Origin of the sequence: Herbaspirillum sp., assembly GCF_035644555.1 — a bacterium.
GTDB lineage: Bacteria > Pseudomonadota > Gammaproteobacteria > Burkholderiales > Burkholderiaceae_D > Herbaspirillum.
On the sequence record NZ_DASQOH010000070.1, the window covers coordinates 113,541 to 208,948 of the forward strand.

Consider the following 95,408-nt stretch of genomic DNA (forward strand, 5'->3'; position numbering starts at 1 on the left):
GGCACCGGTGTTCAACATCGGCGCTGCTTATAACTTCGATAAGAACTGGTCGGTGAATTTCTCAGTGTCCTACTTGCCATTGAAGACCGATGCCGATATCTCCACCACGTTGGCCAATGGCCGTGTCGTGCATTCTACGACTAGCCTGACGCTCAATCCCATCGTGAGTTTCCTGTCGGTGGGCTACAAGTTCTAACCGGGTCCCGGACGAAAAAAAGCGCCCTCGGGCGCTTTTTTTTCGTCCGTCCAAGGCCAGTTCAGTCTGCGTCGGTTTTGCTGAAGCGGCCGTTGTGGAAGACCAGCGCCGATTGCGGATGGACTTCGCAATGTTCGACCTCGCCGACGAAGATGACATGATCGCCTTCCGGATACTGGCTGCGGTTATGGCATTCGAACCAGGCTGACACACCCTCCAGCACTGGCTGTCCGGTGCGCGAGAGCGTATAGGGCACGCCCTCGAAGCGGTTTTCCATCTTGCTGGCGAACTGCTGCGCCAGATGCGCCTGTTCGGCACCGAGAATGTTGATGACGTAATGCGAATTGCCGGAGAAGACCGGCATGCTGTTGGCGCGCGTGCCCAGGCTCCAGAGCACCAGTGGCGGGTCCAGCGAGACCGAATTGAAGGAGCTGGCGGTCAGGCCCAGCAGGGTGCCGTCGGCCAGGCGGGTGGTAATGACGGTGACGCCGGTGGCGAATTGCGAGAGGGCCTGGCGGAAATGCGCGGCATCGAACTGGCGCGCCTGGGCGCGGGGGAAACGTGTGTGCATCGGGAATATGGTCTGGGTCGAGGCGCCCGGGCCGCATCGTTGCGGTCAGCCCGGCATGGCGCAGATGTGCACATGATAGCGGATACCGCCTGCTTCTGCCGTCATCATGCTGCGCCGCAATCTTGACAATGATTCACCTTGGCCATACATGAAGTGTTCAATTGGAGTAAAGTTTAACGACAAGCAACTCAACGGGAGAACAGCATGGCCACGGAAATTGCACTACTGGGCGGCGGCTGCTTCTGGTGTCTGGAAGCGGTGTACCAGCAGGTCAGGGGTGTGGAATCGGTCGAATCCGGCTATACCGGCGGCAGCGTCGTCGATCCGAGCTATGAACAGGTCTGCGGCGGGCAGACCGGGCATGCGGAGGTGGTCAAACTGGCATTCGATCCGCAGCAGATCAGCTATCGCGAGATCCTGGAGATCTTCTTCACCATCCATGATCCGACTACGCTCAACCGCCAGGGTAATGACGTTGGTACCCAGTATCGTTCGGTGATCTACTACCAGGACGAGGTCCAGCACGAGACGGCCAAGCACATCATGGCCGAGATGGCGCTGGTCTGGGATGCGCCCATCGTGACCGAGCTGTCGCCGCCGCAGCCTTACTACAAGGCCGAGGATTATCATCAGAACTATTTCGTCCAGCATCCGTTCCAGGGGTACTGCGCCTTCGTGGTCGCGCCCAAGGTTGCCAAGCTGCGCGAGGTGTTTGCCGAGAAGAGCAAGCCGGCCTGAGTACCATCTTCGCCGGCAGTGCGCCGGACGACAAAACGGGCATGCCATGGCATGCCCGTTTTGCTTGATGGGGAGGCGAATCTTATTTTTGGTAGATGTACTTGCGCGACCAGGGGAGCGTCTGGGCGCTATTGCCGGCCTTGGTGCAGATGACCTGATAGAGCGAAATCCAGTCGCGTTCGAAGCCATAGGCGCTGCCGGCCAGGTAGACGCGCCAGATGCGGTAATGCTTCTCGTCGGTGACCTTGTGGATGGCTTCGGTATTGGCCTCGAAATTGTCGGCCCAGATGCCACAGGTCCGGGCATAGTGGCGCCGCAGGTTCTCCACGTCGAAGGCTTCCAGTCCGCCCTCCTGCATGGTCTTGAGCACGGTGCTGATATGCGGCAGTTCGCCGGCAGGGAAGACATACTTGTCGATGAATTCGCCGGCGCCATAGGGCGACTCGCCGTTTTCGACATCCGTACTGGTGATGCCGTGGTTCATCGCCATCCCGCCATCGGCCAGCAGCTTGCGGATCTGGGCGAAGTAGCCCGGCAGGTTCTTGATGCCGACGTGCTCGAACATGCCCACCGAGGTGATGCGGTCGAAAGTGCCGGTGACATCGCGGTAGTCCTGCAGACGGATATCGATGCGGTCCGAGAGCCCGGCGGCTTCGACCCGTTCGCGCGCCAGCGCATACTGGTTCTTCGACAGCGTCACGCCCACGCAGCGGGCACCGTACTTCTGCGCCGCCCGCAGCACCAGTGCACCCCAGCCACAGCCGATATCGAGCAGGGTCTGGCCGGGCTTGAGCTGGATCTTTTCCAGGATGTGGTCGATCTTCTTCAGCTGGGCGCTGCCCAGGTCCTCATCGCCGTTCTCGAAGTAGGCGCAGGAGTAGACCATGTTCTCGTCGAGGAACAGCTTGTAGAAGTCGTTGGAGACGTCGTAGTGGTACTGGATGGCTTCGGCGTCGCGCTTCTTGGTGTGCGTCACGCTGCGCACCATGCGGCCCAGACGGCCTTCGGCCTTGAGGGTGTTGGCGGCCAGGGCATTGGCCACGTTGATGATGTTCTTGACCTTGCCCTCGACTTCGATCTTGCCCTCGACGTAGGCTTCGCCGAGGTTGGAGAGAGAGGGCGTCAAGAGTGAGGTGATGGCCGATGCATGCGGGACTTTCAGGGTGACTTCCGGCGCGCCGGTACCGAAGTCGTACTGCTGTCCGTTCCACAGCACCAGCCGCAGGGGCAGGGCGGATACGTTGCGGATGTTTTCCACCCAGGCGTCAAGCTTCTTTTCCCAAAACACGATTTTCCTCCGCGTCAGTGATGAATGCTTCGAGCCCTGCCAGGCGTACTGCTTCTTTCAGGGCTGCAGGCGCTGCCGCTGCCATTGCCCGTCGGCATCGCGCGTGTAGAGCACGCGGTCGTGCATACGGGAGGGGCGGCCTTGCCAAAATTCGATGCGATCGGGAATGACACGGTAGCCGCCCCAGTTCTCTGGACGGGATGGATGCTCCCCGAATTGTTGCTTGGTCGTTTCGTACTGCTGTTCCAGCGTCTCGCGGTCGGCCACACTGCGGCTCTGCTGCGAGGCAATCGCACCGAGCTGGCTGGCCAGCGGGCGACTGTAGAAATAGGCGTCACTTTCTTCCCGGCTGACGCGCTCGATCTTTCCTTCGATACGAACCTGACGCTCCAGTTCTACCCAATGGAACAACAAGGCCACATAGGGCCGGGCGGCGACATCGACGCCCTTGCGGCTGTCGTAGTTGGTAAACCAGGTAAAGCCCTGCTGATCGAACTGCTTGATCAGCACGATGCGCGAAGACGGGCGTCCATCGGCCCCGACCGTGGCCACGCTCATGGCATTGGGCTCGGGGATCTGCGCCCGGGTCGCTTCGTCGAACCAGATCGCGAACTGGTCGATGGGGTCGGCGGCGACGTCGAGCTCGGACAGGCTGGCACGGCTGTAGTCTTTACGTAGGTCTGCTAACGACATGCTACTTGCTCCTTGGGGAACGGCGCTTAGATTAGCGCGTTTTAAAAAGTTTTGCAGGGCAGCAAAACGGCGAATGCGAGCCATTGTGCGGCGTTGCGGCGGATTGCTCCATGATCGCAAGCAAGTCGCGCCAACAAAAAAGCCGATGCATTATCGCATCGGCTTTCATTTGTTTCCTGTCGCAGAGCTTCAGCTCTGCAATGGAAAAGCGAATCAGTTGGTCTTGATCGCTTCGACCTGGATGGCCAGCTTGGTCTCGGTGGAGAAGCCATACTTGGCGCCGTAGTCGATACCGAAGTCGGCACGATTGAAGGTGGCCGAGGCGTCGCCGCCGCAGACTTCACGCTTGAGCATCGGGTGCTGGATGCAGGTGAACTTGTTCAGGGTCAGGGTGACCGGCTTGGTGACGCCGTGCAGGGTCAGGTTGCCTTCCACGCTGGCCGGCTTGTCGCCGTTGAACTTGATCGTGCCCTTGTACTCGGCGGTCGGATACTTGGCGACGTCGAACATATCGGCGCTCTTGGCGTGGTCGTTCATCTTGCTCATGCCGAAGTCGATCGAGGCGGTGTCGACGATGATGTCGACGGTTCCGGTCTTGGCAGCGCGATCCAGGGTCACAGTGCCGCTGGTCTTGTCGAACTTGCCGCGCCAGATCGACACGCCCATGTGATCAGCTTCGAAGCTGGGATAGGTGTGGCTGGGATCGATGCTGTAGGTGTCGGCAGCGTTGGCGGAAACGGCGGCGCCAGCGGCGACCAGGGCGAGCAGGAGGTGGTTCAGTTTCATGTGATTCGATTCCTTGTTGAGAGAAAAAAGCGCTGGGAGAAGCCCGCTGCGAGGCGGTGCGACATGGCGCGGAACTGCTGTTTTATTGTTGGATTACTGGGCGACGATGTGGAACTTGATAGTGACTTCGTCGGCCACCATGCCGGTGTCCTTCCACTCGCCTTCACCGATGTTGTAGGTCAGGCGCTTGATGGGCAGGGTACCGTCGAAGACCTGGGCGGCGCCGTCCTTCTTCACGGTCAGCGGGAAGGAGACGTCGGTGCTCTTGCCCTTGATGGTCAGCTTGCCGGCGACGTCGAACTTGCCGCTGCCGGCCGGCTTGATGCTGCTGGTCACGAAGGTGGCCTTGGGGAACTGGGCGGCGTTGAACCATTCCTTCTTCAGCACTTCCTTGTTGTATTCAGGTTCGCCCAGGTCGAAGCTGGCGACGTCGATCTCAACCGTGGCCTTGCCCTGCTCTGGCTTGGCCGCATCGAAATCGATGGTGGCATTGAATTTCTTGAACTTGGCATCGACCGGCACGTTGAGCTGCTTGAAGGTGGCGGTCACCGCACTTTTGGCAGGATCTACCTTCAGCGGGGCCGCTTGGGCAGCCAATGTGAAGGAAGCGGCAGCCAGGGCCAGCAGGGAGGGGCGGATGAAGCGGGAGAAGGTCATGTGAGGGTCCGTGTAAAAACGAGCAGGATATGAAGAATCAGTCAATGCGGGTGCCGCCTCACGGCAGCATGCGCTTGAAGATATTGTCGCGATCGATGAACTGGTGCTTCAGGGCCGCCAGCACGTGCAGGGCAAAGGCAGCCAGCAGGGCCATGTTGAGCCAGTAGTGGGTGGCCTTGAGCAGCGGCTTGAGTTCCGGATTGGGTGCGATCAGCACCGGCAGCGGCACCACGCCCAGGTAGACCACCGGCACACCGGCGGCCAGGCTGTAGAAGTAACCGGAGACCGGGATGGCGAACATCAGCAGGTACAGGCCCAGATGCAAGCCGTGGGCGGCCGACTGTTGCCATTGCGGCATGTTGCGCGGATAGGCCGGTGCCTGGTGCGTGAGGCGCCACAGCAGCCGTATGCAGACCAGGGCCAGCACGGTCACGCCCAGCCACTTGTGCCAGGAAAAATACTTCAGCTTGGTCGGGGTCAGGCCGGGGATGTCGACCATGGTCAGGCCCAGACCAAAGGCGGCGATGATCAGGAGGGCAATCAGCCAGTGCAACAGCACGGCGGGTTTGGTATAGCGATCCATAGGGTAGGCAGGTTGGGTGGCGGTTGGAGCGGCTGGCTCTGCAATGGTTCTGCGGAGCGGGCAGGCCGGACTTGCGACGGGGAAGCGTACGACATTCCCGGCGGCAAGGAATGATGCCACTCTTTGAGACCGTGATGAGTATAAAGAGCTTTGGCTACTCGCATTACTGCTCGAAATGGCACTTCACCCATCCGGTTTTGGGAGTAATCCATCAAGTTATTCGGATTTTCGGCGGTGTAAATGAAAAATGGCGCACATTGCTGTGCGCCACTTCGCGAGCGGAAAACTGCGGCCGGTGGAATCAGACCTGCTTGGCCAGTGCCACGGCGGTGCCGATGTAATTGGCCGGGGTCATGGCCAGCAGATGGTCCTTGGCCTCTTGAGGGATGGCCAAACCGTTGATGAAGTCACGCAGGGCATCCTTGGAAATGCCCTTGCCGCGGGTCAGTTCCTTCAGTTGCTCGTACGGATTTTCGATGCCGTAGCGGCGCATGACGGTCTGCACCGGCTCGGCCAGCACTTCCCAGGTGGCATCGAGGTCGTCGGCCAGGCGCTGCGGGTTCACTTCCAGCTTGTTCAGGCCGCGCAGGCAGCTGTCATAGGCCAGCAGGGTATAGCCGAAGCCCACACCGATGTTGCGCAGCACGGTGGAGTCGGTCAGGTCGCGCTGCCAGCGCGAGACCGGCAGCTTTTCGGCCAGATGCTTCAGCACGGCGTTGGCCATGCCCAGGTTGCCTTCGGAGTTTTCGAAATCGATCGGGTTGACCTTGTGCGGCATGGTCGAGGATCCGATTTCGCCGGCCTTGGTGCGCTGCTTGAAGTAGCCCAGGGAGATGTAGCCCCAGATGTCGCGGTTCAGGTCCAGCAGGATGGTGTTGGTACGGGCCACGGCATCGAACAGCTCGGCCATGTAGTCGTGCGGTTCGATCTGGATGGTGTAGGGATTGAACACCAGGCCCAGGCGTTGTTCCACCACCTGCTTGGAGAAGGCGGCCCAGTCGGTCTTAGGATAGGCCGACAGGTGGGCATTGTAGTTGCCCACGGCGCCGTTCATCTTGCCCAGGATCTCGACGGCGGCAATGCGCTTGGCAGCGCGTTGCAGGCGCGCCACGACATTGGCCATTTCCTTGCCCAGGGTGGTCGGGCTGGCCGGCTGGCCGTGGGTGCGCGAGAGCATCGGCACGGCGGCGTGTTCGTGGGCCAGCTCGGTCAGCTTGGCGACGAGCGATTGCAGCGAGGGCAGCAGCACGGTGTCGCGCGCGGCCTTCAACATCATGCCGTGCGAGGTGTTGTTGATGTCTTCGGAGGTGCAGGCGAAGTGAATGAATTCGGAGGCGGCCACCAGTTCGGGCACATCCTTCACTTTTTCCTTGAGCCAGTATTCGACCGCCTTGACGTCATGGTTGGTGACGGCTTCGATTTCCTTGATGCGGGCGGCATCGGCTTCGGTGAAGTCGGCGGCCAGCTTGTCCAGTAGCGCGCGGGCATTGGCCGAGAACGGCTTGATCTCGGCGAAACCGGCTTCGGAGAGGGCTTGCAGCCAGGCAATCTCGACCTTCACGCGATGGTGCATGAAGCCCGCTTCGGACAGCAGCGGGCGCAGTTTATCGGTCTTGGAGGCATAGCGGCCGTCCAGCGGGGACAGGGCCGAGAGAGCAGAGAGGGACATGATGGAAACGGAAGAGATGCGTTGACTGAAGATTGGCGAGTTTTCGAAGGCATTTGCCTAAAAACCCGAATCGCCCGAGGCCGGCATTTTACCATCCACGCGCTGGCTGGCCCAGTTTTCCAGCTGGCGCGCGTTGTTGGCAGACCGTTGCTTTCCGTTCCTGGCGTTGCTCTTCACGATTTTGCTGGGAAATGCGAATGTTATAATCGATTCAGACAATTACTCCACTTGCTATGCTAAAACTCATCGGCTCCAATGCCAGTCCCTTCGTGCGCAAGGTGCGCGTCGTGATGGCCGAAAAAAAGATCGATTACGAATTCATCCTGGAAGATGTCTGGAGCGCATCGACCACCATCCAAGAGAGCAATCCGCTGGGCAAGGTGCCTTGCCTGCTGATGGATGACGGTGGCGCCATGTTCGACTCCCGCGTGATCGTCGAGTATCTCGATACCCTCACCCCGGTCGGCAAGCTGCTGCCTCCCAACGGCCGTGAACGTGCCGAGATCAAGTGCTGGGAAGCCCTGGCCGACGGCATGCTGGACGCCGCCGTGCTGGTGCGCCTGGAGAAGACCATGCGTCCCACCAAGCAGCAGAGCCCGGAATGGATCAAGCGCCAGTGGAGCAAGGTCGAGGCTTCGCTCAAGGCGATGGCCGATGGCCTGGGCGAAAAGCCCTTCTGCGTGGGCAATCACTACACCCTGGCCGACGTGGCGGTGTGCTGTGCACTGGGTTGGTTGAGCTTCCGTTTCCCGGACCAGGCCTGGCGCGATGACTATCCGCAGCTGGCGCGCCTGTTCGACAAGGTGTCGGAGCGGGTGTCGTTCAAGGATACGGTGCCGCACCTCTGAGGCTGTCCCTGCTGTAGGGAAAAGGTCCACAGAACAAGGTCAACAAAAAAGCGCGCTCAACCGAGCGCGCTTTTTGTTTGTCTGCCTGGGCAGCGCAGCTTCATTCGCTGGCCGGCGACATCTGGCTCTGGAGGTAATTCTGGAGGCCGACCTTGTCGATCAGGTCCAGCTGGGTTTCCAGCCAGTCGATGTGTTCTTCGGTATCGTCCAGGATCATCTGGAACAGCTCACGGGAGACATAGTCGCCATGCTGCTCGCAGGTGGCGATGCCTTCCTTGACGGTCTTGTGGGCGGCCTGTTCCAGCTTCAGGTCGCATTGCAGCATCTCCGGCGTGTTCTCGCCGATCATCAGCTTGTGCAGTGCCTGCAGGTTGGGCAGACCATCCAGCATCAGGATGCGGTCGATCAGCTTGTCGGCATGCTTCATTTCGCCGATGGATTCGGCATATTCCTTGGCGCCGATCTTGTCCAGGCCCCAGTGCTTGTACATGCGGGCATGCAGGAAATACTGGTTGATGGCGGTGAGTTCGTTGGTCAGCTGGGCGTTGAGCAACTTGATGACTGCGGGATCGCCTTTCATGGGCACCTCGAAAAAATGGGGATTGAAGGGGGAGCCGCGTTAGCTGGGGGGCGGATGGCTGCCTGGCCACGGCATTGACGGACGGATCATAGCGCAGGCGTTTCCAATGTTCATCATAAATTAGCGCGAATCATTCTTGCCTTTGTTGCTGCGGGGGTGAATGAAAACAAAAAACCTCCGTCGCCAGGCGAGGGAGGTCTTCCGGTCCGCCCTTGAGGGACGGGGTGGCCGGGGCTGGTACAGCGTCCAGCCGCGGACCTATTTCTTGTCGGGATCGGTCACGAAACCGATCTTGGTGAGCCCGCCCGATTGCGCGGCCGACATTACCTGCGCCACCTTTTCATACTGTGTGGTGCGCTCGGCGCGCAGATGCAGTTCGGGTTGCGGCTGCTTCTGCGCGGCGGTGGCGATGCGTACGCTCAGTTCGCTGCTGTCGATCTTCTCTTCGTTCCAGAAGACATTGCCGGCCGCATCGATGGACAGATTGATGCTCTCGGGTTTGACCTGATCCGGCTGGCTGCTGGCCTTGGGCAGGTCGATCTTGACCGCGTGGTTCATCACCGGGATGGTGATGATGAAGATGATCAGCAGCACCAGCATCACGTCCACCAGCGGGGTGGTGTTGATCTCCGGGTTGAAGTCGTCGTCCGAATCGGACAGGGATCCCATTGCCATCATGCCCTCCCGACGGCGGTCAGCTTGGCCTTGCCGCCATTGGGCTGGCCATCTTCACCGGCGGCACGGGCACCGGTGACGAACAGGGCGTGCAGGTCGAATCCGAACTTGTTGAGCTTGGCGATGGTGGTCTTGTTGCCGCGGACCAGGGCGTTGTAGCCGAACGTGGCGGGGATGGCCACGGCCAGGCCCAGCGCGGTCATGATCAGGGCCTCGCCCACGGGACCGGCGACCTTGTCGATGCTGGCCTGCCCGGTGGTGCCGATGGACACCAGTGCGTGATAGATGCCCCAGACGGTACCGAACAGGCCCACGAACGGCGCAGTGGAGCCGACCGAAGCCAGCACGGCCATGCCGGTCTGCAGCTTGCCGGAGGCTTCATCGATGGCCTGGCGCAGCGACAGGGTGACCCAGTCGCTCACCGACAGCTGGTCATGCAGGTGGCCCTTGTGGGCGGTGTGGTGGCTCATGGCGGTGACGCCGGCGCGGGCGACATCGGCGAAGGGATTTTCCTGGCCCAGTGTGGCCACGCCTTCGGGCAGGCTGGTGGTATCCCAGAACTGGTGGCCGGCGGCCGCCGAGGCCTTGCGGAAACGCAGCAGCTGCAGCGCCTTGGTGATGATCACGTACCACGATGCGATCGACATGGCCAGCAACAGGACGGCCACGCCCTTGGTCACGAAATCGCCTTGCGCCCAGAGGCTTTCCAATCCGTAGGGACTAACTTCCATGATATTTCCTTCTATTTGTGTCTATCTGATGAGGGGATGATGAAACGAATACGGTGCCGGGCCAGGCCCGGCGCAACGCTGTCCAGCGCGGCCTCGGACGGCCTCAGTTCAGGCGGAATGCCAGGCTGCCGACCGTGCTCACCGTAATGGCCTTGCCGTTCTCGATGTAAGGCTTGAACACGGCACGCATGATGGCCGTCCGGGCTGCGTCGTCCAGGCGGGAGTAGCCGGACGACTTGGTGATCTCGACCTTTTCAGCCCGGCCGCTGGTGTTGACCGTGACGCGGAACTCGACCACACCTTCCTCACCCATGCGCCGCGAGACGCTGGGGTAGGTCGGGTTCGGCTTCTCGATGTATTCGATACCGGAGGTGATCTGCTTGGGCAGCACCGGACCCGGCGGTGCGGCCGGTGCCGGCGTCGGCTCGGCGGCCACCTGGGGTGCGGGAGCTGCCGGCTGGGGCGGTTGCGGCGGCGCGGTGATGGCCGTCGGCGCTGGGGTCTCGGTCACCGGCACCGGCTTGGGCGGTGCCACGACCTTCTTGACGATCTTCACCGGCTTGGGCGGGGTGGGCTCCGCCTTGGGTGGTGCTGGTTCAGGTGCCTTTTCCGGCACGATGAAGGTGGCAATGACTTCCTTGGGGACGGCATTGACGGCCTGCTTGACCAGGCCGCTCTGCAGGGCCCAGAAGAATGCGATGTGCAACAGGATGATCAGCCCCAGCGGGCCGATCTTGCGTACCTGGCGCATCAGGGCGCTGGGTGGGCTGACACTCATGAGAGACGGTGAAATGGCGTTCATTGATCTTGTTCAGGCGGCCGCCAGGGCGGGATGGAAGACCACCGGCCGCACGCCTTGCTGTGTTTGACGGGTATTGCTGAGACACTCGCGCAGGACATTCTTGGCGCAGGAATGACACTTGCCGCAGCAGGTGCCGACACCGAGCTGCTTGCGCAACTCGGCCATGGACGTCATGCCTGCATCGACCGCCTGATGGATCTTGCCTTCGGAGATGTTGTTACAAACACATACGATCATTGTACGCCTTGCTGCCTGCTTCATCAGGCTCTATGCAGATCTCGCTCCTGCCACCATGCGCGAGAAGAAATTGAATTTTTCCGGCGGCGGCATCGTCCGTTCCACCACATGCGCCCATTGCTCCGACAACTGCTGGCAGGTCGCCCGCAGTACCGGCGCCAGGTTGGGCAATTCCGCCAGCGCTTTCAGGTGTCTTTCGATCACCGAGGCCAGTTTCACGCAGCTTTGCGTTTCCTGGCTGTTGTTGGCGGTGTAGTGCGACATCAGATGCAGCACGGCGGACACCAGAAGTTCAGGTTGGGCCGGTGCGTTGTTGGGTTCCACAAATGCGGACGTCATGTTCTCGGTAACCATCAAACTCTCCTCGCTGGGCTAGCTTGGCTGGCGACGCGTCATGACGAACGACGCTGGCTGGCCTGTTTATCCACCTTCTGCTGAAGACGACCGCTCAGGCCGTCAGGATCAGCTTGTTCAATTGCGTCAGTCGCAGCTTGTAGATGCGACCGCCGTGGTCGATCTCCAGTTCGCGCATCTGACGGAACAGGTCCGTGCTCTTGATGCGGGTGATCGGAGTTCCGTTGGCGGTCGTGCCCGGCTTGTTGCGACGTTCCATGCTGTTGTCGTTCAGTTGGCTCATTACAATCACCTCCTATTAAATGCGAACAATTCTTATTTAGATTATTTGCCATTTGCGGCCGGATTGCAAGCCCTTTTATCGGTGTGATTGATAATTTTTATCATCTGGAGGCAGCTTGGAGACAGTTCAAGCCTAGCCGGCCTGTCAAGCTTGCCCAAAAGAAAACGCCCTGCGGTGGAAATCACCGTCAGGGCGTCGGAAGTTGCCTTTTTGTAATTTTAGTCAGGCAAGGCCGCGGACTCGATGATGCCGCCGCCCAGGCAGACGTCGCCGTCGTAGAGCACGGCTGATTGCCCCGGCGTGACCGCCCATTGCGGACTGTCGAAGGCCAGCGAGAAACCGGAGCCGGCATCGCTGAAGCCGCAGGGCATGTCGCTCTGGCGATAGCGCGTCTTGGCCGACAGCGCCGTCAGCTGCGGCGCATGGCCGGCAACCCAGCTGACCTGGCCGGCCGAGAGCGTGGGCGACAGCAGCCAGGGGTGGTCATGGCCTTGCACGATATAGAGGGTGTTGTTGTCCACATCCTTGCGCGCCACGTACCAGGCGTCGCCATGGCCGTCGGCATTCTGGTGCGCCTTCAGGCCGCCGATGCCGATGCCCTTGCGCTGACCCAGCGTGTAGAAGGACAGGCCCACATGCTCACCCACCGTCTGGCCATCGGCAGTCTTGATCGGGCCGGGTTTGTAGGAGAGGTAGCGGTTGAGGAATTCGCGGAAGGGCCGCTCGCCGATGAAGCAGATACCGGTCGAATCCTTCTTCTTCGCATTGGGCAGTTGCAGCTGCTCGGCGATCTTGCGTACCTCGGTCTTGTGGATCTCCCCCAGCGGGAAGACGGTGCGCGAGAGCTGCTCCTGGTTCAGGCGGTGCAGAAAGTAGCTCTGGTCCTTGCTGGCGTCCATCGCCTTGAGCAGCTGGAAGTCGCCCTGCGGACCCTGGCGTACGCGCGCATAGTGGCCGGTGGCGATCAGATCGGCGCCCAGCTTCATGGCGTGGTCCAGGAAGGCCTTGAACTTGATTTCGGCATTGCACAGCACGTCCGGGTTGGGTGTGCGTCCCGCCTGGTATTCGCGCAGGAATTCGGCGAAGACGCGGTCCTTGTATTCGGAGGCGAAGTTGACCGCCTCGATGTCCACCCCGACCACATCGGCCACGCTGACCGCGTCGATCCAGTCTTCGCGGGTGGAGCAATATTCCGAATCGTCGTCATCTTCCCAGTTCTTCATGAACAGGCCGATGACTTCATAACCCTGCTCCTTCAGCAGCCATGCCGAAACCGACGAATCCACGCCGCCCGACATGCCGATGACTACTCTTTTCTTGCTCATGTTGTTTCCGTTCTATGCGACAGGCAGCGCTGCTGTCGCTCAATGGTCCGGCAGGTCCCCGACCGCGCTGGGATCGGTATGCACCAGTTCCAGTGGCGCCCGCTGGCCGCGCAGGTAATCGTCCACGCAGCGCAAGACCAGCGGACTGCGATGGCGCGCCGCCGATGCCGCCAGTTCCTCGCGCGTCATCCAGAGGGTGCGCACGATGCCGTCATCCAGCGGCCGCTGCAGTTGTTCCCCGACCGTGCCGGCAAAGGCGAAGCGCAGGTAGGTGACCGACATCCCGCCGCGCGAGGACGACACGTTGCGCGACAGGTAGGTGCCGACCAGAGCGGTAGGGCTGAACACGTGGGCTGATTCTTCCAGCGCCTCGCGCACTGCCGCCGCGATGAGCGACTCGCCCGGTTCCAGGTGCCCGGCGGGCTGGTTGATGCGCAGCCCGCCGGCGCTGTGTTCTTCCACCATCAGGAAGCGACCGTCGCGCTCGATGACGGCGGCGACGGTGACGGAGGGTTTCCAGACTTCAGACATTGATGACCTCGTGAATCCCCTATTTTACCTCGTCGGCGCCGGCTCTTCAGCGCAGGGCCGCCGGCGGCGCGGTTCCCGGGACGTTCCCGCCGGCCGGTAAATTTCTGGTTGTACAAGGCCAGTCGTGTAAGATTGGGGTAAGAATTCACAAAAAAAGGAGTCAGGAATGAGGATAGCGATCCCCGCCGAGAGCCGGGTCGGAGAAACCCGCGTGGCCGCCACGCCCGAGACCGTCAAGAAACTGGTGGCGGCCCGGCACGAAGTGATGGTGGAGTCCGGGGCCGGGATCCGCTCCAGCATTCCTGACGAGGCCTACGTCGCCGTGGGCGCCAGCATCGGCAGCGCCGAGGCGGTCTACAGTGCCGAGATCCTGCTCAAGGTGCGGGCTCCGGATGCGGCCGAGCGCACCCGCATGCAGCCCGGCACCGTGGTCATTGGCATGCTGAACCCGTTCGACGCCGACAACATCGCCGCCATGGCCAGCGCCGGACTGACTGCCTTTGCCCTGGAAGCCGCGCCCCGTACCACCCGCGCACAATCGATGGACGTGCTGTCGTCGCAGGCCAACATCGCCGGCTACAAGGCCGTCCTCATGGCCGCCAATACCTATCAGCGCTTCATGCCCATGCTCATGACTGCCGCCGGCACCGTCAAGGCCGCGCGCATGCTGATCATGGGCGCCGGCGTGGCCGGCCTGCAGGCCATTGCCACGGCCAAGCGCCTGGGTGCGGTGATCGAGGCCTCCGACGTGCGTCCGGCTGTGAAGGAGCAGATCGAGTCGCTCGGCGCCAAGTTCCTGGATGTGCCCTTCCTGACCGACGAAGAGAAGGAAATCGCCCAGGGCGTGGGCGGCTATGCCCGCCCCATGCCGCCCGACTGGATGAAGCGGCAGGCAGAGCTGGTGCATGAACGCGCCAGACAGGCCGATATCATCATCACGACCGCCCTGATCCCCGGCCGCAAGGCTCCGGTGCTCATCAGCGAAGAGACCGTCAAGGCCATGAAGCCCGGTTCGGTGATCCTGGACATGGCGGTCGACCAGGGGGGCAACTGTCCCTTGTCCGAACCCGGCAAGACGGTCATCAAGCACGGCGTACACATCATCGGCGAAGGCAATCTGGCGGCCCTGGTGGCGGCCGATGCCTCGGCCCTGTATGCGCGTAACGTGCTGGACTTCCTGAAGCTGATCATCGATGCCGAGGGCAAGCTGGTCATCAACCGGGAAGACGACATCGTCGCGGCAACGCTGCTCTGCCAGGGTGGCGAGATCCTGCGCAAATGAATCTGCTGACCCGGGTCGGCAGAACAACCGGGCGATCCAAGCCCATCCTCCACGGAATCAAAGAAGGAAGAAGTACATGCAACGCATCATGCTGCGCGCGAAGATCCATCGCGCCTCGGTCACCCAGTGTGACCTGAACTACGAAGGCTCCTGCGGGATCGACGAAGACCTGCTGGAAGCGGCCGACATCCGCGAGTTCGAGAAGATCGAGCTCTACAACGTCAACAACGGCGAGCGCTTTTCCACCTACGCCATTCGCGGCAAGCGCGGCAGCGGCGAGATTTCGCTCAATGGCGCCGCTGCCCGCCTGGCGCATCTGGGTGACCTGCTGATCATCTGCACCTATGCGCCGATGAGTGATGAAGAAGTCGCCACCTACAAGCCCAAGGTCGTCTTCGTGGACGACAAGAACCGCATCACCAGCCTCAAAGCGATCTGACCCCTCACCAATAATCCGCACGGCCAGCCGCTTCGGCCGGTCGTGCCACAAGGAGGAACAACATGGAAGTCAGCCACACCATCATCAACCTGATCATCTTCGTGCTGGCCATCTATGTCGGCTACCACGTGGTCTGGACCGTCACTCCCGCCTTGCACACACCGCTCATGGCGGTGACCAATGCCATCTCGGCCATCATCATCATCGGCGCCATGCTGGCCGCCGGCCTGACCGAAGGCACGGTGGGCCGCATTGCCGGCACGCTGGCCGTGGCGCTGGCGGCGGTCAACGTGTTCGGCGGCTTCATGGTGACCCAGCGCATGCTGGAAATGTTCAAGAAGAAAGAGCCCAAGGCCAAGTCGGGAGAACAAGCATGAGCATGAATGTGGTGACCCTGTTGTACCTGATCGCATCGATCTGCTTCATCCAGGCGCTCAAAGGCCTGTCGCACCCGGCCACGGCACGACGCGGCAACAGCTTCGGTATCGCCGGCATGCTCATCGCGGTACTGACCACCCTGGCCCTGATCGTGAAGCTCAAGAGCGAGGGCGGCAATGCCTCCGGTGACATCGGCTACCTGCTGGTGGCGGCCGGCGTGATCGTGGGCGGCGGCATCGGCGCCTACCTGGCGCGCAGCGTCGAGATGACCAAGATGCCCGAACTGGTGGCGGCGATGCACTCTCTGATTGGCCTGGCGGCGGTCTGCATCGCGGTGGCGGCCGTGGCCGAACCCTGGGCGCTGGGTATATCGGGCCATGGGCAGGCCATCCCGGTGGGCAACCGTGTGGAGCTCTTCATCGGTACCTTCGTCGGCGCCATCACCTTCTCCGGCTCGGTGATCGCTTTCGGCAAGCTCTCGGGCAAATACAAGTTCCGCCTGTTCCAGGGCGCCCCGGTCAACTTCTCCGGCCAGCACTTCCTGAACCTGCTGCTGGCGGTGGCGATGATCGGCTTCGGCATCATCTTCGTCCTCACGCAGAACTGGCTGCCCTTCATCATCATGGCGGCGATTGCCTTTGCCCTGGGTGTGCTGATCATCATCCCCATCGGCGGTGCCGACATGCCGGTGGTGGTCTCGATGCTCAACAGCTATTCCGGCTGGGCGGCAGCCGGCATCGGCTTTTCGCTGAACAATTCCATGCTCATCATCGCCGGTTCGCTGGTCGGCTCGTCCGGCGCGATCCTGTCCTATATCATGTGCAAAGCGATGAACCGCTCCTTCTTCAACGTGATCCTGGGCGGCTTTGGCGGCGAGGCGGCGGCCGCAGGTGGCGGCGCGCAACAGCAGCGCAACGTCAAGTCCGGTTCAGCCGATGATGCGGCCTTCCTGATGGGCAATGCCGAGACCGTCATCATCGTGCCCGGCTACGGCCTGGCAGTGGCGCGCGCCCAGCATGCCCTGAAGGAATTGACCGAAAAGCTCACCCACAACGGCGTGACCGTGAAGTATGCGATCCACCCGGTGGCCGGTCGCATGCCCGGTCACATGAACGTGCTGCTGGCCGAGGCCGAAGTACCCTACGACCAGGTCTTCGAGATGGAAGACATCAACAGCGAATTTTCCCAGGCCGATGTGGTACTGGTGCTGGGCGCCAACGACGTGGTCAACCCCGCCGCCAAGGACCCGAAGTCGCCGATTGCCGGCATGCCCATCCTGGAGGCCTACAAGGCCAAGACCGTGATCGTGAACAAGCGCTCCATGGCCGCCGGTTACGCCGGGCTGGACAACGAACTGTTCTACATGGACAAGACCATGATGGTCTTTGGCGATGCCAAGAAGGTCATCGAGGATATGGTCAAGGCGGTGGACTGACTTCCGCCTGAGCTGGCAGGCAAGAAAAAACGGGTTGCGCATCATGCGCAACCCGTTTTTTCTTGGCGACTGCCAGGTCGCTTATTTGGTGCCGAAGATGCGGTCCCCTGCATCGCCCAGCCCCGGCACGATGTAGGCGTCCTCGTCCAGGTGGGAATCCAGCGAGGCGACATAGAGCTTGACGTCAGGGTGCGCATCGGCGAAGACCTGCACGCCTTCCGGGGCGGCCACCAGTGCCACGAAGACGATGTGCGAAGCCGGCACGCCGCGCTTCTTCAGCGCATCGACGGCATAGACGGCGGAGTTGCCGGTGGCCACCATCGGGTCGCACAGGATCATGATGCGGTCCTGCAGGTCAGGCAGGCGTACCAGGTATTCCACCGGCTGGTGGTTCTCGTCGCGGTAGACGCCGATGTGGCCCACGCGGGCCGAAGGAATCAGTTCCAGCAGGCCATCGCTCATGCCCACGCCCGCGCGCAGCACCGGCACCACGGCCAGCTTCTTGCCGGCAATCACCGGCGCTTCGTAGGTTACCAGCGGGGTCTCGATGGTCTCGGTGGTCAGCGGCAGGTCACGCGTGATTTCATAACCCATCAGCAGCGTGATTTCGCGCAGCAGATCGCGGAAGGTCCGCGTGGAGGTGCGCTTGTCGCGCATGTGGGAGAGCTTGTGCTGGATCAGCGGATGATCGAGGATGAAGAGATTCTTGAAGCGCGGGTCTTGTTTCATGGCAAATGCGTGTCTGCTGAGTGGAGCGGCGGGCGCCGCAAGTCAGCATTGTCGCATTTCCTGACCGCCTGCGCGACGGCAGGCCGTCGCGCGCAGCGTCCAGGATTCCCTAGCGCTGGCCAAACATCATCTGCTCGGCCAGCAGGCCGCGGGCGGCCGGCAGCAGGTCTACCAGGCCCAGTGACAGTCCCAGCGCTGTCTGCAGGGGCGAGCCCTGGGGTGAGCCGGCAAAAATGCGGGCCATCAGGTCGGTCAGGCGAATGGTCAGGCCGCGATCCTGGCCGCGCTGGCGTTCGAAGGCCTGCAAGCCCTGTGGCGAGCGCTCGCGCGCCAGCACGTCGGCCAGCACCCGGGCATCGCGCAGCCCCAGGTTGAGGCCCTGGCCGGCCACCGGATGCAGGGTTTGTGCAGCATTGCCGATGGCCACCACGCGTCGGCTCTGGCCGGGCCGGGCGTTCAGGCCCAGCGGGAAGGCGTGGCGCGGACTGATACCGGTGAAGCGGCCGACCCGTTCGCCGAAGGTGCGCTGCAAGGCAGCCAGGAAGGCGGCATCGTCCAGCGCCAGCAACCGTTCGCCAGTCGTCGGGCGTACGCACCATACCAGCGCGTAGCCATCGTCCTGAGGCAACAGGGCCAGTGGGCCTTCATCGGTAAAGCGTTCGAAGGCGCGATGGGCGATTACGCCGTCAGCCTGCACGTGGGCGATGATGCCCAGTTGCCGGTAGTCACGCTGCAGGGTCTTTTGCTGCTGCTCACCGAAGACGCCGCCTTCGGCCTGGATCACCAGTGGTGCGCACAGCACGCGGCCGTCCTTCAGGGTGACCGCGACCCGATCCTCGTCTTCTTCGATCGCCTGCGCTTCTGCCGGGCGCATCAGGCTCAGCCCCAGCGGCGCGATGGCCGAGACCAGGGCGCGGTTGACCTCGCCATAGCGGGCTACATAGCCCAGCGCCGGCAGGTCGTAGTCCTTGCGGTCCAGCAGGGTACGGCCGAAGTGGCCGCGGCGCGAGACGTGGATCTGTTCGATGGCGGTAGCGCTGCGGCCGATGTCGTTCCAGGCGCCCAGTTCTTCGAGGATCTGGCGGCTGCCATAGGACAGGGCGATGGTGCGCGGATCGGCGGCGGCCTGCTCGGCCGTCTTCAGGTCCACCAGGGCGATGCGTGCGGCAGGCAGCTGGCGTCGTGCCAGCAGGCCGGCCACGCTCTGGCCGACGGGACCGCCGCCGCAGATGATCAGGTCGAAATCGACGGATTCCATGATGCCGGGAGATGCCTTATGCAGAAGATTCGGGAAGGCATCATTGTAGCGGAGCCGCGCCGGCCGGGCTTGATCCGGCGCATGCGCGGGGTGCTCGCAGCGGGCCGTTCAGCCCTGGCGCATCAGCGCTTCGATATCCTCGACCTTGCTGGGCACGCCGGTGGTCAGTAGTTCGCAGCCGGAAGGAGTGACGTGGGCGTCATCCTCGATGCGGATGCCGATGTTCCAGAGCTGTTCCGGTACGCCTTCGCCCGGACGCACGTAGATGCCCGGTTCGATGGTCAGCACCATGCCCGGCTGCAGGGTGCGCCAGGGTTTGCTGCCGTCGGCGGTGGCCGGATCGCGGTAGTCGCCCACGTCATGCACATCCATACCCAGCCAGTGGCCGGTGCGGTGCATGTAGAACTGGCGGTAGTCGCCCTTTTCGATCACGTCTTCCAGCGAACCGACCTTGCTCTTGTCCAGCAGGCCGGTGTCCAGCATGCCCTGCGCCAGTACGCGCACGGCGGCATCATGTCCGTCCATGAAACGCTTGCCCGGTGCAGTTTCGGCGATGGCGGCCGCCTGCGCGGCCAGCACGATTTCATACAGTGCCTTTTGCGGACCACTGAAGCGGCCGTTGGCCGGGAAGGTGCGGGTGATGTCGGAGGCGTAGCTGTCCAGTTCGCAGCCGGCGTCGATGAGCACCAGATCGCCGTCCTTGATCTCGGCGTCGCCGGCGCGATAGTGCAGCACGCAACTGTTGGCACCGGTGGCGACGATGGAGCCGTAGGCCGGATATTGCGAACCGTTGCGACGGAATTCGTGCAGCAGCTCGGCTTCCAGGTGGTATTCACGCAGACCGGGGCGGCAGATGCGCATGGCGCGGCAATGCGCCTCTGCGGAAATGACGCCGGCGCGCTTCATGAGGTCGATCTCGAAGGCGTCCTTGAACAGGCGCATGTCGTCCAGCAGCACGTTCACATCGACCACGGCACCCGGCGCCGACACGCCGCTGCGCGCCAGTGCACGCACGCCTTGCAGCCAGCGCTGCAATTGCGCATCGCGTTTTTCGTCCTGGCCCAGCGCAAAGTAGACCGCGCGGGCGTCGGCCAGCAGGGCCGGCATGCTCTTGTCCAGTTCCTCGATGGGATGGGCGGCATCCAGGGCAAACAGCTGCTGTGCGGCTTGCGGGCCGTGACGGTAGCCGTCCCAGATCTCGCGTTCCAGGTTCTTGTCGCGGCAGAACAGGATGCTACGGTTTTCCTTGCCGGCGACCAGCACCAGCACCGCTTCAGGTTCGGTGAAGCCGGTCAGGTAGTAGAAATAGCTGTCATGGCGATACGGATAGTCGGCATCGCGGTTGCGCATCACCTCGGGTGCGGTCGGGATGATGGCCACGCCGCCTCCGGCTTGTTGCAGGCTGGCGATCAGACGCGCCCGGCGGGCGGCGAAGGGAGTGGCGTCGAAGCTCATGGCGGGTTTCCTTGGGGCGGCTGGTTCAGTGCTTCCAGTTGTTCGATGGTACCGACGTTGTGCCACACGCCGCGATAGACGTCGCCGCCGATACGGCCTTGCGCCGCATACTCGCGCAGCAGCGGGCCAAGTTTGGCATGCTCGCCAGGGGTGATGCCATCGAACATCTGCGGACGGTACACGCCAATGTTGGCGAAGGTCAGCTTGGGTTCACCGTCATTGGAGAGGGCGAAATTGTTCAGTGCGAAGTCGCCTGCGGGATGGAAGGGCGGATTCTTGACCAGATACAGCCAGGCCATGTCGCGTTTGTCTTCCGGCAGTGGATTGCCCCACGGGTCTTCGTCTTCCAGCACGCTCAGCAGTTCAGAGTAATCGAAGTGCGGGCACCAGATGTCGCCGGATACTGCAATGAAAGGCGCCTCGCCCAGCAGGTGGCGCGCCTGGGCGATGCCGCCTGCGGTTTCCAGCGCCGTGCCTTCGGCCGAGTAGCGCAATTGCGCACCGTAGCGGCTGCCGTCACCCAGGGTGTCTTCGATCATCTGCCCCAGATGGGCATGGTTGATGACGATCTCGGTGATGCCGGCGCGCACCAGCGACAGGATCTGCCAGACGATCAACGGCCGGCCGCGGACCTTCAACAGCGGTTTGGGGCAGGTATCGGTCAGCGGACGCATACGCTCGCCGCGTCCGGCGGCGAAGATCATGGCTTTCATGGTCGGCGCCTCAGAAAGTGTAGCCGAACTTGGGTGCGTGTTCCTGTTCCAGCTTTTCGATCAGGCGCACCAGCGGGGTGAAGGCCACGTAGCGGCGCGCGGTCTTGAGGGTGTATTCCATCACCAGCGGGATGTCCTTCAGGTAGCCGTCCTTGCCATCGCGATGCCACAGACGGGCGAAGATGCCCAGCACCTTCAGATGGCGCTGCAGGCCCATCCACTCGAAGTCACGGTAGAAACTGTCGATGTCTGTGGTCACCGGCAGGCCGGCGCGGCGCGCCTTTTCCCAGTAACGGATGGCCCAGTCCAGCACCATTTCTTCGTCCCACTGGATGTAGGCGTCGCGCAGCAGCGAGACCAGGTCATAGGTGATGGGGCCATAGACCGCATCCTGGAAGTCCAGAATGCCGGGATTGCCCTTGGGCAGCACCATCAGGTTGCGCGAATGATAGTCCCGATGCACATAGACCTGCGGTTGCGCCAGGTTGTTGGCCAGGATGGCGTCGAAGGTCTTGTCCAGCACCGCATTCTGCTCGTCGGTCAGCGTCACGCCCAGGTGCTTGCCGATGTACCACTCGCGGAACAGCTCCAGCTCGCGCAGCAGCAGCGCGCGGTCATACTCGGGCAGCGCCTCGGGCTTGCTTTGCGCTTGTAAAAGTACCAGGGCCTCGATGGCATCCATGTATAGTGCGTGCGCGCTGTCGGCCGACAGTTGCGACAGATAGGTGGTCGAACCCAGGTCGGAGAGCAGCAGGAAGCCGCGCTCGGCATCCTGCGCCAGGACCTTCGGCACGGTCACCCCGGTCTCGCCGAAGAGCCCGGCCACCTTGATGAAGGGGCGTACGTCTTCCTGCGGCGGCGGAGCGTCCATCACGATGGCGCTGCCGCCATCGGGCGTATCCACGCGGAAATACCGGCGGAAACTGGCATCGGCGGACGCCGGCCGCAGGGTGGAGGGAAGCACCGGGGTAGCGGCCAGGGTGGCCAGCCAGGCTTGCAGTTCGGACAGGCGGAGATCGGGGGCGGAACCAGGTGAAGACATGAACTATCTGAGGAAATCGTTTGACGTGGTTGAGTTCCCATATAATAAGGGATTAAACCCAAAAAATCCGCCTGCACGGTATCTAGCCTCTCTTTTCATGATCCGGTTTTCCAAGTCTTTAACTGAACGTACTGTCAACTGGCGGCTGGCGCGTCTGTTCTCTTCGGCAATGGCCGTGGCCTCGGCCTCGGCCCTGTTGCCGCTGTCGGTGCACGCCCAGATGACCATGCCGGCGCCAGCCACGCCGCCCGCGCAGGACCAGGATGCCCCGGTCAACGTGAGTGCCGAGCAGATGACCGGCCGTCCCGACCGTCAGGTCAACCTCGATCGCGACGTGGAACTGGTCAAGGGGGCCACCACCATCAAGTCCGACAAGGCCGAATACCGCATCATCCAGGATGAAGTCGAGGCGACCGGCCACGTGTGGATGCAGCGCCTGCAGGACCAGTACACCGGCGATTATGCCGAAATGAACATGGGTACCGGCGCCGGCTACGTGACCAAGCCGACTTATCTGCTGGGCAAGAACGGTGGACGCGGCAAGGCCGAACGCATCGATTTCCTGTCCGATGACGAGGCCCGGGTTACCCAGGGGACCTACAGTACCTGCGAGGCGCCGGACCCCGACTGGTATCTGCGCGCCCGCACCATGGACCTGGACAGCGGTCGCGATGAGGGCACCGTGCATGGGGGGCTGGTGTATTTCAAGGATGTCCCCATCCTGGGGGCGCCCTGGATGTCGTTCCCGCTCTCGGGCGAGCGCAAGTCGGGCGTGCTGCCACCCACCATCGGCATGACCAGCAATGGCGGCGCCGAAGTGGCGGTACCATACTACTTCAACCTGGCACCCAACTATGACCTCACGCTGGTGCCCAAGTACATCGCCCGGCGCGGCCTGCAGATGGGCGCGGAAACCCGCTACCTGGGCGACGGCTACAACGGCGTCACCTATGTCGAGGGAATCCAGGACCGGGTCACCGGCACCGGCCGCTATTCGCTGTCCTCGGTCCACAACCAGATACTGGCTCCCGGCCTGCAACTGGCGTGGAACCTGAACAAGGCGTCCGACAACGATTATCCGTCCGATTTCGCTCATTCCATTACAGGCAGTACGCAGCGTTTGCTGCCGCGCAATGTCAGCCTCAGCTACGGTAGTACCTATTGGAGCGTGACGGGCCTGGTATCGAAGTATCAGCTGCTGCAGGATGTCAATGCGCCGATCGGTAAGCCATACGACCGCGTACCACAGCTTACTTTCAACGGGATGCGCTACGACGTCGGCGGTTTCGATTTCAACACGGTCGCAGAATTCACCCGCTTCAGCAGCGGTGATCTAGTCGGCGGCGACCGCAGCTATGTCACGCAGACCGTGTCGTATCCCATCATCCGTCCTGGCTACTTCATCACGCCCAAGGTGATCCTTGATGCCACGCAATACAGCCTGAACAATGTCTCGCCCGGCCAGCCGACCAACCTCTCGCGCACCCTGCCGACCCTGTCGCTGGATTCCGGCATGATCTTCGAGCGCGAATCCAACCTGCTCGGCCGCAGCATGACGCAGACCCTGGAACCGCGCCTGTTCTACGTACGTACACCCTATCGCGACCAGTCGCAGTTCCCGGTGTTCGACTCCGGCCTGGCCGATTTCAACTTCGCCCAGATCTTCACCGAGAACCGCTTCGCCGGTCACGACCGCATCAGCGATGCCAACCAGCTGACGGCTGCCGTGACCTCGCGCCTGATCGAGGAAAACGGCCTGGAGCGCCTGCGCGCGGCCATCGGCCAGCGCTATTATTTCACCGATCCCAAGGTCGGCATCAGCGGTACCACCACCACGACCCTGGGCAGCAAGTCCGACCTGTTGCTGGCGCTGGGCGGCCAGATCACGCGCGAATTCTCCACCGACAACACGGTGCAGTACAGTGAAACCCTGCGCCAGATGGTGCGCTCGACCTTCGGCATTCGCTGGCAGCCGGCGCCCAAGCGCGTGCTGAACCTGCAATACCGCCTCGATCGCACCTACATCAACCCCTACACCGGCGTACTCGACCCGCTCAAGCAGGTGGACATCTCCGGACAGTGGCCGCTGACCCAGCGTATCTACGCCGTGGGCCGCATGAACTATTCCATCCCCGACCGCACCGTGGCCGAAGGCCTGGCCGGCTTCGAATACAAGGCCGACTGCTGGGTCTTCCGGGTGGTTGCGCAACGCATTCCGACGTCGTCCACCAAGGCGTCCACGGGCTTCTTCATCCAGCTCGAACTCAACGGCTTCTCCAAGATCGGTTCCAATCCCATGGATGCGATCAAGAGCAGCGTGCCCGGTTACCAGAACGTGAACCTGCCGGATTCCGTGTCCGGCAACAACAACTTCTAACCTTTTCCGAACCAACGATTAGTCCATGCGTAATATGCGTACACCACTCCTCGCAACAACCAAAACAGTGACCGCGCTGCTGTGCATGCTGGGCGTGATCAGCAATGCGCATGCGCAGTTCGCCACGACCATCATCCCGGTGACGCCGCCGGAGACCGCCGGCAGCGCGCAGCCGGCGCCGGCCAAGCCCGCCGCCAAGACGCCTGCTAAACCGGCCGCCGCCAAGCCGGCCGCCGTACCGGCAGCATCCGCGCCCACTGCCGCCGCGGCACCGGCTGCGGCACCCCCGACCGCAGCGGTCGCCCGCGTGGAGCCGCGTCCAGTGGACTCCATCCTGGTCGTGGTCAACAACGAAGTCATTACCCGTCAGGAAGTGGCCGAGCGCCTGGCCAGCGTGGAAAAGCGCATGGCCGCGCAGAACGTGCAGCTGCCGCCGCGCGCGCAACTGGTACGCCAGCTGGTCGAGCGCATGATCGTCGAGCGAGCACAGGCACAGATGGCCAAGGAAAGCGGCATCGTGGTGGACGACGCCATGCTGGACCGCGCCATGCAGCGCATCGCCGAACAGAACAAGCTGTCCATGCCGGAATTCCGCACGCGCCTGGAATCCGAAGGCATGAACTACGCCAGCTTCCGCGAAGAAATCCGCCGCGAAATCCTGAGCCAGCGCCTGCGTGAGCGGGAGGTGGACAACAAGGTGGTGGTCACCGAATCGGAAATCGACAACTACCTCGCCGCCGAAGCCAATGCCGGTGGTCAGCGCCAGGAACTGGACATCGCCCAGATCCTGATCCGGGTCCCGGAAAACGCCTCCGCAGAGCAGCTGGCCGCGCGCCGCGAACGGGCTGAAGACGTGCTGCGTCAGCTCAAGACCGGCGCCGATTTCGCCAAGACCGCCGCCGCCTACTCGGATGCTGCCGACGCCCTCTCGGGTGGCGACCTCGGCTGGCGCCCGACCGACCGCTTGCCGCAGCTGTTCCTGGACGGCGTGGCCAAGCTGCAGGAAGGCCAGGTCAGCGGCCTGCTCAAGAGCGGCAACGGCTTCCACATCCTCAAGCTGGTCGGCCGCCGCGCCGCCGGTGGCACCCAGGCTGCCGCGCCGGCCGTGCAGCAGACCCATGTGCGTCACATCCTGATCAAGGTCAACCAGGTGGTGACCGCCGCCGAAGCCAAGCGCAAGCTGACCGAACTCAAGGAGCGCCTGGACCACGGCGCCTCTTTCGAGGAACTGGCCAAGCTGTACTCCAATGACCTGTCCGCCTCCAAGGGCGGCGACCTGGGCTGGATCTATCCCGGGGACACCGTGCCCGAATTCGAGCGCGCCATGGACCAGTTGAAGCCCGGCGAAGTCAGCCAGCCCATCGAGACCCCATTCGGTTACCACCTGATCCAGGTGGTCGAGCGCAAGACCGATGATGCCTCCAAGGAACGCGCCCGCCAGGCTGCGCGCCAGGCCATCCGCGAACGCAAGATCGAGGAAGCCACCGAGGACTGGATGCGCCAGATCCGCGACCGCGCCTACGTCGAATACCGCAACGACGAGTAAGATCAGCGACCCGGGGAGCAGATCCTGCGCCCCCTTGCGCGCAAGAGGCCGGCCCCGTTGCCGGCTCTTGCATTTTTGAAGCCCGCTATCGGGAGCCCAGAAGACGCCATGAACCGACCCATCCTTGCCCTGACCTGCGGCGAACCGGCCGGCATCGGTCCCGAGATTTCCCTGCGTGCCGCCTGGGAGCTGCGCGCAGAGGTGCGCTGCATCCTGCTCGGCGATGCCGCCCTGTTGGCCCAGACCGCTCATGACCTCGACCCCGCCATGCGGGTGGCGGCCATCTCGATCCAGGCGTGGCGCAACAGCGGCCTGCCGCATTTCCCGGTGGATTGCCTCACCGTTATCGATTGCCCCGTGGCCGAGCCGGTACGCCCGGGCGTGCTGGATGCCCGCAACGGCCGTGCCGTGCTGCAGACCCTGGATCTGGCCGTGCAGGGGGCGCTGGCCGGCGCTTTCGCCGCCATCGTCACCGCTCCCCTGCAGAAGAGCACCATCAACGATGCCGGCGTGGCCTTCACCGGCCATACCGAATACCTGGCCGAAGTCACCCGCACGCCGCAAGTGGTGATGATGCTGGCCGGTGGCGACGCCCCCCATCTGCGCGTGGCCCTGGCCACCACGCACCTGGCTCTGAAGGATGTGCCGCAGGCCATCACCGCCGCCGGTCTGGCGCGCACACTGGACATCCTGCAGGCCGACCTGCGTGGCAAGTTCGGCATTGCCCGCCCGCGCATCCTGGTCACCGGCCTGAATCCACATGCCGGCGAAAACGGTTACCTGGGCCGCGAGGAAATCGAGGTCATCACGCCCGCACTGGAAGCCGCCCACGCCCGCGGCATCGATGCCCGCGGTCCCTATCCGGCCGATACCCTGTTCCAGCCCAAGTATCTGGAGCAGGCCGATTGCGTGCTGGCCATGTACCATGACCAGGGTCTGCCGGTGCTCAAGTTCGCCAGTTTCGGCCATGGCATCAACATCACGCTCGGCCTGCCCCTGATCCGGACATCGGTCGATCACGGCACCGCCCTGGATCTGGCCGCCGCCGGCCTCGGGCACGCCGACCACGGCAGCATGCTGGTGGCCATCCGCGCCGCCGCCGACATGGCGCGCCGGCAACAGAACACGGGCCGCTGAGGCCTGCCGCAACGACAAGACAAGACCATGAAACATATTCCGCGCAAGCGCTTCGGCCAGAACTTCCTCACCGATGACGTGGTGCTGCATGACATCATCCGCTCCATCGCCCCCGCAGCCGACGACGCCATGGTCGAGATCGGCCCCGGCCTGGCGGCGATGACCGCCTTGCTGCTGGAGGGATTGCGCCACTTGCACGTGGTGGAACTGGACCGCGACCTGGTGGAGCGCCTCAGGAAGCGCTTCGACGCCAGCCGCCTGACGGTGCATTCGGCTGACGCGCTCAAGTTCGATTTCGCCAGCATCCCCCTGCCCGAGGGTCGCAAGCTGCGCGTGGTGGGCAACCTGCCTTACAACATATCCAGCCCCTTGCTGTTTCACCTGGCCGAGATCGCCCCTCAGGTGCAGGACCAGCATTTCATGCTGCAAAAGGAAGTGGTCGAACGCATGGTGGCCGAACCGGGCGGCAAGGCCTATGGCAGGCTGTCGGTGATGCTGCAATGGCGGTATCACATGGAGCTGCTGTTCGTGGTGCCCCCTACCGCCTTCGACCCGCCGCCACAGGTGGATTCAGCCATCGTACGCATGATTCCGCTGGCGCAGCCCATGGCCTGCCAGCAAGCCCTGCTGGAGCAGGTCGTGACCAAGGCCTTTTCGCAACGGCGCAAGGTGATCCGCAACTGCGTGGCGGGCCTGTTCAGCGAAGATGAATTGCGACAGGCCGGGGTCGATCCCCAGGCCCGCCCGGAAGCCGTGCCGGTGGAACAGTTCGTGGCCCTGGCCCGGCTGCTGGAGGCGCGCCAGGCCTGAGCCGGCCCGCCAGCCCGACTGTTGCACTTTATTACAGGGCCGCGACCCAGCCGTAAGAACTGTAACGAAGTTTCATATTCGATGGATTTGAGCTGAAGCTGTCTTATATTGGAATCGTGCCGCGACAGATCGCGGCCTTCTTTGACAGGAGCCAATCATGGCCAGCAAAAAAATCGCATCGGTATTGATCGCCACCACCCTTCTTGCTTCCGCTGCCGTCGTCAGCACGCCGGCCATGGCGCATGACCGGGGCGGCAATGGAGTGGCCATCGCTGCCGGTATCATCGGCGCCGTCGCCATCGGATCGCTGATCGCCAACGCCAATTCCGCACCGGTCTATCAGGCCCCGCCACAGCAGGTGTATTACCAGGCCCCCCAGCCGGTGTACTACCAGCCGCCGCAGCAGGTGGTGTACGAGCAACCGCGTTATTACGCACCTCCGCCGCCGCGCCCGGTGCGTTACGTTGAGCGTACCGAAGTGCGCACCTATCGTTACGATGACCGTTATCGCTACGACGACCGTTCCGCTTATTACTACGGCCGTTGAGGCAGCATACGGGACTGGTCCCCCGTTAACGGTCCAGGACATCCACGGCGCAAGCCATCTTGAGGAAAAACGGGCAATCCACGGATTGCCCGTTTTTTTGCGTCTCCCTCTGCCGGCCACCGACTGCCTGGCCGCCCCGCATCTGCCCGCCTCGGGCGCGAGTCCCTCAAATCGGGGATAATGTCGGCTTGCGTCACATTAGCCATGAATCAAAAGGAGTCGCCAAGTGAGAATGTTGCACACGATGCTGCGCGTGGGAAATCTGGATCGTTCCATCGATTTCTATACCCAGGTGCTGGGCATGAAACTGCTGCGCAGGAATGACTATCCCGACGGCAAGTTCACGCTGGCCTTCGTCGGTTACGGCGAAGAGCGCGATCACACCGTGCTGGAACTGACCCACAACTGGGATACCGAATCCTATGACCTGGGCACCGGCTATGGTCACATCGCCATTGAGGTCGACGATGCCTACGCCGCCTGCGACGCGGTCAAGGCCAAGGGCGGCAGCGTCACCCGCGAAGCCGGCCCGATGAAGCACGGCAAGACCGTGATCGCCTTCGTCACCGATCCGGATGGCTACAAGATCGAGTTCATCCAGAAGAAGGAACAGTTCGACGCCGCCGACTGAGTCGCGCGCCGGTCAGCCTGCCAGCCCGCTCGCGCGGGCTTTTTTCATTCGGCAGGGACCAGCCGCCGGATTACCGCATCATCGCATCACTCCATCCAAGAACGACAGCAGGAACGCCAATTGAGTCTCTACCAACTTTCCAAAAGCCACATGCGCCGCCTGTGGGTCGAATACGGCATCCTCTGGAGCGGCGCCATCATCGTGGGCCTGGTCGCGGTGCTCTATGCGCAGGCCATCGAGATCGGCTTCGGATTCTTCCGCAGCATCGAGCACCGTTCACCCTGGCTGCCGCTGCTGCTGACGCCGGCCGTCTGCGCCGCTTGCGTGTGGATCACGCGCCGCTATTTCCCCGGTTCCGAAGGTAGCGGTATTCCGCAGGCCATCGCCACGCTGCATGGGGATACCGCCGAGCGCGGCAATGCGCTGCTCTCCATTCGCGTCATGGTCGGCAAGATCGTGCTGTCGGTGGTGGCGATCGCCGGTGGCATGACCATCGGCCGTGAGGGGCCGACGGTGCAGATCGGTGCGGCCATCATGTACAACCTGCGCCGCCTGTATCCGGCCGGCTACGAACACATGGAACGTCGCCTGATCCTGGCCGGCGCGGCTGCAGGTCTGGCGGCCGCGTTCAACACGCCGCTGGCGGGGATCGTGTTCGCCATCGAAGAACTTTCGCGCAGCTTCGAGCAGCGCGCCAGCGGGGTGGTCATCACCACCATCATCTTCGCCGGCCTGGTGGCGCTGTCTATCAACGGCAACTATACCTATTTCGGATCCATTGCCTTCCCCGGCGAGACCAGCGGCCGGCTGATCCTGGCGGTGGTGGTCACGGCGGTGCTGACCGGGGTGGCCGGTGGCCTGTTCTGCTGGCTGATTCTCAATCCCACGCGCTGGATCCCTGCCGCCGTGGTCACCCTGCGCGCCGAGCGCCCGGTGGCCTTCGCGGCCCTGTGCGGCTTCATCGTCGCGGTCATCGGCGTGGCTGCCGGCGGTGCCACCTTCGGCAGTGGCTACGAACAGGCGCATGGGTTGCTCAACGATGGCCAGGGCCTCTCGGTGTTCTACCCCTTCCTCAAGTTCGCTTCCATGATCGGTTCCTACCTGCCGGGCCTGCCAGGCGGCATCTTCGCGCCCTCGCTGTCCATCGGCGCCGGCTTTGGCAACCTGCTGCACCTGGTCTTCGGCGGCACCTCGCTGCCCATGCTGGTGGCACTGGCGATGGTCGGCTACCTGGCGGCGGTGACGCAGTCACCCATCACCGCCTTCGTGATCGTGATGGAAATGGTGGATGGCCATGCCCTGGTGATCTCGCTGATGGCGACCTCGCTCATTGCCTCGGCGGTGTCCAAGCTGTTCGCACCGCCGCTCTACGAGACCCTGGCAGAACGCTATATGCCGCACTGAGTGCCGCACCTCGACGGATGGCTGCGGCAATTTGACGCAACCGTCCGCCCCCTTGTCGCGCCTGGGGCGGCGCCATCCTCGTCACGCTCTCGCGCGGGTCGCGACAATATGTCGCAGCCCTGGACCGCCGCTCTTCCTGATAATTGTCAGCCTACCGATAACGACAATCACAGGGGAGTTCCATGCAATTGACACCTTGCGCCTGCGCCATTGCGCTGGCCTTCGCTGCGTGCGGCCATGCGCTGGCACAAAGCACCGACGACACCCGTCTACCCACCGTCACAGTCCATGGCGAGCCGTCGGCTCCGAGTACCACAGCCAATGCGGCAAGCGCAGACAGCACCGCGCTGCTGCGCGACCAGCCAGGCTTCTATACCGCTGCCGCCGGTGGCGTCTCGGCGCTGCCGGTGCTCAATGGCTTTGCTGCCGACCGCCTCAAGATCCGCCTGGATGGCATGGAAGTCACCGCCGCCTGCGGTAACCAGATGAACGCGCCCATGTCCTACATGCCACCTTCGCAGGTCGGCATGACGCGGGTGGTGGCCGGTATCACGCCGGTCAGCATTGGCGGCGACAGCATTGGCGGCAGCATCGAGCTGTCTTCGCCGCCCCCCCAGTTTTCGCAACAGGCGGGGCAGTTGTTGAGCAAGGGCGGCTTTTCGGTCTCGGCACGCAGCGTCAACTCCGAAGTCTCGACCTCCGTCAATGCCACGGTGGCCAGTGATAGTCTGTCGGTCAGCTACGTGGGGAGCCGGTCGCGTGCCGAGAGCTATGTCAACGGCAACGGCGACAAGGTCCTCGGCAGCCAGTTCGAGAGCAACAACCACGCATTGACCCTGGCGGCGCGGGGAGACGACCAGCAGCTGGTGCTCAAGGTCGGCCAGCAATACATTCCCTATCAAGGCTTCCCGAACCAGTACATGGACATGACGGGAAATCGTTCCACCTTCGCCAACCTGGGCTACGACCGTCGCTTTGGCTGGGGCAAGCTGTTGACCAAATTGTATTGGCAGCGTACCGAACACGAGATGGGCTTCTTCAGCGCAGAGCGCAGCGGCACCATGCCCATGGATACCCGGGGCCGTGACATGGGCTACAGCGTGCGCGCGGACATCGATCTGGGCCAGGACGGTGCCAGCGTGCTGCGCCTGGGTAACGAATTCCACAGCTTCCACCTCGATGATTTCTGGCCGCCGGTCCCGGGCTCGATGATGATGGGGCCGAGCACCTATGTGAACATCAACGATGGCAGCCGCGAGCGCATGGCACTGTTCGCCGAATGGGAACACAAGCTCGATGCGCGCTGGACCACCCTGGTTGGCGTACGCGACGAACTGGTCAGGACCGATGCCGGCAACGTGCAGCCTTACGGTACCGGCATGATGAACATGACCGATCTGATGGCGGCCAACGCCTTCAACGCACGGGATCACGCACGACGCGACAACAACATCGATGTCACGGCCCTGGCGCGCCTGGAGGCCGATGCCGGTCACACCTACGAGTTCGGCTATGCTCGCAAGACCCGCTCTCCCAACCTGTACGAGCGCTACACCTGGGGCCGCGGCACCATGGCCATGACCATGACCAACTGGTTCGGCGATGGCAACGGTTACGTCGGCAATATCGACCTCAAGCCGGAGGTGGCGCATACGCTGTCGGCCACGGCGGACTGGCACAGCGAGGACAGTGATGGTAGCGATGGTGCCGGGCCGCGCTGGTTCTTCAGGCTCACGCCCTACTTCAGCTATGTCGAGAACTACATTGATGCGGATGTGATCGGCAGCTTCAATCCCTACAGCGTGAGCAGTGCCGCCGGCAAACTGCTGCAGTTCGCCAACCACGACGCCCGTCTGTACGGCATCAATGCGTCGTGGAAATGGCCGTTGTGGCGCACCGCTGGCCTGGGTGACATTGCCTTTACCGGCAAGGCCGGTCTCACGCGCGGCAAGCGAGTCGATGGCGGCAACCTCTATCACATGATGCCTTTCAACGTGCTGGCTGCGCTGGAACAGAAACGCGGTGCCTGGACCCACCGCGCCGAATTGAACTATGTGGCGCGCAAGACGCTGGTGGACAGCAATCGACTGGAACCGGTCACCGCCAGCTACACCGTCGTCAATCTCAGGACCGCTTATCGCTTCAACCAGGCCATCAGCGTCAATGCGGGCATCAGCAATCTGTTCAACCGCAATTACGCCGACCCGCTGGGCGGGGTCTATCTGTCGGGACTGGCCAATGCCAAGAGCGGCAGCCTGCAAGCCTTGCCCGGCTATGGACGTTCGCTGGATGTGGGCGTGAATGTGAGTTTCTGAGCACGCCAGGGCGCGCCGGTCAGAAGATCGGCAGGGTTTCCGGCGCGCTGTCGCGCAAGGCCTTCTTGGCCGATTCGAACTCGGGGAAGATCGATTGCACCGTGGCCCAGAAACGCGGGCTGTGGTTCATCTCGCGCAGGTGCGCCAGCTCGTGCGCGATCACGTAGTCGATCAGCGGCAGGGCGAAATGCATCAGCCGCCAGTTCAGGCGGATGCGCGCATCCGAGGTGCAGGAACCCCACTGCGTGGTGGCCGACGACAGCGCATAGGAGCGGTAGGTCACGCCCAGTTTTTCGGCGTAGACCATCAGGCGCTTGCCGAACAGCTCTTCAGCGCGGGCCTGCAGCCAGCCCTGCACGCGATCCTTCAATTGCTGCTCGCCGGCGTCAGCCGGCAGGCTGATGTTCAGTTCGCGCGTGCCTTCGTCAAGGAACACCGCCTGGCGCTGGCCGGTACGGATGCGCAGGGTGATGTCGTTGCCCAGGTAGGGCAGGGTGGCACCGTCGCGCCACTGCATCTGCGGTTGCAGGCGCCGTGCCGAGCGTTCGCGCCGTTCATTGAGCTTGGACAAAATCCAGCGTTGCTTGTCGCGGATGGCGTTGTCGATTTCGGCCAGGCTAACCCATTTCGGTGCGGTCACGCGCAAGCCCTCGTCGCTCACCAGGAAACCGATGGTACGGCGCTTGGAACGCAACAAGGCGAAATCGATGGTGTGCTCGCCCAGCTGGATGCGCCGTCTGCCATCGGCCGGACGGCCGCTGGGGGGCGCCAGCAGGGGACTGGCGGGTGAGGGTGTGGCGGGGATCAGTGGCGTGGGCAGCGGTGCCGCATGGACCACCGGCTGCGGCGTGACGATGAGCGGTGGTTGCACCGTCGGCGACGGCAGCGCCGGGCCCGGGTCGACAGGCGAGGCGGCCGGCGCCGCTTGGGGCGTGCCAAACAAATCCAGTTGCAGCGAGAGCTGGTCGGGATTGGTCTTGGGTTTGCGGAGCAGTATCAAGGCGGTCGCGGCGTCCTGTGTTGCAGTTGGCTAAGGATTGCGGCCGCGCGGCATCATCGGGATGCTGCCTGGGCGGCCGGCCGGGGCGCGCTGTTTTTGTAGACGTCCGGCGAAATCACGCGCATCTCCGATTCTATCCAATTTTCGACGCGCTCGTTCAGTTCCTGCGGGGTGAGGCCTTCCGGCGAGATCGGCTTGCCGATGGATACCGTGATCAACCCCGGTTTCTTGATGAAGCTACCCTTGGGCCAGCACTGGCCCGAGTTCATCGCCACCGGTACCACCAGGGTATTGGTTTCCACCGCCAGGCGCGAACCGCCAGCCTTGTACTTCCCCTGCGAGCCGACGGCGGTGCGCGTACCTTCCGGGAACATCGTGATCCACTGGCCATCCTGCAGACGGCGGCGGCCATGTTCCAGCACCTGGGCAAAGGCGTCACGGCCTTTCTTGCGGTCGATCGGGATCATGCGCAGCAGGGCGATGCCCCAGCCGAAGAAGGGCACATAGGTCAGTTCCTTCTTGAACACGAACACCAGCGGACGCGGCATGTTGATGACGTAGAAGATGGTTTCCCAGGCCGACTGGTGCTTGGAGAGCAGGATCACCGGGGCGTCGGGCAGGTTTTCCTTGCCGCGGATCTCGTAGCGGATGCCGCAGATTACCCGCGCGGTCCAGATCACGAAGACATTCCAGCGCGACGTCCACCAGTATCGCTGGGCATAAGGGAAGGGGGCAGACAGCAGGCAGGCGAAGGACCAGATGATGGTGGCCACGGCCATCAGGACCATGAAGACCACCGAACGCAGGATCAGAACTAGGCGCAAAATCGTTTCTCCCATGCCAAGGCATGTTGTTGTTGTGAGGGGATGCCGCCCGCCGTGCGACGGGCTGCCGGCACTATACCGAAACCCCGACCGGCGACTTCAGGATGAAATCAACCACACCCGATAAATCCGGGAAGACCAGTGTGCCGGGCGGCAGGCCCCCCTTGGCCTGGGTCTTCTCGCCCTTGCCGGTCAACACCAGGTAGGGCGCGCAGCCGGCCACATAGCCGGCCTGCAGATCGCGCAGCGAATCGCCCACCGTGGCCACGCCCCCGCGCAGGCTGATGTTGAAGCGCTTGGCGATTTCGTGGAACATGCCGGGCTTGGGTTTGCGACAGTCGCAATTGTCATCGGCCGAGTGCGGGCAGAAGAATACCGCATCGATATCGGCACCAGCTTGCTGGGCCGCGGTGTGCATCTTCTGGTGGATGGCGTTGAGGGTCTTGATGTCGAACAAGCCGCGCGCCACGCCCGACTGGTTGGTCGCCACCACCACCCGATAGCCGGCCTGGTTCAGGCGAGCGATCGCTTCCAGCGAGCCCTTGATGGGGATCCACTCGTCGGGGGACTTGATGAAGGCGTCCGAATCATGGTTGATGACGCCATCGCGATCGAGAATGATCAGTTTCATGCCTGCTGCTTCCCTTCATGAACACCGCCGCGCAGGAACAGGCCCATGCGCGGCGGATCGGTACGACGGTCGGGCGTGGCGCGTTGCTTACGCTGCCAGCTTGGAAATATCGGCCACCTGGTTGAGCATGCCGTGCAGCGCCGCCAGCAGTGCCTGGCGATTCTTGCGCAGTTGCTCGTCCTCGGCGTTGACCATGACGTCGTTGAAGAAGGCATCGACGTTCTGGCGCAACTGCGCCAGCGCCTTCAGGGCAGCGGCGAAGTCGCCCTTTGCGTAGGCGGCCTCGACCTGCGGACGGGTGGTCTGCATGGCTGCAAACAGGCCCTGTTCGGCCGCTTCCTGCAGCAGGCTTTCCTGCACCGCGCCGTGGGCATCGATGGCCACGCCTTCGATCTTCTTCAAGATGTTGGTGATGCGCTTGTTGGCCGCGGCCAGGGCTTCGGCCTCCGGCAGGGCGGCGAAGGCCTGCACGGCCTGCAGGCGTTCGACCACGTTGTCCAGCACCTCGGGCTGCTGCGCCACCACCGCTTCGACTTCGTTCTGCGCAAAGCCGCGCTCGCGCAGCAGACCGCGCAGGCGGTCGTAGATGAAGGCTCGCACCTCGGTGCGCGGGTCCTTGAAATTGGCATTGCCGGCGAACAGTGCCGCAGCCGCGTCCAGCAGTGCGGTCAATGACAGCGGCAGGCGTTTTTCCACCAGCATGCGCAGCACGCCCAGGGCGTGACGACGCAGGGCGAACGGGTCCTTGTCGCCGGTCGGCTGCAGGCCGATGCCCCAGATGCCGACCAGGGTTTCCAGCTTGTCGGCCAGGGCCACGGCGGTGCCAGTTGCGGTGGTGGGCAGGGCGTCGCCGGCAAAGCGCGGCTGGTAGTGTTCGGAGGCGGCCAGGGCGACTTCGTCGGGCTCGCCGTCATGGCGCGCATAGTAAGTGCCCATGATGCCTTGCAGTTCCGGGAACTCGCCGACCATGTCGGTCAACAGGTCGGCCTTGGCCAGCAGGGCGCCGCGTTCGGCCAGGGCCACATCGCCGCCCATCAGCGCGGCAATCCTGCCGGCCAGCGCCTGTACGCGCTCGGTACGCTGCAGCTGGTTGCCCAGCTTGTTGTGGTAGACCACGTTGCCCAATTGTGGGACACGCTCGGCCAGGGTCTTCTTCTTGTCCTGCTCGAAGAAGAACTTGGCATCCGACAGGCGCGGGCGCACCACGCGCTCGTTGCCGCCGATGATGTGTTCCGGATGGGCGGTTTCCAGGTTGGAGACGATCAGAAAGCGTGAGCGCAGCTTGCCGGCGTTTTCGGTCAGCGCGAAATACTTCTGGTTGGTCTGCATGGTCAGGATCAGGCATTCCTGCGGCACGGCCAGGAATTCGTCCTCGAACTTGCATTCGTAGACCACCGGCCATTCGACCAGGGCAGTGACTTCATCCAGCAGTGCTTCGGGCATCAGCACCTGGTCGGCGCCGGCCTTGGACAAGAGGGCGGCGCGGATCTTCTCCTTGCGCTCGGTGAAGCTGGCGATGACCTTGCCTTGCGCGGCGAGCGCCTCGACATAGGTGTCGGGCGAGGCGATCTGCAGCGCACCGGAAGAAAGGAATCGATGGCCCAGCGTAGTGCGACCGGCGTCCAGACCCAGCGTATTGACCGGTACCACCTCGCTGCCCAGCAGCGCCACCAGGTAGTGCGCCGGGCGTACGAAATGCACGGTCTCGCCGGCGGCGCGGCCGAACTGGCGCTGGTAGCTCATCACCTTGGGGATGGGCAACCTGGTCAGGCTGTCGTCGAGCGCGGCCTGCAGACCTACGGCCAGCGCCGAGCCCTTGGCGGTATAGGTGTAGAAGAAGCTCTCGGCCTTGCCGTCCTGGGCGCGTTCCAGCTGGTCCGGGGTGATCACGGTGGCACCGGTGGAGGCGGCCAGCGCGGCCAGCTTTTTCACCAGCGGGGCCGAGGGACGGCCGTCAGCGTCCAGCGCCACACTGACCGGCAGCACCTTTTCGCGGATCGACTTGTCCGGCGAGGCGGCGCGTACCTGGGTGATGGAAACGGCCAGGCGACGCGGGGTCGCATAGGCCGTGGCGGCAGCGCCGGTGTCGAGATAACCGCGGCTTTGCAGGCCATTGAAGATGCCCTGGGCGAAGGCATCGCCCAGCTTGGCCAGTGCCTTGGGCGGCAGTTCTTCGGTGACGAGTTCTACGAGGAGTGTCTGGTTCATGTTGTCAGTCTTGCTGTCTTGCTCGGGACGTCGGCCTCACGGAGGGGCCGGCGCCGCATCATGTCATGGCGTTGCGCGTCAGGCCGCGGCCTTGGCCGGACCCTGGCCCAGCATCGGGAAGCCCAGGCGTTCACGCGATTCGAAGTAGGCCTGTGCCACTGCCCGCGAGAGATTGCGGATACGGCCGATGTAGGCGGCGCGCTCGGTGACCGAGATGGCGCCGCGGGCATCGAGCATGTTGAAGGTGTGAGCGGCCTTGAGGACCTGCTCGTAGGCCGGCAGCGCCAGCGGCACTTCCATGAGGCGCTTGGCCTCGGCTTCGTAGTTGGTGAACAGGGAGAACAGGAACTCTGTGTTGGAATACTCGAAGTTGAAGGTCGATTGCTCCACCTCGTTCTGATGGAACACGTCGCCATAGGTCAGATGCTTCTTGACGCCGTTCTCGGTCCATTCGGTCCAGACCAGGTCGTAGACGTTTTCCACACCCTGCAGGTACATCGCCAGGCGTTCGATGCCATAGGTGATCTCGCCCAGCACCGGCTTGCAATCGAGGCCGCCGACCTGCTGGAAGTAGGTGAACTGTGTCACTTCCATGCCGTTGAGCCAGACTTCCCAGCCCAGGCCCCAGGCGCCCAGGGTGGGGTTTTCCCAGTCATCCTCGACGAAACGCACGTCGTTCTGCTTCAGGTCCAGGCCCAGCGCTTCCAGCGAACCCAGGTACAGGTCAAGGATGTTTTCCGGCGCCGGCTTGAGCACCACCTGGTACTGGTAGTAGTGCTGCATGCGATTGGGGTTCTCGCCGTAGCGGCCATCCTTGGGGCGACGCGAAGGCTGGACATAGGCGGCACGCCACGGCTCCGGGCCGATCGCGCGCAGGAAGGTCGCGGTGTGCGAAGTGCCCGCGCCGACTTCCATGTCGTAGGGCTGCAGCAGCGCACAGCCCTGGGCGTCCCAGTATTCTTGCAGCTTGAGGATGATTTGTTGAAATGTCAGCATCGTGTGTGGTTGCCTGGCGAACCGGCGGAGGAATTGCGAAAACCCTGGATTTTAGCGTCTTTTGGGGCATTTGACCCGGTTTTGGCCGGGCTGCGGGTTCAGTGCCGGATACGCGCGGCCTTGTTGCGTCCCCAGGCCAGCAGCAGCATCAGCAGGGCGATGCCGACGATGAGCTTGTTGCCCAGCAGTATGTAGGGCGTCTGCCCGCCATAGCCCTGCACCTGACCGGTCAGCACACCCCGGGTATAGGGCGTCAGTTCGCTGGTGGCCCCGCCCGGCAGGATCACGGCGGTGGCGCCGGTGTTGGTGGCGCGCAGCATGGGACGACCGGTCTCCAGCGAACGCATCTGCGAAATCTGCAGATGCTGGGGCAGGGCGATGGAATTGCCGAACCAGGCGATGTTGGACAGGTTCAGCAGCACGCTGGCCTCAGGCTGGCCGGCACGGTAGGCCTCGCGCAGCTGGCCGGCGATTTCCTCGCCGAACAGGTCTTCGTAGCAGATGTTGGGCAATACCCACTGCTCTTTCACGCCGAAGGGCGCTTGCACCGGCGCGCCGCGCGTCATGTCGCCCAGCGGGATGTGCATCAGGTCGACGAACCAGCGAAAACCGGTCGGGATGAACTCGCCGAAGGGCACCAGATGGTGCTTGTCATAGCGGTAAGGCATGAGTGCCGAGCCGACGCCGGGACCAAAGCCCAGCACCGAGTTGGCATATTGCTGTGGTCCGTCGGAGAGCGGGATCCCCAGCGCCAGATGACTGCCGCTGAGCTGGGCGAAACGGGCGATACGTTCCAGGTAATCCGGTGGCAACTGCTGCGGCAGCAGCGGGATCGCGGTTTCCGGGGTGGCGATCAGGTCGGCCGGGGCGGCGCTGATCATCTGTTCGTACATGCCCAGCGTGGAGACCAGAGCATCGTTGGAAAACTTCATTTCCTGCGGGATATTGCCCTGCAGGAGGCGTACCGTGATCGGCTGTCCCTGCGGCGCGGTCCATTTCACCAGGCGCAGCGCCACCCCGCCGGCGCACAGCAGCGCCGCCACGCACAGCGGCAGCACGATGCGCTGGCCGGTCCCGGCCACGCCCTTGCGGCACAGACCCATCCACAGCAGGGCCAGGCAGCCGGCGATCAGCGCCGCAATCCAGCCCACCAGATAGACCCCGCCGACCGCGGCGAAGCCGGCCAGCGGTCCGGTGGTATGCGCATAGCCCGAGACCAGCCAGGGGAAGCCGGTCAAGACCCAGCCGCGCAGCCATTCGCTGAGCGCCCACAGGGCCGGCAGCATGAACAGCGCCAGCAGCAGCGGCGAAGACGACCAGCGATTGCGTAGCCAGCCTGCCAGCGCCGTGGCTGCGCCCGCGTACAGCCCCAGGTACAGCGCCAGCAGGCCCACGGCCAGCGCCGCCATCCAGGAGGGCATGCCGCCGTAGTCGTGCATGCTGATGTAGAGCCAGTGCACACCGGCCGCCGCCCAGCCGAAGCCATACAGCCAGCCGCGCAGGAAGTGGCTGCGCACACCGGCCTGTGGTCGGGCCAGCACGCCATGGAACAGCCAGGCCAGTGCCAGGATCTGCAGCGGCCACCACTTGAACGGGGCGAAGGCGAAGACGTTGAGCGCCCCCGCCAGCGCCGGCAGCAGCAGTGCGGCAGTCGCGCCAAGACGGCCGTACGGAGCGGTCCGGCCGCGCAGAGCGGTCGATTCGGGAGAGGCAGGGGAATTCACGCTGGAAAGGCAGGCAGGTCAGGACATCATTCTTCGTCCACCGGCGCCGGCGGCAAGCGCGACACCAGCAGGACGTGCACCTGGCGCGCATCGGCGCGCAGCACTTCGAAATGCAGGCCATCGATATCGAACTCGTCGCCCTTGCGCGGCACCCGGCCGACGTGGTTGGCGACCAGGCCACCGATGGTGTCGGCCTCGTCCTCGGAGAAGCGGCTGCCGACCTCGGTATTGAACTGGGCCAGCTCGGTGAGCGCCTTGACGCGCCAGCGCGGACCGTGCGGGCCGTCCTTCAGGGCCAGCACATTGTCTTCGGCTTCGTCGAAATCGTATTCGTCCTCGATGTCGCCGACGATCTGTTCCAGCACGTCCTCGATGGTGATCAGGCCGGCCACGCCGCCGTATTCGTCGACCACCACGGCCATGTGGTTGCGGTTGGCGCGGAAGTCGCGCAGCAGCACATTGAGGCGCTTGGATTCGGGGATGAAGATGGCCGGACGCAGCATGTCGCGCACGTCGAAGGACTCCTCGGCGTAGTAACGCAGCAGGTCCTTGGCCAGCAGGATGCCGATGACCTTGTCGCGTTCGCCATCGACGGCGGGAAAGCGCGAGTGCGAGGTCGCCAGCACTTCCGGCATCCAGGTCTCGATGGGTTTGGAGATATCGATGGTGTCCATCTGCGAGCGCGGGACCATGATGTCGCGCACGGCCAGGTCGGACACCTGGAACACGCCTTCGATCATCGACAGCGCGTCGGCATCGATCAGGTTGCGCTCGTGGGCGTCATGCAACACTTCGAGCAGTTCTGCCCGGTTCTCGGGCTCGGGGGAAATCAGTGCGGTGAGTCGTTCAAAGAGAGAACGATGGGGTTTAGCGTCAGATTTGACGCTACTAGGGTGATCTTGCATGGCGTTAGGCGCGAGCCCGACGTAGTTTCGAAGAGCCATAGGATACAACAATTATGTGACAAGTCCACTAAAGGGGCCGGTCACGCGCCGGCTGCAGCTCATCCTTGCGCCTGCATTTGCCAACCGGAAATCCGGGTCGGCATTAGCGGCCAGACAAGAAAAAAAGCCGGCATCGCGGATGCCGGCAAGAACTACCTCAGGGAAATCGTTACGGCGGCGTCGGCTCACGCGTAGCTGAGCGCCTCCATCTGCGCGCCGCCGTGGATGGCCGACGGTGCCTGCGGGTCGCGCGGCCGGCCCAGGTCGAGGGCGGCGGGGGCAGCCTGCGCCGGGGAGAGCTTGAACACGCTCACCACATCGGTCAGGGCCTCGGTCTGTTGCTGCATCGAGGCGGCAGCGGCAGCGGCTTCCTCGACCAGGGCAGCGTTCTGCTGGGTGGCCTCGTCGATCAGGGCGACGGCGCTGTTGATCTGTTCCAGGCCGGTGGTCTGTTCGCTGCTGGCGGCGCTGATGTCCTGCACGATCTGGGTCACGCTGGAGATGCTCTTGACCACTTCCTGCATGGTGCTGCCGGCTTCGCCGACCTGCTGTTCACCGGCGGCCACCTTGGCGACCGATTCGTTGATGAGCGCCTCGATCTCCTTGGCGGCGACAGCCGAGCGTTGCGCCAGGGTACGCACTTCGGAGGCCACCACCGCGAAACCGCGGCCTTGCTCGCCGGCCCGGGCCGCTTCCACAGCGGCGTTCAGGGCCAGGATATTGGTCTGGAAGGCGATGCCGTCGATCACGCTGATGATGTCCACGATCTTGTGCGAGGACGCGCTGATGGCATGCATGGTCTCGACCACCCGACCCACGGCGGCGCCACCCCTGGCGGCGACCTGCGAGGCGTTGTCCGCCAGGCGACGGGCTTCGAGGGCATTGTCGGTGGTCTGCTTGACGGTGGCCGTCAGCTGTTCCATGGCCGAGGCGGTTTCCTGCAGCGAACTGGCCTGCTGTTCTGTGCGGTTGGACAGGTCCATGTTGCCGCGCTTGATTTCGTCGGAGGCCACGGCGATGGTGTCGGTGCCATGACGCACTTCACCGACGATGGCCACCAGGCTGTCGTTCATGCCCTTGAGAGCCGCCATCAACTGGCCCAGTTCATCCTTGCTGGTCACTTCGATCTGGCTGCCCAGGTCGCCGGCCTGTACGCTCTGGGCCACGCTCACGGCCTGGGCCAGCGGACGGGAAATGGAGCGCGTCAGCAGCCAGGCGATCAGGCCACCCAGTACCAGGGCCGCCAGGCTGGCGCCCAGCATGGTCCACTTGGCCAGGGTATAGGCGGATTCGGCCTGCTCCACGTTGGCCTGGGAATTGGTACGCAGCAGCTTGCTGAGCTGCTCGACATGGGCGATCACGCGGTTCAGGATGGGCATGCACTCCTTGACCAGTGCGGCGCGCGCGGCATCATTCTGTTGCGAGGTGGCCAGCTTGACGATGTTGACCGCCACCGGCAGGTACTGCGCTTCCAGCTTGCGCAGCTGCTCCAGCATGTCGCGTTCCTGTTGCGAAGTGGCCGGATCCTGCATCAGACGGGTCAGTTCGGCCATGCCCGCATCGATATCCTTTTGCGAGGTCCCCACCAGCGCCAGATCATTCTTCTGTTCCGCGGCTTCGGTCACCAGGGTCAGGTTGCGCGCGGCAATAGCGCGCAGGCCGATGGCGAATTGCACCTTGGACAGGGCTTCCAGCTTGCCCTCGTCAACGGAAGTCAGGAAGACGATGCGATCGTTCAGGCGTGACACCTGCTGCAAGCCGAATGCGGCCACTGCCACCAGCAAGACCAGGATTGCGGCGAAACCCAGGCCAAGGCGATGGCCGATCTTCCAGTTCTTCATGACATCCTCCCCGATGAATTTTGGTATGCACTCATTCTTATCCAACAAGAGCCCGATTCCCATCGGGTTTTTCCTGAAATTGAGGACAAAAAGATGTCAACTAAGCACAGTTAGTTGACGATCGGACACGAAAGAGACACCGGGTTATCACTTTTGCGAAAATAATCGATTTCTGGATGGTCAGACAGACAAGAGCTTGACCGCCGCTGATCCCGGCGGACGAAAAAAAACGGCCTGCCGAGGCAGACCGTAGACGTGGCAGATCAGGCGCGGTCAACGCGCCGCATAGGGATTGTCATAGCCCAGGCCGGCCAGGATTTCTGTTTCCAGCACTTCCATTTCGGTGGCTTCTTCGTCGTCCTCGTGGTCGTAACCTTGTGCATGCAGTACGCCATGCACCACCAGGTGGGCGGTGTGTTCTTCCACGCTCTTTTTCTGTGCGGCCGCTTCCTTCTCCAGCACGTCGGTACAGAAGATGATGTCGGCTTCGGTCACTTCGCTGTCCTCGTCTTCGGTATAGGCAAAGGTCAGCACGTTGGTGGCGTAGTCCTTGCCGCGATAGTCGCGGTTCAGCTCGCGGCCCTCTTCGCTGCCCACGAAGCGCAGCGTCAGTTCGGCCGGTGCGAACAGCGCGGCCTGCACCCAGCGGCGCAGCAGGGGTCGGGTAATGGTCTCTTTGAGGCGGTCGTCGGCATATTGCACCGACAGCGTGAGTTTATGTTTTGGCATTGCGAGGGCGGGCGGACTTGGTCAGAAGGTTGGTGGCGGTGCGGGCAGTGGCGCGCGCGGTATCGGGTTTGTTGTTGCCGGCGGCGTCATACGCATCGACGATGCGTGCCACCAGCGGGTGACGTACCACATCGGCACTGGTGAAGCGCGAGAAGGCGATGCCGCGCACATCGTGCAGCACCGAGATGGCATCGACCAGGCCGCTCTTCTGGCCGTGGTGCAGGTCGACCTGGGTGACGTCGCCGGTGATGACGGCCTTGCTGCCGAAACCGATGCGGGTGAGGAACATCTTCATCTGTTCCGGCGTGGTGTTCTGCGCCTCGTCCAGGATGATGAAGGCGTGGTTCAGCGTACGACCGCGCATGTAGGCCAGTGGCGCGATCTCGATGGCCTGCTTTTCGAACAGCTTCTGGGTGCGATCGAAGCCGAGCAGGTCGTACAGGGCGTCGTACAGCGGACGCAGGTAGGGATCGACCTTCTGCGCCAGGTCGCCGGGCAGGAAACCCAGGCGCTCGCCGGCTTCCACCGCCGGGCGTGTGAGCACGATGCGCTGCACCGCATCGCGCTCCAGCGCATCGACCGCGCAGGCCACGGCCAGATAGGTCTTGCCGGTGCCGGCCGGGCCCACACCGAAGGTGATGTCGTGTTCCAGGATGGCGTTGAGGTATTGGCTCTGGTGCGGCGTACGTCCGCGCAGGTCGTGCTTGCGGGTCTTGAGCACCGGGCTGTCGGGCAGCGGATCCTGGTCTTCCTGGTCCTGGACCGCGGCCGCAGCGGCGGCAGCCTTGCCGCGGCGCGCCGGCAGCGGCGGCAGGCCGGCCTCTTCGTCGGCGGCGGCATTGGCGCGCTGCTCGACCAGGGCCAGCTGGATATCGTCCACCGCCACCGGGCGGTCGGCTTTCTCGTAGAAGCGCTCCAGCACTTCCACCGCGCGCTCGGCATTGGTGCCGGTGACCACGAAGCGGTCGCCGCGACGGAAGATGGTCACATCCAGCGCGGCGGAAATCTGGCGCAGGTTTTCATCGAGCGCGCCGCACAGGTTGGCCAGGCGCCGGTTGTCCAGCGGCTGGGGGGTGAAGTGATGGGGCTGGTTGGGGACTTTTTTCAATGCACGATTCCGGTTAGGGGGGAGTGGATCATCAATGCTGGGTCACGATCTGGCCGCGCAGCGAGAACGGGAAGGCCTCGGTGATGCTGACCTCGATGATCTGGCCGATCAGGCGCTGGCCGTTCGGACCACCATCGAAGTTGACCACGCGGTTGCTTTCGGTACGGCCCTGCAGCTCATGCTCGCGGCGCTTGGAGACGCCTTCGACCAGGATGCGCTGCACCGTGCCGACCTGGGCCGCGCTGATCCTGGCGGCATTCTCGTTGAGCGCGGCCTGCAGACGTTGCAGGCGTTGCAGCTTGACCTCGGCCGGGGTGTCGTCAGGGAGGTTGGCCGCCGGCGTGCCGGGACGGGCACTGAAGATGAAGGAGAAGCTGTTGTCGAAGCCGACATCGGCCACCAGTTTCATCAAGGCCTCGAAGTCTTCCTCGGTCTCGCCGGGGAATCCGACGATGAAGTCCGACTGCACCGTGATGTCCGGGCGCACCTTGCGCATGCGGCGGATCACCGACTTGTATTCCAGCGCCGTATAGCCGCGCTTCATGGCCGCCAGCGTGCGGTCCGAACCATGCTGGGCTGGCAGGTAGAGGTGGTTGCACAGCTTCGGGACCTTGGCATAGGTGTCGATCAGGCGCTGCGAGAATTCCTTCGGATGGCTGGTCACGAAGCGGATGCGCTCGATGCCCGGCAGCTCGGCGATGTACTCGATCAACAGCGCGAAGTCGGCGATCTCGCCATCTTCCATCAGGCCCCGATAGGCGTTGACGTTCTGGCCCAGCAGCATGACTTCCTTGACGCCCTGGTCGGCCAGGCCCGCCACCTCGGTGAGCACATCCTCGAAGCGGCGCGAGACTTCCTCGCCCCGGGTATAGGGCACCACGCAATAGCTGCAATACTTGCTGCAGCCCTCCATGATGGAGACATAGGCACTGGCACCTTCCACCCGTGCCGGCGGCAGGTGGTCAAACTTCTCGATCTCGGGAAAGCTGATGTCTACCTGCGGGCGGCCGCTATAGCGGCGTTCGCTGATCATCTGCGGCAGACGGTGCAGGGTCTGCGGGCCGAACACCATGTCCACGAAAGGCGCGCGCTTGATGATGGCGTCCCCTTCCTGCGAAGCCACGCAGCCACCCACGCCGATGAGCAGGTCGGGATTGTCCTTCTTCAACGCGCGCAGCCGGCCCAGGTCGGAAAACACCTTTTCCTGCGCCTTTTCGCGGATGGAACAGGTGTTGAGCAAGATCACGTCCGCCTCTTCCGGACGGTCGGTCTTGATGAGGCCGTCGGAGGCATTGAGCACGTCGGCCATCTTGTCCGAGTCGTACTCGTTCATCTGGCAGCCGAAGGTTTTGATGAATACTTTTTTCTGCATAAATCTGTTTCAGGCGTAGAGCGCTGGAGAGGCCGCATGGACCCATGCGGGCGCCGGCAAGGAGGAGGGCGGCGGGCCGCTGGAATCTGCTGCTGCAGCGGTGGAGGAGCCCATCCTCGAAGGTTCGCGATTATAGCACCGCAGGCCGCGCCGGGCCGGGCGCAGCCTGCGTGGCAGAGCTTCCGGGGGGTGGCTCAGAGTTCGCTGCAGCAGTCCTGCAGCCACCCCAGCACGGCACGCAGCCGCGGCAGGGCCTTGAGATCGCGGTGGAACACTGCCCATAGCTCGCGCTCCAGCTGTGGCACGGCGTCCACAGTCTGCAGCTCCGGGGCCAGCAGGTAGCTCGGCAGCAGCGCCAGGCCCACGCCAGCGCGCGCGGCCATGCACTGTGCCACCAGGCTGGTGCTGCGAAAACGCACCGGGTTGCCGGCGGCATGGCTGGCGATCCAGCGCGTCTCGGGAATATCGGGTACGCCATCGTCATAGCCGACGAAGGGGGCGGACCGGGGCGCGCGGTGCCAGGCGGCCAGGTTGGCGGGCGTACCGCACAGGTAGAACTTCACCCTCCCCAGCGGGCGCGCAATCAGTTCGCCATCCTGGGGCCGGGCGAAGCGCAGCGCCAGGTCGGCCTCGCGCCGCGCCAGGCTCAGGGTCTGGTGGCCCAGCGCGAATTCCACGTCCAGCGCCGGCCATTGCCGCAATAGTGCCGGCAGGCGCGGCGCCAGGAACAGGGTGCCGATGGCATCGGTGCAGGCCAGGCGCAGCTTGCCTTCCAGTCGCAGGTCTTCGCCGGCCAGGGTACGTGCCAGCTGACGGGTCTGCTCCTGCATGGCGCGGGCGGCCGTGAGCACACTTTCCCCCAGTCGGGTGAGTTCGACATCGTCGGCGCGCCGGATGAACAGCGGCGCCTGCATTGCTGCCTCCAGTTGCTGCAGGCGGCGACCGATGGTGGCGTGGGTCACGCCCAGTGCACGCGCCGCACCGGAAAAGCTGCCGGCGTCGATGAAGGCGGCAAAGCTGCGCAGGCTTTCCCAGTCGGCCTGCAGGGTGGCGGCGGAGGGGGCGGGATGAATGGCTGGGCGGGCTGTCAATTTTTTCACAGGGGGCTGGCGATGGCGGGGAATGGTGGTGCGAATTTTATCGGACTAGGATAGTCCCTCGTCCTGTATGCCGTTTCATTTTTGCTCTCTTTTCCTTTTTCTTTCAACCGTTTCCAGACCAGGAGCCAGCCATGTCCATCCCCCAGACCCTGATCCAGATCGCCGGCGGTACCGCACGCGCGGCCAGCTGGCAGGACGCCGTCCTGCTCATCATCGACCACCAGACCGAATACACCACCGGCCGCGCTCCGCTGGCCGGGATCGACGCCGCCGTGACGCAGATCTCCACCCTGCTGGCCCAGGCCCGCGCAGCGGGCGCGCCGGTGGTGCACGTGCTCCATCATGGCAAGCCGGGCGGCGCCATGTTCGATCCCCAGGGCCCGCATGTGGCCATCATCGACGGCCTGCAGGCCGAGGCCGGCGAACTGCTCGTGCACAAGAGCCTGCCCAACGCCTTTGCCGGCACCACGCTGGACGAAGCGCTGCAGAAGACCGGCCGGCGTGCGCTGATCGTGGCCGGCTTTGCCACCCACATGTGCGTCAGCGCGACCGTGCGCGCGGCGCTCGACCATGGCTATGCCAGCACGGTGGTGGCCGCCGCCTGCGCCACCCGCGACCTGCCCGATCCGCTGGGCGGCCAGCCCCTCACCGCCGCCGAGATCCAGCGCGTGGCGCTGGCCGAGCTGGCCGATCGCTATGCCACGGTCGTGGCCGACGCGGGCGCGCTGGCGTCCGCCTGACACTGCACACGCTGTACGCTCACCCCGGCAATTTGCCAATCGTGGTGGAAAATCGCCGCCGGACGTCCGTCGTCCGGCGGCGATTTTTTATGCGCCGCTTTGGCGTCGCTTATCCATAAGCTGATCGATATCGAATTTTTCCGAAGAAAATTTCATCACGTTGACGACACGGAACTAGCAATAATTAGAAATTCCGAGAAAAAATTCAGGAGCACCACAATCCGGGAGACATAATCGCTTAGTTTGTCGGCTGTCAAAAAAATGATCACTGTCAGCGCGCATGCGGCGCAAATGCCGCTGTATCAAGCACGACAGGGGACCCGATCAAACGCGATGCGGTCGCGCATCACTGCAATTCATTAAGGACGCTGCCCCGGGCGGCCACGCGCTCGCCACCGCGTACCTTAGAAAAAGGATGAGTCGAACATGATTCCGGCACCCTATCGCGACAGGCTCGATGTCCTGCTCGCCCGCGGCACACGCACCCTGCTCGGCCTGGCCGGGCCGCCCGGCAGTGGCAAATCCACGCTGGCGCAGGCCCTGCGCGATCACGCCGGCGAGCGCGCCGTGGTCCTGCCCATGGATGGCTATCACCTGTCCAATGCCGAGCTGGCGCGGCAGGGACGGGCCGATCGCAAGGGTGCCGAGGATACCTTCGACAGCGCCGGCTTCGTCCATCTGCTGACGCGGCTGCGACGGCAGGCGGCCGGTGAGACCGTCTATGCTCCGCTATTCGTGCGCGAGCTGGAGGAAGCCATCGCCGGCAGCATCGCCATCGCCACCGATATCCCGCTCATCATCGCCGAAGGCAACTACCTGCTGCTCGACCAGGGTCCCTGGGCGCAGGTGCGTCCGTTGCTCGATGAGGTCTGGTATGTCGAGGTCGATCCCGCGCTGCGGGTGCAACGCCTGGTGGCGCGCCACGTGCAGTTCGGCCGCAGTCATGCCGACGCCGAGGCCTGGGTGAAGCGCAGCGACGAAGCCAATGCCGCCCTGATCGAGACCACCCGCGGGCGGGCGGACCGCGTTTTCCGCTGGGACTGACGTCCCGGCATCGATGTGAGCAACATGCCTTATCGGCGACCCGCCAACCCCTAGAATAACGGAGACAAGCATGATCAGAACCCCCCTCGCCATCGCCTGCGCCACCCTCGCGCTGAACGCCATCGCCCTCGCCGCCACCGCCCAGGCGGCGGACAAGCCGCTGAAATCGGTCGGTGTCACCCTGGGCGACCTTGCCAATCCCTTCTTCGTGGCCATCGCCAAGGGGGCCGAAAGCGGGGCGCACAAGATCAACCCCGATGCACGGGTGACCGTGGTGTCCTCCAAGTACGACCTCAACACCCAGGTCGGACAGATCGAAAACTTCATCGCCAACAAGGTCGACATGATCGTGCTCAATGCGGCCGATTCCAAGGGCGTCGGCCCGGCCGTGAAGAAGGCCAGGAAGGCCGGTATCGTGGTGGTGGCGGTGGACGTGGCCGCCGAGGGTGCGGATGTCACCGTGATGTCGGACAACACCATGGCCGGGGCCGAATCCTGCGGGTTCATCGCCGACAGGCTGCAGGGCAAGGGCAACGTGGTCATCGTCAATGGCCCGCCGGTCTCGGCCGTCATCGACCGGGTCAGTGGTTGCAAGGCCGAGTTCAAGAAGTCGCCCGGCATCAAGATCCTCTCCGACAACCAGAACGCCGGCGGCAGCCGCGATGGTGGCATGACCACCATGTCCAACCTGCTGGCCGCGCACGGCAAGATCGACGGCGTCTTCGCCATCAACGATCCCACCGCCATTGGTGCGGAACTGGCGATCCGACAGGCCAAGCGCAGCGACATCAAGGTCATCAGCGGCGTCGATGGTGCGCCCGATGCCGAGCGCGCCCTGAAGGACGGCAAGTCGCTGTTCGCCGCCTCGCCGGCCCAGGATCCGTACGGCATGGCGGCCGAAAGCGTGGCCATCGGCTATCAGCTCATGAACGGCCGCGCTCCCGAGAAGAACGTCAAGCTGTTGCCGGTGAAGCTCATCACCCGCGACAACGTGGCCGACTACAAGGGCTGGGTCCCGGCCAACTGATGCCGGACACGTACCGGCCTGCCGTGGCCGTGGCAGGCCGGTGCGTTCTCTGTTCGCTCCGTTTTCCGCCGCTGCTGCAGCGTTGCCGCGCCTGGCCGGCGTCACTGTTTCCATGAGCACCCATGACTTCCACCCCCCTGTTGCAGATGACCGGCATCAGCAAGTCCTTCGGGGCCACGCGCGCCCTGTCGGCGATGCACCTGACCATCTACCCCGGTGAAATCCACGCCCTCATGGGCGAGAACGGCGCCGGCAAGAGTACCCTGATGAAAGTGCTGTCCGGTGTGCATGCCCCGGATGGTGGCGAGATCCTGCTCGACGGCAAGCCGCTGTCCCTGCGCGACCCCGGCGCCAGCCGTGCCGCCGGCATCAACCTGATCTATCAGGAACTGGCGGTGGCGCCCAACATCAGCGTGGCGGCCAATATCTTCATGGGCAGCGAGCTGCGTACCCGCTGGGGCCTGATCGACCACGCCGCCATGCGGCAGCGCACCGATGCCGTGCTGGCCCAGCTGGGGGCGGGCTTTCGCGCCGCCGACCGGGCCGGACGATTGTCCATCGCCGAGCAGCAGCAGGTCGAAATCGCGCGCGCCCTGATACATCGCAGCCGCATCGTCATCATGGACGAGCCCACGGCAGCGCTCTCCGAGCGCGAGACCGAGAACCTCTTCAAGGTGGTACGGCGGCTGCGCGACGAAGGCCTGGCCATCATCTACATCAGCCATCGCATGGCCGAGGTGCATGCCCTGGCAGACCGCGTGACGGTGCTGCGCGATGGCAGCTTCGTCGGCGAGCTGGGGCGTCAGGACATCGACGCCGAGCGCATCGTGCAGATGATGGTCGGTCGTTCGCTGGGCGAGTTCTACCAGCATCGCCGGCTGCCGCCGGAGCAGGCGGCGATATTGCCGACCGTGCTGGAGGTGCGCGGCCTGGCCGGCAGCAAGGTCAGGCCGGCCTCCTTCGTGCTGCGTTCCGGCGAGGTGCTGGGCTTTGCCGGGCTGGTGGGGGCCGGTCGTACCGAACTGGCGCGCCTGCTGTTCGGGGCCGATGCCGGCAGCGGTGGCCAGGTACTGCTGGATGGTCGGCCATTGCAGATCGACAGTCCGCGCGCGGCCATGCGGGCCGGCATTGCCTATGTGCCGGAAGACCGCAAAGGTCAGGGCCTGTTTCTGCAGATGGCGGTCGCCGCCAACGCCACCATCAACGTCGCCGGGCGTTTCACGCGGCTGGGCTTGTTGCGCGGCCGCGCCATGCGCCAGGTGGCGCAAGCCTTGATACGTCGCCTCAACGTCAAGGTGGCGCACCCCGATATCGCCGTGGGCAAGCTCTCCGGCGGCAACCAGCAGAAGGTGCTGCTGGCGCGCTGGCTGGAGATCGCCCCGCGTGTGCTGATCCTGGACGAGCCTACGCGGGGTGTGGATATCTATGCCAAGAGTGAGATCTATCAACTTGTCCACAGGCTGGCCGAACAGGGCGTGGCAGTGGTGGTCATCTCCAGCGAACTGCCGGAAGTCATCGGCATTTGCGATCGCGTGCTGGTCATGCGCGAAGGCAGCATCACGGGCGAACTGGCCGGTGCCGACATGACCCAGGAAAACATCATGCGCCTGGCCACCGATACCGCCGGCACGTCCCTCCAACCCTCCCTCTGATTGCATCGACCCATGGCTGAACTCTCTTCCGAGCATGACCCCGAGGCCGGCGCTCCGTCCCGCGGCCGCCACGCTTCCCGTAGCCGCCAATGGCTGCTGCACCGCCTGGGCATGCTGCCTGTACTGGTGGTGCTGTACCTGCTGTTCTACGCCCTGACGATCTACCTCAGCGGCGATGGCAGCTCCAATTTCGCCAGCGCCGAAAACACCATGAACATCCTGCGCCAGGTCGCCATCAACCTGGTGCTGGCGGCCGGCATGACCTTTGTCATCCTGACCGCCGGCATCGACCTGTCGGTGGGCTCGGTGCTGGCGGTCTCGGCGGTGCTGGGCATGCAGGTTTCCCTGGGGGCCGCACCGGGCTGGTCGATTCCGGTCTTTGTCGTCTCCGGCCTGGTCATGGGCCTGGTCAACGGCGCCATGGTGGCCTTCCTCAACATCAATGCCTTCGTGGTGACGCTGGGTACCATGACGGCCTTCCGCGGGGCGGCCTATCTGCTGGCCGATGGCACAACGGTCCTGAACAACGACATTCCCAGCTTCGAATGGATCGGCAATGGCGATTTCCTGCACGTGCCCTGGCTGATCTGGCTGGCACTGGCAGTGGTGCTGCTGTCCTGGGTAATCCTGCGCAAGACCGTGCTGGGCATGCACATCTACGCCATCGGCGGCAATCTGCAGGCGGCGCGCCTGACCGGTATCCGCGTGGCGCTGGTGCTGCTGTTCGTGTATGCCATCAGCGGCCTGTTCTCGGGGCTGGCCGGGGCCATGTCGGCCAGCCGCCTGTATGGCGCCAACGGCAACTGGGGCAGTGGCTATGAACTCGATGCCATCGCTGCCGTGGTGCTGGGCGGTACCAGCCTGATGGGTGGCGTGGGGACCATCTGGGGGACCGTGGTGGGGGCGCTGATCATCGGCGTCATGAACAACGGGCTGACCATACTCGGCCTGTCCTCGTTCTGGCAATACGTGGCCAAGGGCGCGGTGATCGTGCTGGCCGTGATTCTGGACAAATGGCGCCAGAAGGATGCCGTCCAATGAATTCCCGACAAGGAGCCAGCATGGCCTCTCCCGATTTCGAAAGCCGTCGTTTCCTGCAGTCGCACATGGCCGATATCCTGGACTTCTACGACCGGCATGCGCTTGATCCACGCGGCGGCTTCTTCCACTATCTCAAGGATGACGGCAGCGTCTACGAGCGCGCGCATCGACACCTGGTCAGTGCCACACGGCTGGTATTCACACAGGCGATGGCCTACACCCACAGCTGCGAAGAGCGCTATCTGGAACAGGCGCGGCACGCCCTCTCGCACCTGGAACGCTTTCGCCATGCGCGCGGTCCGCTGGCCGGCCTGTATGCCTGGACCGTGCGCAACGGCCGGATCGAGGATGGCACCGTCATGGCCTATGGCCAGGCCTTCGTGTTGCTGGCCTATGCCCATGCGCATCGTATCGGCCTGAGCCAGGCGCAGGAGGTGGAGCAGGCATTCGAGCGCATGGAAGCGGCCTTTTTCGAAGCCGACCAGCGCGCCTATGCCGACGAGATCACCCCGTCCGGCGAACTGCTGGCTTATCGCGGGCAGAATGCCAACATGCACATGTGCGAAGCCTGCCTGGCCGCCTATTCGGCCACCGGCCAGGTGCGCTACCTGGAGCGCGCTCGCCTGCTGATCGAGCGCTTCGTCTTCGACCTGGCACGACAGACCCAGGGGCTGGTATGGGAGCACTATCACCAGGACTGGTTGCCGGACCACGACTACAACCGCGGCAATCGCGACAACATCTTCAAGCCCTGGGGATTCCAGACCGGTCACCAGACCGAATGGGCCAAGCTGCTGTTGATCGCCCACGCCATCGATGCCCGGCCCGACTACGTCATGCGTGCCGCCGAGCTGCAGCGGGCGGCCTGGGTGCACGGCTGGGATGGCGAGCACGGCGGCCTGATCTATGGCTTCGATCCGGCCCGGCAGCCCTACGACAGCGACAAGTATTTCTGGGTCCAGGCCGAATCCCTGGCCAGTGCCTGGCGCCTGTGGCGGGTCACCGGCGAGCCGGAATTCCGCCGGCAGTATCAGGCGATCTGGGCCTGGAGCTGGGAGCACATGGTCGATCACCAGTATGGTGCCTGGTTCCGCATCCTCGGCGCCGACGGCCGCAAGCTGGAAGATACCAAGTCGCCCGCCGGCAAGGTCGACTACCACACCATGGGGGCCTGCTGGGATGTGCTGGAGGCGGGTGGTCTGCGTCCCTAGGACCGGGATCGGGGCAAGCGGCCGGGTACTCAGGGGATCTTCAGGAAGACCTTGTCATAGATCTTGCGGATTTCCGCCACCGACTGCGGATCGTGCCATTTCTCCACAATGGCACGGTAGGACGGCTGTGCGCGCTTGACCAGCAGCACCTGGTTGACCTGTTCCACCACCTGTCGGCCCCATTCGGTGCGCGGGCACATCACGCGGTTGAAGACCACTTCGCTGGCCTCCTGCATCGGCAGGGCCACCAGCATCCCGGGCTGGCCCATGGCGCGTGCCTGTTCGAAGGCCAGCAACGGCAATTCGATCATGTAGTCGATCCGGCCGGCCAGTAGCATGCCGATCGATTCCACCTGTTCCGAATAGTTTTCCCTAGGCGGATAGGCAGCCAGGAGCTTGTCTACCGTGGGGCTGTAGGAGCGATCGCGCATGACCGAGGTCGTCAGTCGCGGATTCTGCAGCAGGGCCTGCAGCGAGAGCTTGCCCTTGAACTCGTCGAGCCGGTCGCGCCGGACGATGATGCGCAGCGGCAGGAAGATCGAGGTCGGCAGCGAGAGATAACCGACCTTTTCGCGCTCCGGTGTCTTGAGCATGCCGTTGTAGCACCAGTGGCTGCCCTTGCGGATCTCGCTGTTGATGCGCGGGAAGGGCGCTTCCAGTTCCACATGCTCGTACTGCGGCAATGCGGTCTTGATGATGTCCAGCGTCAGGTCGAAGATGCCCTGGTGCGCGTATTCACCGCTACGGATCATGTAGGGCGGCACGTTGTACTTGCCCCAGACGATCTGGTCGGCCGCCCGGGCCGGTGGCAGCGCGGCGCCCATTAGCAGGCCGCAGACGAGGAAAGGGAGAGCGCGGAAGGACATGCGTGGCTTTCTTCAGGCAGGGGGCGGAGCAGGGGAGGGTATCGGCGGCGGCGCCAGCAGGACCCGGTTGCGCCCTTGCGTCTTGGCCAGGTACAGCGCGGTATCGGCGGCCTGCAGCAAGGTTTCCAGTCGCGCCTGCGGATGCGAGGGGATGCACGATGCCACGCCGCCGCTGATGGTGATGCGGCCCAGCACCGAGCCGGCATGCGGCAGCGCCAGGGCATGGATGGCATCGCATATGCGCTGCACGATCTGCAGGCCGCGCTGGCCATCCGTATCACCGGCGATCACGGCGAATTCCTCGCCGCCATAGCGCGCCACGGTTTCACCGGCGCGGCATACGGTGTCGCGCATGGTCTGGGCCACCTGGCGCAGCACGGCGTCGCCGGCCACATGGCCGTAGTGATCGTTGTAGGGCTTGAACCAGTCCACATCGATGAAGGCCACCGTCAGCGGCTTGGCGTGACGCAGGCTGCGCCGCCATTCCTGCGCCAGCGTCTCGTCGAAGCTGCGCCGGTTGGGGATGCCGGTGAGACCATCGGTCAGACTGAGCGAACGCAGCTGTTCATTGGCCTGTGCCAGGTCGCGCGTGCGTTCGGCAATACGCAGCTCCAGCGACTTGTTGAGGACGCGCAGCGATTCCTTTTCCTGTTCCAGCTGGGCATACAGGGCGCGATTCTGGATGGTATGGCTGCGCAGGTTGGCCAGCATGGCATTGATGGCGTCGGCCAGGAAATGCAGCTCATGACGCCGCTTGCCGGGCAGGGCGATGCTCTGCGGCGAATCCGGCAGGTCCGGCCGGTTCAGATCCTGGCGACGCACGAAGCCGGACAGGCGGGTGATCGGCCGGCCCAGCCAGCGATTGAAGACGTAGAGGAAGATGAACCACAATACCAGCGTCTTGATCACCGAGTTGATCAGGATCAGCGTAAAGCCATAGGCCACTTTCTGGATCACCACATGACGGCTGGAATACACGGTCCAGGAACCGATGTCGTGGGTCACGCCATGTTCGTCGCGATACAGGATGGGGAAGCGATGACTGGTGGCGGCGTTGAGGAAGCCGGTGCGCACCGGGCTGCGCGCACCGTCGGCATCGACATGGATCTGTCTGCCTTCGTGATCGACGATATTGCCCTGTGCCATCACCAGCCGCCCTTGAGGATCCTCGATCTTCACCCCCGTCACCACCGGCAGGTTGCTGATGCCGCGCAGCGTGGCCTGTTGCACGTCGCCCTGGAAGCGCCAGGTGGAACTGGCCAGGCTGGCGCCGAAGGTCAGGTCCATCGCGCGCAGTTCATTGTCCACGCCGGATTGCGTATGTTCGTATTCGGCACCGAGTTGCAGGCAGGTGACGATCAGCGTCACCAGGAAGTAGCTCCCGAAGATGATGCGCAGCAGATGGACCGCCAGGGAATTCTTGGAGAGCAGATTCATGTTCTTGCGAGGGGGGAGGCCCTGCTCAGCAGTGAGAGCGTCGGCGTGCGCCCGCAGCGGATCCCGTAGTCCCGTGCTGTGTCCCGCCGGGCGGGCGGGTGTGCGCTAGCAAGGCAGAATGCTGCCCCATGGAATTTCCTCCCCCGCTGGAATGTGGACGGGCAGCCTGAAGACCGCCCGGTGTACGGGGTAAATTCTAACAGTTCGGTTTTGTGGAATCGCCGGTGATGTCGGCTAAATTGTGCCCGCCAAGCTCATCGGCGGGAGGGTTGATGAGGATTGCGGCGCCATTGCGCAATTCAGACCAGGTGATGGGCGGCGATCACGAACTCGACCGTCACGCCAGGAGCCGGCCTTACGAACAGCTGCCGTTCCTGCAAGGCCTCTATGGTCGTGACGTGATAAGGCAGCTGCCGTGCCTGCAGACGTTGCAGTAGCGCCTGCCACTGAGGACCATCGTCGATGCGCAGCGCCAGGTGGTCGATACGGGGCAGCCAGAGCGCGCCGCTGTTGATGCTGCTGGTGCCGTCGCCCCGTGTGGCAGGGTCGCCGCGTTCGATGAGATGCAGCAGCGCTTGCCCGCCGAGGTAGAGCCAATGGCCGGCGCTGCCCAAGGGCGGCCTTGCGCCCTCGGTGAGACCGGCGACCTCCACGAAGAAGCGCCGCAGTGCGCTGCAGTCGGCGGCCACGATGGTGATATGGTCCAGACGCATACGCCGCCTACAGCAGACCGCCGCCATCGACATCGACCACGCTGCCGGTCATGAAACCGTTCTGCATCAGCAGCAGGTAGGCCTGCGCCAGATCCGCGCCCTGGCCGACGCGACCCACCGGCAACTTGGCGCCGGCGCGTTCGGCCATGGCCTGGCGCTCGGCCTCGCTCATCTCGCCCCACATGCCGCTCTCGACCATGCCCGGGCTGACCACGTTCACGCGCAGCGGGGCCAGTTCCTTGGCCAGGGTCTTGGCCAGGATTTCGGTGGCGGCGTTCATGGTGGCCTTCACCAGCGCACCCGGTGCCGCCTTGCGCGCCAGCAGTCCCGAGGTGAACGTGATGGACCCATTGCTGCGCAGATAGGGCAGGGCCTGCTGCGCGGCGCGTAACTGGCCGAAGAACTTGATGTTGAATGCGGCCGTGGCATCGGCCAGCCTGAGCTCGGCCAGCCGTGCCGAGCCGATCACCGGACCGGCCGTGACCACCAGGTGGTCGAAGGCACCGACGCCGGCGAACAGTTGCGCCACCGAATCGTCGTCACCGATATCGACCCGGGCCGTGGCGATGTGGGAAGGAAAGCCGGCCGGTGCAGCGCGGCGACCGGCCACGGTGACCCGTGCACCGGCGGCAGCGGCCTGTTCGGCGACGGCACGACCGATGCCGGTCAGGCCACCGATGACGATGATGTTCTGGTCTTTCATGATGAGCTTCCTTGACGATGTCGATGGTGGGAGAGGTTCATGCCAGGGCCGCAGTGGCAGCCGGCAGGGCGGGGTAGTCGGTATAGCCGACCTCGGTCCCGCCGAACAGCGTGGCACCGTCGAAGTCGGCCAGGGGCAAGTCTTCGGTCAGGCGGCGTGGGAAGTCGGGGTTGGCGACGAAGGGGCGACCGAAGGCCACCAGGTCGGCATAGCCGTGTTCCAGCACCCATTGGGCGCGCGCCTTGTCATAGTTGCCGGCCACGATGATGGGGTTGCTGAACCGCTCGCGCAGTTGCCGGCGGAACTGTTCCGTCACCACCGGTGCATCGTCCCAGTCGGCTTCCACCAGGTGCAGGTAGGCGATGTCACGTTGCTGCAGCCAGGCCGCTGCATCCAGGATGGTCGGCAGGATGTCCGGGCAATCCATGCCGCGTGCTGTCAGGAACGGAGCCAGGCGGATCGCGGTGCGATGCGCGCCGACTTCATCGGCCACCGCTTCCACCACCTCCTTCAGGAAGCGCAGGCGGTTCTGGCGCGAACCGCCGTATTCATCGGTACGGACGTTGGAGGTGGTGCGCAGGAACTGGTCCACCAGGTAACCGTTGGCACCGTGGATTTCGACGCCATCGAAACCGGCCGCCATGGCGTTGCGCGCGGCGCGGCGGAAGTCCTCGACAATCGCCTTGATCTCCTCGCGTTGCAAGGCCCGCGGAGTCGGGCTGGCGACCATGCCGCCCTGGCCGGTGACGGGATCGACCTTCCAGATCTGGCCGTCGAAGGGCAGGGCCGAAGGCGCGACCGGCAGCGCACCGTCGTGGAAATCCGGATGCGACATGCGGCCCACATGCCACAGCTGCAGGAAGATGCGGCCACCGGCGCGATGCACCGCTTCGCTGACCAGGCGCCAGCCGGCGACCTGCTCGGGGCTGTAGATGCCAGGAGTAAAGGAATAGCCCTTGCCCTGCGGCGAAATCTGCGAGGCCTCGGTGACGATCAGCGCGGCCGAGGCCCGCTGGGCATAGTGCAAGGCATTCATGGCGTTGGGAATGTCGCCCGGTTGCGAACTGCGCGCCCGGGTCATGGGCGCCATCACGATGCGGTGGGGGAGTGAAAGATGGCCCACGGTCAGCGGTGCCAGCAGGGAGGTCGGGGTTTGCATGAAAGACTCCAAAAAGGGGCGAGACGATCAAAGGGTTCATCGAAGGGTTTAAGAGCTGATGGAGGTCATTATGCGAACTGCATTGGAATTTGATAATTGGTCTAGTATTTGAATAATTATCAAATGGAGCAGAATAATGGCGGCGCAAAACCTGGGTGATATCCGACTCTTCGTGGAGGCCGCCGGCCTGGGCAGTCTGTCAGCAGCGGGGCGCAAGATCGGCCTGTCCCCGGCGGCGGCCAGCGCCCGACTGGTCAAGCTGGAAGCCGAGCTGAACACCCGGCTCTTCGAGCGCACCACGCGTCGCCTGCGGCTGACCGCCGAGGGAGCGCTCTATCTTTCGCCCTGCCAGCAAGCGCTGGCCGCGCTGGATGACGCGCAAGCAGCCTTGCAGGCCGGTCGCAGCGCGGTGAGCGGCAAGTTGCGTATCGCCGCCACCTCGGACTTCGGTCGCCATGTCCTGCAGGGATGGCTGGAAGAGTTCAATGCCTTGCACCCCCAGATCACGCTGGCCCTGGTCCTGGGCGACACGATCAGCAATCTCCTGCAGGACGATCTGGACCTGGCGATCCGTTTCGGCGTCCCGCAGAACAGTTCGATGGTGGCCCGCCCGCTGGCGCCGAACCGGCGCGTGCTATGTGCGGCGCCGTCCTACCTGGCCGGCCGCCCCGTGCCGGAACAGCCGGCCGACCTGCAAGAGCTGGACTGCATCGTCCTGCTCAGCGCCAGCGGCCCGGCCAACGCGTGGCGCTTCGAGCGCGATGGTCACGAGCAGACCTATACGGTGCCTACCGCGACCGCGCGGGAAACCAATGACGGTGCCCTGGCCCGACAGTGGGCCATCGAGGGGCGGGGCCTGGTGATGAAATCGGTCTGGGACGTCGCTGCCGACCTGCGCGCCGGCCGCCTGCTGCCGGTGCTGCCGCAATGGCGCGCCCCGGAGGCGCCGGTGCACGCGCTGTACCAGCGCACACGCTATATGGCGCCGCGTGTGCGGGCCTTGCTGGATTTCCTGGTGGAGCGGTTCGCGCGCGAGGGTGGGGAGATGGCAGCGCTGATCGATCGGCGTTAATGCCTTCGCGGGACATTGGGAAGCAACCATCTCCCGTGCAAACAGAGGAAGGCGGAGAACCTGATTTTCGACGAGTGATCTTGCGGAAGAGGGACCGACGTCGTCCTGGCCGCCGTAGGGCCCGTGCCGATCGTGGCGTAAAAGGCGTCGGGAAACCCTTCCCGACCATCACGAAGTTACGTAATTGGCAATCAGCTGTAGCGTCAAAAGCACAGCGCCAGTGTTGTGCAATTATAATCGGGATATTGCGGGATTTTTCAGCTGATTGTCATGAAAGATCCTTTGAATTAAATAATCATGCACTCCAGTAAAATTGAGAAAATTCTTATAAATTACATGTAAGATCGCTCAAAAGTAGTCAAATATCCGATTTCCCGTCTTGTGAATTTGTGATTTTTCCTCAATGCCAAGAATTTTGTCTCATATTCCGGGATCAATTTAGGCGGAAAAAGACGACGCCTTCGTCGTCTTGAAGATCTGCTTTTACAAGTAAACATCGTAATTCATCGGGATGTTTGTGATTATTTACTGAATACTTCGCCGCCTGATTAAGTGAACTATCTTCACTGCATAGTGGATTCGGAGGTCAAGGGGGCGTTCGAGCTTACGGGGGGGCAGGGAAGAGCATCTTCGGGGGAAGCATGGCTCAAGGCATAACGAGCGACGGCGCTAAGCTGCCACACGGTATCGACCAGCAGGCCAGCGGCAGCCGGTCCATTCCCTTTTCCTGCGCTCCTGTCGCCATCGTCGGCATGGGCTTTCGTCTTCCCGGTGATCTCGGCAACGAAAGCGAACTCTGGGCGGCACTGAAGGCCGGCCGCGATCTCGTGACCGAGGTGCCGGCCGATCGCTGGGCGACCGATGAACTGCAGCATCCGACCCGTGCCGAACCCGGGCGCAGCATCACTTTCGCCGCTGGTGTACTGAGCCGCGCCGACCAGTTCGATGCGGAATTCTTCGGTATCTCGCCACGCGAGGCCGCCTGGATGGACCCGCAACAGCGCCTGCTGCTGGAGCTGACCTGGGAGGCCCTGGAGCATGCGGGCGTCCTGCCTGCTTCACTGGCCGGCAGCGATTGCGCGGTGTACGTCGGCATTTCCAGTCTCGATTACGGCACCCGTGTGCTGGACGATCTGTCCAGTCTGGGGGGGCACATGATGACCGGTAACACCATGAGTGTGGCCGCCAATCGTATCTCCTACGTGTTCGACCTGCATGGCCCATCGCTGGCCGTGGATACCGCCTGTTCCTCTTCGCTGGTCGCGCTGCATCACGCTTGCGTGGCATTGCAGACCGGGCAGGCCTCCACGGCGTTGGTGGGCGGAGTCAACATGCTGATGCACCCCTATCCCTTCGTGGGTTTCACCAAGGCCGCCATGCTCTCCGCCGACGGTCGCAGCAAGGCCTTCGACGAATCCGGCGACGGCTACGTGCGCGCCGAAGGTGGCGCGGTGCTGCTGCTCAAGCCGCTGGCCCAGGCCGAGGCCGATGGTGACGAGATACTGGCTGTCATCCGCGCCAGTGGCGTCAACGCCGACGGTTCGCGCAAGACCGGTATCACCATTCCCAGCCGCGACGGCCAGGTGGAGCTGATGCGCAGTGTCCTGGCGCGCAGCGGACTGGCCGCCGGCGATATCGATTTCGTCGAGGCGCACGGGACCGGTACCTCGGTGGGCGATCCGATCGAGGCGGCCGCCATCGGGGCCGTCTACGGCGCCGGAGCGGGACGTGAACAGCCTTTGCCCATCGGTTCGGTGAAGGCCAACCTGGGTCATCTCGAAGCAGCCTCTGGCATGGCCGGTCTGGTCAAGACGGTGATCGCGCTGCGTCAGCGCGCCCTGCCGGCCAGCCTGCATCTGGATACCCCCAATCCCAGGATCGATTTTGCCGGCCTGAAGCTGGCATTGCTGACCGAGTACACCGAACTGACTCCGCGGAATGGCCGCACCCTGGTCGCCGGCCTGAATTCATTCGGGTTCGGCGGCGCCAATGCCCATGTGCTGCTGGAAGCCGGCCCGCGGCGGGCCACCGGGGCCGCCGTGGCATCGCCGGCCAGCAGGGGCCTGCCGCCTCTGTACCTCTCGGCCAGAACCGACGAGGCCTTGCGCCAGCTGGCTGCACGTTACGCACGCTGGCTGGACCAGGAAGTTGCCGATGAATGCTGCTATGACATCGCCTATGCCAGTGCGACCGGCCGCCAGCGTCTGGCGCGCCGGCTGGTGTGCCGGGCCGCCACGCGCATCGAACTGGTCGCCGCACTGCAAGCGTTTGCCGAAGGTCGGACGGTATCCACCATCGTCTGCGAAGACGCACCCGCCGAAGCCGGCGATATTGCTTTCGTCTATTCCGGCAACGGCGCGCAATGGATCGGCATGGGTCGTCGTTTGTGCGAGGAAGTCCCGCGTTTCCGACAGATCATCACTGATCTGGATGCCCGCATGCAGGTTTTGCTCGGTTATTCCATCCTGGCCGAACTCTACGCGAATGGCGCGCAGGCGCGCCTGGACGATACCGAAGTGGCACAGCCGCTGCTGTTTGCCGTGCAGGTCGGCGCCACCTTGCTGCTGCGGGAGCAGGGCGTGGAACCCGCCGCCGTGACCGGACACAGCGTGGGCGAAGTGGCGGCGGCATGGGCCTGCGGTGCACTCAGCCTGGATCAGGCCTTGCAGGTGGTGGTCATGCGCAGTGCCGCTCAAGGCAAGACCCGCGGCACCGGCCGCATGGCCGCCGTCGCCCTCGGCCAGCAGGAGGCACAAGAAGCTATCGCCGCCATCGGCGGTGACGACGTGGTGGTGGCCGGCATCAACAGTCCCGGCAATGTCACGCTTTCGGGTTCGCTTGAACAGTTGCGTCGTATCGAGGCCTGGCTGCGTCCGCGTGGTGTCTTCTTCCGCCTGCTCGATCTCGACTATGCCTTCCATAGTCACGCCATGGACCCTGTGCAGGAGCTGCTCACCGAAAGTCTGCGTAGCCTGCAACCGGGCGCTTCCGATCTGGCGCTGTTCGTCTCTACGGTCAGCGGTGAGGAACTGCAAGGCGCCCAACTCGATGCCGACTACTGGTGGCGCAACGTCCGGGCGCCGGTGTTGTTCGACCAGGCTATCCGGGTTCTGGCGCAACGTCATTGCCGTGTCTTCATCGAAATCGGTCCGCATGCCATCCTGCAGCGCTACATCGCCGAATCGCTGCAAGGCGCCGGGGTCAAGGGCAAGGTACTGCCCTTCCTGCGCCGCCAGAACGACGGCGTGGACTGCCTCATGGAAACGGTAGCGCGGGCCGAATTACTGGCGCGCTCACCGAAGCTGCAGCATCATTTCCCGCAGCCCGGACGCCCCGTGCATCTGCCGTCCTACCCCTGGCAACATGTGCGTCACTGGCACCCCAGCACCAGCGAAGGGCGCCGCGCCAACACCAGCCGGCGCGAGCATCCGTTGCTCGGGTGGTCCCTGTATGACGGCCATGTCTGGGAAAACGTGCTGGACGCCAGCATCCTGCCCTGGCTGAAGGATCATCAGGTCGGTGGTGCGGTGGTCTTCCCCGGGGCCGGCTACACCGAGATGGCGCTGGCCGCCGCCCGGCAATGGCTGGGTGCGCGAGGGGCCAGGCACTATCTGCTGGAAGAGCTGGATATCCTGGCTCCGATGCTGTTCGATCAGGATCAGGCGCGCACCTTGCGCCTGAGTCTGAACGAACGCGATGGCAGCTTCGTCATCAAGAGCAAGCCCCGGCTGTCCGATGACGAATGGACGCTGCACGCCAGCGGCCGCATCCTGAGCCCGGGCAAGGGTAGCCACGCAAGCACCATCGCTGTTCCTGCCAACGGCAGCGTCATCGACGCCGGTCAGCATTACGCTTTCACCGCCGCTGTCGGGCTGGAATATGGTCCGGCTTTCCGCGGCTTCAGCCAGGCCCGGTTGGCCGGACACTACATGGAACTGAGCCTGTGCGTACCAGACGCGCTGCAGGCCAGCCTGTCCGATTACCTGCTGCATCCCGCGCTGCTGGACGTCTGCTTTCAGGCTCTGGTCGGCTTTTTCGGAGAAGAGATCCGGGCCGCTCGTGGGCGTGCATTCTTGCCGGTCAAGACCGGACGCATCGAGGTATTCGCCGCGCATCGGCCGCAGCGTGCCCGTTTGCATCTCAAACGCGTCAGTACGCGTGCCGCCCTGGCCGATATCGAACTGCATGACGCGGCCGGTGAACTGGTGGCTCGCCTGAACGATTGCCGCTTCCGTGCCGCGCCGTTGGTTCAGGGCACGGGTGGCGCGGTCAGCCTGTGGCAGACTACCGCCCGCCTCGCACCGCGCGCCGATGGCGCCGACCAGGCGCTCATGCAACCGTCGCTGGCCGTCACCACGCTGGCTGCCGGCATCCGCCAGACGCTGGCACAACTGGCGACCCGGCGCCACTCCTGGTTCAACGAAAACCTGCCACTGCAGGAAGCGCTGGTGATGGCCTTCCTGTACGAAGCCGTGCGCGATGTGGTCGATCCTGTCGTGCTGGAATCCAGTTCCTATGGACGCTGGGTACACCAAGTGCTGAAGGCCGAAGGTCTGCTCAATCGCGTGGGCCAGGCGTGGCAGCTCACTACCGACCCGGGGCTGCCTCCGGCGGCCGAGATCTGGAAGCTCTTGCTGATCCAATCTCCACAGAGCCTGCCACAGCTCTTGCTGGCCGGCCGCGTCGGTCTGCACCTGCCGGCGCTGCTGGCCGATCCGTCGCGGCACGAGAGCTTCTGGGTACAACTGGTCCACATGCCTGCAGTAGAGACCCAGCTCGACAGCGATCCGCTCTATGCCGGTACGACCCGGGCTATCGAACAGCTGCTGTCCGATCTCGCGCGTGACTGGCCGCCGCAGGCCGCCTTGCGCATCCTCGAGATCTCCGTCGGCTACAGTGACGTGGCACACCGTTTCGTGCAATCGCAAGCCGAGGGGCGTCTGCAATACACCCTGGCACTGGCCGATGAACAGGCCATGCAACGGCACCAGGCCGACCTGTCGGGCCAGCCTGGCCTGAGCCTGGCGTGGCTGGATGCCGACTGGAACCTGCAGAGCGAGTCAGCGCTGCCGCAAGCCTACGATGTGGTGTTGCTGCGCCACAGCCTGAATCTTGCCGCCCAGCCGCAGCAAGTACTGGAAAAACTGCGTGGCCAGATGGCGTCGGCCGGACTGCTGGTGGTGGCCGAGCGCCACCCCGACCTGAGCGCCGATTTCATCGAAGGCCTGCGGCCGCGCTGGTGGCATGCCGCGGCCGAGCAGGCGGATGCCGCGCGCGCACCTCTTTCTTCGCTGACTTCGCCGACCGAATGGGAAACCTTCCTCACCCGTGCCGGATTGAGCGATGTGGAGTGCCTCAGCGAACCCGAGGCCGCTGGCCGCGCCGCCTATCTGCTGCTGGCGCGTCATGCCGCCCCGGCCGCCCAGCCCGTTTCGCCGCTGGCCGGTCCGGCCCGCCGCTGGCTGCTCTGGTTCGACGATGCCTCGGCACTGATGACCGAACATCTGCGAGCCTGCCTGATCGCGCGGGGCCAGCAGGTCGATTGCACCACCGACCTGAAGCGGGTCTTACACAACGATGCAGATCACGTGGTCTATCTGCGCGGCTGGGCTGGAAACATCGACACTGCCGGCTGCCGCGTCAGCGAATTGCTGGATGTCACGCCGTCGCTGATGCGCGCCGTCCACGTACCGCGCCTGTGGGTCGTGACCCGGGGTGGTGCGTTGGCGCAGGGACTGCCCGCGCAGTACCTGCACAATCCTGCGCAAGCGGCCGTGTGGGGCGCCATGCGGGTGGCGATGAACGAATACCCGGATCTGCAGATCACCCTGCTGGACACCGACAGCGGTGCCGATCAACAGGAGGATGGCGCGCGTCTGGTCCAGGAGTTGCTGGCCCCCGACGGTATCAACGAAATCCTGCTCAGTGGCGCGGCGCGCCGGTCCCTGCGCTGGGAGCCGCGTGAGCCGGGCGGCACGACTGCGTCGCCGTCCTCGCGCGAGCAGCGCTTCCGTCTGGACTTCAAGGTACCCGGCCAGTTGCGTAACCTGCAGTGGTTCGCGCTGCCGTTACAGCCGCTGGCCGATGACCAGATCGAAGTCCGCACGATGGCCGCCGGCCTGAATTTCCGCGATGTCATGTACCTGATGGGACTGCTGCCCGACGAAGCGGTCGAAAACGGCTTTGCCGGCGCCAGCCTGGGGCTGGAATTCGCCGGTGTGGTCACCCGGGTAGGTGTGGCCGTGACCGATCTGCAGGTCGGCGACGAAGTCATGGGCTTCGGCAGCGCCTGCTTCTCCAGTCATATCGTCACCCGCCGCGATGCGGTGGCGCGCAAGCCTGCGCACTGGAGCTTCGAATCGGCGGCCACGGTGCCCACCGTGTTCTTTACCGTCTATTACGCCCTGCGTCACCTGGCCGACCTGGCTGAAGGCGAACGCGTACTGATCCACGGCGGTGCCGGCGGGGTCGGTATCGCTGCCATCCAGCTGGCCCGTCACCTGGGCGCTGAAGTCTTTGCCACCGCCGGCAGCGAAGAAAAGCGCGACTTCGTGCGCCTGCTCGGAGCCGACCACGTGTTCGATTCGCGCAGCCTGGACTTCGTCGACGACATCATGGCAGCGACCGGCGGCGAGGGGGTGGACGTGGTACTCAATTCGCTGGCAGGCGAGGCCGTACGTCGCAACTTCTCGGTGCTCAAGCCCTTCGGTCGTTTCCTGGAGCTGGGCAAGCGGGACTTCTTCGAGAACACCCCGATCGGCCTGCGCCCGTTCAAGGACAACATCAGCTACTTCGGCATCGATGCTGATCAGTTGCTGACCGGGCGCGCTCGCCTGTCCGGACGCCTGTTCGCCGAACTCATGGCGCTGTTCGACGAAGCTGTGCTGGCGCCCTTGCCCTATCGTAGTTTCGCCGTGCCGCACATCGTCGATGCGTTTCGTACCATGCAACAGGCGCGCCACATCGGCAAGGTGGTGGTGACGCTGGATCAGGTCCCGGCCCGCATCGAGCCCGACGGTGCTACCCAGCCACCGTTGCAGACTGATGCCACCTGGCTGGTCACGGGCGGTCTGTCCGGTTTCGGTCTGGCCTCGGCCCAGTGGCTGGCGCAGCAAGGCGTGGGCAATCTGGTGCTGGTGAGCCGTCGTGGTGTCGCTACGCCGGGCGCACCCGAGGCCATCGCCGCGCTGCAGGCACAGGGTACGCAAGTCCATGCGGTCGCCTGCGACATCACCGATCGTCACGCGCTGACTGCATTGGTCGACCAGATCGGCCGCACCATGCCGCCGCTCAAGGGCGTATTGCATGCGGCCATGGTGATCGACGACCGCCTCATCGGCAAGCTCGATACCGCAGCCATCGAGGCGGTGCTTCAGCCCAAGCTGCAAGGGGCGTGGCATCTGCATGAGGTGACCGCGGGACTGCCGCTGGAGCACTTCGTACTGTATTCGTCCATTACCACCTCCATCGGCAATCCGGGTCAGGCCAACTATGTGGCTGCCAACGCCGGCCTGGAAAGCCTGGCCGGGCTGCGCCATCGGCTGGGATTGCCGGCCACCTGCATTGGCTGGGGCCCGATCGCCGACACCGGTTATCTGACCCGCAATACCGCAGTACGTGATGCGCTGGAGCAGCGTCTGGGACGCCCGCCGCTATCGGCCCGCCAGGCCCTGGACACCCTTGGCCACTTGCTGGCCACGGAAGGCCTCGGCACTACCCTGGCCGCCGCCAATTTCGAATGGCCGACGCTGTCGCGCCTGCTGGCGCCAGCGACTCGTTTCGCGACGCTGGAGGCGGTCCGCGCCACGCGCACCGATGTGCGCGACGACAGCGACTTCCGCAGCATGGTGGCCGGCAAGTCCGGCCCCGAGATATTCCAACTGGTCAGCCAGCAGGTGGCACGTGAGGTCTCAGCCATCCTCGGCGTGAGCGAAGAGCGTATCGGCCATGAACAGTCGCTGCACGATCTCGGTCTCGATTCCCTGATGGCAGTGGAACTGGCCATGGGCCTGGAGCGCCGCGTGGGCGTGCAGTTGCCGGTGATGATGCTCAATGATGCGCCCACTATCGCCAAGGTCGCCGGCAAGATAGCGGCTCGCCTCGGTGGTGAGGATGCCAGCGAAGACGCATCGGGCACCGATACGCTGGTAGAGGATTTCATCCGCAAGCACGGCGAAGAGGTCAGCGCCGAAGATCGGGCCCGCATGAGCGCCGAGACCCAACGCATGAAGGCGCAAGGCGCGAGGTTGACCACATGAGCAAATTGGAAGGAAGGTCCAAGTCGGACCTGATCGCACGTTTCCTGGGCAGGAACGGCGCCGCCAGCGAAGGCGGCCGCGCTGCCGGTGCCGCTGCGCAGCCGGCGCAGACCAGGGTGTCGCAGGCGTTCACCCGCTTCGACCATCATCCGGGTTACCAGAAGATCCTCGTACCCAAGGTCGCCGCCGATCGCTTTGGCGTACCTAATCCCTTTTTCAAGGTCCATGAAGGCATAGCCGGTGCGACTACCCGCGTCGGCGGACGTGAGCTGATCAACTTCGCCAATTACAACTACCTCGGTCTGAACGGTCATCCGTCAGTCAACCAGGCCGCCAGCGACGCCATCCTGCGCTACGGCACCACGCCGTCGGCCAGTCGCCTGGTCGCGGGTGAACGACCGGTCCAGCAGGAACTGGAACAGGCGCTGGCCGCGCTCTATGAGGTCGAGGACTGCGTGGTCTTCGTCAGTGGCCATGCGACCAATGTCACCACCATCGGTTATCTGTTCGGCCCCAAGGACCTGATCCTGCACGATAGCCTGATCCACAACAGCGTCCTGGAAGGTGCCCGGCTATCCGGTGCCACGCGACGCTCCTTCCCGCACAACGACGCGGCGGCACTGGACGCCATCCTGGCCGAGGTGCGTCCGCGTTTCGAGCGGGTGCTGATCGTCATCGAAGGTCTCTACAGCATGGACGGTGACATTCCCGACCTGCCGGCCTTCATCGACATCAAGCGCCGCCATGCTGCCTTCCTGATGGTCGACGAGGCGCATTCGCTGGGCGTGCTCGGCCAGAGCGGACGCGGCCTGCGCGAGCACTTTGGCATGGCTGGCAAGGATGTCGATATCTGGATGGGCACGCTCTCCAAGACCCTGGCCAGTTGCGGCGGCTATATCGCCGGTGAGCGGGCACTGGTGGAGCACCTGAAGTACGCCGCCCCCGGTTTCGTCTACAGCGTCGGTATCTCGCCCCCGCTGGCGGCGGCTTCTCTGGAAGCGTTGCGCATCATGCTGGCCGAGCCGCAACGGGTGCATCAGCTGCGGGCGCGCACCGGACAGTTCCTGCAGCGGATGCAGGAATACCGCATCAACACCGGCTATGCCCAGGGCTATGCCGTCGTGCCTGTGATCACGGGCAGTTCGATCAAGGCCGGCAAGCTCTCCGAGCAGATGTTCCAGGCCGGCGTCAATGCCCAGCCGATCATTTATCCCGCCGTGGAAGAGAAGGCCGCGCGCCTGCGTTTCTTCTTCTCCGCCATGCACAGCGAAGAGCAGATCACCACCACCTGTGAGCTGCTCAGAAAACTGGTCGGCTGACAGGCCGCCCACAGCGATACCCAAGAAGATATCCAAGCCATGCATTCAATGACCCTCCGGGCGCGTCTTGCCCTTCCCTTTAGCCTGATCGTGCTGCTGGCCGGTTGCGCCACCATGCCAGGCTGGATTCCTACCTCCGGCGCCAGCCGTGCGCAGGTGATCGAAGAGCCTGCCTCAGGCCGCATCGAGGGTATCCAGCTGGTCGATGTGGATGATGCACTGGCGCGCAGGCTGGCTGCCAGCCGCAAACATGAGCAATTCGCCAGACTGTTCGACGGCAAGGCCGATGATCGTTACCTGGTGCGTTCCGGTGATGTGGTCGATGTCACCCTGTGGGAGACCCCACCCGCGGTGCTGTTCGGAACCGTCTCCGCGGACGCCCATGTCAGCGCGACCACGGTGCAGCCGGTCGCCTTTCCTTCGCAGATGGTGTCCTCGGACGGCACCATCGGTATTCCCTTTGCGGGTCGCATCGTGGCCAATGACAAAACCACCGACGAGATCGAGCGCGAGATTGTGCGTCGCCTCAACGGCAAGGCCAATAGGCCTCAGGTGATGGTGCGCGTGGGCAAGAACAATTCATCCAACGTGACCGTGGTGGGCGAGGTCAGCAACAGTGTGCTCCTGCCACTGACGCCGCGTCGCGAACGACTGCTGGACGCACTGGCCGCCAGTGGCGGTGTCAAGCAACCGGTCAATCGCATGGCCATCCAGCTTTCGCGTGCCGACCTGACCGCCTCCATGCCGCTGGACACAATCATCCGCGACCCGCGACAGAACATTGCCTTGCAACCCGGTGATGTGGTGACCGCGTTGTTCCAGTCGCAATCCTTCTCGGTGCTGGGGGCGACCGGCAAGAACGAGGAAATTCCGTTCGAGGCGGCCGGTATTTCCCTGGCCCAGGCGCTGGCGCGCTCCGGTGGACTCAACGATAGCCGTGCCGATGCCCGCGGCGTGTTCATCTTCCGCTTCGAAGATCCCTCCTTGGTGCGCAGCGCCCAGCCGCTGGCCGTGGGCGTGGACGGCAAGGTGCCGGTGGTCTACCAGGTGGACCTGCGCGATCCGGCTTCGCTGTTCGTCACCCAGAACTTCCCGGTGCAGGACCATGACGTGATCTACGTCGCCAATTCGCCGGCCGCCGAATTCCGCAAGTTCCTGAGTCTGGTGGTCTCCGTGGCAGCCCCCAGTGTCACCCTGAACAATGTGCTCAAAGACTAAGTGACCGAATCTTCTGACAATTCACTGGCTCCCCGGCAGCGCAGCGCGCTGTCGGTAACGCTGTCGGTCTGGCATGCGATCTTCCTGCGCGAGGCGCTGGATCGCCTGTTCGACATGCGCGCGGCCTGGCTGTGGCTCATCGCCGAGCCGGTGGTTCACATCGGCTTCATTGCGCTGATCTGGCGTTCGCTGCGCATCCAGACCATTGGTGGTGCCGACCTCGCGGTGTGGACGATGATCGGCATGCTGGGCTTCTTCCTCTACCGTCGCACCGCTCTGCAGGTGAGTTATGCGGTCGAGTCCAACCTGCCGCTGTTTGCCTATCGCCAGGTCAAGCCTTTCGATACCGCCCTCATGCGCGCGCTGCTGGAGGCCTTCCTGATGGCGGTGATCAGTGCCGTGCTGCTGTTGGGTGCGGCGCTGCTTGGACACGACACGCTGGCCGTCGATGATCCCTTGCTGGTACTGCTGTCGGCAGCGGCCTTGTGGCTGTTCGCGCTGGGCTATGGCCTGGTGGCATCGGTGCTCATGGCGCTGGTGCCGGAGAGCGAACATATCCTCAAGCTGCTGATGATGCCGCTCTATCTGCTCTCGGGCGTCATCTTGCCGATGTCGGCTGTGCCTGAGCCTTATCGTGGCTGGCTGATGTACAACCCGGTCGCCAACGGCCTGGAACTGATCCGTCTGGGATACATGGAGAACTACCACGCAGTCGCCGAGACCAGTCTCGACTACCTGTTGATGTGGGCCTTGTCCAGCCTGTTCCTGGGACTGGTTCTGTACCGCCGCTTTGAACGAAAGCTGGTGATGCAATGATCGTGGTCGACGACGTTCACAAGCGCTACATGACGGAGCATGGCGTGGGACGCTGGGTACTGCGCGGCATCAATCTGCGCATCCCTACGGCGAGCAACGTTGCATTGATCGGCGCCAACGGGGCCGGTAAATCGACCTTGTTGCGCATCATCTGCGGCGCTGACCAGCCCAGCAAGGGATCGGTCCAGCGTCAATGCCGTGTGTCCTGGCCGATGGGGCAGGGCGGCCTGGAAGGCACGCTCACCGGACGCCAGAACGCGAAGTTTGTCTGCCGTGTGCATGGCCATCGCAGCGATCTGGCCGAACGTCTGCAGTTCATTCAGGACTTCGCTGAACTCGGGCCGGCTTTTGATGAGCCGGTCAAAACCTATTCGTCAGGCATGCGCTCGCGGCTGCAATTCGGACTCTCGCTGGCCTTCGACTTCGACGTCTACATCTCCGACGAAGTGACTGCGGCTGGCGATGCTGCCTTTCGGCGCAAGGCGGCAGCGGCATTCAAGTCCATGACCAATCGAGCCGGTCTGATCATGGTGGCGCACGACGAGCGCACGCTACGCGATTTTTGCCAGTCCGGCATATGGATCCACGATGGTCGAGCCGACTGGTTCGACGACATTGAAGATGCACTGAAGGCATACAAAGAGACGTTGAACCCATGAGTAACATGCAAGCAGAAAATTCCCCAATCTCCGTCAAGGGCTCGCGCTGGGCGCGCCTGAAACAGGACTGGTTGTCCATCCGCATTTTCGGGAAGCTGATCCGTGTCATCGCCGTCCTGGCCGTGCTGATCAGCCTCTATTGGCTCTTTGTCGCCTCGGACCGGTATGTCTCCGAAGCGACCGTGATCCTGCGCAAGACGGACTCCGCAGCCTCTGCGGCCACCGACCTTTCCGCCGTCACCAAGGGCATGCTGGGCATCAATCGGGCCGATCAGTTCCTGCTGCGGGAATACCTGCTGTCGGTGGACATGCTCAAAAAGCTCGACCAGAAACTGCACCTGCGCGAGCACTACAGTGACAGCGAGCATGACCCCTTCTCGCGGATGTGGCTGGGCCGCGATTCGATCGAGCATTTCCACGCCTATTACCTGTCGCGGGTCAGCGTGGAATATGACGACTACGCCGGGGTACTGCGTATCGCAGTACAGGCATACGACGCCAAGTTTTCCCAGGATCTGGCGCGGGCGCTGGTACAGGAAGGCGAGCGTTACATGAACCAGCTGGGCCATGAACTGGCTCAGGCGCAGGTCGATTTCCTGGTCGGTCAGGTCGATACCGCACGCCTGCGGGTACAACAGACCAACCAGGCACTGCTGCGCTTCCAGAACAGCAAGGGATTGATCTCGCCTCAGACCACGGCCGAGGGCATCAACGCCATCGTGTCCAAACTGGAAGATCAGCGCTCCCAGATCCAGACCAATCTGGCCGCCTTGCCTCGCAACCTCAATCCCGATCACCCCAACGTGGTGATGCTGCAGAACTCGCTGGCAGCGGTGGACCGGCAGATTGCACGCGAACGTGCAAAGCTCGCACAGCCCGAAGGCAAGACGCTGAACTACACGATGGAAGAGTACCAGCGGCTGCAGATGGAGACGGTGTTCGCCCAGGATATCTACAAGGCCGCGCTCGCCGGTCTGGAGCGGGGGCGCTCGGAGGCCACTCGCATGATCGACAAGGTTTCCGTGCTGCAGACGCCCAACCTGCCGGAATACCCGCTGGAGCCGCGCCGCATCTATAACGCCTTCTTCACCTTGCTGGTCGCACTCATGCTGGCCGGCATCCTGAAGCTGCTCGAAAGCATCGTACGCGATCACGTTGACTGACCTAAGGGGGGAATCAGATGAAAGTACTGACTGTTTTTGGAACAAGGCCTGAAGCCATCAAGATGGCACCGCTGGTCAAGCTGTTGGAAGAAACACCTAGCATTGATGCCAAGGTGTGCGTGACGGCGCAGCACCGGCAGATGCTTGATCAGGTGCTCGAACTGTTTGAGATCACGCCAGACTTCGATCTCGACATCATGAAGCCGGGCCAGACCCTGTCCGATATCACCCGTGAAATCCTGGCGCGCATCGAATCGGTGCTACAGGAATTCCAGCCCGACGTGGTGCTGGTACACGGTGATACCTCCACCACCTTTGCCACGACCCTGGCTGCGTACTACCGCAAGATCACGGTAGGTCATGTGGAGGCGGGTCTGCGCACCGGCGACCTGTATTCGCCCTGGCCGGAGGAAGCCAATCGCAAGCTTACCGGCGCGCTGGCGAAGCTGCATTTCTCTCCCACGGACATGTCGCGCCAGAACCTGCTGGTCGAGAACGTGGACGAAGGCAACATCGTCGTCACCGGCAATACCGTCATCGATGCCCTGCTGGCAGTGAAAGACAAGATCGACAGTGACGCCTTGCTGCAGCAGGAATTTTCGCAGCGCTTCGGATTTATCCGCCAGGACGCCCGCGTGATCCTGATCACCGGCCATCGGCGCGAGAACTTCGGCGCCGGTTTCGAACGCATGTGCGGCGCAATCGCTGAACTGGCCGACCGCTATCCGCAGGCTGATTTCGTCTATCCGGTACACCTCAATCCCAATGTTCGCGAGCCGGTCAACCGCATCCTGCAGGGCCTGGCCAATGTCCATCTGATCGAGCCCCTGGATTACCTGCCCTTCGTCTACCTGATGCAGCGCTCGCACCTGATCCTGACCGACTCCGGCGGCATCCAGGAAGAGGCTCCATCGCTGGGCAAGCCGGTGCTGGTCATGCGGGACACCACCGAGCGACCCGAGGCGGTCACGGCCGGTACCGTCAGACTGGTAGGCACCAGCCGCGAGGAGATCATCAATGGCGTGAGCCTGCTCATGGACGACGCCGCAGCCTACCAGGCCATGTCGCGTGCCCATAACCCCTACGGCGACGGTCGTGCCTGCCAGCGGATAGTCGAAGCACTGCTGGCAAGGAAGGCCAGCTTGAACTGAGCGCCGCGTGCGGCGGGTTCCGCGAGTTCCATTTCCAACGAAGGTAAAAGTCATGCAAGCAAGTCAGCAATTCAAGACCATCTCGGTGATCGGGCTGGGTTATATCGGTCTGCCCACGGCCGCGGTTTTTGCCTCGCGCGGGGTGAAGGTGATCGGGGTAGATGTCAACGCTCGTGCCGTCGACACCATCAATCGTGGCGAGATCCATATCGTCGAGCCGGATCTGGACATCGTGGTGCGCGCGGTCGTCACCGAGGGCGCCCTGCGCGCCACCACCGTGGCCGAGCCGGCGGATGCTTTCCTGGTGGCGGTGCCAACACCCTTCAAGGAAGGCTTCGAACCGGACCTGTCCTATATTGAATCGGCAGCCCGTGGCATCGCCCCGGTGCTCAAGAAGGGCGATCTGGTGATCCTGGAATCGACCTCGCCGGTTGGCGCCACCGAACGCATGGCCGAGTGGCTGGCCGAGGCCCGTCCTGACCTGAGCTTCCCGCAGAATGCCGGCGAGGCCTCCGATATCCGCGTGGCGCACTGCCCGGAGCGTGTGTTGCCGGGTCATGTGCTGCGCGAGCTGGTGTCCAATGATCGCGTCATCGGCGGTATGACTCCGGCGTGCTCGGCTGCCGCTGCAGCCCTGTACAAGATCTTTGTCGAAGGCGAGTGTGTCATCACCACGGCGCGCACTGCGGAGATGTGCAAGCTTACCGAAAACTCTTTCCGTGACACCAACATCGCATTTGCCAACGAGCTGTCGTTGATCTGTGACCAGCTCGATATCGATGTGCGCGAGCTGATTGCACTGGCCAATCGCCACCCGCGCGTGAACATCCTGCAGCCCGGTGCTGGCGTGGGCGGTCACTGCATCGCGGTGGACCCCTGGTTCATCGTGCACAGCAATCCGGAACAGGCCAAGCTGATCCGGACCGCACGCGAAGTCAATGACTTCAAGCCGAAGTGGGTCATCGGCAAGGTAGAAGAAGCCATGGCGCAGGCCAGGATGACCGGCGCGGACGTGCGTATCGCCTGCCTGGGCCTGGCCTTCAAGCCGGACATCGACGATCTGCGCGAGAGTCCGGCGGTGGATATCGCTCATGAGCTCTCGTCGCGCTATGCGGGCCAGGTGTCACTGGTGGAGCCCAATATCGAGGCGCTTCCGGCCCAGCTGGACGAGGCCCGCCTGGTCGAGCTCGATACCGCGCTGGCCGAGGCCAATGTGATTGCCGTGCTGGTGGCGCACAAGGAGTTCCGCGACCTGCGTTCCAGACTCAAGCCTCACCAGCGTCTGGTCGACGTGGTCGGTATCACCAGGGCATGAGGCCAGGCCGGACGGCGAACGCGACAAGGTTCGCCCGTCGGCCCCTCCAGAAAGGTAACTATCTTGTTTTTGAAACGGCTCCGGTCAATGACCTTGACGATGGCGATCAATCGCCATCTGACGGTTTGCGCCTTGCGCTGGCTGGTCAAGCGCAAGGCACGCAGGGCGCCGGAGTACACCCCGCGTCCGGGTAGTCTGTTGTATGTGGCTGCCAGCGCCCTGCCTTATCACGTCTCCGGCTATACCAACCGGACCCAGGAGATCATTGTCGCGCTGTGCTCGGTCGGCGCGGATGTGAGCGTGATGACCCGCCCTGGCTATCCCTGGGATCGCAAGGACCGCGTCGTCGATGCCGGTCCTGATACAACCCTGGTCGATGGCATCCTCTATCACCACAGCCGGAGCCCCTCCAACCATCGTCCGGTCCTGCAGTTCGCGCTGCAGGCGGCGCCTGCCATTGCGCAACTGGCGGCCAGCCGCAAAGTGGCTGCCATCCACGCCGCTTCCAATCACACCAATGCCTTGCCGGCACTGCTGGCGGCGCGTCGACTGGGAATTCCCTTCCACTACGAGATGCGCGGCCTGTGGGAACTGAGCCGTATCTCCCGTTCGCCGGACTTCGAGGGTAGTTGGGCCTTCCGCCAGGGGCTGGCACTGGAACGTCTGGTGGCGTCCCAGGCGGACCGCCTGTTCGTCATCTCGGAACAGTTGGGTAAGTACATCCAGCAGCATTGGGGCATTCCTGCCGAACGCATGACGCTGTTACCCAATTGTATCGATGTAGACCGCGTTCCGGCGGCCGATCCTGCCCAGGCAGTACCACTGACCATCGGTTACGCTGGCTCGCTGATCGTCTACGAAGGTCTGGATACCTTGCTGGAGGCCGTCGCCCGGCTCAAGCGTGAAGGCCTGGCGGTCCGCTTGCATGTGGTAGGCCACGGCGAAGCAGGGCAGGCACTGCAAGAGCAGGCGCGCCAACTGGGCGTCGATGATGTGGTGTGTTTCCATGGCCGCGCCAGCGCCGTCCAGGCGCGTGCCATCATCGGCCGTTGCGCTGTGATCTGCATTCCGCGTCGTCCTTTCGAGGTATGCAAGATCGTGCCGCCGCTCAAGCTGGTGGAAGCTCTGGCCATGGCGCGTCCGGTCGTGGTCCCTGATCTGCCGGTGTTTGTCGACGAGATGGGCAGTGATCCTGCTGGCTGGTTCTTCAAGGCAGGCGACTCCGCAGATCTTGCTCGCACACTCAGGGTGGCGCTGGAAGATCATGCGCAACTGGCTGCGATCGGCCAGCGTGCGCGTACCTACGCGATACAGCAACGCCGCTGGCAGGGCTTCGTCGGTGCGGCAGTGCCGGGTGCGACCCCTCGGGCCAGCGCTGGCAATATGGGAGCACCGCATGGTCGGTAGAGTCATTCGCGCCGTCGGTTCGCTGATATACCGCTTCCCCGAATTGCAGGAAGACCAACCGGCAGCCGGTCCCTTCGGTCAGCTCAAGATCGCGTTGGTCACCGACCACTTCACCGCCGACTGCCTTTCCGGAGAATGTCGCGTACGGGCGCTCACGCCTGCCAACTACCGCACCGTCATCAGTGAGTGGAAGCCCGATCTGGTGTTCGTCGAATCGGCTTTCCACGGCATACGGGGCAGCTGGCGCTACGAGCTGGCCCGCCAGCCCCGGTTGCTGCGCCTGACACCACCGACGGCCATCTTCAGGCTGGTCGATTTCGCCAAGGCCCGGGGCATTCCGACGGTCTTCTGGAACAAGGACGACGGCGCCTATTTCGAGCCCTTCATCGACGTGGCCAGGCATTTCGATTACATCTTCACCACCGACGAGACCTGCGTGCCCAGGTACCGTGCAGCCGCCCCCGGTGCGCGCGCGGTCAACACGCTGATCATGCCCTACCAGCCGGCTTTCCATCGCTTTGATGGCTTTCGCTTCACGCACAAGGAAGCCTGTTTCACCGGGAGCTACTATCGTCGCATCCTGGGGGCGCGCCGGGAATTCCTGGACAGCGCGTTCCAGGCCTGCGCCGATACCGCGCTGACGCTCAACGTCTTCGATCGCAATCACGACCGGCTTTCCCGGTACATCGAATTCCGCTATCCCCGCGGCAGCCACCTGAACGTACAGCGTGGCGTTGCGCATCGCCAGACGGCGGAGATCTACAAGCGGCATGTCCTCTCGCTCAATGTGAATTCGGTGACCGCGTCCGATACCATGTTTTCACGCCGCCTGCTGGAAATCCTGGCCTGTGGCGGCATTGCGGTGACCAATCCGAGCCGTTCGGTGGAGCGACACTTCGCCGATTTTTGTCATGTTGTGCGTAATCGGGAAGAGATGCAGGAAGTCTTTGGCCGTCTCAAGCATGGCCCGTCGTCTCTGGATCTGGAGCGTGCCGAAGCAGGCGCCCGTTACGTACGTGCCCATCACACCTGGTCACATCGGCTGCAGGAAGTCTGCGCCGTGCTTGGTCTCTGAAGGGCGCAGCGTGCTGGTCTCCATTTTTTCCTTCCTCGCGCAGGCCATTTTCTGGCTGGTGGTCTGCTATTTCTTCCTTTACGTGGGGCTGGAGCTGCGTGCCTTGCTGATTTCGCGCAAGACCGAGCGGCGCAAGCTGGCGCAGTTGACGGCGACACCGGCGCTGCCAGTGCAGCCACCCGCCGGCTATCCGCCGGTCACGGTGCTGCTGCCGGTCTGTAACGAATCTGCCGTGATCGAACGCCTGATCCATGCCGTCTGCCAGATGCAGTATCCGGCAGGCCAGCTCGAGATTCTGGTGCTGGACGATTCGACCGATCAGACCTCGGCGCTGGCGCAGCAGGCGGCCAGCCGCTACCAGGCTGCCGGTATCGATATCCGCGTACTGCGGCGCCCGGACAGGAATGGCTTCAAGGCGGGCAACCTGATCCATGGCATCGAACAGTCGCGTGGAGAGTTCTTTGCCATCTTCGACGCCGATTTTTTGCCGCCGGCGGATTTCCTGCTGCGTACGATGCCTTGTTTCAGCGACCCGGAACTGGGCTTCCTGCAGACCGGCATCGGCTATGAAAACCGCGACCACTCCTTCCTGACGCGGTTCCAGGCCATGGAGATGGGCCACCAGCAATATGTGACGGTGGGACTGAGTGAAGATGGCGACATGGCCTCCCTCAGCGGAAGTTCCTGCGTCTGGCGCAAGCGCTGCATCGAGGCCGTGGGCGGCTGGAGCGATGCGACCGTGACCGAAGACGTCGACCTGGGATATCGTGCCCAGTTCAGCCACTGGAAGTATGCCTACCTGCGCGATGTGATGTCGATGTCGATCCTGCCTGAGACCATCAGCGCCTTCCGGATGCAGCGTGAACGATGGGGGCGTGGGCTGATCCACAGCGCCTTCAAGCATGCCGGGGCCATGTTCCACCAGCGCATGCCGCTGATGCGTCGGTTGCACGCCATCTCGACCATGTTTTCCTCGCTGCTGCTGGCGTCCATCCACGTGCTGGTACTACTGAGCCTGCCACTGAACTATCTCCTGAACTTCGACGCAGCCAGCGTGCAGTGGGGCGCCTTGCTATTTTTCATCCTGGCCGGCGTATGGGGTATCGATAACGCCATCGGCTCCAGCAAGGGGGCCTGGATCAATGATAGGCGCTCACTGGGCCGCATGGTCTGGGATTCCTATCTCTATATCGCGATGTTTCTGCCTATGGCCTGGTATTACTTCTTCGGTGGCTGCCGTGCCCTGTTCGGCGTCTATGGCGAGTTCCACCGTACCCCCAAAGCCAGTGACGAACATCGCACGAAGATGCCTCGTGCCAATACCGCCATGCTGTTGGGAGAGATATTTACGTTTTTCTATTCGCTGGCGGCCGTGCTGGTTGCGCTGGACGAAGACAATTTTTGCCTGGTACCCCTGAACGTGACCGTCTGCGTCGGTTTCGCGATGGTGCTGTACTGGTCTTGGAAGGAAAGGTTGGAGCGTCAACGTGACTGAAGAATTGCAAAGCACAATCGTCATTACCGGTGCCACCAGCGCCATCGGCAGCGCCCTGGCGGTGGCCTATGCGCGCCCGGGTGTGCGTCTGGTCCTGCATGGCCGCAATCAGGAGCAACTGGCCGAGGTGGCACAGCGTGCCGCTGCACTCGGCGCGCAGGTCGAAACGCTCAGCTTCGACTTGCGCGACTTTGCGAGCCTGCGCGATGAACTGGCGCGTTTGGCGGGCATCGACCTGCTGATCCTCAATGCAGGGATCAATACCAGCACGGGCCCCAATGGGGAAGCCGAGCCCTGGGACCAGGTCGAGGCCCTGCTGGATGTGAATCTGAAGTCGGCCATGGTGGCCGTGCATGCGGTTTACCCAGCCATGCGCGCGCGCGGTCGCGGCCAGATCGCCCTGATCAGTTCATTGGCCGCCTATTTCGGGCTGCCGGTAACCCCGGCCTATAGCGCCAGCAAGGCCGGACTGAAAGCCTATGGTGAGGCGCTGCGCGGCTGGCTGCTGCCCTACGGTATCAAGGTCAACGTGATCATGCCTGGCTATGTCAAGTCAGCCATGTGTGATGAAATGCCTGGTCCCAAGCCTTTCCTGTGGACGCCGCAGCGCGCCGCCAGCGTCATCAAGGCCGGACTGCAGGCCAACCGGGCGCGTATCAGTTTCCCGTTCCCTCTCAACCTGGGTACCTGGTTCCTGGCCGTACTGCCGGCCGGACTTTCGACCCGTATCGTACGCTGGATGGGCTATGGACATGAATGACACCTTCGTTGCCGCGGTGACTGCCTGGGCGGCGGGATTGCTGTTGTCGCTCTTCATCGAGGCACTGATGACGCCGCGTCCGGCGCTGCTCCGCCCGTGGGGCGCTTGGGCCCTGCATACCGCCCTTTGGACGCTGGCTTTCGACGTTTGCGTACTGCTGCTCGGACGTCCCTGGTTTTCGATGGCGATCGTCTCGGCGATCATGCTCACCTTCATCCTTGTCAACAATGCCAAGCAAAAGGCCTTGCGCGAGCCATTCGTGTTCCAGGACTACGAATATTTCACCGATGCGATCCGGCACCCGCGTCTGTACATTCCCTTCCTCGGGTGGTTCAAGTTCATCGGCGCGGCGGCTGGATTCGTGCTGGCCGTGGCCATCGGCCTGCTGGGAGAATCACTGCCGACAATGCGCTTCATGATCCGCGGACAGGGTGGCGCGATGCTGGCGCTGCTCATCGGCGGCCTGCTGTTGCTGCGCGCTGGTCTGCGCCAATCGCTGCCGATCAGTCTGGACCCCGCGGTGGATCTGCCGCGACTGGGTTTCTGGGCGAGTTTTCTGCGCTATGGACAGGAGGAAAGCCAGTTCCCCCGCACCGCCTCACCGTTTGACGCGCTGCCCCCGGTGGCCATGCCGGCGAGCAGCATGCCGCATCTGGTCTCGATCCAGAGCGAGTCGTTTTTCGATGCCCGTGCCCTTTACCCAGGCGTGAAGAAGGATGTCCTGCATCACTTCGACCAGCTCAAGCGTGATGCGCTCGTGCACGGGAGTATGAAGGTGCCGGCATGGGGCGCCAACACCGTGCGCACCGAATTCGCTTTCCTGTCCGGCATCGCCAACCGTGCGTTGGGTGTGCATCGCTTCAACCCCTATCGTGCCGTGGCAGCCGGCTGGAAGGCGGGGTCCGTGGCTCACTATCTCAAGCGTCAGGGATACCGCACCGTGTGCATCCATCCCTATCCCAAGAGCTTCTATCGACGCGATCGCGTATTCCCCCGACTCGGCTTCGACGAATTCATCGACATCGAACAGTTCGACGAGCAGTCGCGCTTCGGGCCCTACGTCAGCGATGACGCCGTAGCCGAAAAGATCGAGTCCGTTCTCAAGTTCGCCACCGGGCCGGTATTCATCTTCGTGGTCACCATGGAAAACCATGGCCCGCTGCATCTGGAATCGGTCAGCCAGGCCGATATCGATGATCTCTATACCGAGCCGCCGCCGGCCGGTTGCGACGACCTGACCGTCTATCTACGTCACCTGCGCAACGCCGACCGTATGCTGGCCCGCTTGCGCGCCTTCCTCGAACGCCAGAAATTCCCCGCCCGATTGTGCTGGTATGGCGACCATGTCCCCATCATGCCGGAGGTGTACCAGCAATTCGGTGCGCCTGACGGGACGGTCGAATATATCCTCTGGAGCAATTCCGAAACTGCCCGCGGCGAGGTCAGTAATACCCGCGTAGAGGAAGTCTCGCGCCTCATGGTCGCCGAGCGCTCGCATGAAGCCGGGCAGGCCAGATACGGGACCTGAGGCCGGGCATCCACGCTGTGCAGCTATCTATTTTCTTTCCTATTCCAAGCGCCTAGTCCAGGGAAATCGCGCCCATGCATAACGAGAACGAGAACAATCAGACCCTTCGGCCCGACGGCCTGCTGGAAGTGAACCAGGACCTGCAGCAGGAGAACCAGTTGCTGCTGACGCAACTGGCAGTGTTGCAGGAAGAGATGGAGCGCCAGCATGCGTTGCCGCCGGCAGCTACCGTAAGGATCGACCTGATCGACGACCACGTCGTGCAGGTATGCGCGGAAAACCTCGGCAACGCGGCCTTCATCGCCGCCTGGAAACGTAACCTGGCTGCCGAGCGGCGCCATGCGGGTGTGAACGGACGCCGTTCATGGTGGCGGCAGCTCTGGCAACGGGTGCCAGGGGCCGCCCGGATGGGCGGGCAGGGTTTCGGCAAGGTGCTTGCCGCGTATACCAGCGGCGGGGTACGCGCCGTCGACCAGTTGTTCGACCGCTGCATGGCGGCACCCGAACTGAGGGCCAAGGCGCTGACCACCCTGGCGCGCAGCCTGCAGAAAGAAGATGCGTTGGCTGCCGCTGACCTTGCGCGCAAGGCCTATGAGCTGGAGCCCCGGCCGTTCCGCCTCAAATGGCTGGCACTGCGTCAGTACGAGGCGGGTGTGATGGAGCAGGCCCAGGCCAATTTGGATTGTCTGCCGGAGGACACGCCGTTCAGCGAGTCCGAACTCCGGCAGGTGGAGAAGCTGCGTCAGCAGACGCAGAAGTTCTGGCATGGCAAAGCACTGCAACTGACCCAATTCAACGAACGCCAGGCCGCCCTTAGAAAGCAGGCCAGCGAGACGCTGGAGAAGACCGCTCAGCTGCAACAGCGCGTGGCGGCACTGGAAGCGCTGAAATCGACGCTCATACAGGAGCAGGCCTGGTTGCGCAGCGAATATCGCCTGGTGCAGCAGGACAAGGTGGCCTTGCAGGCCGAGCAGGTCAGGTTGCAGCAGGAAGGTGCGACGCTGGTGAGCGAAATGCAAGCCATGGCGGCACAGCGGCTGGAGCTGCAGCAACAACTGGATACCGTACTGGCACACAACCAGGCGCTGACCGCCCAGACGGGTGTCATGACGACGCAGATGCAGACCTTGCTGTCGCAACAGGAGATGCTGAAAAAGCTCGGCGCGTCCGTGGAAGTCATCCGGGATGCTGGCACCGCCACCGGCGGTCGCATCGAGGAAGCATTCAAGAGGCAGTCCGAGGAGTTGTTGAAGGTACGGCGTTATCTGGACAATGTGGTCAAGAATGAGTCCCTCAATGTCACCCGGCAGGTGCAGGCTTTCCTCGGCGTGCAGAGTTACTTCGCCTCGGGCGAACTCCCCATGCTCAACAGTGAACATCATTCCTGGGCCATCGATATGGACCTGGCGCATTACCTGGTCGAGCTGATCGAGTGTAACGCCTACGATCTGGTGATCGAGTTCGGCTCGGGAATCTCCACCACGGTGGTGGCCAAGGCCCTGCAACTGATGCAGGACCGCCCGCCGCAACGCACGACGGCCAGTTTCGTTTCCTTCGATCATCTGGAACCGTATTTCCAGAAGACCCTGGCCCATTTGCGCCAGCTGGACCTGCAGTCGCATGCCGAGTTGCACCTCGCGCCACTGGCCGACTGGGTGGCTGCCAGCGGCAAGTTGTACCCGTTCTATACCTGCGAAGACGTGTTGGCTGTCCTGGCACGCCAGATGCCGGCGGCAGGCCGCATCCTGGTGATCGTCGACGGACCGCCGGCGGCCATTGGCCAGCACGCGCGCTATCCGGCGCTGCCTTCGATCCTGACCCATTTTGCCGGACGCGCCATCGACGTCCTGATGGACGACTACGTGCGCGCCGACGAAAAGGAAGTGGCACAGATGTGGCTGGCCGATATCGACGCTGCCGGCCAGACCGCGCGCCTGATCGAAAAGAAACTGCACAAGGATGCCTGCCTCATCGAGATCCGGCCTGCGCTCGCCGTGGCCCAGTGAGGCAATACAGCAAGGAAAGAAAATGAAAACCGACAAGGACACGGAATTGCAAACGCCATCGCTGACCCGCAAGGCAGCGGAGGAATTCGAACGAGGTGACTTCGGGGCCGCATTGTTCAGCTACCAGGCCCTGGGCGAGAAGCTGGGCGTGCAATACGTCGCCGCCAATTTGGCGCTGTGCCGGCGCCGTCTCCTCAATTCGCCGCGCCACAAGGCACTGGCGACGATCCCCCCGGGCAAGCTGCGCGTGGCAGCGGTGATGGATGAATTCACCTTCCATTCCTACGATCCCGAATGCACACTGCTGCAGCTGGACCCGGATCGCTGCGTGGAACAGCTGGAGCAGTTCCAGCCGGATCTGTTGTTCATAGAATCGGCCTGGCAGGGCTTCGAGCAGAAATGGAAACTGAAGATCAGCACCAACGGTGCGGAGATCAATGCCTGCATCGACTGGTGCCGCAGGAAGGGCATCCCGTCCATGTTCTGGAACAAGGAAGATCCGGTGCACTTCGGCACCTTCATCGACCTCGCCAGGCAGGTCGATTACGTCTTTACCACCGACATCGACTGCATCCCGCGCTACAAGGCACTGCTGGAACATGAGCGGGTCTTCCTGCTGTGCTTCGCGGCCCAACCCAAGGTCCATAACCCGCTTGAAACCTACGAACGCAAGGACGCCTTCAACTTTGCCGGTTCCTATTACCTGCGCTACCCGGAACGCCAGCGCGACTTTTCTTCGCTGATCGATACGGTCAAGGACTTCCGGCCGGTGGAGATCTACGACCGCAACTTCGACAAGCCTCATCCCAACTACACCTTCCCGGATAAGTACAAGCCGATGATTCTGGGCAAGTTGCCGTTTTCCGAGATCGATCGCGCCTACAAGGGCTATCGCTACGGCATCAACATGAACACCATCAAACAGTCGCAGTCGATGTTTGCGCGCCGGGTGTTCGAATTGCTGGCCTCCAATACGGTGGTGGTGAGCAACTTCTCGCGTGGCGTCCGGTTGCTCTTCGGTGAGCTGGTCGTGTGTTCGGACAGTCCGAAGGAACTTGATGCAAGGCTGCGGCAGATCGTGGCCAGTGATGTGAACTACCGCAAGTTCCGGCTGCTGGGTCTGCGCAAGGTCATGTCCGAGCACACCTATGCGCATCGCATGTCCTCCATTTGCGCCTGTATCGCCAGGAGTGCAGCGACTCCCGCGACAGCTCCGGTGGTCCTGGTCGCTCGGGTGAGCAACGAGGCGCAACTGCAACGCGTGGTGGCGGCCTTCTCACGGCAGACCTATGCCAACCGGACCCTGCTTCTCATCGGCGAACCCATGGGCATCCAGGGGACGCAAGGTCTACTGGTCTGGGTGGATGAATCGCAGTGCCGGGAGCGTATCAAGGCTCTGGCGCACGATGCCCTGCTGGGTGTGCTATGCCCCGAGGATTATTACGGACCGAACTACCTGACAGATCTGGTCCTGGCCAGTACATACAGCGGGGCCGATGCCTGGAGCAAGGCGGCCCGGTATCGCGCTACAGACGGTCGTCTGGTGGAGGAGGACGGTACTGCCTACCGTTCCGTCCCGGCGCTGGCTGTACGCCGGGGTCTGCTCAGGTCGAGCGCCGTCACCCCGGACGTGCTGGAGCAACTGCTGGTCACACCGGAAGCTACGACGGTGGCGCTGAAGAGCATAGTGGCGATCGACGAATTCAACTATATCGAGGGAGGCGCCATGTTGTCCCCGGAGTTGCAGCGCGAGGTCGACGATCTGCAACTGGTCGACCAGGGTATCGATTTCCCACGCACGATGAAGGCTGTCACTGGGCGTCTTTCACCATCCTCCTATCGCCAGGATGAGGACACCAGCGGCCTGCCTTGCCTGGAGCCCGGGAGATTGTCGCAACTGCTGCCTCCGAAAAAGCACATCCAGCTCAAGCTGGCCGGAGGCTCGCTGCTGGTCCAGTCCCGGCTGGGGATGGGCAGCCATGAATATCTGTACGCCGGCAAGACCTTTTCGCGCGAGGAACTCAACCTGGTCCTGAACAGTCAGTTCCGGCTGTGCTCCTCGGGGGAGCTGGATGTGCGTACCATCTTCGAATTCCAGGACAAGGACGGCAAGAAACTCTCGCACCAGATCAACAAGGCCGGTGACAAGCATTCGCTGGCCATCCCTTCGGAATGCGAGAAAATCCGCTTCGGGCTGCGCATCGAAGGCGACGGTGAGTTCCGGATCGAAAAACTGGTGCTGGGCAGCCATTCCGAGCGTCCGGCCAGTTTTGTCTGCCGTTCGCCGGTGCTGGTGTTGAGCAAGCAGTATCCGGCCTACGATGATCTGTACCGCTATGGCTTCCTGCACACGCGCATCCGCGCCTACCGGGGCGCCGGCGTGCTCACGGAGGTCTTCCGCATCAGCCGGCAGCCGCCCGGCTACCGCGAGTTCGAAGGTGTGGATGTGGCTACCGGGGACGCTGAACTGCTCGATGCCACCCTGGCCACCGGCCAGGTGGAACATGTGCTGGTGCACATGCTGGACCGGCAGATGTGGCAGGTGCTGCAGAAGTACATCGACCGCATCCGTGTCACGGTATGGGTACACGGGGCGGAAATCCAGGCATGGCAGCGTCGCCAGTTCGAGTTCGCCCTATTTGATGCTCAGCAGATCGAGCACAAGAAGAAGCTGGGCGATCAGCGTACCCAGTTCTGGCGCGGCATCTTCTCGGACATGCCGGAGAATCTGCACCTGGTCTTTGTCTCGCAGTCCTTTGCCAACGAGGTCTTTGAGGATATCGGCATGCAGCTGCCATCGGAGAAATATTCGATTATCCACAATCCCATCGATACCGATAAATTCTCCTATGTGCCCAAGCCACCGGACCAGCGCAGGAAAATTCTCTCCATCCGGCCTTATTCGGCCCTCGCTTACGCCAACGATCTGACGGTCAAGGTGATCCAGGCGCTCTCTGCTCATCCCGCATTCGCCCGTATGGAATTCCATCTGATCGGGGATGGCGAGCTGTTCGAAAACACGGTGGCGCCGCTGCGCTCGTTTGCCAACGTGCGGCTGGAGCGACGTTTCCTGGCTCAGGATGAGATCGCAGCCTTGCATAAGGACTATGGGATCTTCCTGGTTCCCACCCGCATGGATACCCAGGGTGTGTCGCGCGATGAGGCCATGTCCTCAGGGCTGGTGCCGGTGACCAATGAGGTCGGCGCCGTCGGCGACTTCGTCTGCCCGCTCAACGGCATGCTATGTGCGCCGGAAGACGTGGAGGGTATGGCCAGGGCAATCCTGTCGCTCTATGAGGATGACTCTCTGTTTGCCAGGCTTTCGGCCCAGGCAGCCAGTTCGGTGCGCGGTTCGCGCAGTGCCGAGGCGATGAGCCGGGCGGAGCTGTCGCTGTTCGCTCCGGCCGAGACGGTATGGCGGGCGTGATCAATCGGCATCGTCAGTTAGCAAAGACATCATGAAATTTTTTCCTCAGACATTGCTACGGTGGATCGTCCTGTTCCTGCTGTCCTGCCTCGCAGGGCTGGGAATGGCCAACGAGCAGGAAATCACGGATGCCTCCTCCGACGAAGAGAGCACGGCTCCTGAGCGTACAAGGCGGATCCCGGTCATCACCTACCATCATCATCTGCCGCTGGAACTCAAGGTGGCCGGAAGATATCGCGATGGCTCGGTGACCAATTCCGTGGAGAGCTTTCGCGAGCAGATGGCGTGGCTGCGTGAAAACGGCTACTCCTCACTGACGCTGGCTGAGTTCGAGGCATTTCTCGACCACGGAGCGGATCCCGCCATGGAGAAAAAGGTGCTCATCACTTTCGACGACGGGTATCTGACGACATTGAAGTTCTGCTACCCGATTCTCAAGGAATGTGGCTTTACCGCTGTTGTCTTCCTGATCACCGGGCGCCAGCCGGCACTGCCCGAGGCCAGGTTCTTGCCCGAAAAGCTGCAGTACATTTCGCTTGCCGAGATGGCGTCGGCAAGTGATGTGTTCGAATGGGCTGGACATACCCATAACCTGCATTCGATGAAGCGGACTGCTTCCCGCTCGGATCTGCTGTCGGCGGATAGCGCCGTGCTGAACGAGGATGTGGCACTGAGCCGGGCCCTCCTGGGTCAGACACGTCATTTCTGCTTTCCCTTTGGTCAGTACGATGAACAGGTGACCGAACGCCTGAGCCAGCTTGGTTTTCGCTACTTCTATACGACCGAGAATGGATGGACGCAGCCACAGACGGGAAACAAGCTCATGATCTCGCGGTTGAATATCTCGCCGGGGATGACGCTGGCCGGCTTCGCCAGACTGTTCCGTGACGATGTCTGATGCTGCGGCAATGACGAGTAACGTTATGCACAAGCTGCCCCCGTCCGGCTGTGTGGCCACTATGCAAGAGGAGACCGGGCCCATGCGCTATGTTCACCGTTCTCCACTGGATACCCGGCATTTTTTCAATCGCTGTGTATTTGTGGACAGGCACGACCGCTACTCGGACAGCTTTCACCTGCTGGCACAGCAGCAGAAGTCGCTCACCTTCGATGAGCGCTTTCTGGACCGCCAGTTCGTCAACACCACCGAGACGCCTTTCAGGGAAATCCGTCGTGCTCCTCCACCTGCGTATTGCCATCGGTGGCAGCGGCCCGGGCGGCCCGTATTTCAGGGTTCTTACGAGGCCTATCTCGATCTGCTCGAGTCGACGCTGGAACAAGTCCTGCTGCGCATGAACCCCCGACGTCGATACCTGATGGCACATTCCTCAGGCTCGGACAGCCGCATCCTGTCGGGGACCATGGCGCGTCTGCGCCGCCAGGGGAAGATGTCCTTCGATAATGTTCTGTTCCATTGCTGGTGTACTCATGAGGCCGAGTCCTTCCGCCAGATCATGGCCGCCAACGACTGGACCAACATCTCGGTACTGGACGATAGCCGGCCGGATGTCTATGACATCGGCCGGACCGATCTGCCCTGTGAAGGCTGGAATCCCTATACCTACCAGATCGATTTCTGGGGAGGCCTCGATCCGACCCGCCATGTTCTGTTATCCGGCGCCCAGGAAACCTATTCGGTACCTTTCGATCACTGGCTCTATGCGCGCAGTTTCTTCGGTACCAGAGGCGAGAGCATCCATCGCATGGCCAGTGCATTCGAGGATGTGTTCTTCCCATTCCTGAGTTATCCGATGCTGGAGATGACCATGGCCATGCCGGCCCAGTGGAAGAATCTTCCCGATCCACGGATCGGACGCGACAAGCTGCGCTCGGATCTGGTAGCCAGGCTGGATCTGATCGATATCCCGGTACAGAAGGCCGCGTACCGCTTCAATGTGTCGCCTGGCCGCAGGCGCGCGATGTTGTCCGCCTATGAAAACAGCCGGTTCCGCAGGCGCTATGGTATCGCCCTGGATGAGAATGACTTGTTCAGGAACTGGAATGGCTGGAACTCCTGCCTCTGGAGTTTCGCCGTGACCGAATATGAGGTGCTGGAGCAGGCCGTCTGAGGGCGGCCTTGTCCTGCAGGGAGAGAGTGTTCTGATGCAAAACCGCTACGCCATGCTCACCGTCGATACCGAGGCATTGCCGGCCCGTGCAGCCGTGGATCACGTCCGCCGGCTGGTATGGGGTGAACACGTCGCGGGGCGGGCTGGCATACGCGAGATGTGCGCCATTGGAACCGAATTCAGCGCTCCCCATGTCTTCTTCGTGGACATGTGCGGCGACCAACTCTATCCCGGGGAGATGGCGGAGGTAGTGCGTTGGCTGGATGGGCAGGGGCAGGACGTTCAATTGCACCTGCATCCGGAAATCCTGCCCGCGTCTTTCTGGGAACAGCATGGGCTGTCACAACGGCCACGCTACATGAACGAGTATGGAGACGCTGCGCGCGCCGGGTTCGTCATCCAGTTCTTCTCGGAGCGTCTCAGGGTGCTGACGGGCCGGCCGGTACAGGCTTATCGCGCTGGATCGTTCCGCTGGAATGGTGACATCATCCGTGCGCTGGGGCGGGCGGGCATTCCCCTGTCGTTCAACAACTCCATGCGCGCCCATGGTCTGGGCCGCAGTCCCCACGCCGAACCGACCAACAGGCCATATGCCTGGTCCAATGGCGTGATCGAGGTACCGGTGACCGAGCGCTACTATCCGGCCGACCCGCAGCGCGGAAAGTCGGAGAAATGGGTCAGCCTGATGTTTCCCCAGTCCTCCTATTTCCAGTACACGGCACCCCAATTGCCCTGGTGGCGGCGCTGGCTTCCGGGGCCGACGGATCTGCAGGTGTTCCTGCTGCACTCCTGGTCGCTGCTGCACTGGGACGACAATCATCATGCCATCCATCTGGGGGAGCAACGCCAGGAGGAATACCGGCAACTGGTCGCCCGGATCGTCAAAGACTACGACGTCATCACCACCACCGACTTGCTGGATCTGATGAAGCGCAGAAAGATCAAAGTCAGGCAGGTGGTTTCGCTGCAACAGGCCGATCCCGTCGGGACGGTGCCGGTGCCGATGACGGGCCATTCATCATCAGGTTTCTAAAGGAAGGTCAGTTCAGCCATGGCTAATCGTTATGCAATGCTTACCGTCGATACCGAGGCGCTCCCCAAACGCGCCACCGGTGACCACGTCAACCGCCTGATCTGGGGGCGCCATGCCAGTGGAACGGCCGGTATTCGGGAAATGGCGGAAATCGGTGACGAATTCAGCGCCAAGCACATTTTCTTCGTCGACATGTGTGGTGCCTATGGCTATCTCGATGAACTGCGGGAAGTCGTCCGCTGGCTTGATGCGGCCGGACAGGACGTGCAGTTGCACACCCATCCCGAATACCTGCCCAAGAGTTTCTGGGAGCAACATGGTCTGTCGGATCGGCCGCAGTACATGAATCAGTACGAAGACGACAGCAGGGCGGAGTTCGTGATCCGCCATTTTGCGGATCTGATCTCGAAGGAGACCGGCAAGCCGGTGCTGTCTCACCGTGCCGGTTCCTTCCGCTGGAATGCCTCGACCATCCGTGCGCTGAAGGCTGCCGATATTCCGCTGTCGTTCAATAACACCGTCTGTTCTGTCCATACCGGGCAATGTATCTACAGCGTTCCGACCAACCATCCATTCCAGTGGTCCAACGGGGTCATCGAAGTACCGATGACGGAAAAGCGGATCTTGCCCAAGGTCGGCAAGAAGGAACGCTGGGTGCGCCTGACCTATCCGGAATCGGTTTATTTCCGGTTCGATCCCTGGTGGGGCCGCTTCCTGCTCAACATGATCAGCGGTACGCCGGAATTCGCGGTATTCCTGCTGCATTCGTGGTCGCTGCTTTACTGGGATGAAAATGGACTCGGGAGCTATCGGGATGACCAGCGCCTGGAGGGTTACAGGAAGTTGTTGCGCAGGCTGACCAAGGATTACGATGTGATCACTTCCTCTGAATTCCTCGATCTATGCGCGCGAGGAAAGATCAAGACGGATCGTACGGCAAGCCTGGACCTGGCGGAGATCATCCGGCAATCCTGAGCGTCGGGGACCGGGTTTTCGTTCAGACTTTCTTGTAGTTTCATTCTTTGGTGGTGGCCACTGGCAGAAGGAGTCGGCATGCGTAATACAGGTGCAGTTTTATCGTGACAAGAGTTTCCATCATCGGTAGTTGCGTCTCCCGGGATATCTTCAATTTCGCCGAACCCGGTGAATTCCAGCTGGTGAACTACATCGCCAGATCATCCATCGGCAGCCTGTTTTCGCCGCCACCGTTCGCCGACATCTTCAGTGAACGGCTCGCCTCGAATTTCCAGCAGCGCATCGTCGGCATGGATATCACCAAGTCCGGCAGGAAGCGGCTGCAGTCGATCACTGCCGATCTGGTGCTGATCGATCTGATCGATGAGCGTTTCAACCTGGCCGCGGTGTCGAACGGTGCGGTATGTACGATTTCCAATGAGTTCATCAAGACCGGCGCATTGAAGGAGCTGCAGGAGAGTAAAAAGATCAGGATCATCCGCAGCGGGTCAGAGCCTTTCATGCAGACATGGACCCGCGGCTGGCGCGCTCTGGTCGAACTGCTGCGTATTACCGGAATGCTGGAGAGGACCTATGTCAACAGGGTCTATTGGCAGTCCGGCACGCAGAGCGGGAAAGCTTTCCCGAACGTGACTCAAGAGCAGATCGAAGCGGCCAACCTGACGCTCGAACGCCTGTATGGAATCATGGCCGATACGCTGCCGGCATCACGCTTCATCGATTATCACGATGAAGTGTGCCATTGCCCTGATGAGCATCCCTGGGGGCCGGCGCCATTCCATTTCGTGGAATCCTTCTACCATGCCGCCATCGACAAGTTGCGGCAGCTTGGATCGTAGAAGTAGAGCGGTCATGAGACTTCCGGGAATACCTCGATCCGGCTTTCTTCGTGCCGCATGGATATCTGCCGGACCGGCATGCCGTTGGCAGAAAAATTGAAGACGGAGGGTGTACTCCAGGCCAAATCCTATGGCGAGATTCCCATCACCGTGATCTCTGGCGCAGCGGACCATTGGAAAACCGGACCTGGTGTTGGACCTTGCACGCGTTCTTACTCTTGGACCCGTTGATTGCGATTGCGGACCGGGAAACTGTCATGTCCCATGTCGCCACATGATCGGACCGTTTTGCTGATGCCTCCGTCGATGTCGATTTCCCCTGGCATGATCATGCGACGGCGTTGCGTCTGGATCGGCTTTCCCGCGTTGCCCTGCAAATGCCCACCAAACAGCTTACGCTGCTGCCCGCCATACGGCACTGCTGCTTGAGGAAAGCTTCTACTCCAGGCACACCAATCATGGTCAACGAGATGGAGGACTCGCAGGTGATCGTGTTCGGGCCCGCCGCTATCGACAAGGTCGCCTTTCCTTCAGCTTCCAGCCCAAATGACCAAGCCACTGACCGTCACGTTCATGAAGCATTTGCAGGCGGTCAGGAGGCAGGAACCGATGTGCGGGCCGGCTGGCCCGTACCCCTGTCACGGATGCCTGATCATCGAAGAGCGCTCGCGGTCCTGCCACACCTCCTGGTACATGTCCTGATAAGCCTTCGCGATCGCCGGATGCGTCAGCAAAGGCGCCAGTTCCGGTGACTGCAGGAACAAGGGCAGATAGCTGAACCGTGAGGCGAACGCGCCCAACAGGCGTTCAGCAGCCTGCTCCATTTCACCGATGGCCACCAGATCCTTGACCATCAGGATACCCTCGGGGCTGTTGGGCAGGCAGCTCTGCAGGCGTTCCTGTACCAGATTGCGGGCCTTGCACAGCAGGCCGCATTGCGCCAGCACATAGGGCAGGTTGATTCGCGCGTAAGGGGGAATATTGGTCGAACTGGATAACTTTTCGGCGATCTGTGCCAGTCTCTGCGTCGGCTCGAAGGCCACGCTGACCATGATCTTGACGCCCTTCAGGGCCGGGCTGGCAACGGCGGCGTGGTCGTGCTCTTCGGCGATGGCGATCTCTTCCATGGCTTCGGTATAGCGGTTGACCATGCCCAGCGTGCGCGCGAGGATGGCACGTATCTGAATACTGTAGGGACGCAGCGTCAGCAGGCGCCGCAATGGGCCGATGGCTTCTTCGGGGTTGCCGGTGCCGGACAGGTGCAGGCCATAGAAGAGCAGGGCGTCGGCATTGTCGGGCGCCAGGCGCAGCGCCTCGAGATGCATTGCACGGGCTTCGCGGAAACGCCACTGGCTGTCCCGCAGCCATGCCTGTGCCGACAGCAGGTCGGGTGAGTCCGGTACCAGCACCGCGGCCGCCTCGAGATGTTCGATGGCTTCCGCTTGGGACGCGCCCACATGCGTATCCAGGCCGATGGCCATGGCCGTGGTGATGGTCTTGGCCAGGCCGATCTTGGCAGGCGCGAAATTCGGCGCGGTCAGGATGATGGAACGGAAGACGTTGATGGCCTGCTTGAGGGGCTTGGCGCTATGTTGTTGCGCCAGCATGGAGGCGTGCAGGAACTGCTCATGAGCCATGGAGGCATTGGCCGATGGCAGCGGCTGATCGGCAGAGGTGGCTCGTGCTGCCAGCAGTCGGTAGCCATAGCCATAGACCGATTCGATCTTCACGTCGGGGAGGGCCTTGCGCAGCTGACTGATACAGCGCACCAGGCTGTCGTCGGAAACGGAACGATCTCCCATCCATGCGTGCTGGATGATCGCGTCCTTGCTGACGGGATCGGGCGAATTCTGGATCAGTTGCGTCAGTACCGCCCTTTCTTTCGGGGGGAGGTCCAATTCGGCACCGCGCCAGGTGGGAATGCCCCGGGAGTTGAGTCTTAACGGCATGTCCTGGCACCCTGTCGCCGGCTGGCGTAGCCGGTATCGAATGCGGCCATGGCAACGCCATCGCCGAGATGCAGCCTGCCGGGTTGCTTGATCATGAGCAAATCCTTGAGTTGGGTGCCGGCCGGGAAGCCGGTCACAAGCTTCTGTCGGTCATGGTGGTATTGCCCATGCCATGCTGACCATTTCGTTTGACGCTCTTTTGAAGCTGCGAATTAATGTCTGAGAGCGCCGAAATTGTAATCGGTTCAAGGCTCGGCAGCCAATGGTAATACGTTGAATTTGTACTATTTGATGCTTTTTGGTGCAGATTGTACTTAAATTTGTCAAATCAGCCTTCGCGAGTTGGCGAGGATGGCGGCTGGTGGCGCCCCGCCGGAAATGGGGCGAAGCGTTATGAGGCGGGGCTGTACGAGGACTGGTGCGCTTTTTTGGCCGGGGTGTTTCGTATTTTCTGGCCCCTAAGGTATCAAGTCGCTTACAGTTTTTGTGATATCTGACGGATTTGGTGAGTTGCGTTAAGGGGTTGCGGGGTACAACGAGTGGGGCGCCAGCACCCTAGCGCTAGAGCCACCCAAAACAAAAAACCCGCCCTTCTTTCGAAGAGGCGGGTTTTTCGGACGGCGCCGCATACGCATGATTGCACATGCAGCGACGGGTATCTGGTGGTGATAGGTGGACTTGAACCACCGACCCCAGCATTATGAGTGCTGTGCTCTAACCAGCTGAGCTATATCACCAGGAGGCAAGCCCGAGACTATA

At 63.0% G+C, this 95,408-nt stretch carries 81 protein-coding genes and 1 tRNA gene (1 of these 82 only partly in view); 42 read left to right on the forward strand and 40 right to left on the reverse strand.

Annotated elements, in window-relative coordinates; genetic code table 11:
• A protein-coding gene (locus VE092_RS19445; RefSeq protein ID WP_324879640.1) for an OmpW/AlkL family protein crosses the window boundary here: on the forward strand, positions 1 to 196 show its 3' end. The gene continues 530 nt to the left of window position 1, outside the view; the window shows 196 of its 726 coding nt (coding positions 531-726); its start codon lies off the left edge, out of view; the stop codon is at positions 194 to 196.
• 61 nt (positions 197 to 257) lie between these two features.
• Here VE092_RS19445 and VE092_RS19450 read toward each other — a convergent pair whose 3' ends face one another.
• Positions 258 to 767 carry a flavin reductase family protein gene (locus VE092_RS19450; protein WP_324879642.1) on the reverse strand — a complete coding sequence of 170 codons (510 nt, stop codon included), beginning with the start codon at positions 765 to 767 and terminating at the stop codon, positions 258 to 260.
• A gap of 204 nt (positions 768 to 971) precedes the next feature.
• Between VE092_RS19450 and msrA the strand changes: the two genes are divergently transcribed.
• Positions 972 to 1,505 carry a peptide-methionine (S)-S-oxide reductase MsrA gene (gene msrA, locus VE092_RS19455; protein ID WP_324879644.1) on the forward strand — a complete coding sequence of 178 codons (534 nt, stop codon included), beginning with the start codon at positions 972 to 974 and terminating at the stop codon, positions 1,503 to 1,505.
• An 82-nt stretch (positions 1,506 to 1,587) separates the two neighbouring features.
• Here msrA and VE092_RS19460 read toward each other — a convergent pair whose 3' ends face one another.
• The 6 genes from VE092_RS19460 to purB all read right to left on the reverse strand — a co-directional run bounded on the left by VE092_RS19460 (position 1,588) and on the right by purB (position 7,181).
• Complete coding sequence (locus VE092_RS19460; RefSeq protein WP_324879646.1) at positions 1,588 to 2,793, reverse strand: cyclopropane-fatty-acyl-phospholipid synthase family protein; 1,206 nt, start codon at positions 2,791 to 2,793, stop codon at positions 1,588 to 1,590.
• A 57-nt stretch (positions 2,794 to 2,850) separates the two neighbouring features.
• Positions 2,851 to 3,486 (reverse strand): pyridoxamine 5'-phosphate oxidase, encoded by a 636-nt coding sequence (pdxH, locus tag VE092_RS19465; RefSeq protein ID WP_324879647.1) that lies wholly within the window; start codon positions 3,484 to 3,486, stop codon positions 2,851 to 2,853.
• A gap of 213 nt (positions 3,487 to 3,699) precedes the next feature.
• Positions 3,700 to 4,272, reverse strand: a complete 573-nt coding sequence (locus VE092_RS19470) for a YceI family protein (RefSeq protein WP_324879649.1) — start codon at positions 4,270 to 4,272, stop codon at positions 3,700 to 3,702.
• Between the two features lie 93 nt (positions 4,273 to 4,365).
• Complete coding sequence (locus VE092_RS19475; protein WP_324879650.1) at positions 4,366 to 4,929, reverse strand: YceI family protein; 564 nt, start codon at positions 4,927 to 4,929, stop codon at positions 4,366 to 4,368.
• A gap of 58 nt (positions 4,930 to 4,987) precedes the next feature.
• Positions 4,988 to 5,512, reverse strand: a complete 525-nt coding sequence (locus VE092_RS19480; protein WP_324879651.1) for a cytochrome b — start codon at positions 5,510 to 5,512, stop codon at positions 4,988 to 4,990.
• Positions 5,513 to 5,813: 301 nt separating this feature from the next.
• On the reverse strand, positions 5,814 to 7,181 hold the full coding sequence (purB, locus tag VE092_RS19485; RefSeq protein WP_324879652.1) for an adenylosuccinate lyase: 1,368 nt from the start codon (positions 7,179 to 7,181) through the stop codon (positions 5,814 to 5,816).
• Positions 7,182 to 7,414: 233 nt separating this feature from the next.
• On the opposite strand from purB, the gene VE092_RS19490 reads away from it, so the two are divergent.
• Positions 7,415 to 8,029 carry a glutathione S-transferase family protein gene (locus VE092_RS19490; RefSeq protein ID WP_324879653.1) on the forward strand — a complete coding sequence of 205 codons (615 nt, stop codon included), beginning with the start codon at positions 7,415 to 7,417 and terminating at the stop codon, positions 8,027 to 8,029.
• A 100-nt stretch (positions 8,030 to 8,129) separates the two neighbouring features.
• Here VE092_RS19490 and bfr read toward each other — a convergent pair whose 3' ends face one another.
• The 9 genes from bfr to VE092_RS19535 form a co-directional block, all read right to left on the reverse strand.
• Positions 8,130 to 8,609: a bacterioferritin gene (gene bfr, locus VE092_RS19495; RefSeq protein WP_180665762.1), complete on the reverse strand. Its 480-nt coding sequence runs from the start codon at positions 8,607 to 8,609 to the stop codon at positions 8,130 to 8,132.
• 258 nt (positions 8,610 to 8,867) lie between these two features.
• The gene (locus VE092_RS19500) at positions 8,868 to 9,284 is read right to left on the reverse strand and encodes a biopolymer transporter ExbD (protein ID WP_324879654.1); all 417 of its coding nucleotides are present in this window, start codon (positions 9,282 to 9,284) and stop codon (positions 8,868 to 8,870) included.
• Positions 9,284 to 10,015 (reverse strand): MotA/TolQ/ExbB proton channel family protein, encoded by a 732-nt coding sequence (locus VE092_RS19505; RefSeq protein WP_324879655.1) that lies wholly within the window; start codon positions 10,013 to 10,015, stop codon positions 9,284 to 9,286. The genes VE092_RS19500 and VE092_RS19505 overlap by 1 nt, the downstream gene beginning before the upstream one ends.
• 103 nt (positions 10,016 to 10,118) lie before the next feature.
• Complete coding sequence (locus tag VE092_RS19510; RefSeq protein WP_324879656.1) at positions 10,119 to 10,817, reverse strand: energy transducer TonB; 699 nt, start codon at positions 10,815 to 10,817, stop codon at positions 10,119 to 10,121.
• Between the two features lie 9 nt (positions 10,818 to 10,826).
• Positions 10,827 to 11,054: a (2Fe-2S)-binding protein gene (locus tag VE092_RS19515; protein ID WP_324879714.1), complete on the reverse strand. Its 228-nt coding sequence runs from the start codon at positions 11,052 to 11,054 to the stop codon at positions 10,827 to 10,829.
• Positions 11,055 to 11,084: 30 nt separating this feature from the next.
• A complete protein-coding gene (locus tag VE092_RS19520; protein ID WP_006461713.1) occupies positions 11,085 to 11,408 on the reverse strand; it encodes a hypothetical protein in 324 nt (107 codons plus the stop codon).
• 94 nt (positions 11,409 to 11,502) lie between these two features.
• Positions 11,503 to 11,691 (reverse strand): hemin uptake protein HemP, encoded by a 189-nt coding sequence (hemP, locus tag VE092_RS19525; RefSeq protein WP_006461712.1) that lies wholly within the window; start codon positions 11,689 to 11,691, stop codon positions 11,503 to 11,505.
• 218 nt (positions 11,692 to 11,909) lie between these two features.
• Positions 11,910 to 13,016 carry a tRNA 2-thiouridine(34) synthase MnmA gene (gene mnmA, locus VE092_RS19530; protein WP_324879657.1) on the reverse strand — a complete coding sequence of 369 codons (1,107 nt, stop codon included), beginning with the start codon at positions 13,014 to 13,016 and terminating at the stop codon, positions 11,910 to 11,912.
• A 39-nt stretch (positions 13,017 to 13,055) separates the two neighbouring features.
• Positions 13,056 to 13,547 (reverse strand): NUDIX hydrolase, encoded by a 492-nt coding sequence (locus tag VE092_RS19535; RefSeq protein ID WP_324879658.1) that lies wholly within the window; start codon positions 13,545 to 13,547, stop codon positions 13,056 to 13,058.
• Between the two features lie 166 nt (positions 13,548 to 13,713).
• On the opposite strand from VE092_RS19535, the gene VE092_RS19540 reads away from it, so the two are divergent.
• The 4 genes from VE092_RS19540 (at position 13,714) to VE092_RS19555 (ending at position 17,081) form a co-directional block, all read left to right on the forward strand.
• Entirely contained in the window at positions 13,714 to 14,829 is a 1,116-nt protein-coding gene (locus VE092_RS19540) for a Re/Si-specific NAD(P)(+) transhydrogenase subunit alpha (protein ID WP_324879659.1), read from the forward strand.
• A gap of 76 nt (positions 14,830 to 14,905) precedes the next feature.
• Positions 14,906 to 15,268 (forward strand): aspartate 1-decarboxylase, encoded by a 363-nt coding sequence (gene panD, locus VE092_RS19545; RefSeq protein WP_006461708.1) that lies wholly within the window; start codon positions 14,906 to 14,908, stop codon positions 15,266 to 15,268.
• Between the two features lie 62 nt (positions 15,269 to 15,330).
• Complete coding sequence (locus VE092_RS19550; protein ID WP_006461707.1) at positions 15,331 to 15,645, forward strand: NAD(P) transhydrogenase subunit alpha; 315 nt, start codon at positions 15,331 to 15,333, stop codon at positions 15,643 to 15,645.
• Positions 15,642 to 17,081, forward strand: coding sequence for an NAD(P)(+) transhydrogenase (Re/Si-specific) subunit beta (locus VE092_RS19555; RefSeq protein ID WP_006461706.1), 1,440 nt, complete (start codon positions 15,642 to 15,644; stop codon positions 17,079 to 17,081). The genes VE092_RS19550 and VE092_RS19555 overlap by 4 nt, the downstream gene beginning before the upstream one ends.
• An 81-nt stretch (positions 17,082 to 17,162) precedes the next feature.
• Here the strand turns inward: VE092_RS19555 and upp are convergent, their stop codons facing one another.
• The 5 genes from upp to VE092_RS19580 all read right to left on the reverse strand — a co-directional run bounded on the left by upp (position 17,163) and on the right by VE092_RS19580 (position 22,278).
• A complete protein-coding gene (gene upp / locus VE092_RS19560; protein WP_088754618.1) occupies positions 17,163 to 17,810 on the reverse strand; it encodes a uracil phosphoribosyltransferase in 648 nt (215 codons plus the stop codon).
• Between the two features lie 109 nt (positions 17,811 to 17,919).
• The gene (locus tag VE092_RS19565) at positions 17,920 to 19,068 is read right to left on the reverse strand and encodes an FAD-dependent monooxygenase (RefSeq protein WP_324879660.1); all 1,149 of its coding nucleotides are present in this window, start codon (positions 19,066 to 19,068) and stop codon (positions 17,920 to 17,922) included.
• Between the two features lie 108 nt (positions 19,069 to 19,176).
• On the reverse strand, positions 19,177 to 20,523 hold the full coding sequence (locus tag VE092_RS19570; protein WP_324879661.1) for an aminopeptidase P N-terminal domain-containing protein: 1,347 nt from the start codon (positions 20,521 to 20,523) through the stop codon (positions 19,177 to 19,179).
• Positions 20,520 to 21,236 (reverse strand): N-acetylmuramate alpha-1-phosphate uridylyltransferase MurU, encoded by a 717-nt coding sequence (gene murU, locus VE092_RS19575; protein ID WP_324879662.1) that lies wholly within the window; start codon positions 21,234 to 21,236, stop codon positions 20,520 to 20,522. Before murU ends, VE092_RS19570 begins: the two co-directional genes overlap by 4 nt.
• Before the next feature lie 10 nt (positions 21,237 to 21,246).
• A complete protein-coding gene (locus tag VE092_RS19580; protein WP_324879663.1) occupies positions 21,247 to 22,278 on the reverse strand; it encodes an aminoglycoside phosphotransferase family protein in 1,032 nt (343 codons plus the stop codon).
• 97 nt (positions 22,279 to 22,375) lie between these two features.
• On the opposite strand from VE092_RS19580, the gene VE092_RS19585 reads away from it, so the two are divergent.
• The 8 genes from VE092_RS19585 (at position 22,376) to VE092_RS19620 (ending at position 33,045) form a co-directional block, all read left to right on the forward strand.
• Complete coding sequence (locus tag VE092_RS19585) at positions 22,376 to 24,655, forward strand: LPS-assembly protein LptD (protein ID WP_324879664.1); 2,280 nt, start codon at positions 22,376 to 22,378, stop codon at positions 24,653 to 24,655.
• A gap of 25 nt (positions 24,656 to 24,680) precedes the next feature.
• Positions 24,681 to 26,201, forward strand: a complete 1,521-nt coding sequence (locus VE092_RS19590; RefSeq protein ID WP_324879665.1) for a peptidylprolyl isomerase — start codon at positions 24,681 to 24,683, stop codon at positions 26,199 to 26,201.
• 108 nt (positions 26,202 to 26,309) lie between these two features.
• A complete protein-coding gene (pdxA, locus tag VE092_RS19595; RefSeq protein WP_324879666.1) occupies positions 26,310 to 27,338 on the forward strand; it encodes a 4-hydroxythreonine-4-phosphate dehydrogenase PdxA in 1,029 nt (342 codons plus the stop codon).
• Between the two features lie 27 nt (positions 27,339 to 27,365).
• Positions 27,366 to 28,148, forward strand: a complete 783-nt coding sequence (rsmA, locus tag VE092_RS19600; RefSeq protein WP_324879667.1) for a 16S rRNA (adenine(1518)-N(6)/adenine(1519)-N(6))-dimethyltransferase RsmA — start codon at positions 27,366 to 27,368, stop codon at positions 28,146 to 28,148.
• Positions 28,149 to 28,305: 157 nt separating this feature from the next.
• Entirely contained in the window at positions 28,306 to 28,695 is a 390-nt protein-coding gene (locus tag VE092_RS19605) for a hypothetical protein (RefSeq protein ID WP_324879668.1), read from the forward strand.
• Positions 28,696 to 28,921: 226 nt separating this feature from the next.
• On the forward strand, positions 28,922 to 29,326 hold the full coding sequence (gene gloA, locus VE092_RS19610; protein WP_324879669.1) for a lactoylglutathione lyase: 405 nt from the start codon (positions 28,922 to 28,924) through the stop codon (positions 29,324 to 29,326).
• Between the two features lie 150 nt (positions 29,327 to 29,476).
• A complete protein-coding gene (locus VE092_RS19615) occupies positions 29,477 to 30,730 on the forward strand; it encodes a chloride channel protein (protein ID WP_324879715.1) in 1,254 nt (417 codons plus the stop codon).
• 182 nt (positions 30,731 to 30,912) lie between these two features.
• Positions 30,913 to 33,045, forward strand: coding sequence for a TonB-dependent receptor (locus tag VE092_RS19620; RefSeq protein ID WP_324879670.1), 2,133 nt, complete (start codon positions 30,913 to 30,915; stop codon positions 33,043 to 33,045).
• Between the two features lie 19 nt (positions 33,046 to 33,064).
• Here VE092_RS19620 and VE092_RS19625 read toward each other — a convergent pair whose 3' ends face one another.
• The 12 genes from VE092_RS19625 to VE092_RS19680 form a co-directional block, all read right to left on the reverse strand.
• A complete protein-coding gene (locus tag VE092_RS19625) occupies positions 33,065 to 34,045 on the reverse strand; it encodes a M48 family metallopeptidase (RefSeq protein ID WP_324879671.1) in 981 nt (326 codons plus the stop codon).
• Positions 34,046 to 34,098: 53 nt separating this feature from the next.
• A complete protein-coding gene (locus tag VE092_RS19630; protein WP_324879672.1) occupies positions 34,099 to 34,884 on the reverse strand; it encodes a lysophospholipid acyltransferase family protein in 786 nt (261 codons plus the stop codon).
• A 58-nt stretch (positions 34,885 to 34,942) separates the two neighbouring features.
• Complete coding sequence (gene gmhB, locus VE092_RS19635) at positions 34,943 to 35,500, reverse strand: D-glycero-beta-D-manno-heptose 1,7-bisphosphate 7-phosphatase (protein ID WP_324879673.1); 558 nt, start codon at positions 35,498 to 35,500, stop codon at positions 34,943 to 34,945.
• A gap of 87 nt (positions 35,501 to 35,587) precedes the next feature.
• Positions 35,588 to 37,708 carry a glycine--tRNA ligase subunit beta gene (gene glyS / locus VE092_RS19640; protein WP_324879674.1) on the reverse strand — a complete coding sequence of 707 codons (2,121 nt, stop codon included), beginning with the start codon at positions 37,706 to 37,708 and terminating at the stop codon, positions 35,588 to 35,590.
• 78 nt (positions 37,709 to 37,786) lie between these two features.
• Positions 37,787 to 38,704: a glycine--tRNA ligase subunit alpha gene (glyQ, locus tag VE092_RS19645; RefSeq protein WP_324879675.1), complete on the reverse strand. Its 918-nt coding sequence runs from the start codon at positions 38,702 to 38,704 to the stop codon at positions 37,787 to 37,789.
• A gap of 98 nt (positions 38,705 to 38,802) precedes the next feature.
• Positions 38,803 to 40,395 (reverse strand): apolipoprotein N-acyltransferase, encoded by a 1,593-nt coding sequence (gene lnt, locus VE092_RS19650; protein WP_414653513.1) that lies wholly within the window; start codon positions 40,393 to 40,395, stop codon positions 38,803 to 38,805.
• A gap of 59 nt (positions 40,396 to 40,454) precedes the next feature.
• Complete coding sequence (locus VE092_RS19655) at positions 40,455 to 41,333, reverse strand: HlyC/CorC family transporter (RefSeq protein WP_324879676.1); 879 nt, start codon at positions 41,331 to 41,333, stop codon at positions 40,455 to 40,457.
• 224 nt (positions 41,334 to 41,557) lie between these two features.
• Positions 41,558 to 43,213: a methyl-accepting chemotaxis protein gene (locus VE092_RS19660; protein WP_324879677.1), complete on the reverse strand. Its 1,656-nt coding sequence runs from the start codon at positions 43,211 to 43,213 to the stop codon at positions 41,558 to 41,560.
• A 273-nt stretch (positions 43,214 to 43,486) separates the two neighbouring features.
• A complete protein-coding gene (gene ybeY / locus VE092_RS19665; RefSeq protein ID WP_324879678.1) occupies positions 43,487 to 43,942 on the reverse strand; it encodes an rRNA maturation RNase YbeY in 456 nt (151 codons plus the stop codon).
• Positions 43,929 to 45,050 (reverse strand): PhoH family protein, encoded by a 1,122-nt coding sequence (locus VE092_RS19670; RefSeq protein WP_324879679.1) that lies wholly within the window; start codon positions 45,048 to 45,050, stop codon positions 43,929 to 43,931. The genes ybeY and VE092_RS19670 overlap by 14 nt, the downstream gene beginning before the upstream one ends.
• Positions 45,051 to 45,081: 31 nt before the next feature.
• Positions 45,082 to 46,422 (reverse strand): tRNA (N6-isopentenyl adenosine(37)-C2)-methylthiotransferase MiaB, encoded by a 1,341-nt coding sequence (gene miaB / locus VE092_RS19675; RefSeq protein WP_324879680.1) that lies wholly within the window; start codon positions 46,420 to 46,422, stop codon positions 45,082 to 45,084.
• A 194-nt stretch (positions 46,423 to 46,616) separates the two neighbouring features.
• Positions 46,617 to 47,513 (reverse strand): LysR family transcriptional regulator, encoded by an 897-nt coding sequence (locus VE092_RS19680; RefSeq protein ID WP_414653514.1) that lies wholly within the window; start codon positions 47,511 to 47,513, stop codon positions 46,617 to 46,619.
• Between the two features lie 140 nt (positions 47,514 to 47,653).
• On the opposite strand from VE092_RS19680, the gene VE092_RS19685 reads away from it, so the two are divergent.
• The 6 genes from VE092_RS19685 to VE092_RS19710 all read left to right on the forward strand — a co-directional run bounded on the left by VE092_RS19685 (position 47,654) and on the right by VE092_RS19710 (position 54,237).
• Positions 47,654 to 48,262: a cysteine hydrolase family protein gene (locus VE092_RS19685; RefSeq protein WP_324879682.1), complete on the forward strand. Its 609-nt coding sequence runs from the start codon at positions 47,654 to 47,656 to the stop codon at positions 48,260 to 48,262.
• A 426-nt stretch (positions 48,263 to 48,688) separates the two neighbouring features.
• Positions 48,689 to 49,306, forward strand: a complete 618-nt coding sequence (locus VE092_RS19690; protein ID WP_324879683.1) for a nucleoside/nucleotide kinase family protein — start codon at positions 48,689 to 48,691, stop codon at positions 49,304 to 49,306.
• A 70-nt stretch (positions 49,307 to 49,376) separates the two neighbouring features.
• A complete protein-coding gene (locus VE092_RS19695) occupies positions 49,377 to 50,333 on the forward strand; it encodes an ABC transporter substrate-binding protein (protein WP_324879684.1) in 957 nt (318 codons plus the stop codon).
• Positions 50,334 to 50,455: 122 nt separating this feature from the next.
• Entirely contained in the window at positions 50,456 to 51,985 is a 1,530-nt protein-coding gene (locus VE092_RS19700; RefSeq protein WP_324879685.1) for a sugar ABC transporter ATP-binding protein, read from the forward strand.
• Between the two features lie 12 nt (positions 51,986 to 51,997).
• Positions 51,998 to 53,026, forward strand: a complete 1,029-nt coding sequence (locus VE092_RS19705) for an ABC transporter permease subunit (protein ID WP_324879686.1) — start codon at positions 51,998 to 52,000, stop codon at positions 53,024 to 53,026.
• 20 nt (positions 53,027 to 53,046) lie between these two features.
• On the forward strand, positions 53,047 to 54,237 hold the full coding sequence (locus VE092_RS19710; protein WP_324879687.1) for an AGE family epimerase/isomerase: 1,191 nt from the start codon (positions 53,047 to 53,049) through the stop codon (positions 54,235 to 54,237).
• Positions 54,238 to 54,266: 29 nt separating this feature from the next.
• Here VE092_RS19710 and VE092_RS19715 read toward each other — a convergent pair whose 3' ends face one another.
• The 5 genes from VE092_RS19715 to VE092_RS19735 all read right to left on the reverse strand — a co-directional run bounded on the left by VE092_RS19715 (position 54,267) and on the right by VE092_RS19735 (position 59,115).
• A complete protein-coding gene (locus tag VE092_RS19715; protein ID WP_324879688.1) occupies positions 54,267 to 55,103 on the reverse strand; it encodes a TIGR02285 family protein in 837 nt (278 codons plus the stop codon).
• 12 nt (positions 55,104 to 55,115) lie between these two features.
• Positions 55,116 to 56,540 (reverse strand): diguanylate cyclase, encoded by a 1,425-nt coding sequence (locus tag VE092_RS19720; RefSeq protein ID WP_324879689.1) that lies wholly within the window; start codon positions 56,538 to 56,540, stop codon positions 55,116 to 55,118.
• Positions 56,541 to 56,839: 299 nt separating this feature from the next.
• Positions 56,840 to 57,253 carry an extradiol dioxygenase gene (locus VE092_RS19725; RefSeq protein ID WP_324879690.1) on the reverse strand — a complete coding sequence of 138 codons (414 nt, stop codon included), beginning with the start codon at positions 57,251 to 57,253 and terminating at the stop codon, positions 56,840 to 56,842.
• A gap of 7 nt (positions 57,254 to 57,260) precedes the next feature.
• The gene (locus tag VE092_RS19730) at positions 57,261 to 57,956 is read right to left on the reverse strand and encodes an SDR family oxidoreductase (RefSeq protein WP_324879691.1); all 696 of its coding nucleotides are present in this window, start codon (positions 57,954 to 57,956) and stop codon (positions 57,261 to 57,263) included.
• Between the two features lie 37 nt (positions 57,957 to 57,993).
• Positions 57,994 to 59,115, reverse strand: a complete 1,122-nt coding sequence (locus VE092_RS19735; protein ID WP_324879692.1) for an alkene reductase — start codon at positions 59,113 to 59,115, stop codon at positions 57,994 to 57,996.
• A gap of 136 nt (positions 59,116 to 59,251) precedes the next feature.
• Here VE092_RS19735 and VE092_RS19740 point away from each other — a divergent pair, with 136 nt between their 5' ends.
• The 21 genes from VE092_RS19740 to VE092_RS19840 all read left to right on the forward strand — a co-directional run bounded on the left by VE092_RS19740 (position 59,252) and on the right by VE092_RS19840 (position 92,700).
• Complete coding sequence (locus VE092_RS19740; protein ID WP_324879693.1) at positions 59,252 to 60,187, forward strand: LysR family transcriptional regulator; 936 nt, start codon at positions 59,252 to 59,254, stop codon at positions 60,185 to 60,187.
• 641 nt (positions 60,188 to 60,828) lie between these two features.
• Positions 60,829 to 68,445 carry an SDR family NAD(P)-dependent oxidoreductase gene (locus tag VE092_RS19745; protein WP_324879694.1) on the forward strand — a complete coding sequence of 2,539 codons (7,617 nt, stop codon included), beginning with the start codon at positions 60,829 to 60,831 and terminating at the stop codon, positions 68,443 to 68,445.
• Positions 68,442 to 69,764 carry an aminotransferase class I/II-fold pyridoxal phosphate-dependent enzyme gene (locus tag VE092_RS19750; RefSeq protein WP_324879695.1) on the forward strand — a complete coding sequence of 441 codons (1,323 nt, stop codon included), beginning with the start codon at positions 68,442 to 68,444 and terminating at the stop codon, positions 69,762 to 69,764. Before VE092_RS19745 ends, VE092_RS19750 begins: the two co-directional genes overlap by 4 nt.
• Before the next feature lie 48 nt (positions 69,765 to 69,812).
• Complete coding sequence (locus VE092_RS19755; protein ID WP_414653515.1) at positions 69,813 to 70,982, forward strand: polysaccharide biosynthesis/export family protein; 1,170 nt, start codon at positions 69,813 to 69,815, stop codon at positions 70,980 to 70,982.
• Positions 70,983 to 71,798 carry an ABC transporter permease gene (locus VE092_RS19760; RefSeq protein ID WP_324879697.1) on the forward strand — a complete coding sequence of 272 codons (816 nt, stop codon included), beginning with the start codon at positions 70,983 to 70,985 and terminating at the stop codon, positions 71,796 to 71,798.
• A complete protein-coding gene (locus VE092_RS19765; RefSeq protein WP_102661757.1) occupies positions 71,795 to 72,457 on the forward strand; it encodes an ABC transporter ATP-binding protein in 663 nt (220 codons plus the stop codon). The genes VE092_RS19760 and VE092_RS19765 overlap by 4 nt, the downstream gene beginning before the upstream one ends.
• A gap of 5 nt (positions 72,458 to 72,462) precedes the next feature.
• Positions 72,463 to 73,620: a chain-length determining protein gene (locus tag VE092_RS19770; protein WP_324879698.1), complete on the forward strand. Its 1,158-nt coding sequence runs from the start codon at positions 72,463 to 72,465 to the stop codon at positions 73,618 to 73,620.
• A 17-nt stretch (positions 73,621 to 73,637) separates the two neighbouring features.
• On the forward strand, positions 73,638 to 74,771 hold the full coding sequence (gene wecB, locus VE092_RS19775; protein ID WP_324879699.1) for a non-hydrolyzing UDP-N-acetylglucosamine 2-epimerase: 1,134 nt from the start codon (positions 73,638 to 73,640) through the stop codon (positions 74,769 to 74,771).
• A gap of 52 nt (positions 74,772 to 74,823) precedes the next feature.
• Entirely contained in the window at positions 74,824 to 76,086 is a 1,263-nt protein-coding gene (wecC, locus tag VE092_RS19780) for a UDP-N-acetyl-D-mannosamine dehydrogenase (protein ID WP_324879700.1), read from the forward strand.
• A gap of 99 nt (positions 76,087 to 76,185) precedes the next feature.
• A complete protein-coding gene (locus tag VE092_RS19785) occupies positions 76,186 to 77,493 on the forward strand; it encodes a glycosyltransferase family 4 protein (protein ID WP_324879701.1) in 1,308 nt (435 codons plus the stop codon).
• A complete protein-coding gene (locus tag VE092_RS19790) occupies positions 77,483 to 78,568 on the forward strand; it encodes a CgeB family protein (protein WP_324879702.1) in 1,086 nt (361 codons plus the stop codon). Before VE092_RS19785 ends, VE092_RS19790 begins: the two co-directional genes overlap by 11 nt.
• Before the next feature lie 10 nt (positions 78,569 to 78,578).
• Positions 78,579 to 80,063: a glycosyltransferase gene (locus tag VE092_RS19795; RefSeq protein ID WP_324879703.1), complete on the forward strand. Its 1,485-nt coding sequence runs from the start codon at positions 78,579 to 78,581 to the stop codon at positions 80,061 to 80,063.
• Entirely contained in the window at positions 80,056 to 80,823 is a 768-nt protein-coding gene (locus tag VE092_RS19800; RefSeq protein ID WP_324879704.1) for an SDR family NAD(P)-dependent oxidoreductase, read from the forward strand. The genes VE092_RS19795 and VE092_RS19800 overlap by 8 nt, the downstream gene beginning before the upstream one ends.
• Entirely contained in the window at positions 80,810 to 82,351 is a 1,542-nt protein-coding gene (locus VE092_RS19805) for an LTA synthase family protein (RefSeq protein ID WP_324879705.1), read from the forward strand. Before VE092_RS19800 ends, VE092_RS19805 begins: the two co-directional genes overlap by 14 nt.
• 74 nt (positions 82,352 to 82,425) lie before the next feature.
• Positions 82,426 to 84,357: a hypothetical protein gene (locus tag VE092_RS19810; RefSeq protein WP_324879706.1), complete on the forward strand. Its 1,932-nt coding sequence runs from the start codon at positions 82,426 to 82,428 to the stop codon at positions 84,355 to 84,357.
• Positions 84,358 to 84,379: 22 nt separating this feature from the next.
• Positions 84,380 to 87,784 (forward strand): glycosyltransferase family protein, encoded by a 3,405-nt coding sequence (locus tag VE092_RS19815; RefSeq protein WP_324879707.1) that lies wholly within the window; start codon positions 84,380 to 84,382, stop codon positions 87,782 to 87,784.
• A 31-nt stretch (positions 87,785 to 87,815) separates the two neighbouring features.
• Positions 87,816 to 88,682 carry a polysaccharide deacetylase family protein gene (locus VE092_RS19820; protein ID WP_324879708.1) on the forward strand — a complete coding sequence of 289 codons (867 nt, stop codon included), beginning with the start codon at positions 87,816 to 87,818 and terminating at the stop codon, positions 88,680 to 88,682.
• A gap of 82 nt (positions 88,683 to 88,764) precedes the next feature.
• The gene (locus tag VE092_RS19825; protein WP_324879709.1) at positions 88,765 to 89,853 is read left to right on the forward strand and encodes a hypothetical protein; all 1,089 of its coding nucleotides are present in this window, start codon (positions 88,765 to 88,767) and stop codon (positions 89,851 to 89,853) included.
• Positions 89,854 to 89,887: 34 nt separating this feature from the next.
• Complete coding sequence (locus VE092_RS19830) at positions 89,888 to 90,886, forward strand: polysaccharide deacetylase (protein WP_324879710.1); 999 nt, start codon at positions 89,888 to 89,890, stop codon at positions 90,884 to 90,886.
• An 18-nt stretch (positions 90,887 to 90,904) separates the two neighbouring features.
• Entirely contained in the window at positions 90,905 to 91,861 is a 957-nt protein-coding gene (locus tag VE092_RS19835) for a polysaccharide deacetylase (protein ID WP_324879711.1), read from the forward strand.
• Between the two features lie 104 nt (positions 91,862 to 91,965).
• The gene (locus tag VE092_RS19840) at positions 91,966 to 92,700 is read left to right on the forward strand and encodes a DUF6270 domain-containing protein (protein WP_324879712.1); all 735 of its coding nucleotides are present in this window, start codon (positions 91,966 to 91,968) and stop codon (positions 92,698 to 92,700) included.
• 638 nt (positions 92,701 to 93,338) lie between these two features.
• Here VE092_RS19840 and VE092_RS19845 read toward each other — a convergent pair.
• Positions 93,339 to 94,649 carry a winged helix-turn-helix domain-containing protein gene (locus VE092_RS19845; RefSeq protein WP_324879713.1) on the reverse strand — a complete coding sequence of 437 codons (1,311 nt, stop codon included), beginning with the start codon at positions 94,647 to 94,649 and terminating at the stop codon, positions 93,339 to 93,341.
• 660 nt (positions 94,650 to 95,309) lie between these two features.
• Positions 95,310 to 95,386, reverse strand: a tRNA-Met gene (locus tag VE092_RS19850).
• Positions 95,387 to 95,408: the final 22 nt, after the last annotated feature.

What these genes read in the sequence shown, in the direction of transcription:
- VE092_RS19450 (WP_324879642.1), bottom strand. Translation starts at nt 767, where the DNA reads ATGCACACACGTTTCCCCCGCGCCCAGGCGCGCCAGTTCGATGCCGCG.
- msrA (WP_324879644.1), top strand. Translation starts at nt 972, where the DNA reads ATGGCCACGGAAATTGCACTACTGGGCGGCGGCTGCTTCTGGTGTCTG.
- pdxH (WP_324879647.1), bottom strand. Translation starts at nt 3,486, where the DNA reads ATGTCGTTAGCAGACCTACGTAAAGACTACAGCCGTGCCAGCCTGTCC.
- VE092_RS19470 (WP_324879649.1), bottom strand. Translation starts at nt 4,272, where the DNA reads ATGAAACTGAACCACCTCCTGCTCGCCCTGGTCGCCGCTGGCGCCGCC.
- VE092_RS19475 (WP_324879650.1), bottom strand. Translation starts at nt 4,929, where the DNA reads ATGACCTTCTCCCGCTTCATCCGCCCCTCCCTGCTGGCCCTGGCTGCC.
- VE092_RS19480 (WP_324879651.1), bottom strand. Translation starts at nt 5,512, where the DNA reads ATGGATCGCTATACCAAACCCGCCGTGCTGTTGCACTGGCTGATTGCC.
- purB (WP_324879652.1), bottom strand. Translation starts at nt 7,181, where the DNA reads ATGTCCCTCTCTGCTCTCTCGGCCCTGTCCCCGCTGGACGGCCGCTAT.
- VE092_RS19490 (WP_324879653.1), top strand. Translation starts at nt 7,415, where the DNA reads ATGCTAAAACTCATCGGCTCCAATGCCAGTCCCTTCGTGCGCAAGGTG.
- bfr (WP_180665762.1), bottom strand. Translation starts at nt 8,609, where the DNA reads ATGAAAGGCGATCCCGCAGTCATCAAGTTGCTCAACGCCCAGCTGACC.
- VE092_RS19500 (WP_324879654.1), bottom strand. Translation starts at nt 9,284, where the DNA reads ATGGCAATGGGATCCCTGTCCGATTCGGACGACGACTTCAACCCGGAG.
- VE092_RS19505 (WP_324879655.1), bottom strand. Translation starts at nt 10,015, where the DNA reads ATGGAAGTTAGTCCCTACGGATTGGAAAGCCTCTGGGCGCAAGGCGAT.
- VE092_RS19510 (WP_324879656.1), bottom strand. Translation starts at nt 10,817, where the DNA reads ATGAACGCCATTTCACCGTCTCTCATGAGTGTCAGCCCACCCAGCGCC.
- VE092_RS19515 (WP_324879714.1), bottom strand. Translation starts at nt 11,054, where the DNA reads ATGATCGTATGTGTTTGTAACAACATCTCCGAAGGCAAGATCCATCAG.
- VE092_RS19520 (WP_006461713.1), bottom strand. Translation starts at nt 11,408, where the DNA reads ATGGTTACCGAGAACATGACGTCCGCATTTGTGGAACCCAACAACGCA.
- hemP (WP_006461712.1), bottom strand. Translation starts at nt 11,691, where the DNA reads ATGAGCCAACTGAACGACAACAGCATGGAACGTCGCAACAAGCCGGGC.
- mnmA (WP_324879657.1), bottom strand. Translation starts at nt 13,016, where the DNA reads ATGAGCAAGAAAAGAGTAGTCATCGGCATGTCGGGCGGCGTGGATTCG.
- VE092_RS19535 (WP_324879658.1), bottom strand. Translation starts at nt 13,547, where the DNA reads ATGTCTGAAGTCTGGAAACCCTCCGTCACCGTCGCCGCCGTCATCGAG.
- VE092_RS19540 (WP_324879659.1), top strand. Translation starts at nt 13,714, where the DNA reads ATGAGGATAGCGATCCCCGCCGAGAGCCGGGTCGGAGAAACCCGCGTG.
- panD (WP_006461708.1), top strand. Translation starts at nt 14,906, where the DNA reads ATGCAACGCATCATGCTGCGCGCGAAGATCCATCGCGCCTCGGTCACC.
- VE092_RS19550 (WP_006461707.1), top strand. Translation starts at nt 15,331, where the DNA reads ATGGAAGTCAGCCACACCATCATCAACCTGATCATCTTCGTGCTGGCC.
- VE092_RS19555 (WP_006461706.1), top strand. Translation starts at nt 15,642, where the DNA reads ATGAGCATGAATGTGGTGACCCTGTTGTACCTGATCGCATCGATCTGC.
- upp (WP_088754618.1), bottom strand. Translation starts at nt 17,810, where the DNA reads ATGAAACAAGACCCGCGCTTCAAGAATCTCTTCATCCTCGATCATCCG.
- VE092_RS19565 (WP_324879660.1), bottom strand. Translation starts at nt 19,068, where the DNA reads ATGGAATCCGTCGATTTCGACCTGATCATCTGCGGCGGCGGTCCCGTC.
- VE092_RS19570 (WP_324879661.1), bottom strand. Translation starts at nt 20,523, where the DNA reads ATGAGCTTCGACGCCACTCCCTTCGCCGCCCGCCGGGCGCGTCTGATC.
- murU (WP_324879662.1), bottom strand. Translation starts at nt 21,236, where the DNA reads ATGAAAGCCATGATCTTCGCCGCCGGACGCGGCGAGCGTATGCGTCCG.
- VE092_RS19580 (WP_324879663.1), bottom strand. Translation starts at nt 22,278, where the DNA reads ATGTCTTCACCTGGTTCCGCCCCCGATCTCCGCCTGTCCGAACTGCAA.
- VE092_RS19585 (WP_324879664.1), top strand. Translation starts at nt 22,376, where the DNA reads ATGATCCGGTTTTCCAAGTCTTTAACTGAACGTACTGTCAACTGGCGG.
- VE092_RS19590 (WP_324879665.1), top strand. Translation starts at nt 24,681, where the DNA reads ATGCGTAATATGCGTACACCACTCCTCGCAACAACCAAAACAGTGACC.
- pdxA (WP_324879666.1), top strand. Translation starts at nt 26,310, where the DNA reads ATGAACCGACCCATCCTTGCCCTGACCTGCGGCGAACCGGCCGGCATC.
- rsmA (WP_324879667.1), top strand. Translation starts at nt 27,366, where the DNA reads ATGAAACATATTCCGCGCAAGCGCTTCGGCCAGAACTTCCTCACCGAT.
- VE092_RS19605 (WP_324879668.1), top strand. Translation starts at nt 28,306, where the DNA reads ATGGCCAGCAAAAAAATCGCATCGGTATTGATCGCCACCACCCTTCTT.
- VE092_RS19615 (WP_324879715.1), top strand. Translation starts at nt 29,477, where the DNA reads ATGCGCCGCCTGTGGGTCGAATACGGCATCCTCTGGAGCGGCGCCATC.
- VE092_RS19620 (WP_324879670.1), top strand. Translation starts at nt 30,913, where the DNA reads ATGCAATTGACACCTTGCGCCTGCGCCATTGCGCTGGCCTTCGCTGCG.
- VE092_RS19630 (WP_324879672.1), bottom strand. Translation starts at nt 34,884, where the DNA reads ATGGGAGAAACGATTTTGCGCCTAGTTCTGATCCTGCGTTCGGTGGTC.
- gmhB (WP_324879673.1), bottom strand. Translation starts at nt 35,500, where the DNA reads ATGAAACTGATCATTCTCGATCGCGATGGCGTCATCAACCATGATTCG.
- glyS (WP_324879674.1), bottom strand. Translation starts at nt 37,708, where the DNA reads ATGAACCAGACACTCCTCGTAGAACTCGTCACCGAAGAACTGCCGCCC.
- glyQ (WP_324879675.1), bottom strand. Translation starts at nt 38,704, where the DNA reads ATGCTGACATTTCAACAAATCATCCTCAAGCTGCAAGAATACTGGGAC.
- VE092_RS19655 (WP_324879676.1), bottom strand. Translation starts at nt 41,333, where the DNA reads ATGCAAGATCACCCTAGTAGCGTCAAATCTGACGCTAAACCCCATCGT.
- VE092_RS19660 (WP_324879677.1), bottom strand. Translation starts at nt 43,213, where the DNA reads ATGAAGAACTGGAAGATCGGCCATCGCCTTGGCCTGGGTTTCGCCGCA.
- ybeY (WP_324879678.1), bottom strand. Translation starts at nt 43,942, where the DNA reads ATGCCAAAACATAAACTCACGCTGTCGGTGCAATATGCCGACGACCGC.
- miaB (WP_324879680.1), bottom strand. Translation starts at nt 46,422, where the DNA reads ATGCAGAAAAAAGTATTCATCAAAACCTTCGGCTGCCAGATGAACGAG.
- VE092_RS19685 (WP_324879682.1), top strand. Translation starts at nt 47,654, where the DNA reads ATGTCCATCCCCCAGACCCTGATCCAGATCGCCGGCGGTACCGCACGC.
- VE092_RS19690 (WP_324879683.1), top strand. Translation starts at nt 48,689, where the DNA reads ATGATTCCGGCACCCTATCGCGACAGGCTCGATGTCCTGCTCGCCCGC.
- VE092_RS19695 (WP_324879684.1), top strand. Translation starts at nt 49,377, where the DNA reads ATGATCAGAACCCCCCTCGCCATCGCCTGCGCCACCCTCGCGCTGAAC.
- VE092_RS19700 (WP_324879685.1), top strand. Translation starts at nt 50,456, where the DNA reads ATGACTTCCACCCCCCTGTTGCAGATGACCGGCATCAGCAAGTCCTTC.
- VE092_RS19705 (WP_324879686.1), top strand. Translation starts at nt 51,998, where the DNA reads ATGGCTGAACTCTCTTCCGAGCATGACCCCGAGGCCGGCGCTCCGTCC.
- VE092_RS19710 (WP_324879687.1), top strand. Translation starts at nt 53,047, where the DNA reads ATGGCCTCTCCCGATTTCGAAAGCCGTCGTTTCCTGCAGTCGCACATG.
- VE092_RS19715 (WP_324879688.1), bottom strand. Translation starts at nt 55,103, where the DNA reads ATGTCCTTCCGCGCTCTCCCTTTCCTCGTCTGCGGCCTGCTAATGGGC.
- VE092_RS19720 (WP_324879689.1), bottom strand. Translation starts at nt 56,540, where the DNA reads ATGAATCTGCTCTCCAAGAATTCCCTGGCGGTCCATCTGCTGCGCATC.
- VE092_RS19725 (WP_324879690.1), bottom strand. Translation starts at nt 57,253, where the DNA reads ATGCGTCTGGACCATATCACCATCGTGGCCGCCGACTGCAGCGCACTG.
- VE092_RS19730 (WP_324879691.1), bottom strand. Translation starts at nt 57,956, where the DNA reads ATGAAAGACCAGAACATCATCGTCATCGGTGGCCTGACCGGCATCGGT.
- VE092_RS19735 (WP_324879692.1), bottom strand. Translation starts at nt 59,115, where the DNA reads ATGCAAACCCCGACCTCCCTGCTGGCACCGCTGACCGTGGGCCATCTT.
- VE092_RS19740 (WP_324879693.1), top strand. Translation starts at nt 59,252, where the DNA reads ATGGCGGCGCAAAACCTGGGTGATATCCGACTCTTCGTGGAGGCCGCC.
- VE092_RS19745 (WP_324879694.1), top strand. Translation starts at nt 60,829, where the DNA reads ATGGCTCAAGGCATAACGAGCGACGGCGCTAAGCTGCCACACGGTATC.
- VE092_RS19750 (WP_324879695.1), top strand. Translation starts at nt 68,442, where the DNA reads ATGAGCAAATTGGAAGGAAGGTCCAAGTCGGACCTGATCGCACGTTTC.
- VE092_RS19755 (WP_414653515.1), top strand. Translation starts at nt 69,813, where the DNA reads ATGACCCTCCGGGCGCGTCTTGCCCTTCCCTTTAGCCTGATCGTGCTG.
- VE092_RS19765 (WP_102661757.1), top strand. Translation starts at nt 71,795, where the DNA reads ATGATCGTGGTCGACGACGTTCACAAGCGCTACATGACGGAGCATGGC.
- VE092_RS19770 (WP_324879698.1), top strand. Translation starts at nt 72,463, where the DNA reads ATGCAAGCAGAAAATTCCCCAATCTCCGTCAAGGGCTCGCGCTGGGCG.
- wecB (WP_324879699.1), top strand. Translation starts at nt 73,638, where the DNA reads ATGAAAGTACTGACTGTTTTTGGAACAAGGCCTGAAGCCATCAAGATG.
- wecC (WP_324879700.1), top strand. Translation starts at nt 74,824, where the DNA reads ATGCAAGCAAGTCAGCAATTCAAGACCATCTCGGTGATCGGGCTGGGT.
- VE092_RS19785 (WP_324879701.1), top strand. Translation starts at nt 76,186, where the DNA reads ATGGCGATCAATCGCCATCTGACGGTTTGCGCCTTGCGCTGGCTGGTC.
- VE092_RS19790 (WP_324879702.1), top strand. Translation starts at nt 77,483, where the DNA reads ATGGTCGGTAGAGTCATTCGCGCCGTCGGTTCGCTGATATACCGCTTC.
- VE092_RS19805 (WP_324879705.1), top strand. Translation starts at nt 80,810, where the DNA reads ATGGACATGAATGACACCTTCGTTGCCGCGGTGACTGCCTGGGCGGCG.
- VE092_RS19810 (WP_324879706.1), top strand. Translation starts at nt 82,426, where the DNA reads ATGCATAACGAGAACGAGAACAATCAGACCCTTCGGCCCGACGGCCTG.
- VE092_RS19815 (WP_324879707.1), top strand. Translation starts at nt 84,380, where the DNA reads ATGAAAACCGACAAGGACACGGAATTGCAAACGCCATCGCTGACCCGC.
- VE092_RS19820 (WP_324879708.1), top strand. Translation starts at nt 87,816, where the DNA reads ATGAAATTTTTTCCTCAGACATTGCTACGGTGGATCGTCCTGTTCCTG.
- VE092_RS19825 (WP_324879709.1), top strand. Translation starts at nt 88,765, where the DNA reads ATGCGCTATGTTCACCGTTCTCCACTGGATACCCGGCATTTTTTCAAT.
- VE092_RS19830 (WP_324879710.1), top strand. Translation starts at nt 89,888, where the DNA reads ATGCAAAACCGCTACGCCATGCTCACCGTCGATACCGAGGCATTGCCG.
- VE092_RS19835 (WP_324879711.1), top strand. Translation starts at nt 90,905, where the DNA reads ATGGCTAATCGTTATGCAATGCTTACCGTCGATACCGAGGCGCTCCCC.
- VE092_RS19845 (WP_324879713.1), bottom strand. Translation starts at nt 94,649, where the DNA reads ATGCCGTTAAGACTCAACTCCCGGGGCATTCCCACCTGGCGCGGTGCC.